Origin of the sequence: Paenibacillus sp. UNC451MF, from assembly GCF_000686845.1 — a bacterium.
Classification (GTDB): Bacteria; Bacillota; Bacilli; order Paenibacillales; family NBRC-103111; genus Paenibacillus_S.
This window is the reverse complement of the sequence record NZ_JMLS01000014.1, coordinates 115,344-212,717: the sequence shown is the minus strand read 5'-3', so window position 1 is coordinate 212,717 and position 97,374 is coordinate 115,344. Positions and strand designations below refer to the sequence as shown.

General features: G+C 48.6%; 76 protein-coding genes (1 of these 76 cut by a window edge). 64 read left to right on the top strand and 12 right to left on the bottom strand.

The genetic code is table 11. From position 1 onward, the window contains the following. Positions 1-75, top strand: a 75-nt coding sequence (locus BP97_RS41715; protein WP_442952371.1) for an IS3 family transposase, incomplete at its 5' end; no start/stop codon positions are given. A gap of 83 nt (positions 76-158) precedes the next feature. Here the strand turns inward: BP97_RS41715 and BP97_RS0117125 are convergent. Beyond that, positions 159-908, bottom strand: coding sequence for a TetR/AcrR family transcriptional regulator (locus BP97_RS0117125; RefSeq protein WP_231506322.1), 750 nt, complete (start codon positions 906-908; stop codon positions 159-161). Positions 909-1,092: 184 nt separating this feature from the next. Between BP97_RS0117125 and BP97_RS0117120 the strand changes: the two genes are divergently transcribed. After that, positions 1,093-1,851, top strand: a complete 759-nt coding sequence (locus BP97_RS0117120) for an SDR family NAD(P)-dependent oxidoreductase (protein WP_028550184.1) — start codon at positions 1,093-1,095, stop codon at positions 1,849-1,851. Between the two features lie 210 nt (positions 1,852-2,061). Next, positions 2,062-3,381, top strand: a complete 1,320-nt coding sequence (locus BP97_RS0117115; protein ID WP_028550183.1) for an ABC transporter substrate-binding protein — start codon at positions 2,062-2,064, stop codon at positions 3,379-3,381. Positions 3,382-3,538: 157 nt separating this feature from the next. Here BP97_RS0117115 and BP97_RS0117110 read toward each other — a convergent pair whose 3' ends face one another. Next, a complete protein-coding gene (locus tag BP97_RS0117110) occupies positions 3,539-5,104 on the bottom strand; it encodes a DUF4127 family protein (protein WP_028550182.1) in 1,566 nt (521 codons plus the stop codon). A 197-nt stretch (positions 5,105-5,301) separates the two neighbouring features. Between BP97_RS0117110 and BP97_RS0117105 the strand changes: the two genes are divergently transcribed. Then, complete coding sequence (locus BP97_RS0117105) at positions 5,302-6,162, top strand: MurR/RpiR family transcriptional regulator (protein ID WP_028550181.1); 861 nt, start codon at positions 5,302-5,304, stop codon at positions 6,160-6,162. Between the two features lie 96 nt (positions 6,163-6,258). Here the strand turns inward: BP97_RS0117105 and BP97_RS36670 are convergent, their stop codons facing one another. After that, positions 6,259-7,470 (bottom strand): MFS transporter, encoded by a 1,212-nt coding sequence (locus tag BP97_RS36670; protein ID WP_036746059.1) that lies wholly within the window; start codon positions 7,468-7,470, stop codon positions 6,259-6,261. A gap of 134 nt (positions 7,471-7,604) precedes the next feature. Here BP97_RS36670 and BP97_RS0117095 point away from each other — a divergent pair, with 134 nt between their 5' ends. Next, positions 7,605-8,492: a LysR family transcriptional regulator gene (locus BP97_RS0117095; RefSeq protein WP_028550180.1), complete on the top strand. Its 888-nt coding sequence runs from the start codon at positions 7,605-7,607 to the stop codon at positions 8,490-8,492. 66 nt (positions 8,493-8,558) lie between these two features. On the opposite strand, the gene BP97_RS0117090 is transcribed toward BP97_RS0117095, so the two are convergent. Next, positions 8,559-9,809, bottom strand: coding sequence for an MFS transporter (locus BP97_RS0117090; RefSeq protein WP_156043244.1), 1,251 nt, complete (start codon positions 9,807-9,809; stop codon positions 8,559-8,561). Positions 9,810-10,059: 250 nt separating this feature from the next. Between BP97_RS0117090 and BP97_RS36665 the strand changes: the two genes are divergently transcribed. The 26 genes from BP97_RS36665 (at position 10,060) to BP97_RS0116960 (ending at position 33,478) form a co-directional block, all read left to right on the top strand. Then, positions 10,060-10,695, top strand: a complete 636-nt coding sequence (locus BP97_RS36665) for a GGDEF domain-containing protein (protein WP_051620676.1) — start codon at positions 10,060-10,062, stop codon at positions 10,693-10,695. A gap of 22 nt (positions 10,696-10,717) precedes the next feature. After that, entirely contained in the window at positions 10,718-11,434 is a 717-nt protein-coding gene (locus BP97_RS36660; protein WP_051620675.1) for a GGDEF domain-containing protein, read from the top strand. 158 nt (positions 11,435-11,592) lie between these two features. Continuing rightward, a complete protein-coding gene (locus BP97_RS0117075) occupies positions 11,593-11,901 on the top strand; it encodes an ArsR/SmtB family transcription factor (RefSeq protein ID WP_028550178.1) in 309 nt (102 codons plus the stop codon). 15 nt (positions 11,902-11,916) lie between these two features. After that, on the top strand, positions 11,917-13,329 hold the full coding sequence (locus BP97_RS0117070) for an arsenic transporter (RefSeq protein WP_028550177.1): 1,413 nt from the start codon (positions 11,917-11,919) through the stop codon (positions 13,327-13,329). Between the two features lie 37 nt (positions 13,330-13,366). Next, positions 13,367-13,792: an arsenate reductase (thioredoxin) gene (gene arsC, locus BP97_RS0117065; protein ID WP_028550176.1), complete on the top strand. Its 426-nt coding sequence runs from the start codon at positions 13,367-13,369 to the stop codon at positions 13,790-13,792. Positions 13,793-13,807: 15 nt separating this feature from the next. Beyond that, positions 13,808-14,272, top strand: coding sequence for an ArsI/CadI family heavy metal resistance metalloenzyme (locus BP97_RS36655; protein ID WP_051620683.1), 465 nt, complete (start codon positions 13,808-13,810; stop codon positions 14,270-14,272). Positions 14,273-14,482: 210 nt separating this feature from the next. Beyond that, complete coding sequence (locus BP97_RS0117055) at positions 14,483-14,878, top strand: Fur family transcriptional regulator (RefSeq protein WP_028550175.1); 396 nt, start codon at positions 14,483-14,485, stop codon at positions 14,876-14,878. Continuing rightward, the gene (locus BP97_RS0117050; RefSeq protein WP_051620674.1) at positions 14,857-15,606 is read left to right on the top strand and encodes a winged helix-turn-helix transcriptional regulator; all 750 of its coding nucleotides are present in this window, start codon (positions 14,857-14,859) and stop codon (positions 15,604-15,606) included. The genes BP97_RS0117055 and BP97_RS0117050 overlap by 22 nt, the downstream gene beginning before the upstream one ends. A gap of 206 nt (positions 15,607-15,812) precedes the next feature. After that, positions 15,813-16,736 carry an NAD(P)/FAD-dependent oxidoreductase gene (locus tag BP97_RS0117045; RefSeq protein WP_028550173.1) on the top strand — a complete coding sequence of 308 codons (924 nt, stop codon included), beginning with the start codon at positions 15,813-15,815 and terminating at the stop codon, positions 16,734-16,736. A gap of 34 nt (positions 16,737-16,770) precedes the next feature. Further along, positions 16,771-17,013, top strand: coding sequence for a glutaredoxin family protein (locus BP97_RS0117040; protein ID WP_028550172.1), 243 nt, complete (start codon positions 16,771-16,773; stop codon positions 17,011-17,013). Between the two features lie 76 nt (positions 17,014-17,089). Then, entirely contained in the window at positions 17,090-17,653 is a 564-nt protein-coding gene (locus tag BP97_RS0117035) for a peroxiredoxin (protein WP_028550171.1), read from the top strand. A gap of 31 nt (positions 17,654-17,684) precedes the next feature. After that, complete coding sequence (locus BP97_RS41425; RefSeq protein ID WP_269321914.1) at positions 17,685-17,819, top strand: hypothetical protein; 135 nt, start codon at positions 17,685-17,687, stop codon at positions 17,817-17,819. A gap of 203 nt (positions 17,820-18,022) precedes the next feature. Beyond that, positions 18,023-18,814: a (2Fe-2S)-binding protein gene (locus BP97_RS0117025; RefSeq protein ID WP_028550170.1), complete on the top strand. Its 792-nt coding sequence runs from the start codon at positions 18,023-18,025 to the stop codon at positions 18,812-18,814. 257 nt (positions 18,815-19,071) lie between these two features. Continuing rightward, positions 19,072-20,130 (top strand): M42 family metallopeptidase, encoded by a 1,059-nt coding sequence (locus tag BP97_RS0117020; RefSeq protein WP_028550169.1) that lies wholly within the window; start codon positions 19,072-19,074, stop codon positions 20,128-20,130. A 34-nt stretch (positions 20,131-20,164) separates the two neighbouring features. Beyond that, positions 20,165-21,721, top strand: coding sequence for a glutathione ABC transporter substrate-binding protein (locus tag BP97_RS0117015; protein WP_028550168.1), 1,557 nt, complete (start codon positions 20,165-20,167; stop codon positions 21,719-21,721). An 83-nt stretch (positions 21,722-21,804) separates the two neighbouring features. Beyond that, positions 21,805-22,731 (top strand): nickel ABC transporter permease, encoded by a 927-nt coding sequence (nikB, locus tag BP97_RS0117010; protein ID WP_028550167.1) that lies wholly within the window; start codon positions 21,805-21,807, stop codon positions 22,729-22,731. A gap of 13 nt (positions 22,732-22,744) precedes the next feature. Then, a complete protein-coding gene (locus BP97_RS0117005; RefSeq protein WP_028550166.1) occupies positions 22,745-23,647 on the top strand; it encodes an ABC transporter permease in 903 nt (300 codons plus the stop codon). A 12-nt stretch (positions 23,648-23,659) separates the two neighbouring features. Next, positions 23,660-24,664, top strand: coding sequence for an ABC transporter ATP-binding protein (locus tag BP97_RS0117000; protein WP_028550165.1), 1,005 nt, complete (start codon positions 23,660-23,662; stop codon positions 24,662-24,664). Beyond that, on the top strand, positions 24,664-25,629 hold the full coding sequence (locus tag BP97_RS0116995) for an ABC transporter ATP-binding protein (RefSeq protein WP_028550164.1): 966 nt from the start codon (positions 24,664-24,666) through the stop codon (positions 25,627-25,629). The genes BP97_RS0117000 and BP97_RS0116995 overlap by 1 nt, the downstream gene beginning before the upstream one ends. Positions 25,630-25,775: 146 nt before the next feature. Next, the gene (locus BP97_RS0116990) at positions 25,776-26,555 is read left to right on the top strand and encodes a cache domain-containing protein (RefSeq protein WP_028550163.1); all 780 of its coding nucleotides are present in this window, start codon (positions 25,776-25,778) and stop codon (positions 26,553-26,555) included. Between the two features lie 17 nt (positions 26,556-26,572). Next, the gene (locus BP97_RS0116985) at positions 26,573-27,064 is read left to right on the top strand and encodes a sensor histidine kinase (protein WP_197035480.1); all 492 of its coding nucleotides are present in this window, start codon (positions 26,573-26,575) and stop codon (positions 27,062-27,064) included. After that, positions 27,061-28,716 carry a response regulator gene (locus BP97_RS0116980; protein ID WP_028550161.1) on the top strand — a complete coding sequence of 552 codons (1,656 nt, stop codon included), beginning with the start codon at positions 27,061-27,063 and terminating at the stop codon, positions 28,714-28,716. The genes BP97_RS0116985 and BP97_RS0116980 overlap by 4 nt, the downstream gene beginning before the upstream one ends. Positions 28,717-28,895: 179 nt before the next feature. Next, the gene (locus tag BP97_RS36650; RefSeq protein ID WP_051620673.1) at positions 28,896-30,212 is read left to right on the top strand and encodes an ABC transporter substrate-binding protein; all 1,317 of its coding nucleotides are present in this window, start codon (positions 28,896-28,898) and stop codon (positions 30,210-30,212) included. Positions 30,213-30,327: 115 nt separating this feature from the next. Then, positions 30,328-31,221, top strand: coding sequence for a carbohydrate ABC transporter permease (locus BP97_RS0116970; protein WP_028550160.1), 894 nt, complete (start codon positions 30,328-30,330; stop codon positions 31,219-31,221). Positions 31,222-31,234: 13 nt separating this feature from the next. Beyond that, positions 31,235-32,080 (top strand): carbohydrate ABC transporter permease, encoded by an 846-nt coding sequence (locus BP97_RS0116965; RefSeq protein ID WP_036746055.1) that lies wholly within the window; start codon positions 31,235-31,237, stop codon positions 32,078-32,080. 30 nt (positions 32,081-32,110) lie between these two features. Further along, positions 32,111-33,478 (top strand): sulfatase family protein, encoded by a 1,368-nt coding sequence (locus tag BP97_RS0116960; protein WP_231506321.1) that lies wholly within the window; start codon positions 32,111-32,113, stop codon positions 33,476-33,478. A gap of 96 nt (positions 33,479-33,574) precedes the next feature. On the opposite strand, the gene BP97_RS0116955 is transcribed toward BP97_RS0116960, so the two are convergent. From BP97_RS0116955 to BP97_RS40240, 4 genes are all read right to left on the bottom strand, one after another. Continuing rightward, positions 33,575-34,297 (bottom strand): MOSC domain-containing protein, encoded by a 723-nt coding sequence (locus BP97_RS0116955; protein WP_028550157.1) that lies wholly within the window; start codon positions 34,295-34,297, stop codon positions 33,575-33,577. Between the two features lie 270 nt (positions 34,298-34,567). Beyond that, entirely contained in the window at positions 34,568-36,370 is a 1,803-nt protein-coding gene (locus tag BP97_RS36645) for a hypothetical protein (protein ID WP_051620671.1), read from the bottom strand. Between the two features lie 15 nt (positions 36,371-36,385). Further along, on the bottom strand, positions 36,386-37,324 hold the full coding sequence (locus tag BP97_RS0116945; protein ID WP_028550156.1) for a hypothetical protein: 939 nt from the start codon (positions 37,322-37,324) through the stop codon (positions 36,386-36,388). Then, entirely contained in the window at positions 37,317-37,469 is a 153-nt protein-coding gene (locus BP97_RS40240; RefSeq protein WP_156043243.1) for a hypothetical protein, read from the bottom strand. Before BP97_RS40240 ends, BP97_RS0116945 begins: the two co-directional genes overlap by 8 nt. Positions 37,470-37,716: 247 nt before the next feature. Here BP97_RS40240 and BP97_RS0116935 point away from each other — a divergent pair, with 247 nt between their 5' ends. From BP97_RS0116935 to BP97_RS36640, 7 genes are all read left to right on the top strand, one after another. Beyond that, a complete protein-coding gene (locus BP97_RS0116935; RefSeq protein ID WP_028550155.1) occupies positions 37,717-39,483 on the top strand; it encodes a vWA domain-containing protein in 1,767 nt (588 codons plus the stop codon). A 22-nt stretch (positions 39,484-39,505) separates the two neighbouring features. Next, positions 39,506-42,895, top strand: coding sequence for a tubulin-like doman-containing protein (locus BP97_RS0116930; RefSeq protein WP_028550154.1), 3,390 nt, complete (start codon positions 39,506-39,508; stop codon positions 42,893-42,895). A gap of 51 nt (positions 42,896-42,946) precedes the next feature. Beyond that, positions 42,947-45,313, top strand: coding sequence for a hypothetical protein (locus BP97_RS0116925; RefSeq protein ID WP_028550153.1), 2,367 nt, complete (start codon positions 42,947-42,949; stop codon positions 45,311-45,313). 29 nt (positions 45,314-45,342) lie between these two features. Next, positions 45,343-46,635, top strand: coding sequence for a vWA domain-containing protein (locus BP97_RS0116920; RefSeq protein ID WP_064745712.1), 1,293 nt, complete (start codon positions 45,343-45,345; stop codon positions 46,633-46,635). Between the two features lie 92 nt (positions 46,636-46,727). Beyond that, positions 46,728-47,363 carry a hypothetical protein gene (locus tag BP97_RS0116915; RefSeq protein WP_028550151.1) on the top strand — a complete coding sequence of 212 codons (636 nt, stop codon included), beginning with the start codon at positions 46,728-46,730 and terminating at the stop codon, positions 47,361-47,363. Between the two features lie 273 nt (positions 47,364-47,636). Continuing rightward, positions 47,637-48,902, top strand: coding sequence for a TRAFAC clade GTPase domain-containing protein (locus BP97_RS0116910; protein WP_028550150.1), 1,266 nt, complete (start codon positions 47,637-47,639; stop codon positions 48,900-48,902). Beyond that, the gene (locus BP97_RS36640) at positions 48,902-51,820 is read left to right on the top strand and encodes a GAP1-N2 domain-containing protein (protein WP_051620670.1); all 2,919 of its coding nucleotides are present in this window, start codon (positions 48,902-48,904) and stop codon (positions 51,818-51,820) included. The genes BP97_RS0116910 and BP97_RS36640 overlap by 1 nt, the downstream gene beginning before the upstream one ends. Positions 51,821-51,880: 60 nt before the next feature. Here BP97_RS36640 and BP97_RS0116900 read toward each other — a convergent pair whose 3' ends face one another. Beyond that, positions 51,881-52,741 carry an AraC family transcriptional regulator gene (locus tag BP97_RS0116900; protein WP_028550149.1) on the bottom strand — a complete coding sequence of 287 codons (861 nt, stop codon included), beginning with the start codon at positions 52,739-52,741 and terminating at the stop codon, positions 51,881-51,883. A 201-nt stretch (positions 52,742-52,942) separates the two neighbouring features. Here BP97_RS0116900 and BP97_RS36635 point away from each other — a divergent pair, with 201 nt between their 5' ends. Both BP97_RS36635 and BP97_RS0116890 read left to right on the top strand, forming a co-directional pair. Continuing rightward, positions 52,943-55,309: a PDZ domain-containing protein gene (locus BP97_RS36635; RefSeq protein WP_036746053.1), complete on the top strand. Its 2,367-nt coding sequence runs from the start codon at positions 52,943-52,945 to the stop codon at positions 55,307-55,309. 158 nt (positions 55,310-55,467) lie between these two features. Beyond that, positions 55,468-56,124 (top strand): YheC/YheD family protein, encoded by a 657-nt coding sequence (locus tag BP97_RS0116890; protein WP_028550148.1) that lies wholly within the window; start codon positions 55,468-55,470, stop codon positions 56,122-56,124. 79 nt (positions 56,125-56,203) lie between these two features. On the opposite strand, the gene BP97_RS0116885 is transcribed toward BP97_RS0116890, so the two are convergent. Beyond that, positions 56,204-57,427 carry an ROK family transcriptional regulator gene (locus BP97_RS0116885; RefSeq protein WP_028550147.1) on the bottom strand — a complete coding sequence of 408 codons (1,224 nt, stop codon included), beginning with the start codon at positions 57,425-57,427 and terminating at the stop codon, positions 56,204-56,206. Positions 57,428-57,826: 399 nt separating this feature from the next. On the opposite strand from BP97_RS0116885, the gene hepB (BP97_RS36630) reads away from it, so the two are divergent. The 19 genes from hepB (BP97_RS36630) to BP97_RS0116790 all read left to right on the top strand — a co-directional run bounded on the left by hepB (BP97_RS36630) (position 57,827) and on the right by BP97_RS0116790 (position 87,740). Further along, entirely contained in the window at positions 57,827-60,118 is a 2,292-nt protein-coding gene (hepB, locus tag BP97_RS36630; RefSeq protein WP_051620668.1) for a heparin/heparin-sulfate lyase HepB, read from the top strand. Next, entirely contained in the window at positions 60,115-61,572 is a 1,458-nt protein-coding gene (locus BP97_RS0116875) for a sulfatase family protein (protein ID WP_036746051.1), read from the top strand. Before hepB (BP97_RS36630) ends, BP97_RS0116875 begins: the two co-directional genes overlap by 4 nt. A 62-nt stretch (positions 61,573-61,634) precedes the next feature. Beyond that, the gene (locus tag BP97_RS0116870; RefSeq protein WP_028550145.1) at positions 61,635-62,771 is read left to right on the top strand and encodes a glycoside hydrolase family 88 protein; all 1,137 of its coding nucleotides are present in this window, start codon (positions 61,635-61,637) and stop codon (positions 62,769-62,771) included. Positions 62,772-62,824: 53 nt separating this feature from the next. After that, entirely contained in the window at positions 62,825-64,867 is a 2,043-nt protein-coding gene (locus BP97_RS0116865; protein ID WP_028550144.1) for a heparinase II/III domain-containing protein, read from the top strand. Positions 64,868-64,945: 78 nt separating this feature from the next. Then, the gene (locus tag BP97_RS0116860; protein ID WP_028550143.1) at positions 64,946-66,256 is read left to right on the top strand and encodes an ABC transporter substrate-binding protein; all 1,311 of its coding nucleotides are present in this window, start codon (positions 64,946-64,948) and stop codon (positions 66,254-66,256) included. A 151-nt stretch (positions 66,257-66,407) separates the two neighbouring features. Next, positions 66,408-68,639: a heparin/heparin-sulfate lyase HepB gene (gene hepB / locus BP97_RS36625; protein WP_051620667.1), complete on the top strand. Its 2,232-nt coding sequence runs from the start codon at positions 66,408-66,410 to the stop codon at positions 68,637-68,639. 9 nt (positions 68,640-68,648) lie between these two features. Next, the gene (locus BP97_RS36620; RefSeq protein WP_051620666.1) at positions 68,649-70,544 is read left to right on the top strand and encodes a heparinase II/III domain-containing protein; all 1,896 of its coding nucleotides are present in this window, start codon (positions 68,649-68,651) and stop codon (positions 70,542-70,544) included. 65 nt (positions 70,545-70,609) lie between these two features. Next, entirely contained in the window at positions 70,610-72,115 is a 1,506-nt protein-coding gene (locus tag BP97_RS0116845; protein WP_028550142.1) for a PHP domain-containing protein, read from the top strand. A gap of 34 nt (positions 72,116-72,149) precedes the next feature. Continuing rightward, positions 72,150-73,553 (top strand): sulfatase family protein, encoded by a 1,404-nt coding sequence (locus tag BP97_RS0116840; protein WP_028550141.1) that lies wholly within the window; start codon positions 72,150-72,152, stop codon positions 73,551-73,553. Between the two features lie 184 nt (positions 73,554-73,737). Further along, the gene (locus BP97_RS0116835) at positions 73,738-75,057 is read left to right on the top strand and encodes an ABC transporter substrate-binding protein (protein ID WP_028550140.1); all 1,320 of its coding nucleotides are present in this window, start codon (positions 73,738-73,740) and stop codon (positions 75,055-75,057) included. A gap of 88 nt (positions 75,058-75,145) precedes the next feature. Continuing rightward, positions 75,146-76,474 carry an ABC transporter substrate-binding protein gene (locus BP97_RS0116830; RefSeq protein WP_028550139.1) on the top strand — a complete coding sequence of 443 codons (1,329 nt, stop codon included), beginning with the start codon at positions 75,146-75,148 and terminating at the stop codon, positions 76,472-76,474. Between the two features lie 282 nt (positions 76,475-76,756). Continuing rightward, positions 76,757-80,539, top strand: coding sequence for a discoidin domain-containing protein (locus BP97_RS0116825; protein ID WP_028550138.1), 3,783 nt, complete (start codon positions 76,757-76,759; stop codon positions 80,537-80,539). A 323-nt stretch (positions 80,540-80,862) separates the two neighbouring features. Continuing rightward, a complete protein-coding gene (locus BP97_RS0116820; RefSeq protein ID WP_028550137.1) occupies positions 80,863-82,584 on the top strand; it encodes an ABC transporter substrate-binding protein in 1,722 nt (573 codons plus the stop codon). 59 nt (positions 82,585-82,643) lie between these two features. Next, positions 82,644-83,600, top strand: coding sequence for an ABC transporter permease (locus BP97_RS0116815; RefSeq protein WP_028550136.1), 957 nt, complete (start codon positions 82,644-82,646; stop codon positions 83,598-83,600). Between the two features lie 13 nt (positions 83,601-83,613). Continuing rightward, positions 83,614-84,549 carry an oligopeptide ABC transporter permease gene (gene opp4C, locus BP97_RS0116810; protein ID WP_028550135.1) on the top strand — a complete coding sequence of 312 codons (936 nt, stop codon included), beginning with the start codon at positions 83,614-83,616 and terminating at the stop codon, positions 84,547-84,549. 10 nt (positions 84,550-84,559) lie between these two features. Beyond that, on the top strand, positions 84,560-85,567 hold the full coding sequence (locus BP97_RS0116805) for an ABC transporter ATP-binding protein (protein WP_028550134.1): 1,008 nt from the start codon (positions 84,560-84,562) through the stop codon (positions 85,565-85,567). Then, the gene (locus BP97_RS0116800) at positions 85,542-86,507 is read left to right on the top strand and encodes an ABC transporter ATP-binding protein (RefSeq protein ID WP_028550133.1); all 966 of its coding nucleotides are present in this window, start codon (positions 85,542-85,544) and stop codon (positions 86,505-86,507) included. The genes BP97_RS0116805 and BP97_RS0116800 overlap by 26 nt, the downstream gene beginning before the upstream one ends. A gap of 41 nt (positions 86,508-86,548) precedes the next feature. Further along, a complete protein-coding gene (locus tag BP97_RS0116795) occupies positions 86,549-87,082 on the top strand; it encodes a hypothetical protein (RefSeq protein WP_028550132.1) in 534 nt (177 codons plus the stop codon). Positions 87,083-87,185: 103 nt separating this feature from the next. Beyond that, positions 87,186-87,740: an OsmC family protein gene (locus BP97_RS0116790; protein ID WP_028550131.1), complete on the top strand. Its 555-nt coding sequence runs from the start codon at positions 87,186-87,188 to the stop codon at positions 87,738-87,740. A gap of 101 nt (positions 87,741-87,841) precedes the next feature. Here the strand turns inward: BP97_RS0116790 and BP97_RS0116785 are convergent, their stop codons facing one another. Then, positions 87,842-88,279 (bottom strand): MarR family winged helix-turn-helix transcriptional regulator, encoded by a 438-nt coding sequence (locus BP97_RS0116785; RefSeq protein WP_036746050.1) that lies wholly within the window; start codon positions 88,277-88,279, stop codon positions 87,842-87,844. 48 nt (positions 88,280-88,327) lie between these two features. Then, positions 88,328-89,077, bottom strand: a complete 750-nt coding sequence (locus BP97_RS0116780; RefSeq protein ID WP_028550129.1) for an SDR family NAD(P)-dependent oxidoreductase — start codon at positions 89,075-89,077, stop codon at positions 88,328-88,330. Between the two features lie 310 nt (positions 89,078-89,387). Here BP97_RS0116780 and BP97_RS0116775 point away from each other — a divergent pair, with 310 nt between their 5' ends. The 5 genes from BP97_RS0116775 to BP97_RS0116755 all read left to right on the top strand — a co-directional run. Further along, positions 89,388-91,721: a helix-turn-helix domain-containing protein gene (locus BP97_RS0116775; RefSeq protein ID WP_028550128.1), complete on the top strand. Its 2,334-nt coding sequence runs from the start codon at positions 89,388-89,390 to the stop codon at positions 91,719-91,721. 298 nt (positions 91,722-92,019) lie between these two features. After that, a complete protein-coding gene (locus BP97_RS0116770; RefSeq protein WP_036746049.1) occupies positions 92,020-93,957 on the top strand; it encodes a chondroitinase-B domain-containing protein in 1,938 nt (645 codons plus the stop codon). Between the two features lie 87 nt (positions 93,958-94,044). Next, a complete protein-coding gene (locus BP97_RS36615; protein WP_051620665.1) occupies positions 94,045-95,442 on the top strand; it encodes a polysaccharide lyase 6 family protein in 1,398 nt (465 codons plus the stop codon). Between the two features lie 195 nt (positions 95,443-95,637). After that, positions 95,638-97,284 carry an extracellular solute-binding protein gene (locus tag BP97_RS0116760; RefSeq protein WP_028550126.1) on the top strand — a complete coding sequence of 549 codons (1,647 nt, stop codon included), beginning with the start codon at positions 95,638-95,640 and terminating at the stop codon, positions 97,282-97,284. 80 nt (positions 97,285-97,364) lie between these two features. Beyond that, on the top strand, positions 97,365-97,374 hold the start of the coding sequence (locus BP97_RS0116755) for an ABC transporter permease (protein WP_028550125.1). It continues 953 nt past the right edge of the window; only the first 10 of its 963 coding nucleotides appear in the window; it begins with the start codon at positions 97,365-97,367; its stop codon lies beyond the right edge, outside the window.

The window sequence follows — 97,374 nt, the reverse complement described above, 5'->3', positions numbered from 1 at the left end:
TACTATAACTCAATTCGCATTCAAACGAAACTAAATAACCAGTCGCCTATAGATTTTCGGCGACTGGCTGCTTAAAACTTGAAAGGTGCTTTGATCCCTGTCTCACAAACGGGGGTCAGTCCCTAGAGCGGGTACGGTCTATTTGTATTTCAACACATTTAGTTTGATGAAGTATTGTTGGAGCTGCCTGGAGCACGTAAATACTCCAAAAATATTTTTTTCATCAGCAGCAGCTGGGTTTCCGAGTCCATATCGGATTCCAGCATGACGATGTTTTTTTGCAGTGACAGCTTTTGCGCGAAGATGCCGAACGCGTTGGCCATCGTCGATAATGTTTCTTGCGTCGGAATATCTGACCGGATGGAGCCGTCGTGAATTCCTTCTTCGATAATTCGATGGTAGATTGCCGATATCTGATGATATACGGCATTGTATTTATCAATATCCTCGAGAGGCTCGGGCGATTGAGCGGCGTAGCTTTGGAAGGCTTCGAGCAGCTTTGTGCGCTCCTCGCGATTTTCTCTGCTGAAGGAAACGAAATAATCGAAGATACGCTCAAGCTTGCTCAGGCAGCTCTCCTGTCTTTGAGCGATTTCCTCAAACATGGGAGCCTGAGACTCCATAAGACGGGTGGCTACCGCGACGATTAATTTATCTTTTTTAGGAAAATAGCGAAACAAGGTAGCGATGCCTACATTATCTTCCTTGGCAACGTCCTGCATGGTGGCTTTCTCCAAGCCCTTCTTTAGGAATACTCGTTCCGCGGATGCAATGATACTACTGAGGCGCTGCTGCTTACCTTCAAGCCGTTCTTGTTCCCATCTGCTCTTGGGGTCCATTCCTGCATTCAACTCCTCGATCCAGTCATAATTGATAGCCATGCTAACAAAATGACTAATCGTTGTCAACTGAGCCTGCTTTTTCAAGGACTTTTTTGAAATGGACGGATTGAAAAGAAAAATAGATGGTGATATAATGAATATTGTAATGATAGTAACACTATCACATAGATATTATTGCTATCATATCCTAAACATTTTTTCTATGTAAGATCAGAACCAACCCATACTGCTTGAAGGAGATGGATGAATCATGACGAATACGAACCCAATTGCTGTAATTACAGGTGCAGGAAGCGGTATAGGAAGAGCAAGCAGCTTGAAGCTCGCTAAGAACGGTGCCAAAGTCGTATTGGTTGATTACAATAAGGAAGCTGGAGAAGAAACCTTAAAGCTTGTGAAAGAACAAGGCGGCGAAGGAATCTTCGTTCAGGCGAATGTAGCTAAGAGTGAAGATGTACAATATTATGTTAATGAGGCCGTACAAACATACGGACGTATAGATGTGTTTTTTAATAATGCGGGAATCATTCAAAAGTTTTCCAAGCTTGCGGACACCGATGAAGCTGAATTCGACCGGATCATGTCGGTTAACGTCAAAGGGGTCTTCCTTGGAATGAAATATGTGCTGAAGGTCATGGAAAGCCAAGGCAGCGGCACGATCATTAATACAGCATCCACAGCAGGGATACGAAGCGAGCACAGCGCCGGCGCCTATTCGGCAAGCAAGCACGCGGTTATCGGATTGACCAAGGCAGCGGCTTTGGAATATGTGAAGCAAGGGATTCGTGTCAATGCGATTTGCCCAGGAGGCGTCAAAACGGCTCTTACCGATAGCGTTGCTACCACAATGGAGCAAACGGGCTATGTACCGGACGAAGTGTCCATTATGAGAATGGGACGTTTCGCACAACCGGATGAGCTTGCTGCGATGGTCGCATTCCTGGCTTCTCCTGAGTCCAGCTATATGACGGGCTCGGTCGTTGTTGTCGACGGAGGACTTACCTTGTAACGGTTAAAATAATTAAAAGCGCGATCCGCACTTAGGGTGTGGGTCGCGTTTTTTTGTATTTATATCGAAATCCATTCGTTTTCACCTAAAGATATGAATTTTTTGAATAATAATGTGAAGATTAGACATACTCAATTGTTTGGATTTTCCCTAGAATTATTAAGAAAGCGCTTTATTTAACATTTTATATCATGAAAAGGGGCGAATATATTGATAAAGAAGACCGTTGTCTTCGTGGCTTGTGCTGCGATTACGTTATCAGGCTGTAACGGAGGAGGAGCTGGAGATGCCAATAAGGTCAAGGAAGCGGATATCCCCAAAGAAATTACAGAGCCCGTAACTGTGAAGTTTGCAACTGGTAGTGGTAACTTTAATGAAAGTGATTTTAAACTGTATATCCAGGACCCCGTTGCCAAAAAATATCCTAAAATTACTCTGGAATACATTAATACATCGGAAAAAGGCTCCGGGCTTAACGAGCTTGTTGCAGCCGGCAACATCCCGGACATTGTAGTAGGCTACGGATCTACGCTTAAATCGCTTGCCGATCTGCAGCTGCTCTACAATATGGAACCGATCATTAAGCAAAATAATTTTGATTTGAATCGCGTTATACCGGAAATGGTGGATTATGTGAAAGTGAACAGCGGGGAAAATTTTATAGGCGGTTTGCCTGTCTATAACAACGCATTCGGATTATTTTATAACAAAACCTTGTTTGACAAATTCGCTGTTCCTTATCCGAAGGACGGAATGACTTGGGAAGAAATCGGAGACCTTGGTAAAAAGATCACGAGAAATTATGACGGCATTAAATACCGCGGCCTTTATCCCGATAACGTGAACCGGATGATTAATCAGATTACTTTGTATCAGCTGGATAAAAATAATAAGGCAACGATCACGACGGAACCTTGGAAGAAAGCCTTTGAGTTATGGGAGAGCATATACAATTACCCTGGCAACTCGGACGCACCCTATAATACGATGAACTTCGGTGAAAATCAGAAGGCTTTTATTAATGGCGAGCTGGCTATGATTACAGGCTATAGCAGTACGATCAACGCTCTCAAGAGCGCCCCTGATATGAATTGGGATGTTGTCACTTATCCTCAGCATAAGGATGCCATGGGATACAGCACCAATGTCGATACACCGAATATGTCCATTACTTTGCCGAGTAAAAATAAACAAGCCGCTTTCCTTGTCATCCAGACTGCACTATCGGATGAAGTACAGCTGCAGCTTGCCAGAAACGGTAAAATGTCTGTATTGACGAGTGAAGTAGTTAAAAAGGAGTTCGGGAAGGGCATTCCTGAATTCGCGAACAAGACATTGAATTTGAGCAGTATGGCTAAGTTGAAGCCATCCGTCCCGCGGATCTCCAAATATCAAGGCAGTGATACCAATAAGGTGATTCTCGACGCTTATGAAAGTGTCTTGAGAAAGGAGAAGGATGTGAACACTGCACTGCGTGATTCCAACGAACAAATCGACAAAATCGTTGAAGCTAAAATCAAGCAGCAGTAACGTGTGGATGAGGAACCGAAGAAGGGCATGAGAAGCGTCTGCAATGATCAACCCGGCTAACGGATGAAATGAACGATAAAAAGTTAAGGCTACAAAGCAGCGTCAGCCAAGGGCTTTATTCACAGTCCAAGGCTGCCGCTGCGAGCTTTTATGCAATTTATGAATGGGTATCCGGCTCCAGCATAACGTCGAACCCCACCTCGAACATCCGGCTCCATGGTAAATGAACGTTTTCGATTCGGAAACGGTAAGGTGAACCTTCTTGTAGATAGTCTGCGATAAACTGCACTAGCTTCGTTTGTATGCTTTCATACACTTGTGTCTGCACATGCTTCAGCTCGTAATAGCTTGCTCCTAGCTTAGGAAGCACATGGTGAATGACATCCTCACGCACTAACGCCTGATAACCCCAGTCCTCTATTAGACGGAAGTAATAATAAGCCCGACTGCGGGCATAGCGCTCCACTGTATCACTCTTTTGGCCGCGATAATAGGATTCAATTATGGCGTGGGAGACGACCGTCCCCATGGAATTACCTGATGTGTTCCAAGCGGCGTAGGCGGCTATATCATGGAGCAATCCGCCACTGCCGACCAGCTTCATGAACGGATGATCCGATCCATTGCTGACGGCGACGTCGGCCAAAGCGACGGTATGTCCTTCACGAATATAATGCCGAATCGCCTGTACAAATTCTTTGGTATTCGTCTCGGAGAAATAGGATCGATGTCTCTGTCCGTAAGGAGTCCGGCTTTCGTTCATGTCCGATTGTCCGACAGGAGGGGAGTTCGTCATCAATATAAAATCAGTACCGTAGGAATGATCATGCGCTACAGCGCCTGCGGCGGTCAAATGATACTTGATGCTTTCTCCAAGAGGCCGATCTTCATATTTCGGTACGACAAAAGGCCCGTTTACGGAAGAGTAGCGGACGAAGGCTTTGGGGACGTACTTGTTGGCCTCGCAGAACGCTCTGGCAAACAAAGTGCAGCCTATTTCGTCAGCTCCTGGATAAATCATGACGCGATCGTTCACGTCAAGCTCCTCCGCCAGCAGCGATAGCTTTCTTTGTTCAAGCGGACTGAATCCATATTTGGCATTGTCATCCAGCGGGATGATAAGGAAATCGACAACTCCGTCTCGAACGAGCTTTATTGTTTCCGTGTTTACGAAAGCGTTAGTATCCCTGCGGGTCAAGAAATCGTTCAACACCTCAGACGGTATCGCCGACATAACGGCTTCGAGCTGCTCCTGCTCTTCTGGGTCCAACGATCCCTGGTCTGCCTTGTCCTTTAGCCATCCATAGGTGTAAAGCTGCTGACCGTAATCGGCGTAATAATCCGGCTCCTCCTCCGAGCTGGAATAGGCTGGAACCCGCGTGATGAGATTGAATGCGAATATGCGCAAGGTGGGATTGCACTGTTTCACCCTAGCAAGGACGTGGAGACGCTCCTCACATACTGATTGTGGTGTATGGTGCAGTCTGGACGGAACAATCCCTCCATGCACGAGCATGTCTATCGACACGATCAAGTAGTCGGCTCCTTTTGCTGCGCCAATGAGCCATTGGGCGACGGCATCCGTATCAGCCGCTGCCTTCTTGCCTCCTAGCAGGCTCATTGCAGGAAGCTCAAGCACCATATCGGTCATGGAGGCCAAATAAAGCGGATAACGGTAATTACATGGTCTTTCGTCCAATGGCAAATAGACGATTTTTTGCATTCGGTTTCATCCTCCGCGCTTGGATTGATAGAAAAAAACTCCAATTTATTAAGGTGTAGTGGAAAATAACTCCATTTTATCATGGGTCTTTCATTAGGAAAAGCGGAAAAGGTTAAAATATATTGAAAAAAATATCCGTTAAAAATATAATAAACGGAGAAAAATACCTGTTTGAAGTATAGAAGAGGTGCAGACAATTGAAAACTTTGCATGAAGCGGGAAATACACTGCTCTCCATACGGAGTTATCTTAATGCGATGACCAAGACGGAGACGGTAGTTGCCCAATATGTGTTGGAGCATCCCGAGAAGGTTATTTACCAATCGGTGACGGATGTGGCGGAGCAAGCGGATGTAGGTGAGACGACAGTATTGCGGTTTTGCCGCAAGCTGGGCTTCAAGGGCTTTCAAGACTTCAAGCTGCTGCTTGCGCAGGATTTGGTGCAGCCTGTGACCCATACTCATGAAGAGGTAAAGAGCGGCGACGCGCCGTCCGTGCTCGCGCACAAAATCATTGCGACTCACAGTCGCATACTGGAGGAAACGGGGCAGCTGTTGGACGGACATAAGCTGAGTCAGGCGATCGAGCTGATGGCTCTTGCGGAATCGATCCAATTTTACGGTGTCGGCTCCTCAGGGCTGACGGCGCTTCAAGCGGCGCATGCCTTTACGAGAATCGGCAAACGATGCGATGCCAGGCAGGATACGCATTTTCAGGCGATGGCTGCGTCCTTGCTGTCCAGTAACGATGTAGCAGTAGGGATATCAGTTTCGGGAAGCACCAAGGATACAATCGAGAATTTGCGACTGGCCAAGGAAGCTGGCGCCAAGATCCTTTGCATTACGCATAACGCCCGCTCACCGATAACGAAGCTGGCGGATGTTGAGCTATTGATGGCCGCGCGCGAGAACCCGCTGCAAGGCAGCTCTATGGCTGCGAAAATATCGCAGCTCACCGTCATTGATATATTGTATGCCGGTGTGTCGCTGCAGATGGGCGATGCCGCTCGTAAATACCAGGAGCGGACAGCGAAGGCTGTATCGGAGAAGCTGTATTAACGTTTTAACAACTTTATTCGATGGACCGGTGCCAGAGGAAACAAGCTCTTGAGCTTACTTTCGGGAGAATCTCATCTCCGCTGCACGGGATGGAAGCTATTTTTCCATCCCGATGCTGGTTTGGGATGCCGGTTCACTTCTGAGTTGGATAACGAGCAGGACAGTAAGGACAAGAAGCACGCATATGAAAGCAATAACCCCTGACCAGTGGAAGGAAGCAAGGAAGAAGCCGCCGGACCAGCCGATAAGACTAGAGCCTGTGTAATAGAACAGTAAGTATAAGGATGAAGCGTAAGCTTTGCTGGAAGCTGGCGCGATTCTACCGACCCAGCTGCTGGCCACCGTATGCCCTGCAAAAAAGCCGAAAGCGAAAAGAATGAGCCCCGCAATCATGAAGACAAGGCTGCCGTACAGCGTGAGCAGCGCACCGATAAGCGTTAAGGCGATGCCTATACCAATCAGTCCCGCGCGTGAATGCTTGTCGGCCAGCTTTCCGAATAGGAAGGAGCTCCAGGAGCCAATCAGTTGAAAAATAAACAGAAAGCCAATTACCGTCTGGCTTAAATAATAAGGCGACTGAGATAATGGATACCCCAAATAATTAAACAAGGTTACATAAACACCCAGCAGCAGAAAGCCTATTAAATAGAGTATAAGCAGCTTTTTATTAGCTAATCCGTTCTTAAAGCCGTTGATCGCATGCTTAAACGAAATGCCGGCCGGTTGAAAATGCTGTGATTTCGGCAAATACAGCCAGAAGCAGATACTGCACAGAAGACTGAATATGCCCAAAACCAGCAGCGCCACATGCCAGGAGAACAAATCCGTTAAGGCACTGACGAATACCCTGCCTACGAAGCCGCCGATCGCCGTCCCTCCGACATATACTCCCATAACCCGGCCTATGCTGCGAGGAGAGATCTCCTCGTTCAAGTAAGTCATCGCAATCGCCGGAAAGCCTGCCAGGCTGACTCCCTCTAGAAGTCTTAAAGCCAGCAGCAAATGAAAGCTGTTGCTGAATGAGGATATAATGGCGAGCACTGATGTAACGAATAACGAGACGCTCATGACGCCTTTTCTTCCCCATGCATTGGAAAACACAGATACGAACAGCATGCTGACGGCTAACATCATCGTTGAGAAAGAGATGACAAAGCTTGCCGTCGATGGCGAGACGTTGAATTGTTCTGCAAAAGCGCCGATCAACGTTTGTGGACTGTAAAGAATGGCAAATGTGACCAGGCTCCCAAGCAGCATGCTTAATAGTGTGCGCCGATAGGCGCTGCTTCCGATTTCAATGTATGGCATAATGAGCTCCCCTTATTCCACTTGTGACTGAAACTGATGATACTCAAGTCTACTCCTTGCCAGTTGATAACGTCCAATTTATTATTGATATAGAAATGATGCATTTTGGTTATGATAAAATGGAGGCGTTTTCTATGGAATGGCAGCGGCTGGAGTACTTTCGAGTCGTGGCGAAGACCGAGCATTTCACTAAAGCGGCGGAGCAGCTGGCGATTTCGCAGCCTGCCCTAAGCCGTTCGATCACTCATCTGGAGGAGGAGCTTGGGGTAGCTTTGTTCGACAGGATTGGCCGTTCCGTACAGTTGAATCCGTTCGGCAAACGTTTTTTGCAGCGGGTAGACCGCGCTCTCCAGGAAATCCAGGATGGGGTTCAAGAGCTTCATCAAATGCAGGACCCCTACACGGGCTCGGTTTCTCTGGCATTCGTCATGACCTTCGGGCTGAGCATTTTGCCGGAATTATTAAGTAAATTCAATCGAGTATATCCTAACGTGGAGTTTCTGCTCCACCAGAGTCCGACGACGATCATTCACAAGCAGCTGCTTCACAGCGAGGTGGATCTTAGTATTGTTGGGCTGCTCGAAAACCGTAAAGGCATCACTTGGCATAAATTGATTGAAGAGGAGCTGTTCGTGTACGTTCCAGCGAATCATCGTCTGGCCTCCCAAGACGCCATACGTCTCGCAGAGCTGGCTGAGGAGCCGTTTATTACGTTCAAAAGAGGCTACGGGATGCGTACGTTGACAGATCAATTGTGCGGCTTGGCAGGATTTGTTCCCAAGATCAAATTCGAGGGAGACGATGTTGCGACGGTATCCGTGCTTGTCTCGTCTGGGCTTGGCGTCACATTGATTCCTACCTTCACGGGCATTGATTCAAGCAAAATCAAACGCATGCGAGTCACAGAGCCGCTATGCAGGCGCGAAATCGGATTGGCATGGGTCGAAGACAGGACGTTGTCTCCGTCTGCGGAGCTGTTTCGTACTTTTATTATCGAGCAATTTCGTCGGGAGCATCTATAAATGCAAACAGGCTGCAAGGAATTCGCTTTGAATTCCTTGCAGCCTGTTTTGCATTGAAAGACGATCTTACGCGGTTTGAACTTTTTGCTTTCGATGGTGCAGCCCGTAATAAAGCACGACGGTGAAAGCCACGACAATGCCGCCCACCAAATACATGGTGTGGTAATTGGTTTGAGCGGCAATGATGCCAAGAATATAAGAACCGAGCCCGTAGCCGGAATCGAAAAATACGAAGTAGGTTCCTGTCGCCAAGCCACTGCGGTGACTGGGTGCCGATCTAACGGCAAGGGCCTGAAAGCTTGGAAGCAGCGCGCCGAAGCCAAGACCGATAATGCCGCCTGTGAGCAGGAAGATAAAAGCGGTATTCGCTTGGCTCAACCAGATCATACCGACAACAAACAAGATAATGCCCGGATAGACCAGTATGTGCTCGCCTTTGCGGTCAAACAGTTTTCCGGTAAAAGGTCTAGATATCAAAATCATAGCGGCAAACACCATAAAGAAATAGCTTGCTACCTTCTCTAAACCGATCGTTTTTGCATAGACGGAAATGAATGTAGAAATGGCTCCATAAGAGAAAGCCAGCACGCATCCAGCCAATGAAATGGGAATGGCTTTGGGCTCAATGAATTTTTTCCAGTCCCAAGACGATGAAGCTGTTTTGGCTGGAGCCGGCGTTGTAGGAAGCTGAGTTATCATTCCGCAGACCATGGATAAAAGCGCGAGAACGAAGCAGGCGATGAACAAAACGCTGAAGCTGAAATTGTTCATTAGCGTTAATCCAAGGAAAGGACCTATAACCATAGCCAAGCTCATGAAAAGACTGAAATAACCGATTCCTTCTCCCCTGCGGTTAACTGGAATAATATGAATGACGACAGCGGAGGTAGCTGTGGCTGCAATACCGAAGCTGATGCCGTGAATAAATCGCAGCAATAGCAGGATATAAAAATTTGTTACGACTAGATGAAGAATACTGCAGATAGCGAAAAGGATGAGCGAGAAAAGGATGATCTTCTTCTTGTCGAGCTCATCGAGCCATTTACCCGTCAGCGGACGGAATATAACTGCAGCAATAATGAAGACTGTAGTGACTAGACCGATTTGCTGGTTACTGCCATGTAAATTTTCTAGGACGAATGTCGGAAGCGTCACTGCCAAAATATAAAATGTCATGTAAACAAAAAAACTGCTGAAACAGATCGTTATAAAATTGCGGCTCCATAAAGGGGCTTCTTGAGTAGGTTCTGGTTTATGCATAGAGATGATCGCTTCTTTCTTATGTTTATTGTGTCTGATGTCGGGTAGGTTATTCATCAGCCTAAAAGCTATACAAAGCAAGAAAAAAGTAATTTCACGGGGGATGTGAAATTACTTCATAGAAGTAGTCGGCTTCATTAATAGTTGCTATAACAATTATAAGTATGTCAATGAAATTTGTCAATAATGGGGTGGACATCATGAATTTGCGAATGGCTTATAAAGACTTGATTCACATTTCCATATTTTACATGTATATATCTATATATAATATTATATATATAATTTTTTATAGGGATGTGGGTATATGAAGAGCAGGCAGGATGTAATGACCGGATTAAGCAATCGTGAAGCACTGGAGCTTCAATTAAAGCAGACGACCAAAGAATGCGAGGGTGTTGCACTAGCGCTTATTGATGTAGATCATTTCATGGAGATCAATACTCTGTTCGGTCATGACATTGGAGATCATGTATTGAAAACAATCGCTGATATTTTAAAGGAAGAGACGTCGGAAACCGTGGTATTCCGGGTATCGGGGGATGAATTCGCGGTGATGCTGGCGGATTACAGCCTGGAGCAGGGCTTTTTGAAGATGGAATCGGTGCGTGCTGCTGTACAAGCCTCCAGAGACCGGTTCCATCTCCCCTCGGTTGATGAGGCTCCGGACATCAGCGTCACGGTAGGAATTGCCCAGTACCCACGGGATGCCAAGGATGAAAATGCTTTAATGCGTGCTGCGAATGCGGCTTTGATGTCGGCGAAGGAAGCCGGAAGGAACCAGGTTTCTCTGCCGCCAAATGAAGAAATGGTCATGAAGACCTGTTATTATCCTGCAACAATGGTTCGTCAGCTGAAGACCTTAGCGGAGAAGCTGAAGAAGAAAGAATCCATATTGTTCCGTGAAGCCTTGACGGACTTGATCCGAAAGTACGACCGCTAAACCTTGTTGTAGGATGTGTTGTATGCCAAAGAAAACCCTTGTAGTACTCGGCGCGGCGGCTAATTCCGCCATATGGATTATTGCTTTTTATTTGCAAAAGCAGGGGATATACGGGATAGGAGCCGCTCTGCTGCTCATGTTTAGCACAAGTGCTCTCCTAACGCTTATGTGCGTTCGCTGGTATGAGCTCAGTATCATCGATGATGGCACGGGCTTGTATAATCGGCGATTCTTGTTTCGCAAGCTTGAACACAGCTTCAGCACGGCACAACGAACCAAAGACAAGCTTACGCTTGCGGTCATTGATATTGATGACTTTCGCGGCTTTAACACGAAATACGGTCATCTGATCGGCGATCAGGTGCTGCATGAGGTTGCCGCTTGTCTACAAAGCTCGGTACGAAAATCGGATACCATCGGCCGCTGGGGCGGAGAAGAATTTGCCCTTATGCTGCCAGGACTTGATGCGGTGGAGGGTGAAGAGGTTGCTGAGCGTATTCGCTCTCGAGTAGAGAAGCGGTATGTTCAAGCAGGAGAATACGGTGATTTGGCTGTCACTGTGAGTATAGGTCTGGCGGTTTTCGAGGGTGATTATCGTACACTGCGTGACTTCATTAATGATGCTGATCATGCGATGTATAACGCAAAGCAGCATAAAAACACGGTTTGTGCTGCTCGCAAGGAGTGTTTCAGCACACCTGGTCCGAATGCTGGAAGGGTCTATAAGACCGCGCAGTAATTCGTTTATTATATGATGTTGAACAAATAAAAGGTTGAGCGGGGACGGAGTCCTGTTCGGCCTTTTTTGCTGTAAAAATTTTATATAAGTAATTGATTATATAAGTGAATGATTATATAATGATTTCAACGATTACATCTGAGAAGGAGAACGCCCAAATGGATCAGATTCAAGAAATATCAGAAACGCTCAAGCTTTTGAGTGATAAAACCCGGTTGACGATTGTAGCTCTTATTAAGGATCAGGAGCTTTGTGTCTGCGAAATCGTTGATTTTATTGGGATCTCCCAGCCCGGGATCAGTCAGCATTTACGTAAATTAAAGGATGGAGGCATTGTCAACGAAAACAGGAAGGGACAGTGGATTTATTATTCCTTGAAAGCAGAGCTCCCACCATATATTAGAGTCTTAATAGAGCACCTTCCGTCGCTTCAAGATCAACACACTAAGAATAACTGCTGCGAGTAGGATGGGGAGCTTATCATGGTCATCCTTGCGATTATTATTTTTGCATTGACTTTGACGTTGGTCATTTGGCAGCCTGGGGGATTGAATATCGGCTGGTCTGCAGCCGGAGGAGCCGTATTGGCCTTGCTTTGCGGCATCGTTAGCTTTGCGGATGTGGGTACGGTTGCCGGCATAGTGTGGAATGCTACCCTAGCTTTTGTAGCGATAATTTTTATTTCCCTCGTGCTAGATGAGATCGGATTTTTTGAGTGGGCAGCGCTGCATATGGCACGAAGAGCGCGAGGCAATGGAACGCTCATGTTTGTTTATCTGATTTTGCTTGGAGCGGCAGTTGCCGCGTTGTTTGCCAATGATGGAGCCGCACTGATTATAACTCCGATCGTTCTGGCCATGGTCAGAGCGTTAAAGTTTGATGAGCACAAGGTGCTTCCTTTTATTATGGCTAGCGGTTTTATTGCGGATACGGCCTCGCTTCCCCTTGTCGTTAGCAATCTGGTTAATATCGTGTCAGCAGATTATTTTGACATCGGATTTGTGGAATACGCCAGCCGTATGCTGATTCCCAACTTTTTCTCGATTCTGGCTAGCTTGTTGGTGCTGTATTTGTATTTTCGCAAAAGCATTCCTTCATCGTATCCCACTTCTCATTTGAAAAAGCCGGCTGATGCGATTAAAGACAAAGGTTTGTTTAAATTGTCCTGGATAATTCTTGCTGTCTTGCTGGTAGCTTATTTCTTTAGCGAGCTTTTTGCTGTTCCGGTGTCAATGATTGCAGGGGCTGCTGCTATTATGCTCTTAATCGCCGCCCGCAAAAGCCCGGTCATTCATACGAAGAAGCTGCTTAAGGAGGCCCCATGGGCTGTTGTTATTTTCTCTATTGGCATGTATGTGGTTGTTTATGGGCTGCGCAACGTCGGTCTGACGGATGGACTAGGTGGCGTTATCCAGTGGATAGCTAATCAGGGGCTGTTCGCGGCTACATTGGGTACTGGTTTTATAGCGGCTATCTTATCCTCCATCATGAATAACATGCCGACTGTAATGATCGATGCCTTGGCTATTCAAGGAACAGGGACACAAGGCGTTCTGCGCGAGGCCCTTATCTATGCGAACATAATCGGATCTGACCTTGGTCCCAAAATTACACCGATCGGATCTTTGGCTACGCTGCTCTGGCTGCACGTCTTATCCCGTAAGGGGGTTCAAATTAGTTGGGGCTATTATTTTAAAATCGGTATGATCCTGACGGTTCCAACGCTTTTTATTACGCTTGCAGCCCTTTATATATGGCTTTATTGGATTCAGGTCGGCAATCCGAATGTTTGGTTATGGATTGCAGGGATAGCGATAGTTACGGCCATGATCGTTGGTCTAATCCGATTGCTTGTGGGTCACAAAGCGTCAAGTAGAGATGAGCAAAGGGCTTAGGAGCAGAGCTTTTAATATTTAAAAGGAGGAATTCATTATGGAGAGCAAGCCTTTCGTATATTTTTTATGCACTGGAAATTCATGTAGAAGCCAAATCGCAGACGGTTTGTTACATGCACTCGCAGGAGATAAGTACGAGGTGAAAAGCGCAGGTCTGGAAGCGCACGGATTGAACCCGAGAGCGATGAAGGTCATGAGTGAGATAGGTATTGATATTAGCGGTAATACGTCCAATGTGATTGACCCTGAGTTGTTGAGCCGCGCGAATTATGTGATTACACTCTGCGGGCATGCGGATGAGCATTGTCCCGTCATCTCCAATCGAAGCGTTGTGAAGTGGCACTGGGGATTCGAGGATCCGGCTCAAGCGCAGGGAATGGAAGAAGAAATTATGGCGAAATTCCGTGAGGTTCGTGATGCTATTCGATGGAGAATCGAAAAATTTGTGAATGAGGGCAAATAAGGAGGAGAATCTATGATTAAACGGATGCATGTAGCTTTAAATTGTAGCGATTTAACAAAGTCATTGGAGTTTTATCGTGCTTTTTTTGGAACGGAGCCAACCAAGGTTAAGAATAATTACGCCAAGTTTGAGCTGGATGACCCTGCACTACATTTTTCCTTAAATATAAGGCCTTTTGCAAAGGAAGGGGTACTAAATCACCTTGGCTTTCAGGTGAACGACACAAGTGAGGTGCTGGCGATAGGAGAGCGCTTGCGTCAGTCGGGGCTTCTACTTATTGATGAAATGAATACGACCTGCTGCTATGCCGTTCAGGATAAAGTTTGGATATATGATCCGGATGGGAATGCGTGGGAGATTTTTTATACGAAAGAGGATTCGGAGTTCGAATCTGCAGGAGAAGCTAGGGATCTTTCGCTATGCTGTACAACGCCTTCGGAACCTGTGAACATTGAATTTATCTCTTGGAATAAAAAATAGCACTACTTAATGGAACAACATACTTAGATTAGAGATGTAGTATAAAAAATGGAGCAGTCCTGACGAATGTCAGATAGCTCAATGGGGCAGGCTGCTTTAAGGCACTGCTTTTTTGTTTATTTCTGGTCCGGTAGTTCTTATATATTGACTTAGACTAAGTTTAATATTAGAATTAATCTAAATATAATACGAGTACCGGAGGAAATGATCATGAGCAGAAAAGGACAGCTGACACCCCAGCGAAAAGCGATCTATGAAATAGTAATGGAGAGCACAGATCATCCAACCGCTGCTGAAATTATCGACCGATTGAATAAACGAGGACACCAATTCGCCTATGCGACAACATATAATTCCTTGCGATATTTGACCGAGGAAGGCCTAATTCGAGAATTGAAGCTGGAAGGCGATGCAAGCCGTTACGATTCCCGCACGGAGGATCATCAGCACATCGTTTGTCGTGTATGCGGTAAGGTTGATGAAGTGTTCACGCATGTGCCGGCCGAGTGGCAGCGTTCGGTTGCGGAAGAGACCGGTTACGTTGTGGAGGAAGAACATATTTTGCTCAAAGGAGTGTGCCCTTCATGCAGCAGCAAAGAGAAGTGAACGAGTGGCCAGCCGTAGCGATACAAGATTCTGCAGCTGGGCAGCCGATAGGAGCCTTTTGCTCCACTACGCATACCATCGTAATCATCAGCCCGTTTCCGCATGCATTGCATGAGTTGGTTCGCGAACTGACGGCGAAGTGCTACGATGTTCTGGTGTTCCACCATTTGGAAGAGCAGGCGCTTACGGCTCTGCCGATCGATCTGCTCATTGTTGATGCGACATATGAAGCGATACAACCGAAGGCCCGTCCTCATTTGCTGGCTGCACCAGCCATCTTGCTCGTAAAAGGTACGGAGAGACTGATGGAGTCGACCTTGTCATCTTATGATGATGCCTTGATCTGGTCTGCGGCTGGAGCAGAGTCGATTCTTGATCGGATTCAATCCATGCTGCTTGGCGGAGGCAGGACTCCTGACGAACGGGTGGATCAAGTGCAGCGCAAGGAATTGATGGTCGATTATAAACGAATGGCGGCCTATCTTGGTTCTGTTCGCATCGATTTGACCAAAACCGAATTTGATCTGTTGAGAGCTTTGCTGGAGACAGATGGCGCGGTGCTTTCCAGGCAGGAGCTGATGGACCGCGTCTGGGGAGATCAATATTTCGGCGGCAGCAACACGGTGGACGTTCATGTAAAAAGCTTAAGGCAAAAGCTTAAGGACAATCCGAAGGCCCCGACCTATATTGAAACCGTTCGTGGGGTTGGGTATCGCTTGGCTGATTAATAGGTTATATAGAATAGAAGGGTGGGTTTGGCGACGTTGTCGCTGAATCCACCTTTCCATGTCTAGGAGGCAGCTTCATGAAATCTTCATGATAGCTTAATCAAACCTTCATGATGGACTGGGCCAACCATGTTATGATTCATTTATCAACAAATTAGATTTAGTTTAAGTTCAAATATAGAAATGAATTTGTAAGGAGTGATTGTATGTACGATGTCATCATTATCGGTGGCGGACCTGCCGGCGCATCGGCAGCTCTCTACACGGCAAGGGGACACTTGTCCACGTTGGTTCTGGATAAAGCGCCTAGCACAGGTGCTTTGGCTCTGACGCACAAAATCGCCAACTACCCGGGGGTTGCTGAAGAGCTTACCGGCAAGGAGCTGTTGGATCGTATTCGCGACCAAGCTCGAAGCTTCGGAGCAGAGTTTAAACAGACGACCATTACCGCGGTTGACTTGGAAGGCGAATTGAAGTATGTGTTTACGGCAGACGGTATGTTCGAAGCTAAGGCTGTTATCGTGGCGACGGGCTCCAAAGGCCGCAACCGGATGCTTCCTGGTGAGGAAAAGCTGCTAGGACGCGGCGTAAGTACCTGCGCTACTTGCGATGGGGCCTTCTACGAGGGCAAGGAAATCGCCGTGATCGGCGATTCGGAGGAAGCGCTGGATGAATTGCTGGCGCTGAATAAAATAGCCTCCAAGGTACACTTTGTTGTGCCGCGCAATGAGCTTCAAGGGGCGGAGACGCTCCCGCAGTTGGACAATACCGAGGTGTATCTTCGAACAAGACCGCTGGAAATTATCGGTGATCAGAACGTAGAAGGGCTTCGGGTGAAATCCCCTGCCGGTGAGGAGCAGCTTCTTGCAGTCGATGGTGTCTTCGTGTTCCTATCAGGCAGTAAACCGGGAACCGACTTCCTGCAAGATCAGGTTCCGCTAGACGAGAACGGCTTCATGGTGCTGGATGAATATATGCAGTCGCCTGTAGCCGGTGTATTCGGAGCCGGTGAAGTTCGTCGCTCCCCGGTTAAGCAAGCGGTAGTCGCCGCTGCAGACGGAGCTATCGCCGCGATGGCGGTCGACAAGTTCATCCATCGCAGAGAACAGCTGATTCCGCAGTACAAATAAAAATTTACTTATACAATCCAAGGAGGAATAGTCCATGTCTACAACAACAACCCCAGTTATCGTTTATTCCAGCACAACCTGCACCTATTGCAGCCAACTGAAGAAATATTTAACGGAGCAAAATATCGCGTTTGAGGAACGCAACATCGATTTAAATGATGCTTTCCGTGACGAGTTGGAAGAGATGGGGATGAGCTCTATTCCCGTAACGGTAATCGGTGAAACAAGGATCCTCGGTCTGAATCCGACCCGTATTAAAAAAGCTTTGGCTCAATAAACAAGTAGGACCCATTAGGCTTCTAAAATTTATAAATATAAAAACCAAAATAAAAACCCATTAGGAGGAAATTACTATGACAACAACAACAACAGCAGCAGAAACGGTAAAAATCGGACTGAAAGCACCCACGTTCAATCTCCCTTCGACTATTAATCTGGAGACACTGGAGGAGAACGTGTCATTGGAAAACTATCGTGGCCGCTGGGTCATGGTCTTCTTTTGGCCATTTGACTTCACCTATGTGTGCCCGACGGAAATTATCGCCTTCAGCGATCACTACGACAAGTTCCAGGAGCTGGATTGCGATGTAATAGGTATATCGGTAGATAGCATCTATACGCACAGAGCTTGGATTAATACTCCGCGTGATCAGCAAGGAATCGGACCGATCAGCTACCCGATGGCTTCGGATTTTAAGAAGGAGACAGCGAAAGCTTACGGTATCCTAGATGACGCTACAGGCGCTGCTCATCGCGGCTTGTTCATCATCGATCCTGAAGGTGTCCTTCGCTACCAAGTCGTTACCGACATGAACGTCGGCAGAAGCGTCGATGAAACGCTTCGCATTCTTGAAGCGCTGCAGTCCGGCGGCATGTGCCCGGCCAACTGGAAAAAAGGTGAAAAAACGCTCGGCTAAGAGGAGCGGAAAGCAGCTCTAGATAGATTGAATGGACAAGATGGCTCGCGAAAGCGGGCCATCTTTTTTGCGGTTAACGCTGAAAAACAGCGTTAAAGCAGCAGCTTGGCTGCTTCTGCTGACACCCATTCTAAGCGGAGATAATGTAACGTTCATGTTGAAATAGAAAGTGTGTAATAGTTAACCATAACTTGCGTTGACTAGCATAATCGTTTCATGTATTTTTATGGAAGAGCATGAATTCCGCATAAATTGACATGTTTACTGAACATAGTTATTATGTAAATGAGAATCATTTTCATTTAATTACCTATCATTTGTCATCAAATTTCTTGTCAGGTGTTCATATAGGAAGGGGCCTCGGAGTTAGTGGATACAGCGTATTATGAAAATCAGTTTTTTGTGGTCTTGGAGGATCAGCCTGGTACGCTGTTCGGCGCATCACTTTCCTGCCTTGTCGGAAGACAAGGGGCGGAAGCGTTCATCCATACTTATGCCCCGCTGCTTAAGGCGTTGGAGCCCGATGTGGCGGCAACGTATTTTGCGAGTTGGTTTGGTGCGGTATGTACCGCCTTCCAATATTCTCTGTGGCATGATTCGTTCATACCGGACCTTTCCTTAGAAAATATGGAGGTGCAGATTCACGATAACGGCCGCAGAATCGCATTGGCTTTCCGGATTAAGGAGTGGCGGGGAGAGCAGCTCTCCTGGCTGAACCGAAGCGATCGGGTTAAAGAAGAGATGACGTTATTTTACGGACGGCAGGTCAGGCCTTTGCTTGAGGGCATCGCCGCGGTCATTCCCATCCATGCTGGACTTCTTTGGTCCACAATGATTACCCGAATGCACTATGCAAAGGATCGATGGTTGAAAGAAGCACAATCGGAAGCAGAGCTCAGCTGCCTGAAGCATGATATGGACATGCTCTTTTATGATCTGGAGCCTCACGTATTCGGGCGTTCCCGCAATCCGTTCAATATGCAATTTCGAATGATGGAGAATCCTAAAGTGCCCGGCGAGCAAATGCGTATCAAACCGGTATGCTGTCTGGCATACAAAACGGATACAGACCATGGCTACTGCTATACATGCCCGCGGCTGACAGAGCCTGAGCGGGAGGAAAAGGTTCGAAGGATTAAAATGGAAGCAGGCAATCACTAAGTGATAACAAAGAACTAGGAAGCTCTTTCTCTGAGGAGAAAGGGCTTTTTTGACATTCTTCCAACTCGGGAATTCTCCGATGTTCTCCAACCTACAAAAGGCAAATATTTGATCGATGGTAAATTAATGGATATACAGTGAACAATTTGTTAACAAAAGAATTACTTACTTGACAAATAGGATTTAGAGGAATAAATTTCATAAGAGTGGTTATCCGAACATTGATTTGTGCAAGACACGGAAAGAGAGGAAAACCTATGGAAAAAACCTTAAATGACCTATGTTCTCTAACTGGACCGTCCGGTTTTGAGCATGAGGTCGCTCGTTATATTGTCGGCAAAATTAAAGATAAAGCAGATGAATTTCGGGTCGACGGGCTTGGAAATGTCATCGCTATCCGCAAAGGAAGCTTCCCTGGACCTAAGCTGATCGTCTCGGCTCACATGGATGAAGTGGGATTTATTGTTAAAAAAATTCAGTCCAACGGACTCATTCGCTTCGAAAAGCTCGGAGGACATGACGACCGTATTTTGCTTGCGCAAAAAGTCCGCATCGCTACGGAAAAAGGACCGGTACTGGGAGTTATCGGCACCATCTCCGCTCATATGGCGAAATACGACGATATACAAAAAGTACGTAAGCATTCTGAACTTTACATAGATGCAGGAGTCAGTAGCCGAGAGGAAGCACTGGAGCTCGGCATTCGAGTCGGAGATCCGATCGTTTGGGCGACCGAAGTAGAGCGCATCGGCACTAGCCGTCTTGTCGGCAAAGCATTCGATGATCGCGCAGGCTGCGCCGTACTATTGAAGGCATTCGAAGAGATCGATTTCTCGCAGGTGCACGGTGAAGTCTGCTTCGTCTTTTCCGTTCAGGAAGAGGTGGGGCTACGCGGTGCTACCACAGCAGGCCGCCAGTTTGAAGCAGATGTCGCTTTGGCTGTCGATACGACGGCTGTCAGCGATACCCCGGAGGCGATGATGGATCAAACGCTGGCGCTGGGTCAAGGCGTTGGTATCAAGGTGATGGACTTTAGTCTGATTGCCAGTCTCGCTGTTCGCAAGAAGCTGGTCCGTTTGGCGGAACAAAATGGAATTACCCATCAGCTCGAGGTATTTCCGGGGATTGGTACGGATGGAGGCGCACTTAGTACATCCGGTGCGGGCGTGCCGACAGGCGTTCTTTCCATTCCTTCTCGCTATGCGCATTCAGCAGTCGAGCTTATCGACTTGAATGATCTGGAGCATACAAATGAGCTGCTCAAAGCATTCATACTGGATCTTCGGGATCCGCAGGAGTTCGGTTTTATTTCTTAAATGATATAGATTGACTAACTGGGGGGAACTAGAAATGAAGAAGTGGTTTGGCATCACCTCGCTCATCCTGGCTGCGAGCTTGACGCTTTCAGCATGCGGAGGGGCAGCGCAAACGAACAGTGCAGGGAAACCGCAGGACAATGCGGCATCCGGCAAGCCCAAAACATTAACTGTGGCACAAGCGGCTGACGCAGTTACGCTTGACCCGCACAAAACGAATGATTCGGCTTCTGCCAATCCGATGCAGCAAATTTACAACACATTGATCGACTTGTCTCAGGACATGAAGCTGAAGCCTTCCTTGGCGACGGAATGGAAGCAAGTTGACGATCTAACCTGGGAATTTAAGCTTCGCAAGGGTGTTAAATTCCACAATGGCGAAGAACTGAAGGCTTCCGACGTTAAATTTACATACGATCGCTTGCTAGATCCGAAAACAGCGGCTGCTCCGGCATTTTTGCTGGCTTCGGTAAAAGAAGTGAAGGTCATTGATGATTATACGGTGCAAATTGTTACTAAAGAGAAGTTTTCTCCGATTTTGTACAATTTGACGCATGTCGGCATGTCCATTTTGAATGAGAAAGCCGTGAAGGAAGCCGGAGACGATTACGGTAAAAAGCCGGTTGGTACCGGACCGTTCAAATTCGTCAAATGGGACAAGTCCTCCCAAATCGTATTTGAAAAAAATAACGATTATTTCGAAGGACCGGCAAAGGTCGATAACGTAACGTTCCGCATCATTCCGGAAGCAGCTACTTCCGTAGCTGAGCTTCGCACGGGCGGAGTCGATGTCGTGCTGGATCTGCCTCCTGCACAGGTTAAAAATTTCGATAACAACAACACGGTCACTGTTGATAAAGGTTCGAGCTTTGCCCTTAAATACTTGGGCTTTGACGAGCGTCAAAAGCCGTTCGATAATGTGAAAGTACGTCAAGCCGTCAACTATGCCATCAATAAAGATGCTGTTGTTAAAGGGGCTTACCAAGGATTCTCTTCGGTGGCGACTGGCCCTCTTGCAGCAGGACTTAACGGCTTTAACAAAGATTTGAAGGCTTATGAGTATAATCCGGAAAAAGCGAAGCAATTGCTGGCTGAAGCCGGTTATCCGCAAGGCTTTGAAACGACTTTATACTTGAGTGATAAAGAAATCGATAGCAAAATTGCAACGATTCTTCAATCGCAGTTGAAAGAAGTAGGCATCAATGTGAAGCTTCAAGTAACTGAATGGGGAGCTTATTTGCAGCAAACGGCCAAAGGCTTGCCTATGTTCATCATGAGCTGGACTACAGTTACAGGTGACGCTGATAACGGTATGTACGGACTGTTCCATTCCAAAAACCATGGTGCATCCGGTAACCGCACTTTCTACACGAACCCTGAAGTAGATAAAATGCTTGATTTGGGACGTACGGAAGGCGACCAAGCAAAACGGGTTAAAGCTTATGAACAAGCGCAAAAGCTCATCTATGATGATGCGGTATGGGGCTTCTTGACAGCAGCTCAAAGTATCGTTGGTTTGAACAAACGCGTACACGGCTTTGTAAATATGCCTACGCAAAACTACAAAATGTACTCAGTTAGCGTAGACTAAGCTATCGACAACATTACTGTGGGGGAAACCCCACAGTATTCTCTTTTCCCATTTGTTTTTGTCGTTAAGAGAAGGAGAATGGCATGCTTAAATATATATTGAAACGTGTGGTCATGCTGATTCCCGTGCTTATAGGGGTATCACTGATCGTATTTATTTTAATGCAGCTTACCCCAGGGGATCCGGCACAAATTATTTTGGGACCTCAGGCATCCGACGCGGACATCGCGAATATGCGGGAGCGCCTCGGCTTGAATGACCCTATGTATGTGCAATATTTCCGGTTTTTAATCGGTATTTTTACATTTGATTTCGGAACCTCGATCAAGGACGGACAGGGTGTGTTCGCAAGTATTATGCATCACTTCCCGCCGACTGTAGAACTAACCATCGCAGCAATGCTTGTCGCCCTTCTTATCGGTATTCCGGTAGGAATTATCTCTTCTACTAAGCCCTATTCCTTTTTTGACAACACTTCCACTGTGGGGGCGCTGATTGGCTTCTCCATTCCTAACTTTTGGCTCAGTATTATGCTGATTCTTGTATTTGCCGTTCATTTGCAGTGGCTTCCCGTATCGGGCTATGGAGGCATTTTATTCTTGATTTTGCCTGCTATAGCGCTGGGTACTCAGACGGCGGCTGTTGTAACCCGGATGACCCGGTCGAGCATGCAAGAAGTTATGCGGCAGGACTATATCCGTTCCGCACGCGCCAAAGGGCTGACAGAGCGAGTCGTTATTTTCCGCCATGCGTTCCGTAATGCGTTGATTCCGATTGTTACAGTAGTCGGATTGCAGGTTGGCGCCTTGCTGGAAGGTGCAATTTTGACGGAATCGGTATTTTCATGGCCGGGAATCGGAAGATTTATGATTGATGCGATTCGCGCCAAAGATTTCCCTGTCGTACAAGGCAGTGTTATTTTCATCACCTTTATTATTGTGCTCGTTAATTTGCTGGTCGATATTTTATATTCATACATTGATCCGCGCATCAAATCTCAATTGAAATAAGGGAGAACCGAACATGAGCTTCAATGTGCGCACTTCCGATAATTCCGCTGTTCCCCCGTTAAAGCGAGCTCGCAGAAAGGGGCCTTATGCGGACATTTGGTACCGTCTGCGACAAAACAAGATGGCGATGGGTTCCTTGATCATCCTGCTGTTGCTGGTGCTTACGGCGTTGTTTGCCGATTTATTGGCGCCATATCCATTTGATAAGCAGAATTTGGAGAAAATACTGGAGCCTCCGGGTCACGAATTTTGGCTCGGGTCCGACGGCTTTGGCCGGGATATTATGAGCCGCATTATTTATGGCTCGCGAATTTCGCTAGAAGTCGGCTTTGTAGCTGTATTTTTCTCGATTATATCCGGAGGCATCATCGGTGCCGTATCCGGTTATTATGGTGGACGCCTCGATAACGTGCTGATGCGTTTCATGGATATATTGCTGGCGATTCCAGGTATACTTTTGGCTATCGCCATTGTAAGTGTACTGGGACCGGGGCTTGTTAATGTGATGATTGCCGTAGGCATTGCCCATATTCCTACCTATGCGCGGATTGTGCGCGCGAGTGTACTGACGATTCGCGATTTGGAATACGTCGAGGCATCCAAAGCGATCGGAGAGACGGACGCTTCGATTATTTTCCGCACTATTTTGCCGAACTGTATGGCTCCGATTATTGTTCAGGCTACACTCGGTGTGGCATGGGCAATATTATCGGCCGCTGGGTTGAGCTTCCTCGGGTTGGGGCTGCAGCCTCCGACTCCGGAGTGGGGCGCTATGCTGAGTGAGGGCCGGGAATATATTTATCAGGCGTATTGGGTGACGACCTTCCCGGGAGTAGCGATAGCCGTCATCGTACTGGCTTTGAATATTTTCGGAGACGGTCTGCGCGATGCGATGGACCCTCGCTTGAAGCAGTAAGGAGGAACACAAGTGACTGAACCGTTAATTGAAATACGCAATCTGCATGTTCATTATGCTTCGGAAGGCAAAGTGGTCCATGCCGTCAACGGGGTCAACCTCGCTATTCAAAAAGGCGAATCTATCGGCATCGTCGGCGAGACGGGAGCCGGCAAGACGACGACGGCGCTTTCCATTATGCGGCTGATCCAGCCGTCCCAAGGCCGGTATGCCGATGGGGAGATATGGTTTGAAGGCAAAGATTTACTGAAGGTGAAGGATGCCGATATGCGGGCTATCCGAGGCAATCGCATTTCGATGATATTTCAAGACCCCATGACTTCGTTGAATCCAGTCTACACGGTAGGAGATCAGATCGCTGAAGTCATCTGGGCCCATCATAAAGTGACGAAGGATGAAGCAAGGAAACGGGCCAAGTCCATTATGGAATTGGTCGGCATTCCAGCTGAGCGCTCGGACGATCATCCGCATCAATTCTCGGGAGGTTTGCGTCAGCGGGTCGGCATTGCGATGGCGTTAGCCTGCGATCCCGCTCTGTTATTAGCTGACGAACCGACGACGGCGCTTGATGTAACGATTCAAGCTCAAGTGCTTGAACTGATGAAGAAGCTCAAACGCGAGCTGCAAACCTCGCTGATGCTGATTACCCATGACCTCGGTATCGTAGCCGAGGTATGCGATAAGGTAGCGATCATGTACGCCGGAGAAATCGTTGAATTCGGATCGATCGAGGAAGTATTCCGCTCTCGCAGCAGGCACCCTTATACGCAAGGCTTGTTCGATTCGATTCCTACGATGGAGAAGAAGAAGCGGAGGCTGACACCGATTCAAGGCATGGCTCCAGATCCAGCTGAGCTTCCAACGGGCTGTGTGTTTCATCCCCGATGTCCTCACGCGATGGAGCAGTGCTCCATCCAAAGACCGCCTGCCGTAGATTTCGGCAACGGCTATAAGGTGAGCTGCTTTTTGTATGAGAGCGGAGCAGCCGAAGCCGGTGCAGGGAGGGAAACGCGGTGATAACGCAAGCTCAAACGAAAGACAAGCTGCTGGAAATTAAGCAGCTCGTTAAACACTTTGCTTCAGGCTCACAGCCAGTTCGAGCGGTTGATGGGATCAGCTTTCATATTTACCGTGGCGAAACACTCGGATTGGTTGGCGAAAGCGGATGCGGCAAATCGACGACCGGTAGGCTGACGCTGAGGCTTCTCGAGCCGACCTCAGGGGCGGTGCATTACGACGGAACGAATGTGCTGGACTTGTCGGACAAGCAGATGAAGCAGCTCCGTAGAGAAATGCAGATCATTTTCCAGGACCCGTACTCCTCTTTGGACCCTCGCAAATCGATCGGTGAAACGATCATGCGTCCTTTGGTCGTCCATAAAATGGGCGGAGGCCGCAAAGAGCGAATGGATCAAGTCGTCCATTTGATGGAGAAGGTCGGCTTGGACCCGCGTTGGTACCATCGCTATCCGCATGAACTGGATGGAGGCAGACGCCAACGGGTCGGCATTGCAAGAGCATTGGCGCTGAACCCCAAATATATTGTGTGCGATGAGCCTGTGTCGGCTCTGGACGTGTCGGTGCAAGCGCAGGTTATTAACCTGATGCAGGATTTGCAGGAGGAGTTCGACCTGACGTATTTGTTCATTTCCCATGATTTGAGCGTCGTCAAGCATGTCAGCAACCGCATTGCCGTCATGTACTTGGGAGAAATTGTGGAGCTTGCGGAATCCGAGGAGCTGTTCCACAACCCGCTGCATCCTTACACGAAGGCGCTGCTGTCGGCGGTGCCAAGTCCTTCGCTTGATCTCCGCAGGGAACGTATCATCCTGCAGGGGGATGTTCCAAGTCCTAAGAATCCTCCGTCCGGCTGCCGCTTTCATACTCGCTGTCCGTATGCGACGGAGCTGTGCAAAACAACGGCTCCAGAGCTTGCCGAGCACGGAGAGGAACACTTTGCCGCCTGTCATTATATATCATAGATAGCTTTTGTTCAGAACCGTTCGGCTGTTACAGCCGAACGGTTTTTTTGGCCTACAGTCTTTTTTTGCATCCCGAGTTCCGCTGCGGTTAAAACGTGATACAATGGTCAGGAAAAAATGTAAGCGCCTTAATAAGGAGGGCCATAATGCGGCTCAAATGGTTCAATAGTAAAAGCAGTGTTCAAAGAAAGCTGCTGATCGCTTTTTTATGCCTTATTGTATTTCCATTAGGACTTTACAGCTATGTGTCACTGACGATTTCCAAGAACACGTTGGAGGAGCAGGCCAGCGCTTCTACGCTTAGCATGCTCGGGCTCATATCCGAGAAGCTTAACATAATGGCGGCAGATGTCGTGTCCGTGTCCAATTTATATTTTGCTAACGAGGATCTGCACAGTATGCTGATGCAGCCGTTCGGGTTGGGATCCTATGAGGAAGCCGCCAAGAAGCAATTTTTGATCAAAATGATCGTCAATTACAAGTTTGCGTTCACTTGGCTTGAGTATTATACGTCCGTGTTCGGACGAAACGGTTTTGAACTCCATACTTATTATGACGGCAGCAAAATCGGGATTCATACGCTGGAACAGGAAAGCTGGTATGACGAAATCATGCAGCATGACGGTGGAATTGTTTGGCTGGCAGACCCGTCCAAGCGCCTGATACCCATTGTTAATGAGAACCATTTCATTACGGCAGTTCGCGCTTTAAAGGATTTTGAGAGCGGGAAGCCGCTCGGGCTGCTGATGATTAATGTGAATGAGAGCTTCTTGTACAAGCAGTATGCTTATGCCGGGAAGGAATATGAGCGCATCGTCATGGTAGACCGTGCTGGGACCGTCATTTCAGCGAAGGACAAGTCTCTAATTGGTGAAAATTTAAGCGGGGATACTTACTACTCTAGAATCCAACCAGGGTTACGGTAGCGGAGGAAATGGATAATTTGCGCAACTATATTCATATCCAGATGGCTCGACAGGATGATCGCCTGAACGTTGTGTTGGAAGTTGACGATCATATTTTGCATTACAAGACACTGAAGCTGGTGCTGCAGCCTGTTCTGGAAAATGCGATTTTCCACGGTATCGAGCCGAAGGAAGGGCCGGGCTGCATAACGGTAACAGGGCTGCTGCAGGAAAGGGACATTGTCTTCGAGGTCCGGGATGATGGTATCGGCATTTTAACCTCGATCCGCATGTCGGACGGGGGAACGGAATTTTTGCATGATTTGCCAGCGGGAGAGTCAGCCTGTGAGGTAACGGATTGGGTGCTGTCCCGCAAGCAAGGAATGGGACTTGCGAACGTACATCATCGCATTCGGCTCCATTTTGGAGACAGGTACGGCGTTCGTGTCTTTGCACCCGATGAGGGAGGAACGAGGGTCCGTTTACGGCTGCCGGCCTTTATGAATGAAGAGGAGCTGAACCGATTATGAACATCCTGATTGTAGACGATGAAGCCAATATTCGGCGCTGGTTCGAGCTGCTGGTCGGTCAAACAAGCCTGGCAATTCAAGTGGCAGGTACATGCGGTAACGGGCGGGAAGCACTGGAGCTATGCCGTTCCATCAAGGTCGATCTTGTCATTACGGATATTAAAATGCCTATTATGGACGGTCTTGAATTGGTCCAGCAGTTAAAAGCGGAACAGCCTTCCGTCAGGACGCTCATATTAAGCTCGTACGGCGAATTTCAATATGCGTCTAAAGCGCTCAAGCTAGGTGCCAGCGACTATGTGCTGAAAGCCGAGGTGACCGTGGAAGGGCTGAGGGAGGCTTTACAAAAGATTGAAGCGGACCTTCAGCTTGAGCTTAAACGGGAGCAGGAGGTTCATACGATCAAGACGGCGCTGAATGAAAATTTGTATGCACTACGCACCTTGTATTTTCAAGACTTGTTCAAAGGAAGCCCCTCGGCGCTTTCAGAATTCAAGGGGAAAATGGAGGTATTCCGCGTCCCTTTGAGCGACCGGCATTTGACTGTGCTGGCTGTTAAGGTGAACAATTACAAGCAGATTTTGCAATCCGGTAAAATCCGCTCCAAGGAACTGCTGGATCTGGCGGTAATCAATATCATGGATGAAACGATGCATAATGAGGCAGGCGGGGGCTGCTGCTTCCTTCAGGACACGAATGTGTATGCCGTATTGTTTAATGTGAGCAGTCCCCAAGCGGAGAAATCAACCCGTGAAGCGACGATGCGGTATGCCAACCGGATTATCGCTCACTTGGGCGACTATTTGAACATTTCTGCTTCGGTGGGAATCAGTATGACGTACCCGGACCTGTCCAAGCTGGGTCAGCAGTGGAAGGAAGCTTACGGCGCTCTGAGCGGCAGGCAGTTTTATGGAAAACAGCACATTGCTTGGTATCAGGATATGCATCGGGTTTCCTTGAATGCTGATACGGCGGAACGGACGGAGCTTATCGCAGCCCTTACCCGCCTTCTCGAGCTTGGAGAGATAGAGCTGGCACGGGAGAGACTTACGGCGTTTATGGATGACATCGGTGTCCGGCAGCTGTGGTCCGAGCAGCAGGTGAGGTCACTTTGTCTCGAAGTCGCTTATCTGCTTCTACGTGTAGAGGGGCAGTATGATGACGGGCTGGCGCAGCGGGAGCAAGGGAAAAGTCAGCAGGAAGCCGAGGCGCCGCATGAAGAGGTTGCAGAGCTGTCGGAGTGGGGCGAGGTGAAGCAATGGCTTCTTGACCGTGTGGATCGACTTGCGCTTAAGGTAAGAGCTTCTCGTACCCACTACAGCGAGGCGATACGCAAAGCCTGCGGCTACATGCGCGACTATTATGCGGATGATTTGTCGCTGCAGCAGGTGGCGGATGCGGTGCATTTGAACAAGACATATTTAAGTGAGCTGTTCAAAAAGGAAACCGGAACGAGCTTCAGCGATCATTTAACGGAGCTGCGCATTGAACGGGCCAAGGAGCTGATCGTTCGGGAAGTATGCAAAATGAGCGATCTCGCTGAACGAGTCGGTTATCCGAACAGCAGCTATTTTACAAAGGTGTTCAAGAAGACAACAGGCTTGACTCCGATGGAATACCGTCAAATGATGTCACCCAAAATCAAAGGTTGAACGAGGAGTTTCTCTGCAGCTTGGCTGTGGAGCAGCTCTTTTTTTTGGAGGTATAGAGCTTCCTCTGAAGACGAACAAAAGAACAATCTCCCCGAACAAAGTGCAAAAAATGCTTACATTCCCGATTTATAATAAACACAAGAACCAATGACAAGATACGATAAAAAGGTGGGAATCGAATGAAACAATGGAACCGTATCGTCGCAGGTGTAATGTCTGTCAGTCTTATGGCAGCGGTTACGGCATGCGCAGGGAAAGAGGCGGCACCGGGTGAAGCGTCCAAAGCTTCCGACAAGCCGGTAGAGATTTCGTTTGCCAATTGGATTTCCGTAGAGGATGCGACCAAGGAGGCCTATAGTAAGCTTATCGCCGACTTCGAGCAGAAGCATCCGAACATTAAAGTGAAATCGATCGGCATTCCGTTCGCACAGTTCAAGGACCAAGTGCTGGTCAGCTCCGCAGGGGGCAACCCGCCTGATGTGACCATGGCGAACCAGAACTTTACCGCAGCATTTGTAGGAGCCAAAATTACCGAGCCCTTGGAGACGCTGCTTGGCAAGGACGTGGCAGACGATATTGTCGATGGAAGTAAGTCGGGCGTCACCTATGGCGGCAAGCTGATGGCTATGCCTTGGACCCCGCATCCGAACGCATTGTTCTGGAACAAAACGCTGTTTAAGAAAGCAGGACTCGACCCGGAGAAACCGCCGAAAACTTGGGATGAAATGGTTGCTTCGGCAGCCAAGATCGCTGCACTCGGCAAGGATGAGAAAGGCAACCCAATCTACGGGATCGGCGAGAACTCAGCATCGGATTCGTACACCGGCAATATGCTGCTTCGTATCGCGTACAGCTATGGCGGCAAATTTGTCAATGAGCAGGGAGCTGTTGTTTATGACCAAGGCAGCGCCTTGAAGGATTCGATAGGCTATATGAAAGATATTATTACGAAAAAGATTTCACCGCAGGGAGCTATGCAAAAAGATTTACGCGGAATGTTCGCCAATGGGACCCTCGGTATGATCGTAGACGGCGACTTCGGCCGAACGATTTTCCGTACGACCAGTGGGAAGAACGAAGCCTTCGACAAGGAGTGGGGCGTAGCCGTCATTCCTCCGGGCAAAACAGGCCGCAGCGAGACCGTGTTCACCGAACATCAGCTCATCGTGACGAGTGGCAGTAAGAAGAAGGAAGTGGCAGCCGAGTTCGTGAAATATTTGGTGTCTAAGGATGCAATGCTTCAGTACCATAAAATGAATGGTGTCATGTCGTCCCGCAAATCGATCGCTTCACTTCCGGAAATGAATGAGGACGACTATGCTAGGGTGTTCAATGACCAAATGAAAACAGCGTCGGCCCTGCCGGCAGCCAATCCTAAATTCGATAATGCGATGAAAGAAACGGCCTCCATGATTATATTAGCGACAGAAGGCGGACAATCGCCTGAAGCGGCGATTTCGACGGTGATGCCGAAGATTAAGGAGCTGTACAAATAAACGTCGGTTAGGTCGGAGTTTCTTCCGCCGGTGCACTAACGGGGACGGCCTGACGGCTGTCCCCGGTCTTTCCAAGCCTGCTTAAATGACTTTACGCATTCAGGAGGAATCCATCATGCCTTTACGTTGGACACGGCACCAACGCAACGTCGCCTTTGCTGTTCTGCTGCTGCTGCCTGCCATCGCTCTGATGAGCCTGACGATCGTCAGCCCGCTGTTTAAATCGGTGTTCATGAGCTTCACGGACTACTCCCTGCTCGATCCCGAGTACAGGTGGAACGAGCTGAAGCATTACAGGGAGCTGCTCCAATCCGCAGAGTTTTATCACTCTCTTGGCATCACACTGCTTTACGTCGTTATTACCGTACTAATCGATCTGCTGATCGGGTTAGTGATGTCGCTGCTGCTGAATCGCAATATCCGATTCCGTGCCTTTTTCCGCAGTATTGTAATGATTCCATGGGCTATTCCGACAATTGTTACTGCGCTGATCTTTATGTGGATTTACCAAAATGACTACGGTGTGCTGAACTACACGCTCGTTCACCTCGGAATTACGAAAGAGAACATCAATTGGTTGAATAGTATCGACTATGCGCTCGGTTCGATCATCGTTGTCGCCGTGTTCAGACAGATGCCTCTTGTGGCCGTCATGTTGCTAGCAGGCTTGCAGAGTATATCGCAAAGCTTGTATGAAGCAGCCAAGATCGACGGCGCAAGCGGATGGAAATTATTTACCAACGTCACTCTTCCACTGCTCAAACCGGTCATTACAAGTGTGACTTTAATTATGGTCGTTAATAATTTTCAAATGTTCACCCTGTTCTTTACATTAACAGGAGGGGGACCTCTTGATGCGACTCGTTCGCTTGCTATCTTGACCTATGAGACGGCATTTTCCAAATATGAGCTGGGAAAAGGCTCGGCAATCGGTGTGATATGGCTTATTCTGCTGTTCGCTTTCTCCGTTGTCTTCACCCGGCTGATGAATAAAGGCAGCGATCAATAGGGGGCGACTACAAATGGAATTTGCAAAAAACTGGGTGTTTAAAAAAGAAGGCATCACTTATGCACTGCTGATTATTCTCCTCGTATTATTTATGTTTCCGGTGTACTGGATCGTGGTCACTTCTCTGCAAAACAACAGTGAGCTGATGCAGCTCCCACCCAAATGGCTGCCGGCGCAGCTGTTCTGGGGGAGCTATCAGGAAATCATTAAGTCTTCGGTGTTTCTGACCTTTTATAAAAATACGCTGATCGTTGCAACAGGCGCGACGTTGATGTGCATTATCGTTTCGATATTTGCGGGCTATGCGCTTTCCCGATTTCGATTTAAGGGAAGCGGACTCATCACGCTTATTTTCTTATCAGCACAAATGTTTCCCACAGTAACGCTTGTTATAGGTCTTTATACAGAGTATCAGGCGCTGGGGATACTAAACACTCTGTTCGTGCTGATGCTTGCGGCTACGACAACGGCTCTTCCGTTCAGCATTATGCTGATGAGAACTTTTTTTAACGGGATTTCCCGTGAGCTGGAGGAAGCGGCCGAAATTGACGGCGCATCGCGGTTCAAGACGCTGTTTACGATTATCGTTCCTTTGTCCAAGCCTGGCATTGTGGCTATTGCGATATATACGTTCTTGATCGCTTGGGACGACTTTCTGTTCGGCTTGACGCTTGTCAGCGATATTAACAAACGTACCCTGAGTCCTGGGCTATCGCTTACTTATTTGGGAGAGCATTCCTACAATTGGTCCGGCGCAACGGCTGCTGCGGCTGCGGCGACATTTCCTCTGCTGATCGTCTTTATGTTCTTGCAGCGATACATGGTCGAGGGCTTGACTGCAGGCGGCGTGAAGGAATAACACATAGGAGTACGGGAAAGGAAGATTAATATGGAACAACAACCAACAATGGAAGCCAACAAACGTCCTAATGTCATCGTATTTTTCACCGATCAGCAGCGCTGGGATACATCCGGGCTGCACGGCAACCCGCTGCGCCTTATGCCTAATTTTGACCGTACGGCGCTCCGCGGCACGCATCTGACGCATTCCTTCACTTGCCAACCGGTCTGCGGCCCTGCTCGCTCCTGCCTGCAGACCGGCAAATATGCCACGACTTCAGGCTGTTATGTGAATGGAATTCCGCTTCCAGAAGATGAAAAAACACTGGCCCATTATTTTAAGGAAGCAGGCTATCAGACCGGGTATATCGGCAAATGGCATTTGGCCAAGGAAGAGCCGGTCAGTGAACCGAGAAGAGGCGGTTACGATTATTGGCTGGCCGCCGATGTATTGGAATTTGCTTCGGATGCTTACGATGCCGTGCTGTATAATAATGACAACCAACGGGTGAAGCTGCCCGGCTACCGGGTGGATGCCATGACGGATGCGGCGATTCGCTACATCGATGCTCATCAGAATGATCCATTCTTTCTGTTCGTTTCATTCTTAGAGCCGCATCATCAGAACCATCGTGACGATTACCCTGCACCGGATGGCTATCGGGAAATGTACACTGGCGGCTGGCTTCCACCGGATCTGGCGGCGCTTGGCGGCTCGGTTCACCAGCATATTGCCGGTTATTATGGAATGGTCAAGAGACTGGATGAAGCTTACGGCCGTATGCTGGACGCATTGAAATCGTTGCAGCTCGATGATAACACCATCGTCCTGTTTACATCCGATCATGGTTGCCATTTCAAAACGCGCAACGCGGAGTACAAGCGCTCTGGTCACGATAGCTCGATGCGTGTGCCGACGATGCTGACCGGTCCCGGATTTTTTTGGGGGCGGCAGGTACAGGAGCTGGTCAGCCTGATCGATATTCCGCCGACGCTGTTGGATGCAGCCGGAATACCTGTGCCTGACGTGATGCAGGGACGCTCGATCATGCCGCTGCTGCGCGGGGCAGATACAGACTGGCAGGAAGAAGTATTCGCTCAGATCAGCGAATCCGAGGTGGGCAGGGTCGTCCGCACAAGACGCTGGAAGTACGGCGTCACGGCAGCGGACAAGGACCCGTTCACCGCAGCTGGTTCGGAACGATACGATGAAGCATATTTGTACGATTTGGTCTCCGATCCGTATGAAATGACCAACCTGATCGGTCTTGAGTCGCACAGCGGTGTTGCCGATGTGATGCGGGGCAGACTGATTCGCAGAATGACGGAGGCAGGAGAGACTGCTCCTGTAATTGTCCCTGCTGCTGCCCAGCCGGCAGGACAGCGGCATGTTAGCTTGGATGAAGCAAGGCAGTAACAGGTAAGCATAGGGAAGCGGGGAGTTAGCACCCTAACCATGAGTTTCTCAACAATCTAAAAGATCGGCCCCCCCTGGGATGCCGGTCCTTTTTTGTTACTCTATACTGATTTTATCGCCAACACGGACCGTCCCGGTTTCAATAACGGAAGCGTAAACGCCGAACATCGTATTTCGTTCCTGATGGATCAGCTTTAATAGGGAGCTATCTCTTTGCAGCGTATCCGGTTGAATCGTAATCATCGAGCACCGCTCGCAAAGCTCATCGACTTGAAGCTCTATGGAGCCGATGGTCAGCGTGCGCTGCAGCCAATCGTTCTCACTGAATGGAACGTCCTCATACAGCGTGACAAGAAAGTTCGCGCGAAATCTTCTTGGATCTACCGGATGGCCCCAGCGCTGTTCCAAAGCTTTGATAGAGGACTCCGTAATGATCAGGATGCTTGAAGCATCTACGGCAAGGAGTTCTTCAGAATCGGGAGCATGGGTTTCCAATGCGACCCTTTTGTTGTGCAAAGAATCGAACTGTGAGAGAAACTCATCGTTCCAACCGAATGTGCGGCCTTCGGTGTCCGTTATAGCAACTTCCGGAAACTGGCGCTCCGAGCCTTCCCCTTCGAATCGTGCACGGTAGCTTAGCAGCTTGGGAATATCCCGGGCTGTTATGAATCGGTCCCAGCCTTCTTGCGTTGGATCCATTAGTGCGTGGCTCCGGTCGCCGTATATGCCATATCGCTCGACCTGGACTTGCTGTAGGCTCTCGCCCGCAAGGGATTTCACCGGGTATCTATGTATTTCTTTTATTTCACCAATTAACATCGGACTCACCTCTGCACATTAACTATTTATATACTCAATAATAGAAATAGACGGTATAAACTATTTATTCGATGAATGATTTTTTGTCTTTTCGCGATGCTCGGGGAAATAATGTCGTATGAGTGTCCAGGCTCCAATCGTATGCCTGTATCGGGAATGAGTAACCGGACTGAATAAAGCACCTGCATCGAAATGATGCAGATGCTTTGCGTTCCAAAACGTTTGTTGAACGGATATGAAAATCAAGGCCATTTGCACCTAGTCGAAACGTTACGGCTGCTGCCGCCGATTAGTATTGTCGGACTGAGCTGCCTCGCCTGAAGAGAGTGATGTTACTGAGATTTTATAAGCCGTTGCTGTCTGAGAAGCTCCGACGCTGACTTTGCTCTTATCAACGTAGGTGCCGGTTATCGTCGCCGGACCTGGCTTGAACTTCATGCTGCCGGTCAACAGCACATAGTCGTTATTGAGCAGGACGACGGCTGTATCTCCGTCAACAGACATGATCGTGCACAGGAAGCGAACGACGGAGCCTATTTTTTGCTTAGGCAGATCAGTAAGTGTTATTTCGGCTATGTCCGCCTTTATTTTGGATACTACGTATTGACCGTCCCTGAATTCGAAGTAAGTCTTCTGCCCTGAGGGCTCTCCGGCTACATTGTCCACGGCTAGGATACCGGGTCGTTCCTGGGTAAGTCCGTCGGCTTCAATGTCGAACAACTTGTGCAGGTCAGCTGACTGGGCCTCATAAACGATAAATCTCGATTTTCGCTGCTTGCTCTCCGCTTCAACCAACAGGACTGGAAGTCCACGCATCGTGAACTGATCGGTCAATGTGATCGATTTGATGTTCAGCTTACCCTCGATGGCTGCGGCCGATTGGCTAATCTTTTGATCGGGCATGAGACGTGCCAGTACGAGGGACTGATTGTCAGCAATGCCTGCCGCTGCAAGCTGAGAGCCCCACAGCCCTTTGGCACTTACGACGTTCGTGAGCTTAACGTTAGCGTCAATCGCTTTACGAAGAAGCTGCGAAGGATCGGCTTGGAGCCAGCGCAGCTCTGTGTCGCGAATCTCCTTACTTGTGTCCTTATAGCTGCTAAGCACGGTATACAGCTCTATCGCTTCGGTAAATTTTTTACTGGATGTCAGCTGCTCGGCTTTGGTAAACTGGCCCTTCAAGGAATTTTGAACGTAGGTGCTGATCTTGGTGCGGGAATCGGCCAGTTCCTTAACATTAAGCACCTTTTGGGCATTATCGATGAAGGTTTTAATATCGTTCTTTTTCAGCAGGGCGGCAAGCGAATTTTGCACATTGGTTTCTATGATGGAAGCAAGCCATTCTGCCTGGATGCTGTTAGCTGAATAAAATTTACGGATGCGAGAGGCTTCGTCTACAGCCTCACCGAACGATTTTTTCTGAAATACGGACTCTACCCGGGCTTGATCGTATGCCTTCAAGCGCGTCGCTAGCTCCTGCTTTTTTGTTTTTTCATCCTTGTAATAGATCGCTGGAATTTGAGCCATATAAGCGATCGCATTATCGTTGTCGAATGCTTTCTTCGAGACTGCGGTCTCCAAGCTTTTCAGCAAGGCGGCCTTGACATGGGTAAAAGCCATTGAAAGCTGCTCCTCTACCTTGTACGCAGCTTCGGCGTCGGCAAACCGTTTTTGTGCTGTTTCGTCCTGAGAGGTGTAGTCCGCCTTGATGCTTTGAAACGAATCATAAGCTCTAAGCAGCGTCGGGACATCGTTGACTTGGGCGGCTGCTTCAATCTCCGAGACGATGGAAATCAGTCCCCGTTTGAGCTCTGTGGCCGGGCGCAGCGTATCTAGAGCGGCATCGATCTCGTGATTTTTATAATTGATCATCGTATTGGAGCGGGCTTTTTGAAACAAAGCCTCGGCTTCAAGCTCATGACCTGCGGCCTGCTCCTTGGATGCCTGAGCGTACAGATCCATTTTCATCCAGCTGGCATAGCTTTTGAAGCCGGCCAAGCAAACCATGAGAACAAGCAGAAGGGAGGCGGCATACAGGTAGCGTATGGAACGCTGATACATGGATTTTGACATTGCCTGCATTCCTCCTTACCCTTGAACTTGAAACTCGGGGTCCGAGTCGTATTTCCGCTTGATGGTTTCTTTTGTCTTATGATACAGCTCCGGGGCTTCATTTGGGCTATCCTGAATCAATCGGGAAAGACGGAGCACCCGGTCCCGCGGAAGCTCGTCGATAAATGCTTCGACCAGCTCCTGATATTGCAGGACATAAGCTTTGACCCGTAGGGCAGCTCCGGCAGCCAAGGCCAGTGTTTCTCTGCCTTCGGGCAGAGCCTCGATCAGCACCCGGTATTTCCACACGTAGCTGAGCGTATCTCGCTGAACCAAGTGCGGGCTTACCTTGCAGACCTCGTTCAAATAACGGATAAACTCTTTGTCAAAGTCGTCAGGAATCAACTCCGACAGCTCCAGCTCCATATCTCTACGCAAAATAAAATGGTTCAGGCACATCAGCTTGAGTACCTTCACCTGATTTCCTTTGATCAGCCAGCCGATTTCTCTCAGCTTCTCGTAAGCCAGCTTATATTCATCCGTCTTCAAATCATTGGCCGCATCCTCGATATCGAGCAGCAGCCCCTCTCTAATGGAACGATTCTCATTCATCAGCAGCTGATGAAGCAGCTTTTTCTCTAGAGATTCGGCGTAGTGACGGTTCAGCAGCATATAGCCTACGACCAGAAGCACGCCCCCGGCGATAGAAATCGCCATCTGAAGACCGTTATCCGCCAGGAAAAAAGCGGCAAGGCAGATCGAGAAGATGACCATCGAATCTCTCCAGGTGCCGCGGCGGCGAACTCCTCTTACAAGCTCCTGCAGCGACTGGAATTTTCCTTCGGCTCCGCAATTAAGACAGCGATCTTCCCACAGTACGGAATAAGTTCCGCAACCTTTGCAATGTTTCAAACGTTCAAATGCATGGCGGGTTGCTGCGGATTTTCGGAATTGAACAGGAATTTTGTTATTCATGGCGCTCACCTGTATTATTCAAAGCCTGGACAAATCCTGCATCGACAGCATCTGACGATACTTCCCGTTGTTTGCTCGTATGAAAATAGACCCAGCGGACGGCAATAAAGACGGCGGCAAAAGCAATTCCAATAAATGTCGGCATCGTTTTCTCCTGATATCAGTTTCTCTTAGTGGAATTTTACATAGTAAAAAGTTAATATGTTAGTAGACATAATATACAGCAAGACTCCCACTTGATTCCACATCTGGTTGTCAAATGACAGCGAAACATCGCAAAGATAGTACTAGAAGTGGTGAAAAATGGAGTTTTTACTCTAAAGCTGTATAGCGAACCATCAAAATCGTTCGATATGTTAAGTAAACCATCTTGCTTTGGAGGAATCAACACCATGAATAATACCAAATCCATCTTCCGCTTGCTTACTGCGATGCTGCTATTGCTTCTGGCCTTATCGCAAGCGGCGTTGGCTGCCGATACGAACAGCGATACGAAAATCGACGCGGTGCTATCGGTCGACGTCAGTACATCGATGAACGAGAGTGACGTCAATAAAGTAAGCTATGAGGCGATGAAAATGTTCGTCGACATGGCTTCGGTCCAAGGGGACAAAATCGGGGTCGTAGCTTATACCGACCATGTGCTGAGAGAAAAAGCGCTGCTGAAGATGAACAGCATGCAGGATAAAAAGGATCTGAAATCGTTCATCGATCAGTTGATGAGAGGACCGTACACCGATATTGCTGTGGGCGTGAGCGAAGCGGTCAAAGTACTGGAATCGGGATCGGAGCCGGGCCATGTTCCGCTCATCGTGCTCCTGACTGACGGGAACAACTCGTTAAATGCAGGCAAGACACAGGAACAGTCCGATAAAGTGCTGAACGAAGCGGTGAAGAAGGCTAAGGACAAAGGGATACCGATTTATACGATCGGTCTTAATGCCGACGGTCAGCTGAACAAGGATGCGCTGGAGCGCATATCCAAGGAAACGAACGGCAAGCTGTTCGTGACAAGCTCGGCGGATGATTTGCCACAAATATTGAGCGAGATTTATGCGAGCCATTTGAAGCTCAAGGTGGTTCCGTTGACCGGATTTACAGCGAACGGGCAGTTTCAGGACGTTGCGGTGAAAATTCCGAATTCGAGCGTTCAAGAAGCGAACATCTCGATCATGTCGAACAAGCCTGTGGAGGTCAAACTGATTAATCCTTCCGGGCAGGAGCAGACCATTCCGTCCGACAAAATCGTCTATTCTACATCAAATGCTTACTCGCTGCTCAAGATCTTGAACCCGGTCCAAGGGGACTGGAAGCTGCAAATTAAAGGTGTTCCGAAAGAAAAAATCAATATAAATTTAATTTATAACTATGATTTGCAGGTGTCGATGGAACTTTCGTCGTCTATATCTTATGGGCCTGGTGTGACTGTGCCGATCAAAGCGTATTTACAGTCTAATGGTCAGAACATTGCGGACACCGAGCTGTACAAAAATGCGAAGTCGACGCTGCTCGTTACCGACCTAGATACGAAGAAAACGCAGGAGATTCCGCTGACTACCTCAGATAAGGGTATTGAAGGCTCAATGAAGATTGGGGAAGCCCATGATTACGAGCTGAGGGTAAAGGTGGAGGATGCGAATTTCGTTCGGGAATCTCAGCCTGCTAAGATTTCAGCCAAAACGGGGGCCAAGGCTCCTTCCGATGCCGGCAGCGGAGCCGCAGAAGCTCCAAAGACGAATTGGGCCGTTACGGGCGGCTGGATTGCAGGAGTACTTGTACTTCTAGCGGCCGCATGGTTTGCATTCTCCGCATGGAAGAAGGCGAACAAAGGCTTTGTCGGTCAGATGGTCATCGAGATAAAGGATGAGGATACCGGTGAACGCACGAATCCGCAGTATAAGAAGCTGAACGCCTTCAAGGGCAAGTGCCAGCTTCATCAACTGCTTCAACTGGCTCCCGAGTTTGCGGAGACGAAGCAGATCGTACTGAAGCCGGGCGCTGGCGACAACGTCGTGCTGCTCAATGAATCGGGCTGTACAATTGAAAAAGGCGGCCGTGTATTCGACGCATCGAAGGGCAAAGAGCTTAAAAACAACGACCGCATCAAAATTACGTTACAAAACGTCAATAAGTCGATTAATCTGGAATATTTAAAATAGATCCGATACGGGAGGACATACCATGAAAGCAGTAGTCAGGGAGCATATTCAACAGCTGGACGTATCGCTTGGCGGAGGGATTATAAGCGATAAGATCCGTGTAGATACGATAGACAATCCGATGCTGATCATCGGTCTCGGGGGTACAGGCATCGATGCGCTGCTCCGTTTGAAATATCAGATCAATCGCCGGTTCAAGCTGCCGGAGGATCCTTTTACGAAGAAGAAAAAAGAGAAACCGAACAATGTCGAGTTTCTTGCTTTGGAGACGAACGAGCATGACCGCAACAAAAAGTACAAAGGGATCGGACTCGATCCGCTGACAGAGTTCGTGCTGCTCTCCAATGCTGAAATCGGCAGCGTCCTGCAAAATCGCAGCGTGCTGGAGGACTACATAAAAGAGTGGCTGTCCCCAGAATTGACGATAACGGATGGAATCAACGGAGCTTCAGGTGTAAGACAAGCCGGACGTCTGCTGTTGTTTACCAAAATCGTTCAGGTCGTTCAGACGATCGAGCGGAAGATCAAGACGTTATCTGTCGGCACGAACAAGAAGCTGATGGTGTTCCTGCTGACAGGCTTGTCAGGCGGTACCGGAAGCGGCTGCTTTCTCGACATCGCCTATATCGTGCGCGGTATTATCGAGCGAGACTACGGCTCAGCCGGCGTGGATAAAGTGAACCTTCTAGGCTATCTGTTCACACCTGACGTGAACCTTGCCAACAAGAGCTTGACCGAGCATTCTCGTGAATATATCAAGAAGAACGGCTATGCGGCGCTGAAAGAGCTGGATTACTGGATGAACGTGGACGAGCGCAGCGAGCGGTTCAAGCAGCAGTACGCCAGTATCTTGAACGTCAACTCGCCGATGCCCCCGTTCAATCTGGCGCATCTGATCTCCGCTACTAATCTGGAGGGTAAGCTGCTAGAGAATGCGTATGACTACTGCATGAACGTGACAGCGGAGAATATTACGAACTTCATGGCCAGCGAGGATAAGAGCTCCGGCGAAGAATTCGCGATCCATGACTATATCAGCAATATCCGTACGAACATTAACCAGATGCCGAAGGCTTATGCGGCTAATTATCAATACAACATTTTGGGAGCTTCGTCCGCCGTGCTGCCGATTGAAGAAATGACGACTTATTTGGCGTTCAAAGTATTTCAGCGCATGGAGAAAATGTTCGATGCAGGACCATCTCAAGAAGAAGTGGAGAAGCTGGCTCATAAGCTGGGAATCGATCCTGATTCGATCCATCGTGAGTTCGGTGAGCGGGTACCGGAGCCGATACCGGGCTATCAGAACAGTGAGCGTCTTAGCTACGCCAATGTGGTTAAACAGCAGACCGTGAACATCGACACGGAGCTGGAACAGAACTTCCTTTCACGCGCACGCGAGGAGTACATCAAATGCCGCAGGCAGCTTCCGGGAGAGAAGAAGGAGCTGTTCACCGAGCAGGTGACCAAAATTTTCAGAAATCCCGAGCAAGGGCCGTTTTATGTGTCGCGCATTATTTTGCAGGACAAAGGGTTCTGTTTACTGAAGCTGATCTCTTCTTACATCGAGTCGTTGAAGGAGAGCATTTACCGGATTCCGCGCGATATCGAGTCTGCTGAAGAGAGCTCGGATCAGAAGATGACCGAAGCCCGCAGCGCTTTCATTTCCAAGGATAAGAAGAAAGATGCCTATATCGAAGCGAAAATTCAGGAGTACTTGCTGCACGCCGACCGCGAACGTATGGAGCAAATGGTCGAGTTCTACGAGGATCTGTATCACTTGATCAATCAGGAAAATTCGCGCATTTATCAGGTGTTTACAGAGCTGCTGAACGAGCTGAATAAAATATTTGAGAAAAACGGCGACATCCTGACAAACGGCCAAGAGGAAGTGGACCATAAAGGGAACCGGACGTATTACTGGAACGTTGTCAGCGTGCCAGACATCGCCAAGCTGATTGGAAAGGTGACGGATGAGAAGAACGTGAACGATCTGATCCGCGACTTTACGAATGAGCTGCTGCTTAAGTCCAATCATTGGATCAAGGAGCAGGAGGTTGACGTTATCAGCTCGATCTCGGAATTTTTGACCGATCACTTTGGCGATTTGATCACGAAGTCGATGGAAGAGTATTTGATCATCAAATACGGCAATGACGATTCTATCGAGAAGCTGGTGGAGCAGACCATTGCAAGCCGATTGTACGAAGAGGCGAAGCCGGTCTTCCATTTGAGCAACAGCTCGGGTCATTTTAACTTCCCATCGTGGGGCTTCGTGTCGGTACCGGTCAAGGCGCCGAATATTTTTAAAGGAATACGCAATTTCCAGGATCATGCTATCGCCAACTCCCGGTTTACGATCAAGGAGAGCGAAGTGAAGAACCGGATATTTTGGCTGAATACCCAGAACGGTATCCCGCTGTTCCTGTATACGCCTTTGAAAGTGTATGAGACTAGTTACGAGAATACGATTCTTGAGCCGGAAGGCATCGGACGTCACCTTGTGCAGACCGATAAAGTGAACTGGACTTACCTGCCGTCACCAATTCCGGAGAAATCCTGGGGTGACACTTACGATAATAATCGGGTAAAAAAATATAACGCAGAGATTCGCCAGCTATTCGAGCAAATGGTGTCCTATCGCTGCATTCGGGAAAAAGGCCCGGACAGTGGTACGATCAACCGTTACGAATGCGTGTTTACAAAGCCGTTTGATCTGCAGCAGCATCTTGAATCGTACAACCTGCAGTTGTCCTCTCAAAAGCCGAATTTGGGAGAGTTGCAGCGCTGTGTAAGCGAGCTTAAACGCATTGTGGAGCAAGGGCTTCCGGTTGAGAGCACCAAGGACATATTCGGCAGTGTGAACGAGGACATGGCGAAGGACAATCTAATTCGTTCTCCTGAGCTGCTGAAGCGGGTAAAAGAAGAATGGCGCAAGATGAATGCGATCGTGCTCAAAATCGAGGAGCTGGAAAAACTGCTCGGCGCCCATAAGGACGAGGAAAAGCTTATGCAGCTGTTTATCGACGCTGCGTATACGAACACGATCCGTAAAAAAGGAGCCTTGTACGTCTACGATCATGACGCCGAGGAGGATCCTTGGGAGCCGTTCGTCAATCTGATGCAAAATAACAAATTCGTAGAGTACGAGATATATTCCAAAGTTCGTGGATTGGATGAGAAAAAGCGGGCTCTGCTGCAGCGCAAAGCGGCCAAACGAAGCCAGCAGTTAACGGCATCGGCAGATATTAGCGAACTGCTCGAGACGCTTCGGCAGATGGCAGAAGCTTATGCTGAAGCTAAATCGGCCCTTGATTACGACCGCGTGGAATGGGAAAACGGGGAAGACATGTACCAGTTCTACAAGCTGGTGTCCGGTAAAGTAAGCGACATGGTGAGAAGCCTGAAATAAGGAGCTTGCTTCGCCATTGAAAAGAGCTATGAAAGGAGGGGGCAGAGGACTATGCGCGACACATTGCTAGCATTTGCAAATGAATATGACACGGAAATGGACAGCCTTGGGAGCAACGACGATGAGCTGCGCAGCATTCATCATCCTCTCGTCTTCCTTTTTCTTGGCGACAAGACGGAGGAAGCTCTTCGGCAGATCCGTAAGCTGAATGGGAATCAATGGAACAATAGCGATGGAGTTGTCTATTTGCATGTAGGGACAAAGCCTGTGGAGTCTGATGACAATCTGTACTCCTGGACGCTGCCCGCCCTGTCTGATGACAAGAAAACGGTGCGCTCGCAAACGCACAAGCAGTTTTACAATGATGAAGCCAAGCTGCTGGAGCTGAACGTGCTCCTGCGCCGGATGAATAACCGAATCGCGGAATTCGGCCGGATGTATTCCAGTCTGCAGCGGTTGAACATTGCCGTGGTGACCCAGCTGGATGACCCTTGCAACGTGCTGCTGCCTGAGCTGACGGTGTTGGCACGAACGATTTTTGGGGAACAATTCCGTTCTGTTATGATAGACCTTTATGGACTTTTAGAGGAGAAGCAGGTGGGGGAAACCTATGCTTTCTCCTCTTCGCTTGGTGTCAGCTTTTTGCGGGAGGTGGACTTGTATCAGGACAGAGCCTACAAGTTCCAAGGTATGCTTCAGGTGACGGGGGAAGGCATCCGTATGCCGGTTCAATACGGTCCAGCACCACTGTTCGATATGGTCTACCTTTTAAGCAGCAAAGATGAGAGAGGCTTGTTTGCCGATAGCGGGATGCGAGGGAGCTGCGAAATTGTTTGCAGTCTTAACCTCTTAAAAAACCGCATGACACCGGAGCAATCCGACCCTCAGCATGGCATTTATAACCATCAGCAGTTCAGACAAAATATGATGCCGCCGGACGGAGACTCCAGATTCTTCGTATCGGCCGGCTTATCCAAGGTAAAGCGTCCGAATCAGCCAATCGCTTTGACCGTCTTGTACCATTGGTACAGAACGGTTATAGAAAGACAGCGGGAGCAGGGCAAAGTGGACCGTAAAGACTTGATCGAGCTGCTGGAGCTGGACACTCAGCGAAGCGACCAGGCGATTCGTTCTCTGATGGAAGAGCCGGCAAAGGCTCTAGATGGAATGTACGGACTGCTCTACCACTCGATTTCCCCCGGGCAATGGAAGTCGATGAACTATAGGGAAGCGGAGACAGCTCTGTTCGGGAACAATGCTCGGGCTTTTTTCGACACGAATGTTGCCCGTCGGGTTGAAGCCTCCTTACTGCAGCGGGACTTTGGCCGACAATTGGAACGGCGGTTCCAGGAGCGGGTTATCGAGAATCCATTGTACGGAGTTGTCAGCGGATATTCGTGGACATCGGAAGAGCTGGATGCGAACAGTGTGATGCCTGAGCTGCGGAAGCAGATGAAAGAAGCGGATGCGCTGGTTGAGCAGTGCAGAATGGATTTGGAGCTGCGATACGAGGAACAGATTGATCTCCAGTCAACTGAACGGGGATCGCTTTGGAGTCGCCTCACCAATCAGGTTCCGATGAAAAATGTTGTAAAAACCGTGCTGGATGACATCTACAGCATTAAGCTGGACATGCTCTACTACCAAGCGAAACGACGATTGCTGGAGCTGTACATACAGAAGCTTGAAGAGCTTCATGCGAGCATGAAGCATTATGTCGAGCGGCTTCAACAGCTTGAGAAGAGGCTTCGCGATGCAAGCCGCAGCAGTATTTCGTATACGAGCGATTACTTGGGACGCAACATTAACGAATATTACGAGTATGTTGTGAACAAGATTGTCGCAGAACTGGAGGAACGCCGAGGGCCTCATTTTTATTGGGAGGAGAGGTGCGTGGGGAACGTTTCACAGTTGCTGATTCAAGGAGAGGAGCAGCTGCTACAGAAGCTGATGGAGTCGGTGCGACAATATGTATTTATCCACCCGCTGTTCCAGCAATCTTTCGAAAACGAGCTACTGCAAAGAGCGAACGTCGTGACCAGCTATGATAATCGTGCTGTGTTATCCAAGGAAGAGCTGTTCCGAGATCTGTATGCAACCTTGGAGAGCGAGGCGGCTGTTCGAGCGGATGTCTATCGTTCTACCCACCGCCATCGATATGAGGAAAAATATATGTTCGGTGATTTTCAGAGCGAATTCATCCAATATGCCTTTGCTGTAGATCGCGGCAGCCGGACGTACAAGCTCGGGTGTGTACATGAAAAGAAATCGAGCGGCATCGAGAAATTAAATATTATGGGCGGTTTTCGGTTGGATGACTTTATGTATTACCGAAATGGCAAGCTCTATTACGATACCTATGTGGAGAACGGCTTTCAATTTCATAGAATCGAAGAGCAGAATATGAAGCCGGAATAACCGGCCGCGAGCCGCGGAAAGAGGGGGACATGGTGAAACAGCGAAAATGGAATGCGCTGCTGACGTTAATGAGTCTCATCGGTGGGCTGCTGGGCTTTTTCATAGGAGAAATCATATTAAATCAATGGGAAGGCCGAATGCATGAAACCCTATTAATAGGCCTGTATTTTGGACAGTTCGCGCTTGTCGTGGGGTTGTTTTGTCTTATTGCTGAGATCATTTCACCCCGTTTGAATGGGAACAATTGGCGTCTGCGTTATGCTGGGGACGGATGGAAGATGCTTGTTCCTGGAACGCTCGTGCTTCTTTTTGTCGCGGGGGCATTGTTCCAATTCATTTACGGGTTTTCATTAGAAAAGAAAGATACGCCGAAGGACTATGTAATTTTGCTGGACATGTCGGAGAGTATGAAGGAAACCGATCCCGATAAGCAGAGCATTCAAGCGGCTCAATCGTTTATCCAACGGATGGATAGCCGTGAACGCGCTGCGCTTTTCACGTTCAATGAAGGAACGAAGCTTAATTTCCCGCTTACCAAGGTTGCAGATGCAGGAGTGAAAGCTCAGCTATCCTCCAAGCTGGCGGCGGTAGATGCTCCTTCCGGACAAACGGATATTGGTAACGCGCTGAATACCGTCATGGATTATTTGCATAAAGAAGGCGACCCGAGCCGCAGAGTCGCGGTTATTCTCATTTCAGACGGATACAATGAGGTTAATTACTCCAAGGTGCTGGCGCCTTACATACAGGAGCGCGTTCGAGTTCACACGGTCGGTATTGTAGCCACGGAAGTGAAGGGGAACGAGATACTGACCAGAATTGCCAACGAAACCGGGGGAACCTTCCAGAACGTGCAGCGAGTGGACCGGATTTCCTTGGCCTTCGAGCAAATCTATGACTCCGCACAGCATCGCCACTTGCTTAACGAGCGTGTTGGGGAATCTTCTGCCGACAGCTATTATGCGATACTGCGAATGATCTTAATTATGCTGCTTGGAACGCTGCTTGGATTATCGTTAGGCATCGTGTTCGATAACCGTTATTTGGCCAAAAGCTTTATGATCGGAGGCACGGTGGCAGGCCTGCTTGCTGGTGTAATTTTGGAAAATGGCTTGCATGGGGCTGAGTACCCTTCGGTTTATAGGGCGTTTGCTGATGTTGTACTTGCTTTGGTTCTTTCATTGTCTACAATGATTGTAGCTGTCCGTCAGAACGAAGGAGGCAACAGCGGCTTACGCGGTGGACGCAGAGGCTTGGCTGAGAGGGAGCAGGGTCGATTCGGGAACCGTGGAGATAGTCCTGTTGGTAAACGGTTCAGATAGTTATCGGATAAATAGTGAATGCTCTACGAAGGCAGTTTTCTCCGAAAACTCAAAGTGGAAGCTCTCCGAAAACTCTTAGGAGGATGATACATTTGCAATGGGAAGAACCCAGCGATCCTTACCGAATTACAAAGGCCGCCTGTCAATTGCTGGACGGAGAGTGTCTGTTAACCTGGCAGTGGCCTAAAGATGTAGAGTACGTATATATTTACAGCTTCCCTGACGGCGCTGAGCAAGCTGCAGAGCTATTGACGTCGAAGCAGCTGAAGCTATTCACACGTGAGGAGTACAAGGCGAAGTCTGGCTATCGAGAGCGGGTCGATTACATAGGTTTGCGGGGATACCGGATCTTTCCTTGCCGCAGGAGCGAAGGCAAATTGCTGCTGCTCAAGCAAATGGATGACAGCAATTTGGTTCGAATGAACGGGGGAAGGGCTAAAATCCGCTGCTCGGTCAAATACGGAAGCAAGCTGTTTAGCAAGTATAAAAGCGCACGGATCGAGCTGTTCTGCGAAATTGCGGTGCCTCAGGACGCGCTATGCTATGTGAAAAAAGAGGGCGCGAATCCGACTCATAAAGACGATGGCATCGCGTATCCGTTCATGGACGACTTCCCTGTGGGTCGCAGTGAACTGCCGCAGGTCGAAATAGGAAAGAACGATTATATCAAAGTATTTTTCACGGATAGCAAGCGATATAGCGAGCAATATGCTCTTATCTATGAGTAACTATTTAGTTATCATACGAGGACTTTCAACCAAGTGAATCCGAAGCGGAGCGGGTGAGATCGTTCTGGAGAGCGAAGCGTTCGCCTTTGTCCCCGGATTTTAACGACAGGGTCGATTAAAATCAAAAAAATCCGGGGACAACAGCGGTCGGAAGAATGATCCACCCGCGCAGCGTACAAGGATTCACCTTGCTTACGAAGCCAGTTTTCTTCGAAAACTCAAAGTTAATGCTTACGATGTTAGTTTTCTTCGAAAACTCTTAGGAGGGATAACATGCTAGGAAATTTGAAAAATTGGTTTGGGAAAAAAGCGCCTATCAAAGAAAGGCCGCCCTATTATAGTATCGTATGCCCATACTGCTTCAGCAAATTCGACCCGGAGGAAGTGCAGTTCCGGGCTACTCATATAAGAGACAACGATGACGATTTCATGCTTCAGGAGGACCGCAAGCTGAACGATTGGCGGCGCAAGTTCCATCTGTCCGAAGTGGATATGGAGGCGGTCATTGAGCCGCACACCATTCCTGAAGAGAACAAAACTTACTCGCAGAACGTGCTTGTAGCCATTACGGATCGATACGGGGAGACAACTAAGCGACGTCTTTGTCCGAACTGTCATAATGAGCTGCCGATTTCAGCTGGTAAAGTGCCGAGTAATATTATTTCCATCGTCGGTGCCTCCCAGGTCGGAAAGTCCGTCTACATGACGTCGCTTATCCACACGCTGCAAAACACGACCGCGTCCAATTTCAATGCGGCCTGCATGCCGTTGAGCGCGGAAATTAGCCGCAAGTTCCGTCAAAACTATCACGAGCCGATTTTTGAGCGGGGCAGCATGCTGCAATCGACGAATCCGAACGAGCAGCAGGAGCCGTTTATTTTTCAATTTGTGTTTAAGGACCCTGAGCAGGCGCCATTGACGCTCGTCTTTTTCGATGTGGCTGGTGAGGGCATGGTAGAACGCGAATATTTGGATATCTATGCGTCCCATATCAAAAATTCCTCAGGGATTTTGTTCCTTGTCGATCCGCTGCAAATCCGCAGCATCCGCGATCGGATTCATATTAACCTGGGTACGGAGGAAGGCGAGTTTGCCAACCGTTATGATGAGCCACGTGAAGTGGTAATCAGCCTGTTCGAAAATTTTATCGCTCACCAGCAAAACAGCAAGACCGATATACCGACTGCGATCGTGCTGACGAAGAGCGATATGCTTCAATATTTGAAAGAGGAAGACAGCGAATATATCCAGCCGAACAGTAACGTATTCCGCAATGTGATCCATAAAGGCTTTTTGAACCAGAGCGAATTCGAGAACATTAACGGCGAAATCAGCCGATTTATCGAGAAGGTAGACAGACCCTTTAAGGATGCCATTGATGTTTATTTTACAAACACTGCTTATTTCGCGGTTTCCGCCCTGGGCGCCAATCCGGTCAACAAACAGCTGACGGGCGTTATTAATCCGACGAGAGTCGATGAGCCGTTCATTTGGCTGCTTCACAAGCTGGATTATGTGGCTAGAAGAGAGGCTCAGTGATGGTTCAAAGAAAAATACAGCAGCAGTATTTTACCCGAGACCGGGAGGGGATCTTTCGCACTAGCGAAGGGTTTGATACGATTGCCAAGTCACCGTCATTGGATAACACCTTTATTAAGGCGATCCTGCATCCTTATTGCGTTTATAAAGCGCCGCAAGAGCTACTCTCAAGGGATGAGTCGGACAGCAGCGCGTATCCGGAATCGTTTCTCGTTTTTCAAACGGATAATGGAGATATGGTCATAGGCCGCAGTATTTATATCGGGACAGACTTTACCGGACAGAGGAGCGCTTCGTTTACGCATCAGTATATTGTTCCAAAAGAGCTGAAGGAGACTTTCCTGCGCGAGCCGAATCGTCTGTTTCGCATCCGTGACTTTCAAAGCAGCTACGATATCCAATATGGGAAAAGTATCCCCGAGGTGAATGAGATTGCTTATGACTGGCACTACGACGAGAATGAGCAGGAACGCCTCTTAAATGAGCTCAGGATCGATTCCAAACGGTTCCAGCAGCTGCTCTACGCGATCATGTCATCGACTTCAAACAAAAAGAAAGTGTATATCGCACTGGATACAGGTGTATCGGAAAGCTCGGAAAAAGCCAAACGGCTGCTCGAAATCATCTATCGATGCATTCCATACGCATTCCGGCGTCAGCTGGGCTTCATGACCTTTAATAGCGAACCGGAGAGCAAGCAGAACATTCATGTTGTTTTTGTAGAAAAAGGAAGCATGCGTCTGCCAGACCGCCGTATCGAAAAGGATTATTTATTTGATTTCCCCAATCAAAAATTTATCAATACGGACATACCTGAAAACGAGCAGCCGCTGCTGGATTTCGTATGGCATTTTCGACATGAATCGGAGCCCCTTCAAGGGTTGTTCGATTTTAGCGAGGAAGCACTGCAGGATTCAGAACTTAACATCCCTTTATCTGTGTCGACCTACTCTCAGCTGCTCATGTTATACGAGATCGAGCAGGGAGACGAGACGTTATACGAACAGAATCGTTCGGGCAGCATGAACTCGATATTGAGCTTCCTTAATAAGGAAAATGTTCGGAACAAGCCGCGGCTAAGAGAGCTTTTTATCCGTTTACTGCGCAAGGACGCAACAGATGGCGGAAGCTTGCCAACTGCAGGCTATATTCAAAGTCTACTGGATTACTACGTATTTGCTGAAGAAGGAGAGCAGGCGCTGCTGGTTCAATGCTTCGTTATTTTTGTGAATCGTGCGTCTTCCCGTTCCGAAGAGGGAATAAGCGGAGCCGCAAGGTTGTTTGAACCGATGCTCACCCATTCCTCCAAGGTGTTGGGTTTAGTTATGCGGGAATTGCAGAAGCAATCTTCAAATACTGCGGAGCAGTACATGTCCTATCGTATGAATCAAGTCGGAACGGTGGACACTTTGCTGGCTGAGATTGATTTTTGGTTGGCTCAGGCCGACGAGCTGGTACAAGCCCGTTTCTTCGTCAATGAAGTGCTTCAAAAAAGCAAGCAGCTGCTGCAAAAGACCGGACCCAAGCGGATCGATACCGCAGCCGTTCTGTACCGTTACTTTGAACAGCTGCCCCAACGCAGCAAAAAGAAGCAAAATGAATCCTTCAGTGACATTATCAAGCTGGAACTACAGCTAGAGCTTCTTGCAGAGCTGAATGTAAGCAGCCTGTCTTATGACGATGTAACCCGACTTGGCTTTATGGTGGATCCGATAGACAGCGATTTGTTTCAGCATATGGAAAAGAGTAAGAAGCAAACGGTCATCGTGCTTGGCCTCTTGTACAGATTGCTTATGCTGAAGCCAGAAGAAGAGGCGGAAGCGTTTGAAGCGCTGCAGGAGCTGGGATCTGCCGATTTGGAACGGGTGCAGGAAGCGTTAAAACGGCTGCTTGCAGATCGAATCGATTCCAGCCGCTTCAGTCCTATTGTTTTTGCTTTTTACGTTCCTGATGCGGAGCAAAGCTTCCATTTTACGGCGGGGTACGATTATGATGGAATGCTTGAATATATTGCAGCAAATATGAGCGATACGGATACGATGTATGACTTTCTTCTTAAATCGGCTGGCGATCGTAAATTTCTAGATGAAAAAGGCGTCATTCAACCCAGCTACAAGGCGGCGGTCATCCGTTATTTCGACATTCATGATGCTCGGGCTTTCAGGAACAAATCGGTTCGGGAGAAGCTGCTCAATGCTGCGAATCCGTCGTTTATAGCATTATTTCAAGCGATTAAGCTGAAACAGTCGGGGAAGTGGGTTCGTTTTTTCGTTCGAAATAAGCGGAAGCTGGTCCGATCCAGTCTTATTGCAGTGCCTGTTCTTGCTATTCTTTTGTTTTTATTATGGACTCCGCTGTTAAATTGGTTCGCGAGCTTCGGCCCTCCTCCTGAAATTGTCGTTGATGCGCTGCCTGAGACGTCGACCACCATGAATCTGACGATAAAAGCAAGTGTAAAGGGAGATAAAACGGAAACGGTAAAAATGTACTTGAACGGGCAGTACGTGGCTAACGGAGCGATAGATACAACGGTTGCATTGCATGACGGTGAGAACTTATTTGAATTTACGGCTGTCAATCGTGGAGGGACGTCGTCCGAGGTCATTCAGAAAAAGGTCATGTATGCCATGCCGTCTCCTACAATAACCTACAATCCGATTCCAGAGACGTCTAAGACCGCTGCGGTTACTATTTCGGCTAGTGCCAAGGATGCGAATGATACAAGCCCAACCATTTACATCAACGGGCAAGCGGTTGGACAAAGCACTGTGTCCTGGTCGATGAACCTGTCTCCGGGAGATAATACAGTAGAGATCAAGGCAGGAAATAAATTCGGCAAGATGAGCGATACGATTAAAAAAATAATCAAATACACTCCGACGGCTGCGACCACCACAGCCACAATAATAAAAAAATAAGATGACAGCGAAAAGCCATCCTTTGAGAAGAAAATCTTCTGAAAGGGTGGCTTTTCATCGTCAAAAGACCTCGGGGGAGATGCATCTCATTTCTCTCTCCTTCATCATATTGCGGTAATGCTGGGGCGAGAATTGCTCGTGACGCTTGAACATCCGGGAAAAATAATGCGGCTCCATCCCGAGCTCGGACGCAATCTGAGCTTGGCTCATATCGGTGGTTAAGAGAAGACGCTTCGCTTTTTCGATACGGCTGTTATTAATGTATTGAATCGGAGATAAACCCTGCATCGTTTTGAAAAATTGGATGAAATAGTTCGGGCTGTAATTGACGATCTTCGCCAGCTGCTCGACAGTCAGCTCATCCGATAGATGATCTTCAATATAACGGATAATTTCATTATGTTTGTCCAAAGAAGGGTTCGATGCGGGCTGCACTTGATCGGGCAAGCACACATGGAATAGCATGGTCACGATATCCGTCAAAGCCGATTTGGCTTGAAGAGGGGCTAATGGATGGACGCTTCGATAGGCGTTCAATAAATCCCGGAATCGGTCTCTGAAGCGTTCGGGCTCAATCATAGGAAAGCGGTTTGGCATGTTAAGCAGATGAAACAGATGCATCTCGCCCACCTTTGCCTGAAAGTGGCACCAATACTTAACATAAGGCTTATCCGCAGAGGTTGAGTAAGAATGAATAACGCCTGCCGGCAGCAGCACGATGTCGCCAGATCGAGCATGGGTTTCTCGGCCCTTGATTTTGAACCATCCTTCACCTTCCTCAATGAAATAGAGGCAGCAAAATGGTGGAGCTACGTTCCAATTTTTCCACTGAGGCTTGACCCGATTATAGCCTACTGTAAGTATCTCTAGTTGAAGCTTTTGCAAATAGGAGCTTAACCAGTCACGTTCCTTAGAGTTCATGATCATCCTCGCTTTTTACATAGAGAAGATTCTGCATTAGATGTCCAAAGTATAGCACAGGCTGAAGCATGGTGGTTAGAGCCTACAGGCGGCCATCGGAGTATTGTGCATACTTGGCGGTGCATTGTGTATTCCTACTCGGGTACATCGTGACTTAGAATGTAGGGATGAAGGCCAAGCGGAAAGAGGAGGAATAGGCGAATGAAACCGGATGTTGTTGAAATTTACGTAGCAGCAGAATTAGGTAATGACCATGCGACCGGCGCGAAGGAAGCCCCATACGCCACCTTGGCAAGGGCGCAGCGGGCTGCAAGATCAGCTTCCCTTGGAGGAGCTGCGGTAAAAGTATATGTACAGAAGGGAACGTATTATTTGGCGGACCCGTTGGTATTTACGTCTGAAGATTCGGGTACGGCCGAGGCGCCTGTCGTGTATGAAGCGATAGGAAGCGAAGTGATCCTAAGCGGTGGAATCCGGTTGGAGCTGGATTGGGAGGTTCATGAAGGAAGCATTTTGAAAGCTAGGGTCCCGCAAGGAATGGCGACGGATCAATTATTCGTAAACGGGGAAAGGTGGGATATGGCACGCTACCCGAATGCTACTCCGGACGTTCGTATTTTTAACGGCTTTGCCGCGGATTGTATTAGTCCCGAAAGGGTAAGCCGTTGGGCAAATCCCGAAGGGGGATACCTTCACGTCATGCACAAGCATTTGTGGGGGGATCACCATTACCGTATGGCAGGTAAGGACGAGCAGGGGCAGCTTATTTACGAGGGCGGCTGGCAAAATAATCGGCAAAAAGGCATGCATGACACATACCGTTATGTGGAGCATATATTTGAGGAGCTTGATGCTCCACGGGAATGGTACTGGGATGCACAGCAAAGTCTGCTGTACGTCTATCCTGACTTGGATACGGATATGGCTAATGCTTGCGTTGAAGCGGTCCTGTTGCCTTGCTTGGTCGAGCTGGCAGGCAGTGAGCGTACACCTGTGCGGCATGTTCATATGCGGGGCTTCACGTTTCGCCACGCTTCCCGAACGTTTATGGATAACCGGGAACCGCTCCTAAGGAGCGATTGGACGATTTATCGAGGCGGTGCTGTAGCTGTCAGAGGCAGCGAGCAGTGCTTATTCGAGAATTGCAACTTTTTAGGACTTGGCGGCAACGCGATTTTTGTAGATGGCTATAACCGGTGCTTGAAGGTTACGGGCTGCTACTTGCATGAAATTGGAGCTAGCGGGGTCACCTTTGTAGGCTCTGCGGAAGCAGTTCGAAGTCCGCTGTTCGAGTATGAGCAGCGCCAGAGCCAGAACAACCTGGACCTTACACTAGGTCCGCTTACGAATGCATACCCTGCAGACTGTTTGGTTGAGGATTGTCTTATTACTCGCTGCGGTACCGTAGAGAAGCAATCGGCTCCTGTGCAAATATCGATGGCAATGGATATTACGGTCCGCCATTGTACGATTTATGATGCGCCTCGCGCCGGAATCAACATTTCCGAAGGAACCTGGGGCGGCCATCTCATCGAGCATTGTGATGTGTTCGACACGGTGCTGGAGACAGGGGACCATGGGGCTTTCAATTCCTGGGGACGAGACCGCTATTGGGGCCTGACGGATATCGATTTGAATACGTTAAATGAAGCGGATGAAACCGGCCAGAGCGGTGAGAGAAGTCAGCTCCCCATGCTTGATGTGGTGAAGCCTATTGTGATTCGTAATAACAGATGGCGCTGCGATAACGGCTGGGATATCGACCTGGATGACGGATCGAGTCACTACCACATTTACAACAACCTATGCTTATCCGGAGGAATTAAATTAAGAGAAGGCTTCTACCGCATTTGCGAGAACAACATTATGGTCAACAATTCCTTTCATCCGCATGTTTGGTATAGGGGGAGCCAGGATATATTCCGGCACAATATTGTTTTTGCGGAATATGCCCCGATTCGAGTCCCTCAGCCTTGGGGCGCGGAATGCGATGGTAATTTCCTTCATATACAAGGGCATGAAGAAGCGGGGCCTGCGCTTGTGCTTCAACAGCAGAGCAGCAGAGACCGGCATTCCATCCAAGGGGATGCACGGTTTATCGATCCGATGGAGGGAGATTATCGGGTACAAGTGCATTCAGATGCGCTAAAGGTTGGTTTTGTTAATTTTGACATGAAGCACTTTGGGGTTCAAAGTCCGGATTTGCAGCAAAAAGCCCGCTCTCCCAAGCTTCCTGCCTATGCCGAGAAAACGGAGGAGTCGGGAAGAGATCCTAAACGGGTGAAATGGGGCAAGTGCCTGGTAAAAAACGTAGTCGGACTAGGCGAAGTGTCCGCTGCAGGTCTTCATGAGGAGACCGGTGTCTTGCTTGAATCGATGTATTGGGGCAGCTGGCAATTGGAGGCTGGAATGCAGGCGGCTGATGTCATATTGGAGCTGAATGGAAAAGAGATAGATTGCGTGGAGGATTTGTTGGCCGTCTATGAAACCGTTGGGCGCGGAGAAGCGCTGCATATGACAGTCTTCCGAGGGCAACGTGAGATTAAAATAATAGCCTCGAAGCCTTAGTTTGAGAAGCATTGTATATGCCCTATTTGGTCAGTAGGATGAAGATACCGCTGTCTCTCCCATAAACATCATGACCGGACAAAGGTACAGGAGTTGTCTGGCCCTGATGAATATTGTACTAGTGAATGGATTTTGCCAGTACAAGGAGGGATCCGGCGGTGTCAAGATTGGTTCCGAACAAATGGCTAAAAACAAATGTACTGCGAAAGCATCGCGATGTTGCGCGTCATATTCCCGAAACACAACTATATAACAGATCCGTGCTGGCGCGCATGCTGAATCAATACGGACGAGTTGTTATGAAGCCCTGCATTGGTACTGGGGGGCATGGAGTTGTTCTCATTTATAAGCATGGATCAGGCTACACGGTTCATCATCGTGAGAAGATAATACGCAAAGTGAGCTTTGGGACTATGCTGGCTATTGTCGAGCGCATTCGTCATAGAAGGGTTTATCTGGTACAGCGAGGCATTGTATTGGCACGTATTTCCGGGCGACCGGTAGATTATCGGGTGAAGCTGCTGCGGAGGCATGGGAAATGGTTCACCAAGGCGATTGTTGGCAAGCTGGCTAAGCCGGGATTGTTCGTGACGAACATTTGCCGCGGCGGAACGCTTCTGCGGGCTAACGATGCCCTTCGGCGCTCGTTGTCCGTATCTGCGATTGCCAAGAAGCATGAAATGAACAGGCTATCTTATCAGAGTATGGAGATGCTGGTCCGTGCGTTTCCGGGTATTGATATGCTCGGCTTCGACTACGGGATCGATATGCAGGGGCGAATTTGGCTGCTGGAGGTAAATACTCAACCGCATTAATAAACAAAAGGAGGCGCTCAGTTACGAGCGCCTCCTTTTGCTTTGCTATAGTTTTTTGCGCAGCCTCCAAGCCAAGCTTTTATTTAACCATGCTGGACTGCTGGGAAAAATGAGAGAACGACATATGACGGTCTAGTGCCATATTAGCCGCGCCCAGTGCACCGCCAATTTCCTTGAACTGACCGATATGGACGACCGTAGAGGCGGATAGCTGGCCCATAGCGCGCTGTCTCATCACTTTAACGGCTTTTTGCACATACGATGGACAGTCTTTAGGAATGGAGCCGCCCAAAATGATGGCTTCGGGATTGAGCAGATTGACCAAATTGGCCATTGTAATGCCCAGATAGGCAGCGGCGTTATGGACGACTTGAACGGCAAGCTCGTCTCCTTGCTCGGCTGCTTGGCAAATATCCTCGGCTTTGAGCATTTGCAGGTCAAAGCCCGGCTGCATATGGAGCGAAGAAGGGGTTCCCATCCGGAGCAGCTTGCGGGCTTCCAGCTCCATGGCAGGAGCGGCAGACATCATCTGCAGACAACCGTTGTTGCCACAAGGACATAACGGACCATCGACATCGACCGTCGTATGACCAATTTCACCTGCGCCTCCCAAAGCTCCGTGGATTAATTCTCTATGGACGTAGATACCGGCTCCAATACCGGAATCGATCCCGATATAGATCATGTGCCGATAATCTTTTCCCGCACCGTAGCGGCATTCGGACAAACCGCGAGCTCGACTGCGGTTAAGGACAACGGTAGGCCAGCCAAGCGCTTTTTCCAGCATGGCTCCCAGCTCGACCTGCTGCCATCCCATCACGGCGGAGCTGCGCAGCAAACCGTTATGCGTATCGACTAGGCCTGGTACGCCGACGCCCAGTAAAGGGATCGGACTTTTGTCTATTTTTTTAATAAAGTCAGGAATTTCATGTACCAAGGCTTGCACTGCCGCTTCTGGGGTAAGCGGGCTGAACGAGATCCGCTTCTTCTCGATGGTGTTGCCCAACAGGTCGAAAGCGCCAAGCGTCCATGTCTGATGGTTCAAATCGGCCCCCAATATCATATGGGAATAGGGGACAAGCTCCAAATTGGTAGCCGGTCTTCCCCCTGTAGATTGGCGCAGTACAGTTTCATGCACTAGTCCTAGTTCAATCAGTTCATTAATCGTCACTGAGATCGTTGCTCGGCTCAGATCGGTTAATTGAGTCAACTCAATACGGGACATCGGGCCGTGCACTCTCAGCATCTGAAGGATCGCTGTTTTACTTCCCTTTTGATCCCAGATTTTGCGAATGTTATCCATAAGCTTTCCCTCGCAATTCATTTCGATCTCAAAATATTGCTAATGTAACCATATCAAAATTATCGCGAGTTAGCAATGGAGCTCGGTAAACTAATATAAAGAATTAGACGTAAATGATGATGATTTTGATCATTATACCGCATATTTTTATTATTTTATCTAATCTAAGTTTAGTTATTGACATAAGTTGCACTCGGACGTATGATCAGGAGGAGAAGTTAAGCAGCTAGAAACATACTATACATATAATATAATTGATAACGTTTACAATTGGTGGCATCAATCGTAGGATGGTTCGGTGCCAAATGAGCAACCGACAGCAGTTTGATTATGCTTGATGGCAAAATGGGACTGATGAGATTGAACCAGAATTGGAATAGCGATAGGAGGACAGTAGCCATGTTTCCTAAACCAGAATTAACGCCGCCGTCGGAGCATCCACGGTTATTTTTACGCAAGGAGCACCTGCCGGAGCTACGAGATAAAATGACAAGACCTGAGCTGAAGCAAGAGTGGGAACGGCTTCTCAAGTACAGCAGCTACAGCATCGAGGAAGCGAACTCTGAGCATTGTCCCGGGGATGTATACGTTATTGAAGCTAATGCATTGCTGTATGTGTTACAAGGTGATCAAGAAGCTGGTATCAAAGCCAAGACTTTGGCAATCAGCAGCATCACCAAGAACTTCAATCCTAATTTCCAAGACATTTCGAGAGAGATCGGCCGTCTCATGCTGGCTGGGGCCATTGTTTACGATTGGTGCTACGATCTTGTAACAGATGAAGAACGGGTCTTTTTTATAGGGCATTTCAAACGGCTGGCGGGTCTGCTTGAGTGCGGATATCCACCTCTAAAAGAAGGTGCTTTTGTCGGTCACAGCTGTGAGTGGATGATTCAGCGCGATATGTTGGGCACAGGCATTGCCATTTATGACGAAGATCCGGAAATGTATGATTTGGCTGCGGGCCGGGTGCTGCATCAGATGGTTCCGGCTCGCAATTTCTTTTACCCTTCGGGCTGGCATCATCAAGGGGACGGTTACGGGGGCGTGAGGTTTCAAGGGGAGCTGTTCCCTACATGGATGTTTGATCGAATGGGCTTTGGCAATATATATGATGCTTCGCAGCGTGACGTCGGCTATCAGTGGATCTATACGCGCCGTCCGGACGGCAAGCTGCTGCGCGATGGGGATACGACTCCGGTCATGCTGAAGCAAACGAAGTATACGAGGCTGCATTTCATTTATTGGATTCTGGGCGGTTATTACAAGGACCCTTATTTCATAGCCCAAAAGCAGGTGGATGAAGGGAGGCTGCAGGATAAGGATGTGTTATTCGCTTTCCTGTTCGCCGATCCGAGTGTAGAAGCAAAGGCGCTTGACGAGCTTCCGTTGACCCGGTATTTCGGAGCTCCGACAGGGGTGATGGTAGCACGTACAGGTTGGGATACTGGAATGGACTCCAATGTGGTGGTGGCCGAGATGAAGGTGGGCATGTACCAATATAACAACCATCAGCATCTGGACGCAGGAGCGTTCCAAATTTATTACAAAGGCAATCTGGCTATCGATTCGGGCTCGTATAAAGGCTCATCAGGGAAGTACCATTCTCCGCATAACAAGTACTATTTTAAAAGAACAATCGCTCATAACACGATGCTTGTATACGATCCGGACGAACTGAAGCAGTACCCGTACGTCAAGGACGGCGGTCTTGTATGGCCTAATGTGAATGATGGAGGGCAGCGTTGGCCTAATGAAGGGCGTCCACCTCTTACGCTGGATGACCTGATGAACAAGGATTTCAAACGAGCCGACGTGCTCGCTCATGCAATAGGTCCTGACCCGATCAAACCTAGCTACTCTTATCTGAAAGGGGACATAACCGCAGCCTATTCGAACAAAATGAAGCAGTTCCAGCGTTCGTTCCTCTTTTTGAATTTTAACGAAACGGAGCATCCGGCAGCATTGATCGTTTTTGACCGCGTTGCGTCGGCGAACCCGGACTTCAAGAAATATTGGCTGCTGCACAGCATTGAGGAGCCACAGATTGAAGGAAGCCGAACTACCATTTCCCGCAGCGAGGACGGCTATAACGGCCAACTGATCAACGATACGCTGCTGCCTGCAAGGGACAATCAGGAGATTGAGAAGGTAGGAGGTCCGGGCAAGGAATATTGGGTGTTTGGAACCAATTATGTGAATGATTTTCCGGGTACGAAGGAGCAGGGTGAATGGCGAATTGAAGTTAGCCCGCGAGTACCGGCGGAAGAGGACTTATTCTTAAATGTTATGCAGATGAAGGATATAGACGGTCCTGAGGCATTGTCAACGGAGAGAATGGATGGAGAAACCTTGATCGGCGTCAAGATAAAGGATTGGGTCGCGTTGTTCTCGAAAAGTGGGCTGCGTTTGCAGAAGGATACGGTGCTTCCGGACATTTCTGATGGAGCACCCGACGGTGGGGCCAGCTTGAATTACATCGTAACCGACCTTGCGGCAGGCCAATGGAGAGTGGAACAGGAGCGAATTGGAGCCGAGGGTATGGAGTGGCATCATATTGTGTCGGAGGAAGTAACAGAAGAGGGCGGCGTTCTGCATTGGCAGAGTCAGGCAATACTCGGACGGATCCGCATCGTATATCAAGGTGGCGACGGGAGAGCAGATTCGGAATCAGGAGGTGTACAAGATTGAGCGATAAACCGAATGTAGTCATTATTATGGCGGATCAGCTGCGGTGGGATGCGTTTGGAGAGCACACTCCCAACATGAATCAGCTGAAGGCGGAGAGTGTCGTATTCGATCGCGCTTACTGCGCATCTCCGCTTTGCGTACCGGCTCGCGGGGCTTTTTTCACGGGGAAATACCCGAATGTTACAGGCTCTCTCATCAATCCATGGACGGAGCAGGAGAAGCAGCATGGTATGGTTCGAGCTGAGCATACCCATTGGTATGAGCTGCTCGAGCAGCAGTGGGACAGCTGGCATACCGGTAAGCAGCATCTGTTCACCGAGCCGAAGCTCGAACATCGTGACGACAGCAAGACGCACTGGCTTCAGCTGGAGCAGCGTTATGAAGCTTTTCTTAAGAAGAACGGCAAGAAAAAGCCGGGCGGACCGGCATTCCAAGGGCTTGTGCCAGAGCTTGCCTACGGAAAAATAACGAGGAAGCGCAAGTACTCGACTCCAACGGTGGGTCGATATGATGAGGACTTGGATTTCTTCTATGACGGTTTCATTCTTAACGATTCCTTGGAGGCGATTCGCAATAGAGACCGCAGCAAGCCGTTCGCGCTGAATGCGATGTTTCTAGCCCCTCACCCTCCGCTTGATATTCCCGAGCCGTGGTACTCCATGATTCAGGATGTGGATTTGCCCGACAATGTCGGTGTGTGGGCGGATAATCAATCTCCGCTGCAGCTGTATAATTTGACTGGAGTATTGGGAACCCCCTATACGCGGGAGGAATGGCAGAGAATCTGGAAGGTCTATCTAGGTCTGGTTGCGCTGCTGGACCATTGCGTAGGACAACTGATTGCCGAGCTGAAGCAGCAAGGACTATACGATAATACACTCATCTTGTTCGCAAGTGATCACGGTGAGATGTTGGGCTCCCACAGATTGTGGCAAAAGATGTGTATGTACGAGGAATCGGTTAAAACGCCGTTGTATTTCAAATTTCCGACAGGGTTTACTCCGGCGTTGAAGCGCACGGATGAGCTGGTCAGCAGCATAGATGTCCTTCCGACATTATGTGACTATCTCGGTGTCGAGACACCTCAAGGGGTATCGGGATTATCCTTAATGCCGTTAATTAGAGGGGATCGGGAGAAGCTGGATCGGGATCGCATTTTCATTCAGTTTGACGGGAATGGAGCGCGCAGCAATTTTCAGCGCTGTGTTATGGAAGGCAACTATAAGCTCATCGTTGATATGTTCAAGGATGAAAGCTTCATCGAGCTGTATGATGTTGTGAATGATCCGCAGGAAATGAACAACTTGGCTTTTCAATCAGAAGAGCACGGTAGCCGGATCGAGAGCATGCTGGAGTGCTTGAGACGGTATATGCAAGAGACCAATGATCTGCTTGAAATGTCAGAGAGTGTGTACGAAAGATTCCTTGCTGATTACTCAGAGTTTAAAACATAAGAATGGAACCCAATGCATTTTTCTGAAACTATGATGAGTTGAAACTTAAAGGAGAGAAGACAATGTCAGCTGGTACATACGATTTGTGGATTGATGAAGCATGGAGCAAGGTTGTAGCCAAGGTAGGTCAAACAAGCAAGACGATTGGAGCTGGATTCCCGCACGTTTCCAAAGAGGGGAAATACGACTGCACGGATCCGCAAGGCTGGACCTCCGGCTTCTGGCCGGGGCTGCTGTGGCTTTTATACCGTGATACGAATAATGAAGAGCTGAAGCAGCTTGCCGAGCAATGCGAGCGCAAAATGGACGTATGCATCGACGAATACACGAGATTGCATCATGATGTCGGCTTTATGTGGAGCTTGACCTCGGTAGCTAACTATAAATTGACAGGCAGCGAAGAGTCGAAGCTCCGTGCGTTGAAGGTGGCAGCCTGGCTGGCCGGACGCTTCAACCTCAAAGGCAATTTCATCCGTGCCTGGAACCAGAGCAATTGGGAGAGCGCGAACGGAAATACCGGTTGGGCTATCATCGACTGCATGATGAATTTAAGCCTGCTCTTCTGGGCATCGGAAGAAACCAGGGATCCAAGGTTCAAGCACATTGCCGAGGCCCATGCTCATATGGTGATGGGTGAATTTATCCGTGCAGATGGCTCTGTCTATCACATCGTAGAGTTTGATCCGGAAACAGGGGAACGTGTCGGAGCATTGGGCGGACAGGGCTTTGCACCTGAATCGGCATGGGCGAGAGGAACAACTTGGGCGCTATACGGTTTGGCTCTATGCTACCACTATACGAAGAACGATGTTTATTTGCAGGCGAGCAAAAAGGTAGCACATTTCTTCCTGGCTAATCTTCCTGAGGATTTAGTGCCTTATTGGGACTTCCGTCTGACTACGCAGGAAGGCGCTCCAAGAGACTCATCGGCGGCAGCTATTGCAGCAAGCGGCTTGCTGCTGTTGGCGGACTCGTTACCTGCCGAGGAAGGGCGGCTTTATGAGACTTCGGCGAAGCGTATCCTCAAATCGATGGTGGACCATTATGCGATTTGGGATACGAGCGACGAAGCGATTCTGCCTCACGGCACCGGCCATTGGCCTGCCAACAAAAATATCGATGTCGGCTTGATCTACGGCGACTACTATTTCGTCGAGGCATTAGCTAAGCTGCGCGGACAAACGGATCTATTTTGGTAAACAAGTGGTTCATCCTTAATAGATAACACCAAGCAAGCCCTGGAGGAAAAAAGATGCCGTTTCTCAAACTGACCCAATCTATTTTCATTTTGCTGCTGGTGATGTGCCTGACCGTTTTGTCTGCTTGTACCGGCGATAACGCCGCCCCGTCTCCGACGGAGAAGGAGGGAACAAGTACGCAAGCCGTGCTGCCGAGATCTTCGTCGCAAGCATTCGCGCCTTACACCGGCGGGCCTCCAACGGCCGAAGGGATCATCGCGGACTTGCAAAAAAACAACCCGAAGCAGCGACACCCGAGGCTGTTCGCAACGGCGGACACCTTTGCCAAGCTGAAGGATGCGGTCAAGACCGATCCGCAGCTGCGCAAATGGTACGGAGACTTGCAAAGAGCGACCGACAAGACTCTGACGAAGCCAGTCGGGGCGTATGAAACGCCGGACGGACGCAGGATGCTGTCGGCCAGAGACGCCAGACCGATCATCGAGCAAAATGCGATGATGTACCAGCTTAGCGGAGATGAGAAATACGCGAAGCGGGCGGTTCAGGAAATGATGGCGATGGTCGCTTTTCCAGATTGGAATGATAAGAAAGAATTTCTTAACACAGCTGAAATTACAGCAGGGATGGGGATCGGCTACGATTGGCTCTATGACTACCTGACGCAAGAACAGAGGGATTCAATCCGTAAAGCCATGGTGGAGAAAGGGCTGCAAAAAGCTCTGGACGCCCACAATAAGCAGGTTTGGTGGAGTGTAAGAACCGATCCGGTTAACAACTGGAGCGCCGTCTGCAACGGCGGCATCATTGTGGGAGCACTTGCTATCGGTGACGAAGAACAGGAGAAGGCACTTGCAGGAGAGATCATTGTCCGTTCACTGCAATCGGTGCAAAAGATTATATTGAGCCACTGGGAGCCGGACGGTGGCTGGAGCGAGGGACCGGGCTACTGGCGATACATGATGGAATATACGGTCAGCTACATGGCAGCTATGCAGACCTCCCTGGGGACAACTTATGGACACGCGCAGACGCCGGCATTACACAAAACAGCGTATTTTCCGGTCTATGCTACCGGACCGCAAGGAACATTTAATTTTGCGGACAGCGACAGCGGCAAGATGAAAATTCCCGAGCTATTCTGGTTAGCGAAAGCGACCAATGATCCTATGCTGGCCGGACAGCGGCTTGCCATGATGGAAGATGCGAAGCAGGCTGGCGGAGTGTACGATCTGCTCTGGTACGATCCATCGTTCCGTGACATGAAAATGACACTTCCAACCGATCAATATTATCGCGACGCAGAACTGGTTATTATGCGCAGCAAATGGAACGATCCAACAGCGGCTTATGTAGGTTTCAAAGCAGGAACGGCTATAGCTAGCCACTCCCACTCTGATATCGGCGAATTCGTGTTCCACGCGAATGGCGAGCAGTGGGCAATCGACCCTGGCAAGGAAGATTACAATTTAAAAGGCTATTTTGAATACGACAAGGAACGCTACACCTATTATCGGCTGAAGCCGGAAGGACATAACACGCTGGTCATTAATCCGGATAAGCAATTTCAACAGGATCATGTTTCCATGAACCGGATAACGAGTTTTGAATCGAAGCCACAAGGGGCTTTAGCCATTGCGGATATGCAGCCGGCATACTCCAGAAATGCCGACGCTGTGAAGCGAGGCATTCAGTTTATCGATCGCAAAGGGCTTCTTATCGAGGATGAAATTCAGACCAAGCAGCCGTCCACGGTCTGGTGGTTTATGAACACGAAAGCTTCGATACAAGTGGCTGAAGACGGCAAATCCGCACTGTTAAGCCAGAATGGCAAACGGCTCTGGGTGACAATGACTTTTCCAAAAGATGCGCCACAGCTGACACAAGCTAAGTTTCAGGTCATGGATGCCAAGCCGCTCCCTGAATCGCTAAATCCGAAAGGACAAACGGCGAACAATGGAATCCGTAAGCTGGCTATCAAGCTGGATGGAGCAACAAATGTGAGGATGGCCGTGGAACTCATCCCACTTGCGGCTGGAGAGGTGGTTCCTTCGGCAGGCCATGACTATGTGCCGCTTTCCCAGTGGAAATTGCCTTAACGACAGTTCGACTATACCGATTTTGCGATGGACTCATCTTTACACACTTTTCATGAGTGAATAGGGGGTTTTTTGGAGATGAAAAAAGGTTTAGTTCTGCCAGGTTTGCTCTGTTTGTCGGTGGCTTTGTCCGGATGCGCCAAGGAAGAGGCGGGGGAAGCACCCGTAAAGTCCGAATCCAATGAGCCTGTCAAGCTTGTCGTGTACAGCTACAGCTCGGGCATTCAGGAATCGGAATTCCAGAAGTTTTTTGTTGAGCCGGTTCAGAAGAAGTATCCGAATATTTCAATGCAGCTCGTTTCCCGAAATGGGGATAAGGACACGCCGGAGCAAATTATTGCTTCTGGTAACCTGCCTGATCTGATTTTGACCAGCAATGTGTACATCGGCATGTTTAACAAGCTTGGGCTAGGGATGGATCTGAATGAATTGGCGAAGAAAAACAATTTGGATTTTAACCGTTTCGATCCGGTAGGCATGGGCGCGATTAAGCAGTTCGGCGATAAAGGCGAGGTGTACGCTGTCCCGTTCTCTATGAATTACGGGCTGATGCTGTACAACAAAGACATTTTCGACAAATTCGGAGTCCCTTATCCGCAGGATGGTCTGACATGGGATCAAGCGATTGCTGTAGCCAAGCAGCTGACGCGCAAGGAAGATGGCATCCAGTATATCGGCATTGATCCTGATTATCCTGAGAATGTCACAAGGCAGTATTCGCTTCCTTATGTCGATGAGAAGGAAGAGAAGCCGGAGATTAATACGCCGGGCTATAAAGCGGCCTTTTCCAAGCTGAAGGCGATGTATGAGATTCCAGGCTTTATCGGCGAGAAAAACAAGTTCATGTACACGTCCAATGGTTTCTTCAAGGATAGGCTGTTGGCGATGTACCCGGTTTGGGGAGACGGAGTCGTTGGCACGATCGAGGACATGGCGCAGCAAGGGAGTTCCGTCAATTGGGATATGGTCACTTATCCGAGCTTCGAGGACCGGCCTGGGGTTGGCAAGCCCGTCGATCTGCATTTGATGATGCTATCGCCAAAGAGCAAGCATCAAGAGGAGGCGTTCAAGGTCATCTCCACACTGGTTTCCGATGAGGCGCAGATTACGATGAACAAAACCGGAAGAATGACCTCATTGAACAATGATGCGGTCAAGAAAACCTATGCTTCCGAGCTGAAGGGCTTCCAAGGCAAAAACGTGCAGGCTGTGTTCAAGACGAAGCAGGCGCCAATTGTCAAACCGACGGATTACGATCTTCCTTTCAAGCAGTTGATTCGTGACGGGGCCAAGGATATGGCGATCAACCACAAGGATGTCAATACGGTGCTGAGAGAAATTCAGGAGAAAGCTGAAAAGACGATGACCGATATGAAAAAAGCCAAATAATCGCTGTAATCCAGGATATGTAACCGGAAGGGGATGCCCCACCGGAGTCCCATTCACAGCAGAATTTCCTTAGGTTTCTCAACAGGCTCATCGCGTTAGCGTTAGATTTTAGTTGCAATCGAACACCGTTATGAAGAGGAGGCTGACAGCCATGTATCCAAAACCGCCGCAAGAACACCCACGCTTGCTGCTGCGGAGCCAACATTTACCCGGATTAAGGGAGAAACGATTCAGGCCGGAAATGAAGCAAGTTTGGGAACGGCTGGTGCAGTTCAGTCAGGTGGACATTAGCCAGGCTCAATCCGCTGATCATCCGGATGAAGCGTACCTCATTGAAGCGAATGCGCTGATGTTTGTTCTGAATGGGGATCAAGAAGCAGGCCTTCGCGCCAAAGCTTTGGCGCTTACCACCATTACGAAGTCGTTTAATCCGAACTTTCAGGATATTTCCCGGGCTATTGGACGGCTAATGTCGTCCGTGGCCGTCGTCTATGACTGGTGCCGCGATCTGATCGATGATACGGAGCGGCAGTTTATGATCAGTCACTTCAAACGGTTAGCTGGCATGCTGGAATGCGGCTTCCCTCCTAAGAAGGAGGGCTCGATTGTTGGTCATACGAGCGAATGGATGCTGATGCGCGACCTTATCGGCACAGGCATTGCCATCTACGACGAGGACCCGGAAATCTACGACGAATCGGCAGGACGATTCTACGCGGAGATGGCACCGGCGCGCAATTTCTTTTATCCTTCGGGGTGGCATCATCAAGGAGACAATTACGGCACCTATCGTTACCAGGCTGAGCTGTATGCCACATGGATTCTAGACCGAATGGGAGCGGGCAATCCTTACGACCCTTCACAGGGAGAGGTAGGGTATCAGTGGATTTATACGAGAAGGCCTGACGGCAAGCTGCTGCGCGATGGAGATAGCGATAATCCGCTGTATGCAGAAGATAAATACATTCAATTTTTCCCGCTCGTTTATATGATGGCAGGCAGCTATTATGATAATCCTTACTTTATGGATCAACAGTTCCGGGAATATCAAACCATACCGGATATGTACGTGTTCCATGCATTTTTGTTCTACAACCCGGAGGTGCAGCCCAAATCAATCAAGGAGCTACCGCTTACCCGTTATTTCGGATCTCCGACCGGAATCATGATTGCGAGAACCGGCTGGGATGAAGGGATGGATAAGAGCTCGCCTACCGTGGTTGCCGAAATGCGCGTGGGGGAATATCAGTACAACAACCACCAGCACTTAGATGCAGGAGCATTCCAGCTGTACTACAAAGGGTACTTGGCAATCGACTCTGGTATTTACAAAGGCTCTTCCGGCAAATACCATTCACCGCACAATAAATATTATTTCAAGCGGACCATTGCCCATAACACGGTGCTTGTGTACGACCCCGACGAGCTAAAGCAGTATCCCTATGTTAAGGACGGTGGCCTTGTATGGCCTAATGTGAATGACGGGGGACAGCGCTGGCCGAATGAGGGACGTCCGCCGCTTAAGCTCGATGATTTGTTGAACAAGGATTTTAAACGCGGAGAAGTACTGGCGCATGCTTATGGACCCGATCCGGTACAACCTGACTTTTCTTACTTAAAAGGCGACATAACTGCCGCGTATTCGAACAAGATGAAGCAGTTCCAACGCTCTTTCATGTTCTTAAACTTTAAGGATGAGAACCATCCTGCTGCGCTTATCGTGTTTGATCGCGTCACATCAGCAAACCCTGATTTCAAGAAGTATTGGCTGCTTCATAGTATCGAAGAGCCGCAGGTGAACGGCAGCCGTACCGTTATCTCGCGCAGCGAGGAAGGTTATAACGGACAGTTGATCAACGATACGCTGCTTCCTGTGGCTGATAATCTCGAAATCACAGCCGTAGGCGGGCCGGGTAAAGAGTTTTGGGTGTTCGGCACCAATTACATCAATGATTTCCCGAGCACCAAGGAGCAGGGGGCATGGCGCATTGAGGCCAGTCCGAGTCAGCCTGCCGAACAAGATGTTTTCTTAAACGTTATGCAGATGAAGGATATTGGCGGTCCTGAGGCACTACCGACTCATAGAGTGGAGAATGACTCGCTCGTTGGAGCGCAGATAAAGGACTGGGTCGTATTATTCAGCAAAAGCGGCTTGCGGCTTCATAAGGAGCTGGATGTGCCTGTGGCACCGACTGCAGATGCAGCTTCAGCATCACTTAACTACGTCATAGCCGACCTAACGGCAGGGGCTTGGATTGTAGAGCGTGGAGACGCGCGCGAGCAGCATGAGGTAACAGAAGAGGCAGGTGTTCTTCACCTCACGGAAGTATCTGGAACGATTCGTCTCATTCCCCTGACCGTGGAAGCGGAAGGAAAGGAGTAAGGTTTTATTATGATAAGTCTTAGTGATCTGTTAACTGCTGAGGAATTGGGAGAATGCTTACTTACAAAAGCAGCTTACCGTCCTTTCCCGGATATCGAGCAAAGAAGCGAGTGGGACGCACTGCCTGAAGAGCTTCGCTTATCTGTCATAGCCGAGGGTGAAAAGTATTTGGATTATTCATGGCCGATACTTACTGCGACGATGTATATGGAATTTTTGAATAATGGCAATCGGACTCGCTACGATGGGCCGTATCATCTCCGTAGAAGAGCAGTGACGAGCCTCGCTCTTGCCGAATGCGTAGAGAATAAGGGACGGTTTCTGAATGATCTCATCAATGGCATTTGGCAGATCAGCGAAGAATCATGCTGGGTCATCTCGGCTCATAATCGGATGTTTCAGCATGAGCATCCCGGTCTGCCCGACACCGAAACCCAGCCAGGAATCGATTTATTTGCTGCCGAGACGGGCAATCTGTTCGCCTGGCTGCATTACCTGCTGAAGCCAGCGTTGGATCAGATGAATCCTCTTATTGATCGGCGGATCGTTGCCGAGCTGCGGCACCGCATTCTGGACCCATATCTTGATCGTGACGATTGCTGGTGGATGGGAATTAAGGAGCGGGATAAGCGGTTAAATAACTGGACGCCTTGGTGTACATCCAATTGCTTGAACGCTTTTCTCCTGACGGAGGAGGATGAAGGCAGGAGATTGCAAGCTGTCCGTAAGGCGATGCAGAGCTTGGACCGTTTCTTGTCGATGCATCCAGCCGATGGAGGCTGTGATGAAGGTCCTGGCTATTGGAACAAGGCAGGCGGATCGTTGTTCGATTGCTTGGAGCTCTTGTATACCGCATCCAAGGGTGCTTTGAACGTGTATGGCGAGCCGTTAATTCAAAATATCGGACGATACATTTATAAGGTACACATACATGACAGGTATTTTCTTAATTTTGCGGACGGCCCTCATCGGATTACTGTTGAGGAAGATATCGTGTATCGTTACGGGAAGCGAATCGGTGACGATAATATGATGGCTCTTGGAACGGCCGTACACCAGATGCTGCGTACCGAGGGCTGGAAGAACATGAAGTTTCTTTCTTTCCTCCGGGTGCTCCCAGCTCTGTTTGATTATAGCATGATTGAGAACGAGAACAGACCGCTCACGTTCCAGCGCGATATGTGGATGGACGGCATTCAGGTTATGGCAGCTCGGGAGACCGAATCTTCGGATCGCGGTCTGTACCTAGCCATGAAGGGCGGACACAATCTGGAGAGTCACAACCATAACGATGTCGGGCACTTTGTCTTGTATGCGGACGGACTGCCGGTGCTCATCGATGTTGGAGTCGAGGAATACACCGCCAAAACGTTCAGTGCGCAGCGATACGAAATATGGACGATGCAGTCAGGCTACCATAACCTGCCTACGATTAATGGCTTCATGCAGCAGGACGGTAGTACGTACCGTGCTGCAGAAGCACAGTACGAAGTGACGGGGCAAAGCTCGCAATTGAGTATGAACATTGCTTCCGCTTACTTGCCTGAAGCGGGAATCCGCTCATGGATCCGGTGCTGCCGATTGACTCGTTCTCCACACGCTGTGATCGAGCTTGAAGAGAGCTATGCATTTGACGATGCCCAAGCCTGCCAATTTACAATGAATTTTATGACTTGCTGCCAACCGGAAGTAACGGCGAATGGACTTATTGTATTCCGTCGTAACGATCAAGAAGCCTTACAGATGGAATATGCTGCGGAACAATTTATCGCCTCCGTTGAGAGTATACAAATAGAAGACAAAAAGCTCCGCAACTCCTGGGGAGATCGGCTGCAGCGAATTGTGCTGACGCCTAAAGATCCCAAACAGGAAGGCAGTCATATCATTCGCTTCCGCCAAGCTTAAACGATAGCCCAATAAAAAAATAGATAGCATGACTTCGACCATACAAATAGGAGAGGAACAAACATATGCCATTATACTGGGGAGATTTACACAACCACTGCGGAATCAGCTACGGATTCGGAGGGTTAGAAAATGCTTTGCTTGCTGCCAAGGGGCAGCTTGATTTTGTAGCCATTATCGGTCACGCATCTTGGTACGACATTCCGGCCCGCACAGAGGGATTGGAATACTTAGTTGATTTTCATAAGGAAGGGTTCGCCAAGCTGCGCGGACATTGGGATCAAGTTCGCGAGACGGTCAAAAGCTTCAATGTACCAGGTGAGTTCGTCACCTTCCAGGGATATGAGGCACATTCCAGCCAATACGGTGATCACCACTTCGTATCACCGGACGATGACCTTCCGCTAGTAGAGGGAGAATCACCGGCAGCGATCGTGGAGAAGCTTGCACCACGCCGAGTGATCGCCGTTCCGCATCATGTTGGCTATACGCCGGGATACCGTGGGGGGAATTGGGATAGCTACAACAGTTCCATCAGTCCTATTGTTGAGGTGTATTCCAAGCACGGCAGCGGCATGTCAGACCAAGGTCAATATCCTTACTACCACGACATGGGACCCCGCGATTCCCGAAGCAGCGTGTATGAAGCTTTGAAACGGAAGCACCGTTTTGGTTTTGTCGGCTCTACGGATCACCACGCCGGCTACCCAGGCTCTTACGGAGACGGACGATTGGCGGTATTGGCGGATTCCAAAACACGCGAATCGATTTGGGAAGCCATTCTGGCGCGCAGAACGTATGCCGTCACTGGTGACAAAATCGCCTGCCGGTTCAGCATGAACGGACAGCCAATGGGCAGTGAGGTGAAGGCGAGCGAGCGCAATTTGGAGCTGGAGGTCACGGCTTGCGATCAGATTGATAAAATCGTCGTTTATAAAAACCTGAAGCCATGGAAAGTCATCAATGGTGAATCTTTAACTAGCGCAGGCACTGAGGCTTCCAAGGCAGCAGGCAAATACAAAGTAAGAGTCGAGATGGGCTGGGGCAATAACAAGAATGGCTTCATGTGGCAAGGCAACGCCGAGTTAAGCAACGGTAAGCTTCTTTCCGTAGAAACCTGCTTCCGCGGTCGCAGCGTTCTGGCTCCAACGCCAGAGATGAAAGACGATCCTTCTATGAACGCACTTGGCAATGAGCTTATCCGTCAAACGGACGAATCCGTGGAATGGAGCTGCATGACATTCAAAAATCCGACGACGCTTCATCCGCATACGGCTGCGCTTATATTGGAAATTGAAGGTAGTGTAGACACCGAGCTGCGAGTACAACTGAATGGAGCCGAGATGACATTTACCGTAGGAGAGCTGCTTGAGGGTAACAGAACGCAGCATTTACATCCTTACAATTCCGAGGCCATCGTTCTGCATCGTGCGATTCCAGAGCAAGCTTACACTGTAAAAGAAGCATGGACGGATACGAATGTCGAATCCGAGTGTGACGTGTATCATGTCGAGATTAAGCAGGTCAACGGCCAATGTGCATGGATATCGCCGATTTACGCGCTGGCTTAAACCAAAGTTCAATCTATAAAGGAGACAATGAGCTATGAACCGACCAAACATCGTGTTTATCATGAGCGATGACCATGCCGCACATGCGATGAGCTGCTACGGCAGCCGTATCAATCAAACACCGAACTTGGACCGGATTGCTAACGAGGGGACGCGTTATGACAATTGCTTTTGCACTAATGCCATATGCGCTCCGAGCCGGGCTACGATATTGACCGGGTTATACAATCATTTGAACGGTGTTCAGACGCTGGGAGACCATTTCGACGGCCGCCAGCAGACCGTAGCCAAGCTGCTTCAGCAGGATGGTTACCAGACGGCGATCATTGGCAAATGGCACCTCGGACATGGGGGATACAGCGATCCGACCGGCTTTGATTATTGGAACGTATTGCCGGGACAAGGCGACTACCATGACCCTAAATTTTTTCAAATGGGTGTGGAGAAGCGGTATGAGGGCTACGTTACCGACATTATTACGGATGAATCGATCGATTGGATCGATAGTAGGGATAAAGATCGTCCATTCTTCCTGATGTGTCACCATAAAGCGCCGCATCGCCCATGGATTCCTGATGCGAAGCATGCCCATCTATACGAAGATGTGGACATACCGGAGCCTCCAACCTTCGACGACGATTACAGCAATCGGGCTGCAGCCGCCGAAGCGGCAATTATGAGAATTGACCGCGACTTAAAGAAACGCGATCTAAAGGTAGACCCTCCAGAGGGATTAAGCGAGCGAGAGCTGAAAAGCTGGAAATACCAGCGTTATATCAAGGATTACTTGCGCTGCGTGGCATCCATTGACGATAACGTAGGTCGTCTGCTTGATAAGCTGGATGAGGAAGGCATTGCCGACAACACGATCGTTATCTATACGTCGGACCAAGGCTTTTTCCTTGGGGATCATGGATGGTTTGATAAGCGGTTTATGTATGAGGAATCTTTGCGTATGCCGTTTATCGTACGCTATCCCAAAGAAATTCAAGCGGGCAGCGTACAGGATGCGATGGCTCTTAACGTTGATTTTGCGCCTACATTCCTTGATTATGCAGGAATATCTACACCGGAATTTATGCAGGGCACAAGCCTGCGTCCTTTGATGAAAGGGGAAACGCCGGAAGGCTGGCGTACCTCCATGTACTATCGGTACTGGATGCATTTAAGCGAGCATGGCGTTTACGCTCACTACGGCTTGCGCACGCACGATTACAAGCTGATTTACTACTACGCTGACGCTCTTGGAGCCACCGATGCGATAGACGATCCGAAACCTCCAGAATGGGAGCTGTTCGATCTGCGCAAGGATTCCAACGAAATGAACAACGTATACCATCATCCGGCCTATGCCGATACCGTGAAACAATTAACTGAGGAGCTGCACCGCAAACAGCTTGAGGTCAAGGATACACCCTACGTTGAGGTAGCGCGGTAGTTCGTGCTTGTGAAGCTGCAGGGCAGTTCTGTTCGGTATGGAACGGGTGTCAGTCGGAAATCTTGAGTTCAACTTATATCGTTTACCTTGCAGTACCATGCTCCTTCTGTACAGACAGCGGATCTTTTTAAACTTGCAAGCGAAGGAAGTTTATGAAGTGAAATGCAAAGGGGAGGGACCCCGTATGGGAAAAGGAATCAAAGTAAGCTTGGCCGCACTGTCATCTGTTCTCGCCGTTACACTAATCTCAGCCTGCAGCAAGCAGGGCGATCCAGCTGCTGGAACCGCTCCAGTCAAGCATGATCCGGTAACTCTTAAATTTTATACCGGGGACAAAGATTACGAGCAGAAGTTCCGAACGGAAGTGGAAGCGAAGGTTAAACAAAAATATCCTTACATCTCCTTTGAGTTTCAAGGAGCTGACCAAGGTAAAGAGATTCAGGATCTCGTGCTTGCCGGAGACAGCCCGGACATTTACTATCAGGGAATTTCGGCATTAAATGAGAAGTTGGTCAAGTTCAATCTTCAGTATGATCTGACGGAACTGGTGAAGCAATCCAATTTGGACTTGAGTCGGATCGATCCGGCTTATCTGGATATCATCAAGAACGCCTCTGCCAGTTATGGAGCGGGATTATACGGACTGCCAGTCAATGCGTATACCCCTGTGCTCTACTATAATAAAGATATTTTCGACAAGTTCGGTATTCCGTACCCTAAGGATGGAATGTCGTGGGACGATGCCTATGCGTTAGCCCAAAAGCTAACCCGTTATGAAGACGGGGTTCAATACCGCGGAATGACAATGAATTTCATTTATTTGCTGGATAACAATCAGCTTGGAGCGCCATACCTGCATGCCAGTGAAGACAAGTCGGCGGTGAACACGGACTCTTGGAAATCGATTTTTACTGCATTAACGAGATTTTACCGTTTTCCAATGAACACGCCAATGGATGAAAGAAGCCGGGTGAAGGAAGTAAACAGCTTTATGAAGGATCGGGTTTCTGCTATGCACGCGGATGTTACGGCTGCTGCGGAGAGCTTTCCGGATGATTTTACGAGCTGGGATATGGTTTCGCTGCCTACGATGAAGGAAGCTCCCGGAACGAATGCACAAATTAACCCTCGTTTTTATTATTTGATCAGTGCGAGCAAGCATAAGGAAGAAGCGTTCAAGGTGCTTGAATTTGTGTTGTCTGATGAAATGCAGATGCAAGCGAGCAAGTCGGGCAAGGCTACGGTCTTAAAAAATCCGGCCATTCAACAAGCGTTCGGTCAGGAGTTTTCTAAATTGAAGGGGAAGCATACGGAAGCTCTCTATGTTAACAAGCCCGTCAAAGCGGCTCCTGCCAGGGATGCGAAGCTAGTCACGGTACCCGTAACGACGCCGCTTAATAAAGAGTTTAACAATGTGCTTACCGGCAAAAAGGACATCAACACCGCGCTTCGTGATTTGGAAGAAACGATCAATAAGTCGATTGTGGCTGAGAAGCAGAAGTAAGTGGGAATGAATTGTATTGAAACAAACGCAGTCTATCAGCTTGAATGTTGAAGGAAATGGATTAATAGACGAAAAAAGGGGTGTCCACATGAAATCGTGGGTTGTAAGCTCAGGGAAGGTAGCGGTAGCATCTATAGTAGCGGCAAGCTTATTGGCTGGCTGCAGCAGTGGTAAGCAGGAAGGAGCTTCTTCAGCGGCAGGCAAGAAGGAGCCTGTGGAGCTGGTCTTCTATCAAACGGGTAACGCCGATTGGAAAGAAGAAGACTTCATGAACAATTACGGCAATTATATTAAGCAAAAATATCCTAACATTATTCCTAAATTTGTTCCTGTTCCTGCTTCCAAATCAATGGATGGTCTAATTACAGGCGGTCAACAATTCGACGTCCTGATTTTTTCGGTAGGTCATACACATCTTAATCTGATTCGCAACGAATTCCAGATGGATATCAGCGACCTGATCAAGCAGAAAAACGTGGATTTGAGCCGGTTTGAGCCGTTCACCATCGATCAGCAAAAAGAAATCGCTAATGGTGGCATTTACGGTCTTCCGCTGTCCAATACTTCCCCTGTCATTATGTATAACAAGGACATCTTCGACAAGTTCGGGGTACCTTATCCTAAGGACGGCATGACATGGGACCAAATCTACGATCTGGCTAAACAAGTGACCCGTAACGATAACGGCACCCAATATTATGGTTTCCTGGCTTCGCCGGAGCATATTTCGAAAACGAATCAGTTCTCCGCGCCATTCGTGGACCCTAAGACGTCGAAGCCGATGTTCGATGATCCGAAAATGATGGCTTTTCTGGATAACCTGAAACGCTTCTATCAATTAATTCCGTCTCCGGACGGCAAGCCGCTCGCAGGGGGCTTCTTCGCTTCCACAGCGCAGTCCAATATGTTCGGGAAGGATAAGACACTGGCGATGTGGTCGCACTTCTCCAATGCGGCGATTAACTTCCCGGATGATTTGAATTGGGATTACGTTTCCTTACCTTACTTCAAGGAGCTTGGTGACGTAGGTCCGCAAGCTTTCCCTGGTTATATCTACATCAGTAAGACGAGCAAGCATAAAGAAGAAGCTATGGATGTCATTCAAGCGCTGACTTCGGATGAATTCCAAACGATGCGTTCCAAAATGGGGATTGAAACCTCATTGAAAAATCCTGAAATCAAGAAGACGTTTGCGCAGGACCTGCCGAAGTACAAGGGTAAAAACATCAACGCAATTTTCCCAAAAAAATATGCGGCTCCAGCTCCGCTGACCGAGTATAACGATTTGGCCTGGAAGCGTCTTAACGAAGCCTTCGGCTTTATCGGCCGGGGTCAAAAAGACAGTGTCACCGCTGTTCGGGAGGCTAACGAGCTGCTCGCCAAAGATATTGAAGCAGAGAAAGCTAAAAAGAAATAGAAACGATCGTTTGCAGAATGGGGCGGTTTAGCCTTTAAGTTTATGGGAAACCAGGTTGTCAAAAATGGCCATGGCGATAGGTGGGGGGTCCCCTGGAAGAGCGATAACAACAGCGGCTGGAGGGGGATACCCCACCGGTGCACCAATGCCACTTTTTGCGTATTCCGGTTTTACTACAACCTAATAGCAACACCGCCCATTTCTGCAAAACAGATCGTAGGAAATGGAGGAACGAACACCCTACCGTGGGATTTATCCTATAAACCGAAAGAGGTGTTATTGATGAAAATGAAAATAAATGCATATGGCAAAGGGCTGCTGCTTTTTTTGACAGCGCTGCTTATCCTGAGTGGGTTTACGTCTTATACGGCTTGGGTTGGAGGCAGCGCTCTTGCTTATGCCGATGGAACATCGCCGGCTATTTATGTGAACGACAACTTTGACAGTCACGGTTCTGGGGCTCCTGCCGGATGGTCGGCTTCCGGACTTACCTCAGGTGCTCTGATTGCAGGAGAAGAAATCGCCGGAAGAACGGGGAAAAGCCTGCATCTTCGCAGCGGGACCGCCTCGGATTTGGTGCTGACCAAAACATTCGGTTCGTCTCTTACCGGCAATGTAGCCATCGAGATGAAGGTCAAATATAACAATGCGAAGTTTTATAGTCCGCTAATACAAATCAAGTCAAGTACGAACGTCCAGTCGGCGCTGCTGGAATTCAAAGCGGACGGTTATATGTACGCAGGAGGTACGAAGCTGGCAGGAACCGGCTATGCGGCAGATACTTGGTATCAGCTGACGGTCATCGTCAAGAACGCGACGAAGAAAATCGATGTATATGTAGACGGAGTGAAAAAAATATCGGATGGCAGCTACAGCAACTCTGCCACAATTAACGATATTGCCTCGTTTAAAAGCTACACGAAGTCGCAGACGGGAACAGCCAACGAGTTTTGGATGGACGATGTGCGCGTGTATGCAAGCGATGTACCGCTCGACGATTCTTATTTTCAAACCCCTGATCCTGGCACAGGCAATGCGAATGATGCCTATGCTCAGGCTAGGCTGAAGCAATCGATTGCGTTCCTGGAGGGATTCCCGGATGCCTACTCCTATTTACAGCGTAAGCCGTTGAGTGCCTCCGATCCAACGGTTAAGCCTCAAGCAGAAAACGGTCAAGTGCTGATCCCACTGCAGTTTGCAGCAGAGCAATTAGGCGTTCCGTACAGTTGGAATGCGTCAGCAGGCACCGTTACACTCGGGCCAAAATCCGGGGTGCTGGGCAGCGCAATTATGTTAACCGTTGGCAGCTCCAATGTAACAGGTGGTACTAATACGGTCGTGCTGGATGCTCCACTGCGGCTCAATGGGACGACACTGTACGTATCTCCCGATCTGTTCTCTAAGTCTATGGGTCAACACGTATTAACCCATGATGATTTGGTGCTGGTGAGCACCACCAATCCGCTTCCCGACAGCAGCGAGCTGTCGAAGCTGACGAAGGAGGCGATCCGCCGCATTGTCTACGATCGTCCATCAGCAGCGGAGATTATTGCCGATCTGAAGCAGCAGAACCCGAACCAACAGCATCCGCGTTTGTTCGTTACGCCGGACCGGATTGCTGCGCTGCAAGCTCAAATTCAAACCGATAGCAACTTATCCAAATGGTACAGCGATTTACGGAAAAGCGCAGACACTGTTCTAACTACCCCGGTAGGTATATACGATTTGCCTGATGGCAGGCGGATGGATTCCGCCAAGGATGCGCGACCTTTTATCGAGAAGACGGCGCTGATGTATTTGCTAAGCGGAGAGACCAAGTATGCGCAGCGGGCAATCGATGAAATGCTCAAAGCGGCTTCGATCCCGAACTGGAATGAGCAGAATGAATTTCTGAACACCTCAGAGCTGACCGCTGGCATGGCCATCGGATACGACTGGCTGTACAATTATTTAACGCAGCAGCAAAGGGACTTGATCCGTACGGCTATCCGCGATAAGGGTCTTGCCAAAGCCATTGCCGCACATAACAATAACGCTTGGTGGGTCAGCTTGTCGGATAACGAGAAAATAAGTAACTGGAACGCCGTGTGCAACGGCGGGATTATCCTTGGAGCACTTGCTATTGGAGATGAAGAGGAAGCCGTCGCAGGAGAAATTACAGCGAAATCGCTTCGTTCGCTTGAAGATTTTATTTTGCTGGAGTTTAATCCGGATGGGGGCTGGAGCGAAGGTCCCGGCTATTGGCGATACACCGTGGAGTATTTGGTGACCTATATGTCGGCCATGCAAACCGCACTAGGCCAAACTTACGGACACACGGAAACGCCCGGTTTTTACAAAACGGCTTACTTTATCAATTATGTGCTCAGTCCTCAAGGTTCGTTTAACTTCGGAGATTCGAACAGCTTTAAAATACGGGCGCCGGAGCTGTTCTGGATGGCGAAGCAGCTTAACAATGCCGATGTAGCAGGTCTGCGCCTGCTTCTGATGCAGGAAGCGAAACAGGCAGGCGGAGTATACGATTTGCTCTGGTATGATCCAAGCTTGCTTAACATGAATGTATCGATCCCGTTAGATCAATATTTCCGCAATACGGAGCTGGCTACCTTCCGCAGTAAATGGAACGATACATCGGCTAAATTCGCCGGAATTATGGGAGGGAAAGGCAACTCCAGCCACGCGCATTCCGATGTTGGTAACTTCGTATTTGAGGCGGATGGGGTACAATGGGCTATGGATCTTGGAAGTGATGATTATAACTTGCCTAACTATTTTGATTACGACAACCAACGCTTCAAATATTACCGGCTCATGCCGGAAGGCCATAATACGCTTGTGATCAATCCGGATGGAACTTTCGAGCAGGACCAGTATGCGTTCAGCTCCATTGAAAGGTACGAATCTAAGCCAAAGGGCGGGCTAGCTGTTGTAGATATGACACCGGCGTACGCTAAAAACGCCACAACGGCCAAGAGAGGCCTTATGTTCGGTGATAACCGCAGCACCTTAACGGTGCAGGATGAAATTCATACCAAGACTCCTTCGACGGTATGGTGGTTCATGCATACCAAAGCCGACATTGCAGTCGCTGCGGATGGTAAATCCGCTATTCTGACTCAAAACGGCAAGCGTCTCGGCGTGACGATGAGCTTCTCCGGTCAGGCTCCTGCGGGTGCAACCTTTAAAGTAACGGACGCCAAGCCGCTTCCGATGTCGCCAAATCCGTCAGGGCAAGACCCGAATACCGGCATTCGCAAGCTGGCACTTGAGCTCACTGGCGTGCAAGACCTCAATATGGCTATTCAACTGACGCCATTGGCTGCTGGAGAGAATGTACCCGGAGCAGCGTCTTATGTTCCTCTAAGTAGTTGGAGTATTGCGGACGGGGAAATTCAAACACTTCCTCAGCTCTCGCAAATCACGCTGAACGGGCAGCCTTTGTCGGGCTTTAATAAAAATAGCTACAGCTATGCGGTCAATGTTCCTTTCGGAACGCAGAATTATCCGGTTGTGAACGCGACTTCCGCTAAAGCTGGAGATCAAGTGAGCGTAGCACAAGATGTATACTCGCCGAGCCCTGTTGTTATAACGGTAACAGATGCAGCTTATACAAATCGCTCGCAGCAGTACAGGGTCCAATTCAATGCGCAATCGGTTCTAACCAAACCTGCTAACTATACTCAGCTTGCCGTTCAAGGGGTTACAGCTAGCTCAGCCCAGGAAGGCAATGGTGAAGAGAGGGCGATTGACGGCGATATGAATACACGCTGGTCTGCCGATAACACTCCTTGGATTCAACTTGATTTGGGCAGCCAGAAGCCAGTTAGTGGCCTTGGCATTGCTTTTTACAATGGGACTACGCGATATTTTAACTTAGATATCGCCATATCGCAGGACGGTCAGACTTGGGAGAAAGTACAGAATGGTGTTAGCAGCGGTACCTCATCCAATATGGAGTACTTCGGTTTTGCTCAGGAGCAGGCCCGTTACATTAGGGTGACCGGGTACGGAAATTCCGTGAACGCATGGAATAGCTATAGTGAGATGGCGGTGTTTTCTGGATAGGCCTACAAAATGGTTGACAGATGTAGCAGACGATGATAGCATATAAATCACATAAGAATACTTTGATATCTACCGTACAGACGGAGACTAACGATTGTTGTTGGTCTCCTTTTTTGTTTTGGATGTTAGCTTAGGTATCGATACATAATTTCAATGGTAAGAGGAGTCTACCGTAACAAACGGAGACCGACTGATGGGAACGGTTGGTCTATTAAGCGTACCCTGGAGACCATAAGTGGATGGTTCATCTTATTATTCCGACTATTTTACTATGTATAATATGCATTTAATGCTTCTATGACAATGAAAGCAGGGGATCAGAGATGAAGAGGAAATGGATGAAAGCAAGCGTGTCGGTATTAGCGTTGGCGCTGCTGTTATCAGCATGTGGCGGGAATCAATCAGCTACGGGGCCGGACACGGCAGAGAAGGCGGAAGGGAAGAACGAGGCTGGTCTAAATAATATTAAAGACGGACTGGTCAAAGCGTCGGATGTGTCCAAAAATCCCGAGACGGCTAAAAAAAGAACAACAACATTCATATCAGGAACGCAAACGCCAGAAGGAGTCTTTAATCCCTATTTTTATCAGAACGGCTGGGATGGCAATGTCACAGGCGTCTTGTTCGCCTCTTTGATCACTAAAGACGAAACCGGCAAGCCGATTCCGGAGCTGGCTGAGAAGTGGGACACGAGCGCGGACCAACTGACCTATACTTTCCGCTTGAGACCTAATCTGAAGTTCAGCGATGGTACACCGTTGACAGCGGAGGATGTAGCCTTCACTTTGACCTTGCTGCACGATCCTGCTTATGACGGAAGAGTCGATATTTCACAAGCCAACATTAAGGGTGGAGTTGCCTACAAAGAGAAAAAAGAGGATACCGTTGAAGGGATTAAGGTGATCGATCCGCAGACGATTCAAATTACGACGGAGAAGGTCACTACTCTGGCGCTTCCGCTGCTCGGCGGTGAGGTATTGTCCAAAGCTTATTACGGCAAAGAGTACAAGCAAGGCAATCTGGATTATATTAAGACGCTTCACGACAAGCCGCTTGGGGCAGGTCCTTATAAGTTCGATAAATTTATCAAAGGTCAGGAAGTCCGTTTTACGGCGAATCCGAATTATTATACAGGGAAGCCGCCCGTAGACAACTTCATTTTTAAAATTACGAACAACGATACGAATCTTCAATATATCAAAGTAGGGGAAACGGATTACGACCGATTTACGGCGAACCGGGATAATTTCGATCAGCTGAAAGCACTTGGATTTGTCAATATCAACACCTTCACAGCTACCTCCTACGTCTATCTGGATTTTAACAGTGGAGGCAAATTCCTGAAGGATAAGCGTGTAAGGCAGGCATTATATTACGGACTGGACAGGCAAAAGTTTACCGATATTTTGTATCAAGGGTTCGGTGAAGTCGCCAATGTCCCCGTATCCCCCGCATCGTGGGCCTATACAAAGGAGGTAGCGCCTTATCCGTTCGATCCGCAAAAAGCGAAGCAGCTTCTGGATGAAGCAGGCTGGAAGGTCGGTGCTGACGGTATTCGGGAGAAGGATGGGCAAAAGCTCAAGCTGCAATATTTGGGACGTAAGGGGTACAACATCGACGATGTGCTGATTCCTTTGGCCAAAGAAAATTTCAAGGACATCGGGGTTGCCATTGAGGCGGAGATTCTTGATTTCAATGCGCTGCTTGCCAAACGAAAAAAAGGCGATTTTGACGTAGCTTCCTTTACTTCAACCAATTTCTCGGACCCTTACGACGGCGTAAAAAGCTTCCAGACCAAATACAATGTCAGCGGCTATTCGAACCCGAAGGTCGATCAATTGATTGACCAGGGAACCGAGACGCTGGATACGAATAAACGAATTCCGATCTATCACGATCTGTACAAACAATTGAAGGAGGATCCACCGGTGCTGCTGCTGTCGTATTTGAAAATATTATCGGCGCACAATGCCCGTATTCAAGGGATTAATCCTGATCCGGTGTCCATCCTCAACCGTTCTATTCCCAAATTAAAGATTGAATAACGCCGTAACCGGACCTAAGCCGTGAGTAGGAGCCGACCGGCAAGGAGGCAACAGGTGTCATGCGTCAATATATGGTCAAAAGAGTACTGCATCTCATCCCTACGGTGATTGGCGCATCGATCATCATTTTCTTTATCTTTGCGCTGGCTCCCGGCGATTATGTCGATTCAGATGTCATGCTGACACCGGAGCGGGCGGCAGAGCTTAAAGCGATGTACGGTTTGGATAAACCGTTGTGGGAACGTTATTTCATTTGGTTGGGGAATGCGTTTAGAGGAGATTTCGGGTATTCACTGCAATATCAGCAGCCTGTGGCGGCGGTTTTGAAGGAGTACGTTCTCAATTCATTCATGATTGCCGGTATATCCTTAATTTTGACTTGGGTTATCGCCGTATTCATCGGTGTGTTCTCTGCAACAAGGCAATACTCTTGGTACGATTCGTTGATTACATTGGCCGTATTCGGGGCGATGTCGTTTCCTTCTTTCTTCATCGGCTTGCTGCTGATCAAATGGTTTGCTGTAGACCTTGGATGGCTTCCGATCGGAGGCATATTGGACACAGGCAGTCAAACAACCGGCTATGCCCGCCTTTGGGAAATTATACGTCATATGATTCTTCCTACAACTGTGCTGACAGTGCTCAGCGTAGGATCATTGACCCGCCATTTTCGCACCAACATGATTGATGTGATCAAGCAGGACTTCGTTCGAACCGCAAGAGCCAAAGGCTTGAAGGAACGAACCGTCATTTACAAGCATGCCTTGCGCAATGCTCTGCTGCCGGCCATTACGTTACTGGGGCTGGAGCTTCCCGGTTTGTTTTCAGGAGCTATTATAACCGAACGGATTTTTACATGGCCGGGTGTCGGGTACATTCACATGGAGGCGATATCGAATCGAGACTATACGGTTTTGATGGGCTTTACGATGTTCCTTGCGGTACTTACGGTGATAGGAAACCTGCTTGCGGATTGGTTGTATGCCGTGGCTGATCCACGCATCCGTCTAAAATAAAGGAAGTGAGCTTATGGCTTTGGAATCATCGGAAGCGATCCATGCCCGTTTGAAGGTCAGTCCGACAGGGAAGGCGGCTGTCTCTTCATCCCTATGGAGATCATCTTATCGGAGACTAAAACGAAATAAGCTGGCTGTATCCGGGTTATTGTTTTTGCTGGCTATGTTTTTGTTCTGCTTCGTAGGTCCATTGTTTTCGGATTATGCGATGGGGAAGGTGAACGTATCACTGATCAATAAGCCGCCGACGGCTTCACATTGGTTGGGCACCGACAATCTGGGAAGAGACGTTCTCACCCGCTTGATGCAGGCAGGAAGAATATCACTTGTTGTCGGACTTGTATCGATGGTACTGTCCGTTGCAGTCGGCTCTCTGCTTGGTGCATTAGCCGGATTTTATCGTGGGTTTGTCGACCATCTGGTGATGAGGACGGCCGATATATTGCTGGCGGTGCCGGAAATACCAATTTTAATTATCCTCGGGGCCATTTTATCCGATCTGAAGGTTCCTTCAGAATATCGCATCTATATGGTGATGCTGATGATCAGCTTCATGGCTTGGCCCTCCTTGGCGAGGATGGTGCGCAGCCAGATTTTATCGTTTCGGGAACGGCCCTATATGATGGCGGCTGAATCCTTGGGGCTCAGCGACAGACGCAAAATCGTCCATCTGATGCTTAATGCAGTACCGATCATTATTGTGGTTGCGACACTGAGCGTAGCTCGCGCGATCTTAAGTGAGACCGTACTAAGCTACTTGGGTTTAGGCGTGGTGCCGCCGACTCCTTCCTGGGGCAACATGATGGCGGCAGCCAATTCGCTGATTGATTTTCAGATGAGACCTTGGCTGTGGATTCCTCCGGGTTCAGCAATTTTTCTAACGGTGATTGCGATTAATTTGTTGGGCGACGGCTTGCGTGATGCGTTAGACCCCAGAATGAAAAGGTAGGTGAACCAGCATGACCCGGAGGACATTGGCACAATTTCAAGACTTGCATACGTATTTCTACACCGAGGAAGGCATCGTCCAATCGGTCAATGGAGTGAGCTTTCGCATTCATGAGGGGGAAACGGTGGCGCTGGTAGGAGAGTCAGGATGCGGTAAAAGCGTCACGGCCCTATCGATGATGGGACTGATTGAGGAGCCACCGGGCCGAATAATGGGCGGTCGCATCCTATTTGAAAATCAAGATTTATTGAAGGCGGGCAGGAAAGAAATTCATCGGCTGCGGGGTCGGGATTTGGCGATGATTTTTCAGGAGCCAATGTCTTCCCTGAATCCAGTGCTGACCATCGGAGAGCAGCTGATGGAGCCATTAATCCGACACTTAAGTTTAAGTAAAAAGATAGCACGTATCCGGGCGGTAGAGCTGATTGAACGGGTCGGTATTCCTCGGGCGAAGGAAATCGTCGACGCTTATCCGCATGAGCTGAGCGGGGGGATGCTTCAGCGAGTAATGATCGCGATTGCCCTTTGCTGCAACCCGAAGCTCCTTATTGCCGATGAGCCTACGACTGCGCTGGATGTGACGATACAAGCGCAAATCTTAGACCTGCTGCGGGAGATCAAGGAGGAGCGGAGCATGTCGATTCTGCTCATCACCCATGATCTTGGCGTTGTAGCGGAGATGGCTGATTATGTAGTCGTCATGTACTGCGGCAAGGTCATAGAGCAGGCACCGGTCCACTCCCTGTTCGAGCATCCGAAGCATCCTTATACACTGGGCTTACTGAAGTCCAGACCGGTTATCCGGCAGCGGCAGGAACGGTTATATTCCATTCCTGGTCAAGTGCCGAGCCCTGTAGGATTAGGGGATGCCTGCTATTTCAGCGACAGGTGCGAACACTGCATGGACATATGCCGTACGAAACAGCCACCTTTACGTGATGCGGAGGATGGTCATCAAATCGCATGCTGGCTTTATGAGGAGGCGATACCGCATGTCCGAACCGTTGGTTCAGGTTAAAGGCTTAAAAACGTATTTTCCGATTCACAAGGGCATTTTTGGAGGGAAAACAGGCGATGTGAGAGCCGTAGACGGTATCGATATGGCAATACGGCGCGGCGAAACCTTCGGTCTTGTAGGAGAGTCGGGCAGCGGCAAAAGTACGATAGGCCGGACGCTGCTGCGCCTGTCGGACAAAACAGAGGGCGAAGTAACCTTTGATGGCATCGATCTGTTCGGACTTTCGCCCGCAGAGCTGCGCCGTATCCGTCCGCGGATGCAGATGGTGTTTCAAGACCCTTACGGGTCGCTTCATCCACGCATCCGTATTGGTGACGCCATTGGAGAGGCGCTGCTGGACCATGGGATTGCCACGAAGGCTGAAGCGCGAGAGAGGGTGCGGGAGGTACTGTCCCTTTGCGGCTTGGCGCCCTATCATATCGACCGATTTCCACATGAATTTTCAGGCGGCCAACGGCAGCGGATTGGGATCGCGAGAGCCATTATTTTGAATCCGGAATTCATAGTGGCGGATGAGCCGGTCTCGGCGTTGGACGTTTCTATCCAGGCGCAAATTATCAACTTGCTGCATGATCTGCAGGAAAGCAGACAACTGACCTACTTATTCATCTCGCACGATTTGAGTGTGGTTGAGCACCTGTGCTCCACGATCGGTGTGCTTTATCTCGGCTCACTTGTTGAGATGGCCACCCGGGAAGACTTATTCACCCGGCCTCAGCATCCGTATACGAAAGCGCTGCTGTCCGCTGTTCCGATACCGAATCCCACAGCAAGACGGGAGCGAATTGTCTTGAAAGGAGATATCCCGAGTCCGGCAAATCCGCCGTCAGGCTGTAAGTTTCATACAAGATGCCCGATTGCCACATCCGTATGTCGGGAACAGGAGCCCTTATTCCGTGATTTAGGTGGAGGCCACTTTGCCGCTTGTCATTTGGTTTAGGCTGCAAAAGGAAGCATGAGGTTAGAGGAGGCGTGCTTGATATGACCAAGGTAACGAGAGTAAGACTGCCGCAGCCCGTAGGGATCCGGCTAGAAATAGCAAGAGCAGGAGGGCTATCGGATGAAGCATTAATCAGTGTGATTCATCGCAAGGATACAGCTGCACTGCAGCAATTAGGCCCGGAGCAGCTGACATGGGACATATTGACTCAATATGGCGAGGAGAACAGGGAGGAGCTTAAACAAGCTATCCTGGACGGATACGAGTTCAAATTTTTGACTGTGCGAGGACTGATTCATTATATAAGCTATCGTTTTGGCTTAAAGGAGCAAGTCGATTACCAAGCAGTCGAAGGAGCCTTGGAAGGGCTTAAGTTGACTAGGAGCAACGTCGCATTACTTCAGGCAACGATCCCTGCATTTTGGCAGATTAGCGTAATCGAGCGAAATGAGAGGCTGGATGAACCTTCATCCGTGCATTTGGATCTTGTTTCTCAAGAGGAACAAGCCATCACCATTCGCATAGAGCGTCTCCATCATCAAAATATCCATTTTGAGGGAGGTGAGGCTGGGTAAAATTGCGGATGCTCACTCATCGGATATGGCCTGACCTCATTGGAATAAGGAAGTTACGAAGCCATCATTTTATATCTTACTTAAATTAGAGGAGTGTTTACACATGAGTACATTGAATGAGTATTTATTGGAGAAGCGTGAAGCTTCCATTGCAAGACGCGAAAAGGCACAAAACGACCCGAATTTAGAACCTCACCGCTTCGGGGCGAAAGTTAGAGCCAAAGGTCGCAGCGGTGTTCGCGAAATCCGCATTCGTGATTTTCAGATCATTAGCGACAGCCCTCCAGATTTTGCAGGGTACGATCTTGGACCGAGCTCTCCGGAGCTGCAGCTCGGTGTGCTGGGCAGCTGCTTGACACACATCACTCTGATTCAAGCGGCTGAGCGCGGCGTGAAGCTGGAATCTCTGGAGGTTGAAGTAACCGGACAGCAGCATCCGCTGGCAGGTAAGCCAGGCTATGAGGATATCCCAATCTATCCGCACAATATACAATACAAGCTGCATATCGTATCGCCTGAATCCGATCAAACGATCGCTGAGCTTCATGAGGCGGTAGAACGGGTATGCCCTGTATTGAATCTTCTCGCGAATCCACAAATTGTCGTAGGGGAGATTATCCATACTGTTCCTGAGGCTAAGCAGGAGCAAGAAGTCTAATTGTTCATTCTGCTATAGCTCCGTTAATGTAAAGTACCCAAAAGATAGACAGGGTCCCCCCGCTGTCTGTCTTTTGGGTACTGGTTGTTTAGAGAGTTTTACTACTTCTTTTCTCGATCCATATTAGCAATCAACTTCTGGTAGCTCGCAATAAGCAGCTCCATTTCCTCCTCGGAAAACCCTGTCCACATTCCTTCCGAAATTTCCGTGTAGCGATCGATCATCTTTTGCATAATGGCTTGACCGGATTCCGTGATTTGCAGCAGAGTCGTTCTTCTGTCGGATTCCGGAATGATCCGCTCGATATACCCTTTTTTCACCAGCTTGTTAGAAAGATTGGTGACAGCCGATAAAGTGACGCCGAGGGAATCGGCCAAGTAGGAACAAGTCTTTTTGCCTTCCCGGTTCACAATTTGCAGCAACGCATATTGGGAATCGGTCAGATCGTAGCTCCATATGATTTTAGTGAACTCATTTACATAATCCGAAGTTTGTTGAGCATATAAACGAGACAGCTCTTTTTTCTTTCCAGTCAGCAATAAGGCCACCTCAGTCGAGTATAAGTCAGGCATAGAATGCGCCTGTCCTTATCTTAACATAACAGAGCCGCCGTCAACCATAATGGTTTGCCCGGTGATGAAGCTGGAGTCTTCACTAGCCAAGAAGACAGCAACACGGCCGATATCCTGTTCGCAATCTCCCATGCGTTTTAAAGGGATTTTGTTCACAGTCTCTTCGTATGCCGCAGGGAAATGCTCTCTCCACTGCTCAACGCCTGGGGAGAGGGCGATAGGGCTAATCAAGTTCACATTGATTTGGTACTGACCCCATTCATTAGCGACGACTCGGGAAAGTCCGCGAATCGCTTCTTTGGCTGCCGCATAGGAGGCTTGGGTGACCATTCCTGTCAAGCCGGCTCCAGATGCGAAGTTGATGACACTTCCCTTGGTTTCTTTCAAGTAAGGGAAGCATTCCTGCATTAAGTTGAAGGTAGGATAAAACCCGGTGTTGAAGGAAAGGGCCAAATCCTCAGGCTTCGTTTCTGTAAACAGTATTTGCTTGGAGGCATGAGCGTTATTCACTAAAATATTTATTTTGCCGAACGTTTGCACCGTCTCGCTTACGATTCGTTTAATTTCATCTCTATCGGATATATCAGCTTTAATGAATTTGCCGCGGCTAATTTCATTTAGTTCTTTCTCTGTTGCCGCGCCTTTCTCCTCACTAATATCCACAATGACTACGTAGGCTCCTTCTTTAGCCATGGCAAGAGCCATTCCTCTGCCAATGCCGGATGCACCGCCGGTTATAATAGCTACTTTTTGCTCTAATTTCATTGTGAATTCCACCTTCCGATTTTAGTTTATATATTTTAATAGTTTAAATGTCTTAATAATTTACATTATAGGCTTGCTCATAGACAATAGTCAATACGTGAGCTTGGTTGATGGTGAGTGATTTGCAGAGAATGGCGGAGAAAAATGGGTGCAATAGTTGAAATCGTCAGAGGTGAATTTTTTCCGTATAGTCGTGAAGATAGAGAATGCGTTCATGCTGTTTTTTCTATATAATGAAAAGTGAAGTTTTATCCAATTGTTCAAGTAAGATTATTGAATATTTATAATGGGACACCGGGGGTAACTAGCCATGATGAAAAGAATCCGATTCAACAGCCGCAGCGTTATGACGACATGGCTCATCTCCTATATTTCTGTTCTGCTAGTCCCTATAATTATTAGTGTTATCATTTATATAGCTACACTTCGTATTGTAGAGAATGAAGTGAATCGTTCGAACGAGCTGCTGCTGACCCAGATCGAACAAGCTATCGATAGCAAGCTGAAGAGCTTGGAACAGCTGACTTTAGAAATCGCTTACAACAAAAAGGTGACAAGCTTTATTAATGTGAGTGCGCCGTTGACGGACGAAGATCATTTTCAGCTGTTCGGCATAGCAGGGGACGTTAGGATCTTTAAGATGGCTAATGATTTCATAAGTCAATTATACGTTTATTATAGGAACAGCAATACGGTGCTGTCTTCATATAACCGCATGAACAGCGAGACCTTATATTCGGTGCTTCGGCAGACGAAGGATACGAAGTATGAAGAATGGTCAGACTATTTCGCCCAAAAATATATCCAGGGCTATACTCCCGTACTCAACTGGACGGATAAGGGAGTTGAGAAGTCCGTCATGTATGCAAGGACGATACTCGGTGACTTTCCGGATTCATCGGGGGCAGTCATCATGTTCGTTATGAAAGACTCCAAGCTGTTAGAGACGATCCCTCCGCAGGCGAACGCCTCTGTACTCATTATGGATAAACAGAATCGGGTGGTGGCGACCAATGTAGGTGAGCAGGACATTCCTTCCGATCTGCAATACGACATGCTCACTGGGGCAAAAGGGCTATTTTACGAAAAAGGTGCCGACGGGCGGAAGCTCGCGCTTTCGTACACAACCTCCGATGTAACCGGCTGGAAATATGTATCTCTCATTCCGGCGGACGTTTACTCGGAAAAAATGGATTTTGTGAAGACAGTGACGTTATGGAGCGTGTTTTTGTGTTTCTTGTTCGGGGGCATTGTGACGTACTTGTTTTTGAGAAAGAATTATTTGCCTATCCGTACGTTAATTGAGAGTTTGTCGAAGAAAGCAGGGGTCGCCTTCGATATCGGCTCCAATGAATATGTATTTTTTCAAGCCGCGATGAATAATACGTTTGCCGAAAAAGAAGAAGTATACCGGCGGCTCAAGCAGCATCATAATGCGATTCGTTCCCACTTTTTGCGGAGATTGCTGAAGGGGCAGACCGGCGGAGGGGTACCGCTTCATGAATCGTTGGCTGCTCACGATATTGTGCTGCGATCGAACCAGTTTGCCGTGCTGCTGTTTCACGTTGAGAATTACGGCAAGTTCAACGACTCCTCGGAGCAGCCGCGGATCGATCATAAAGCGCAGACGCTGTATTTTGTCATTACGAACGTTATTGAGGAGCTGGCAGGGGCTGAGAATCCGGCCTATACCGTTGAGATGGATGATGTTCTCGCCTGCATTATTAACATGAACACAGCCGAGCGGGATTCGCGAGTGGAGCTTCAGCGAATAGCGGACAGCGCCAAAGCTTTTATTAAGGAACATATCCATGCTGAATTAACGGTAGCGATCAGTGGGGTGCAGGAAGAGCTGATGGGTATTGCTCAGGCTTATCAAGAGGCGATGGAAGCGATGGAGTACAGGATTGTTATGGGAAGCGGCGAGATCATCTCCTATGAGGAGCTGAAGGATAATGACGCAGAGCGGACAAGACGTACTTACGATTACCCGCTTCATGTTGAGCAGCAATTCATATATTTTATTAAAACAGGTAACGTGGATAAAGCTCAGGAGCTCCTAGAGCAAATATTCGAGAAAAATGTGTCCGGTATCTCCATGCCGGTTCGATTGGCCAAATGCCTCATGTTCGATTTGGTCAGCACCATGCTGAAGACAATTGATGAAGTGAACGCAAGCAGTCGTAAGGAATTTTTCGATCAAGCCGATTTGATTGACCGTCTGATGGGCTGCGAAACGATTAAGGAAATGAAGGTTCATATTAATAACGTGCTGCTTCAGGTGTGTGAATACATTAACGAAGATAAGAAAAATCATCACAAGCATTTTGTAGAGCAAATTCAGGAGTATGTGAAGGAGCACTATAATGAGGAGAGCTTGAACATTTCGATGATCGGAGGTGCCTTCGACCTCACTCCTTCTTATGTGTCACGGCTGTTTAAGGAATATACGGGCGAAGCTCTGCTTGATTTCATTAACAAGACTCGCTTGGAAGAAGCTAAGAAGCTGCTGAATGAGCAGAAATATACGGTTAACGAAGTAGCCGGCAAAGTCGGTTACAGTGACGTCAATACGTTTTTGCGCATTTTTAAAAAGTTCGAGGGCATTACGCCCGGGAAGTATACCAAGACACCTCCGCAGTAAGGATGTTTCCTCAGCAGAGCCGTTCAAAAGCAATGCTTTTGCGGCTCTGCTGTATATTTGTACACTTTTTCAATATTTGATGCTCCAAGTTTGTATTTTAATGATCATTTTACTTTTTCAAGATTTACTTTGATCCGCTGCTGGGTGTTCATAATAATGTGAGTGCGCACTCAAATCCATTCATGTCGTTAAAGGAGGTTGATCCAGGAAAAAAGGCGATGTTTTGATAACGCTTCCTTTTTGTATTTTTTGATGCAGACGAATTGAAAAATGACAAACAAAGGACGGTGCTTACTTAATGTTGAAAAGAAGATTGTGGTCACTCTGCTTGTGCTTGGTTCTGATGACCGTGTTAATTCCAGGTATGGGATACGCAGCCGATGCCAAATTCTCGATTGCCGCTTCTGCCGTAACCGCGAGTATGGATGATGGCAATGTACCAGGCAATACGGTTGATGGGAATCTGGCGACACGCTGGTCGGCAAGCGGAGATAATCAATGGATACAATACGACTTGGGTTCCAATAAAAAGGTCGCATATGTCAAAATCGCATTCCAAAGCGGAGACACGCGAACCTTTAATTTCGATATTAAAACGTCAACGGACGGAACGACGTTCACTACGGCTTCGTCCAACGTAACGAGCGCCTTAAATTCAAGCCTGCAAACGTTCGACTTCACGGATGTGAACTCGGCGCGCTATGTGCGCATTATCGGCCATATGAACTCTGCCAGTGCGTGGAACAGCTATACGGAGGTCGAAATCTACGGGGAAGCTGCGTCAGGCTCGAATGTAGTGAACGTTTCAACTTCTGCACAATTGGTGACTGCACTGAACAATGCGACGGCTGGAACAGAGATCGTATTGGCCAATGGCACTTATTCCAATTCCAGCAATACGGAGAGTCCAGTCGTACCCGGACGATTCGTTATTTCAAGTAAAAATGGCACCAGCAGCCAGCCGATTACGATTCGTGCCGCTAATCAAGGGCAAGCCGTCATATCCGGCAGCTTCCGGGTCAATACTTCCTCTTATATTGTATTTATAGGGTTGAAGCTCACAAGCACCGCGCTAACTCCGGGCATATCGTTGAACGGGAGCAACAATATCCGTCTTACAAACAACCTCTTCAAGCTGCAGCAGAGCGATCCTAACACCTTGGTCAAATGGGTGGAGCTTACTGGAGCTAACAGCCATCATAACCAGATAGACCACAATGAATTTGGTCCCCGTAACGGGTTAGGGCAGATGATATCCGTCGATGGTGCCGGCACCCAAGTCTCCCAGTACGATACGATTGAGTACAATTATTTTCATGACTGGAGCTACATTACGGACAACGGCGGTGAAAATATTCGCGTCGGTTTATCCGGTTTGTCCATGTCGGACGGCTTCGCTACCGTTCAGTACAACTTATTCGAAAATACGGATAACGACGACGAAGTCATCTCCGTCAAAAGCAGCCATAATACGGTAAGGTACAATACGGTAAAAAACTCCCGAGGGCAGATGACGGCTCGACATGGTCATGCGAACAGTTATTACGGCAATTTCATTTTTGGTGATGGTGTAAAAGCCAAGGTGGGTGGCTTCCGCATTTACGGAAATGACCACAAAATTTATAACAACTATATGTCGGGTCTGACTATGGATGCCATCAACGTCGATACGGGTGATTATGATGGAGGCTCCGATGGATACAGCACCAATCCTACCAAGGATGATTTGACAAAGCATTGGAAAGTGTACCGTGCGGAAATCGTCAACAACACGATTGTTAACAGTACTAGCGGCATTAATGTCGGGATGAAAACAAGAACGCCGAATTACGCTCCGCAAGATGTGAAAATAGCTAATAACCTCATGGTAGGCATTAATAGTACGCCTATGTACAACTTGGGTACCGCAGCTGTTAACACCCAATATGTGAACAACATCGGTTTCGGCAGTTCCAAAAGCAACTTCAGTGCGACGAACGCTCAGGTAAAGAATGTAGATCCTGCTATGGTTGATGTGAATGAAGGTACGACATCCAACCCGCTGATGCTGAAGAAGCTTTCATCGACAAGTACGCAGGCAATTAATTCATCTGGTGGAACGTTCACTTATGTAACGGAAGATATGGACGGTGAGACTCGTTCGGGCATTAACGACATTGGAGCAGATGAATATTCAACGGCTTCCATTGCCCGCAAACCATTGACTACAGCTGATGTAGGACCAGTAACACCTTAACGCTAGCGTTGATAACCGGGGGAGGGGCGACTCTCCCCTTTCGCTTTTTCAGCCATACTAATAATCGAATTCGGAGATGATTTTCATATGACAACAACCGGGAACACCCAGCATAATGTTAGCGTGACTCATTCAGAGGAGCTTGAGGCGGCACTTGCTTCAGCAACAGCGGGAACAACGATTGAGCTCGAGGACGGCAGCTACACGAAACAAGGACCTTTTACCATGGAGGACGTGCATGGAACCGCCGCACATCCAATTACGATAAAAGCTAAGAATCAGGGAAAAGCGACTATTACAGGGGAAGCCTTTTTTCAATTCAAACAATGCTCGTACATTCAAGTGGAAGGCCTGCAGTTTACTAACCATGGAAATCAAGCCGTTCTATTGGACGGATCCCATACAATGACGATTATCCGCAACACCTTCGCTTTAAAGGATGACGGCTCGGAAGTACATTACTTAGCGGTAAAGGGAGCCGGCAGTCATCATAACCGGATTGCTTATAATGAATTCGGGCCTAAATCGAGTCACGGTCCCGTCATCGTCTATGATGGAGACGGCAAGCAAATATCGCAATACGATGTGATCGAATATAACTATTTTCACGATGTAGGACCGCGCATTCCCAATGGATTGGAAGTGATTCGGCTCGGCCTTTCCTTTGTCTCGATGTCTCATGGATATATCAAGGTGCAGCATAACTTGTTCGAGCGCTGCGACGGTGATCCTGAAGTCATGTCGGTCAAGAGCTGCAGCAATCAGATTCGTTACAACACGTTTCGCCATTGTCAGGGACAAGTAACGGCAAGGCACGGGCATAACAACCGTTTCTACGGCAACTTTTTTCTAGGGGACGGTGTTAAAGAGGGCGTGGGCGGTTTTCGTATATACGGGAACGATCATAAAATTTTTAACAACTATTTCGATGGCTTAACCTTTGACGCCATTAATATTGACGGTGGTAACTTTGACGGGGGAACGGAAGGGAACCCGCCAAGCCCTACCGTTGAGCAGCTGCGCAAGCACTGGAAGGTTTATCGTGCAGAGGCGGTTCACAATACCATTGTGAACTGTACTACAGGCATTGTGATAGGACGCAGAGATCCGATGGCTCCGGTGGACAGCCGAGTGGCGAATAACCTGGTCGTCAATACAAAGGGGATTCTGTATAACGAGTTGAAGCCTTCTAATACGGTATTTGAAGGAAATATCGGATTCGGTGCGACCATGTCGAATTCTTCCCGAACGGAAAGTGAAATTCAGGAAGTGGATCCTCTGCTGATTCAGTATGGAGGATTATACAAGCTATCTCACTTAAGCCCGGCTGTCGATTCCGCAGTTATCCCATATCCTTACGTTGAAGAGGATATGGACGGACAGGAACGGCTCGTTCCTGATGTGGGAGCTGACGAGGTTTCCCAAGCGCCTTCGACACGCAAGCCCCTCACTGTCGAAGATGTAGGCCCTAACGCTCTAAACTAACTCAATAAGCTTGTTCAACATAATTGTTTATAATTTGCAGAGCAATGGCTAAAGTACCGATACGGAAGTAACGATTTTAGTGATGATTTCATTTTTTGAAGATAGTCATATGGCCTGGGGCGTAGCATAATGAGGCCATGAGTGCACTCCATAAGTTTCATTGATAATGTGAAAAGTAGGAACAGGGGGATTTAAATGAGCCGTAAACATCAATCAGTAAAAAAAGTTGTCGGTGTTGGACTTGCCATAAGCTTAGCAGGTGGATTAGTTCTGGCAGGCTGCAGCAAGTCGGCAACCGATAGTAACGGAAGCGGAGGAAAGGACCCGGCGAAAGGGCAAGCTGGCTTAGGTAGCACGTACCCGCTGCAGACGACCGAGGGACTTACCTCTTGGGAGAGTCTGAATAATAACGCCACCACCTTCGCACCCAATTTGACTGATCTGCCTTTCGGCAAGCAGCTGGAGAAGGAAACAGGGGTAAAGGTGAAATATATTCACCCGTCCGACAATCAAACTAAAGAACAATTCAATCTGATGATTGCATCCAATGAGCTGCCTGATATGGTGGAGTACGATTGGACCGGCCGAAGCGCAGGTTCTTATCCGGGCGGCCCTGAGAAGGCTATTGCCGATAAGGTCATCGTTCCATTGAACGATATTATCGATAAGTATGCTCCTAATTTGAAGAAGAAGCTGCAGGCGGACAAAGAGCTCGACAAAATGATCAAGACGGACAGCGGAAAATACTATGTATTTCCAATGATTCGTAACCCGTCCGGTCTTGTATTCCGCGGTCCGATTATCCGGAAGGACTGGCTTGATGAACTTGGACTTCAAATGCCGACGACCGTAGATGAGTGGGAAACAGTACTGAAAGCATTCAAAGAGAAGAAGGGTGCGACCGCTCCTTTATCCGTCACGTATGTGAACGGCAATCTGGAGATGCGTGATGCCTTCATCGGTGCCTACAAAACATCCAACACGTTCTACTTGGACGATCAGGGCAAAGTGAAATTCGGTCCTATCGATCCTCAGTACAAGGATGCTTTGGCATTGCTGCGTAAATGGTATGCGGAAGGGCTGTTTGATAAGGATTTTGCGTTGACGGATGGCAAAGCGCTGGATACCAAAATGCTAAGCGGACAAACCGGAGCAACTGTCGGTCTGCAAAGCGGCGGCTTGGGTAAATGGCTGGATACGATGAAAGGGAAGGACCCTAAATACAATCTGGTAGCAGCACCCTATCCATCGCTTAAAAAGGGCGAGACGCCGTTCACCGGGCATCGTGATTTCAAATACAGTCCTGGAGCGAGCAAAGCAATCACTACAGGCGCCAAAAATCCAGAATTGGTTGCCAAGTGGCTCGATTACGCTTACAGCGAAAAAGGCGGGCTGCTCTTTAACTTCGGTATCGAAGGCGACAGCTATACGATGGATAAAGGCATTCCTAAATATACGGATAAAATTGTGAAGAACGATAAGTACAACCTGCAGCAAATGATTGCGCAGTATACGAAGCCGAATGGTCCTTATGAAGCGGATGAACGTAGAAGCTGGAATTCATATAAGCAGCAGGACGAGGCTCCGGCAATTTGGGGAGCTACGGATGCGGAGAAGCACACGATTCCGTTATTCCTGACTCCGACTATCGAGGAGAGCAAGGAACTCGGCAAAATCATTAATGACGTAACCAACTATAAAGAAGAAATGTTCGTCAAATTCGTGGTCGGTAAAGAACCGCTCGATAATTACGATACGTATGTGGCTCAGATCAAGAAGCTTGGCATTGAGCGTGCGGTCAAAATATATCAAGATGCACTCGATCGTTATAACAAACGTTAATTTTGTATGCTAATGGAGGGGAATCCGGCAGTCCTGACTGCCGATTCTCTTCTAACTACAACCAGAGAGAGGGAATGAGGATGAGCACCA

What these genes read in the sequence shown, in the direction of transcription:
- BP97_RS0116900 (WP_028550149.1), bottom strand. Translation starts at nt 52,741, where the DNA reads ATGAACTCTAAGGAACGTGACTGGTTAAGCTCCTATTTGCAAAAGCTT.
- BP97_RS36665 (WP_051620676.1), top strand. Translation starts at nt 10,060, where the DNA reads ATGAAGAGCAGGCAGGATGTAATGACCGGATTAAGCAATCGTGAAGCA.
- BP97_RS0116960 (WP_231506321.1), top strand. Translation starts at nt 32,111, where the DNA reads ATGGAACAACAACCAACAATGGAAGCCAACAAACGTCCTAATGTCATC.
- BP97_RS0116925 (WP_028550153.1), top strand. Translation starts at nt 42,947, where the DNA reads ATGCGCGACACATTGCTAGCATTTGCAAATGAATATGACACGGAAATG.
- BP97_RS0117055 (WP_028550175.1), top strand. Translation starts at nt 14,483, where the DNA reads ATGAGCAGAAAAGGACAGCTGACACCCCAGCGAAAAGCGATCTATGAA.
- hepB (WP_051620668.1), top strand. Translation starts at nt 57,827, where the DNA reads ATGTTTCCTAAACCAGAATTAACGCCGCCGTCGGAGCATCCACGGTTA.
- BP97_RS0116885 (WP_028550147.1), bottom strand. Translation starts at nt 57,427, where the DNA reads ATGGATAACATTCGCAAAATCTGGGATCAAAAGGGAAGTAAAACAGCG.
- BP97_RS0117050 (WP_051620674.1), top strand. Translation starts at nt 14,857, where the DNA reads ATGCAGCAGCAAAGAGAAGTGAACGAGTGGCCAGCCGTAGCGATACAA.
- BP97_RS0116815 (WP_028550136.1), top strand. Translation starts at nt 82,644, where the DNA reads ATGCGTCAATATATGGTCAAAAGAGTACTGCATCTCATCCCTACGGTG.
- hepB (WP_051620667.1), top strand. Translation starts at nt 66,408, where the DNA reads ATGTATCCAAAACCGCCGCAAGAACACCCACGCTTGCTGCTGCGGAGC.
- BP97_RS0116980 (WP_028550161.1), top strand. Translation starts at nt 27,061, where the DNA reads ATGAACATCCTGATTGTAGACGATGAAGCCAATATTCGGCGCTGGTTC.
- BP97_RS0116970 (WP_028550160.1), top strand. Translation starts at nt 30,328, where the DNA reads ATGCCTTTACGTTGGACACGGCACCAACGCAACGTCGCCTTTGCTGTT.
- BP97_RS0117045 (WP_028550173.1), top strand. Translation starts at nt 15,813, where the DNA reads ATGTACGATGTCATCATTATCGGTGGCGGACCTGCCGGCGCATCGGCA.
- opp4C (WP_028550135.1), top strand. Translation starts at nt 83,614, where the DNA reads ATGGCTTTGGAATCATCGGAAGCGATCCATGCCCGTTTGAAGGTCAGT.
- BP97_RS0116760 (WP_028550126.1), top strand. Translation starts at nt 95,638, where the DNA reads ATGAGCCGTAAACATCAATCAGTAAAAAAAGTTGTCGGTGTTGGACTT.
- BP97_RS0117075 (WP_028550178.1), top strand. Translation starts at nt 11,593, where the DNA reads ATGGATCAGATTCAAGAAATATCAGAAACGCTCAAGCTTTTGAGTGAT.
- arsC (WP_028550176.1), top strand. Translation starts at nt 13,367, where the DNA reads ATGGAGAGCAAGCCTTTCGTATATTTTTTATGCACTGGAAATTCATGT.
- BP97_RS0116845 (WP_028550142.1), top strand. Translation starts at nt 70,610, where the DNA reads ATGCCATTATACTGGGGAGATTTACACAACCACTGCGGAATCAGCTAC.
- BP97_RS0116820 (WP_028550137.1), top strand. Translation starts at nt 80,863, where the DNA reads ATGAAGAGGAAATGGATGAAAGCAAGCGTGTCGGTATTAGCGTTGGCG.
- BP97_RS40240 (WP_156043243.1), bottom strand. Translation starts at nt 37,469, where the DNA reads ATGCCGACATTTATTGGAATTGCTTTTGCCGCCGTCTTTATTGCCGTC.
- BP97_RS0117090 (WP_156043244.1), bottom strand. Translation starts at nt 9,809, where the DNA reads ATGAATAACCTACCCGACATCAGACACAATAAACATAAGAAAGAAGCG.
- BP97_RS0116860 (WP_028550143.1), top strand. Translation starts at nt 64,946, where the DNA reads ATGAAAAAAGGTTTAGTTCTGCCAGGTTTGCTCTGTTTGTCGGTGGCT.
- BP97_RS0117120 (WP_028550184.1), top strand. Translation starts at nt 1,093, where the DNA reads ATGACGAATACGAACCCAATTGCTGTAATTACAGGTGCAGGAAGCGGT.
- BP97_RS0116805 (WP_028550134.1), top strand. Translation starts at nt 84,560, where the DNA reads ATGACCCGGAGGACATTGGCACAATTTCAAGACTTGCATACGTATTTC.
- BP97_RS0116825 (WP_028550138.1), top strand. Translation starts at nt 76,757, where the DNA reads ATGAAAATGAAAATAAATGCATATGGCAAAGGGCTGCTGCTTTTTTTG.
- nikB (WP_028550167.1), top strand. Translation starts at nt 21,805, where the DNA reads ATGCTTAAATATATATTGAAACGTGTGGTCATGCTGATTCCCGTGCTT.
- BP97_RS0116910 (WP_028550150.1), top strand. Translation starts at nt 47,637, where the DNA reads ATGCTAGGAAATTTGAAAAATTGGTTTGGGAAAAAAGCGCCTATCAAA.
- BP97_RS36645 (WP_051620671.1), bottom strand. Translation starts at nt 36,370, where the DNA reads ATGTCAAAATCCATGTATCAGCGTTCCATACGCTACCTGTATGCCGCC.
- BP97_RS0116830 (WP_028550139.1), top strand. Translation starts at nt 75,146, where the DNA reads ATGAAATCGTGGGTTGTAAGCTCAGGGAAGGTAGCGGTAGCATCTATA.
- BP97_RS36640 (WP_051620670.1), top strand. Translation starts at nt 48,902, where the DNA reads ATGGTTCAAAGAAAAATACAGCAGCAGTATTTTACCCGAGACCGGGAG.
- BP97_RS0116930 (WP_028550154.1), top strand. Translation starts at nt 39,506, where the DNA reads ATGAAAGCAGTAGTCAGGGAGCATATTCAACAGCTGGACGTATCGCTT.
- BP97_RS0116840 (WP_028550141.1), top strand. Translation starts at nt 72,150, where the DNA reads ATGAACCGACCAAACATCGTGTTTATCATGAGCGATGACCATGCCGCA.
- BP97_RS41425 (WP_269321914.1), top strand. Translation starts at nt 17,685, where the DNA reads ATGGACAAGATGGCTCGCGAAAGCGGGCCATCTTTTTTGCGGTTAACG.
- BP97_RS36660 (WP_051620675.1), top strand. Translation starts at nt 10,718, where the DNA reads ATGCCAAAGAAAACCCTTGTAGTACTCGGCGCGGCGGCTAATTCCGCC.
- BP97_RS0116780 (WP_028550129.1), bottom strand. Translation starts at nt 89,077, where the DNA reads ATGAAATTAGAGCAAAAAGTAGCTATTATAACCGGCGGTGCATCCGGC.
- BP97_RS36620 (WP_051620666.1), top strand. Translation starts at nt 68,649, where the DNA reads ATGATAAGTCTTAGTGATCTGTTAACTGCTGAGGAATTGGGAGAATGC.
- BP97_RS36650 (WP_051620673.1), top strand. Translation starts at nt 28,896, where the DNA reads ATGAAACAATGGAACCGTATCGTCGCAGGTGTAATGTCTGTCAGTCTT.
- BP97_RS0117035 (WP_028550171.1), top strand. Translation starts at nt 17,090, where the DNA reads ATGACAACAACAACAACAGCAGCAGAAACGGTAAAAATCGGACTGAAA.
- BP97_RS0117040 (WP_028550172.1), top strand. Translation starts at nt 16,771, where the DNA reads ATGTCTACAACAACAACCCCAGTTATCGTTTATTCCAGCACAACCTGC.
- BP97_RS0117020 (WP_028550169.1), top strand. Translation starts at nt 19,072, where the DNA reads ATGGAAAAAACCTTAAATGACCTATGTTCTCTAACTGGACCGTCCGGT.
- BP97_RS0116870 (WP_028550145.1), top strand. Translation starts at nt 61,635, where the DNA reads ATGTCAGCTGGTACATACGATTTGTGGATTGATGAAGCATGGAGCAAG.
- BP97_RS0116965 (WP_036746055.1), top strand. Translation starts at nt 31,235, where the DNA reads ATGGAATTTGCAAAAAACTGGGTGTTTAAAAAAGAAGGCATCACTTAT.
- BP97_RS36670 (WP_036746059.1), bottom strand. Translation starts at nt 7,470, where the DNA reads ATGCCATACATTGAAATCGGAAGCAGCGCCTATCGGCGCACACTATTA.
- BP97_RS0116920 (WP_064745712.1), top strand. Translation starts at nt 45,343, where the DNA reads ATGGTGAAACAGCGAAAATGGAATGCGCTGCTGACGTTAATGAGTCTC.
- BP97_RS0116835 (WP_028550140.1), top strand. Translation starts at nt 73,738, where the DNA reads ATGGGAAAAGGAATCAAAGTAAGCTTGGCCGCACTGTCATCTGTTCTC.
- BP97_RS0116775 (WP_028550128.1), top strand. Translation starts at nt 89,388, where the DNA reads ATGATGAAAAGAATCCGATTCAACAGCCGCAGCGTTATGACGACATGG.
- BP97_RS36635 (WP_036746053.1), top strand. Translation starts at nt 52,943, where the DNA reads ATGAAACCGGATGTTGTTGAAATTTACGTAGCAGCAGAATTAGGTAAT.
- BP97_RS0117015 (WP_028550168.1), top strand. Translation starts at nt 20,165, where the DNA reads ATGAAGAAGTGGTTTGGCATCACCTCGCTCATCCTGGCTGCGAGCTTG.
- BP97_RS0116935 (WP_028550155.1), top strand. Translation starts at nt 37,717, where the DNA reads ATGAATAATACCAAATCCATCTTCCGCTTGCTTACTGCGATGCTGCTA.
- BP97_RS0116865 (WP_028550144.1), top strand. Translation starts at nt 62,825, where the DNA reads ATGCCGTTTCTCAAACTGACCCAATCTATTTTCATTTTGCTGCTGGTG.
- BP97_RS0116770 (WP_036746049.1), top strand. Translation starts at nt 92,020, where the DNA reads ATGTTGAAAAGAAGATTGTGGTCACTCTGCTTGTGCTTGGTTCTGATG.
- BP97_RS0116945 (WP_028550156.1), bottom strand. Translation starts at nt 37,324, where the DNA reads ATGAATAACAAAATTCCTGTTCAATTCCGAAAATCCGCAGCAACCCGC.
- BP97_RS0117110 (WP_028550182.1), bottom strand. Translation starts at nt 5,104, where the DNA reads ATGCAAAAAATCGTCTATTTGCCATTGGACGAAAGACCATGTAATTAC.
- BP97_RS0116795 (WP_028550132.1), top strand. Translation starts at nt 86,549, where the DNA reads ATGACCAAGGTAACGAGAGTAAGACTGCCGCAGCCCGTAGGGATCCGG.
- BP97_RS0117095 (WP_028550180.1), top strand. Translation starts at nt 7,605, where the DNA reads ATGGAATGGCAGCGGCTGGAGTACTTTCGAGTCGTGGCGAAGACCGAG.
- BP97_RS0116990 (WP_028550163.1), top strand. Translation starts at nt 25,776, where the DNA reads ATGCGGCTCAAATGGTTCAATAGTAAAAGCAGTGTTCAAAGAAAGCTG.
- BP97_RS0116790 (WP_028550131.1), top strand. Translation starts at nt 87,186, where the DNA reads ATGAGTACATTGAATGAGTATTTATTGGAGAAGCGTGAAGCTTCCATT.
- BP97_RS0116800 (WP_028550133.1), top strand. Translation starts at nt 85,542, where the DNA reads ATGTCCGAACCGTTGGTTCAGGTTAAAGGCTTAAAAACGTATTTTCCG.
- BP97_RS0117005 (WP_028550166.1), top strand. Translation starts at nt 22,745, where the DNA reads ATGAGCTTCAATGTGCGCACTTCCGATAATTCCGCTGTTCCCCCGTTA.
- BP97_RS36615 (WP_051620665.1), top strand. Translation starts at nt 94,045, where the DNA reads ATGACAACAACCGGGAACACCCAGCATAATGTTAGCGTGACTCATTCA.
- BP97_RS0116955 (WP_028550157.1), bottom strand. Translation starts at nt 34,297, where the DNA reads ATGTTAATTGGTGAAATAAAAGAAATACATAGATACCCGGTGAAATCC.
- BP97_RS0117070 (WP_028550177.1), top strand. Translation starts at nt 11,917, where the DNA reads ATGGTCATCCTTGCGATTATTATTTTTGCATTGACTTTGACGTTGGTC.